The sequence below is a fragment of the Rudaea sp. genome, from assembly GCF_057139185.1.
In genome coordinates this window covers 1-114250 of the sequence record NZ_DBNHDN010000034.1, presented here as the reverse complement: position 1 = coordinate 114250, position 114250 = coordinate 1, and the positions used below count along the sequence as shown (strand labels likewise).

100 protein-coding genes and 3 pseudogenes (1 of these 103 cut by a window edge) are annotated in these 114250 nt (G+C 65.0%); 66 read left to right on the top strand and 37 right to left on the bottom strand.

What is annotated here, in order from left to right:
- Nucleotides 1-123, top strand: the end of a protein-coding gene (locus tag AC16HO_RS12150; RefSeq protein ID WP_395643148.1) for a LacI family DNA-binding transcriptional regulator. It extends 897 nt beyond the left edge of the window; the window shows 123 of its 1020 coding nt (coding positions 898-1020); its start codon lies off the left edge, out of view; the stop codon is at nt 121-123.
- A 73-nt stretch (nt 124-196) separates the two neighbouring features.
- Nucleotides 197-3235: a TonB-dependent receptor gene (locus AC16HO_RS12145; RefSeq protein ID WP_395643147.1), complete on the top strand. Its 3039-nt coding sequence runs from the start codon at nt 197-199 to the stop codon at nt 3233-3235.
- Nucleotides 3236-3343: 108 nt separating this feature from the next.
- Here the strand turns inward: AC16HO_RS12145 and AC16HO_RS12140 are convergent.
- Nucleotides 3344-3631 (bottom strand): annotated as a pseudogene (locus tag AC16HO_RS12140) (transposase); the annotation flags it as partial.
- A gap of 126 nt (nt 3632-3757) precedes the next feature.
- Here AC16HO_RS12140 and AC16HO_RS12135 point away from each other — a divergent pair.
- The 9 genes from AC16HO_RS12135 to AC16HO_RS12095 all read left to right on the top strand — a co-directional run bounded on the left by AC16HO_RS12135 (nt 3758) and on the right by AC16HO_RS12095 (nt 12895).
- Nucleotides 3758-4033, top strand: coding sequence for an antitoxin MazE-like protein (locus AC16HO_RS12135; RefSeq protein ID WP_395643146.1), 276 nt, complete (start codon nt 3758-3760; stop codon nt 4031-4033).
- A complete protein-coding gene (locus AC16HO_RS12130; RefSeq protein WP_395643145.1) occupies nt 4030-4365 on the top strand; it encodes a type II toxin-antitoxin system PemK/MazF family toxin in 336 nt (111 codons plus the stop codon). Before AC16HO_RS12135 ends, AC16HO_RS12130 begins: the two co-directional genes overlap by 4 nt.
- Nucleotides 4366-4402: 37 nt before the next feature.
- A complete protein-coding gene (locus AC16HO_RS12125) occupies nt 4403-5917 on the top strand; it encodes a tryptophan halogenase family protein (protein ID WP_395643144.1) in 1515 nt (504 codons plus the stop codon).
- A gap of 112 nt (nt 5918-6029) precedes the next feature.
- Nucleotides 6030-7571, top strand: coding sequence for a glucoamylase family protein (locus AC16HO_RS12120; RefSeq protein WP_395643143.1), 1542 nt, complete (start codon nt 6030-6032; stop codon nt 7569-7571).
- 88 nt (nt 7572-7659) lie between these two features.
- Nucleotides 7660-8901 (top strand): sugar ABC transporter substrate-binding protein, encoded by a 1242-nt coding sequence (locus AC16HO_RS12115; protein WP_484335442.1) that lies wholly within the window; start codon nt 7660-7662, stop codon nt 8899-8901.
- The gene (locus AC16HO_RS12110) at nt 8898-9779 is read left to right on the top strand and encodes a carbohydrate ABC transporter permease (RefSeq protein ID WP_395643142.1); all 882 of its coding nucleotides are present in this window, start codon (nt 8898-8900) and stop codon (nt 9777-9779) included. The genes AC16HO_RS12115 and AC16HO_RS12110 overlap by 4 nt, the downstream gene beginning before the upstream one ends.
- Before the next feature lie 8 nt (nt 9780-9787).
- The gene (locus tag AC16HO_RS12105) at nt 9788-10597 is read left to right on the top strand and encodes a carbohydrate ABC transporter permease (RefSeq protein WP_395643141.1); all 810 of its coding nucleotides are present in this window, start codon (nt 9788-9790) and stop codon (nt 10595-10597) included.
- 34 nt (nt 10598-10631) lie between these two features.
- Nucleotides 10632-11765, top strand: coding sequence for an alpha/beta hydrolase-fold protein (locus AC16HO_RS12100; RefSeq protein WP_395643140.1), 1134 nt, complete (start codon nt 10632-10634; stop codon nt 11763-11765).
- Entirely contained in the window at nt 11762-12895 is a 1134-nt protein-coding gene (locus tag AC16HO_RS12095; RefSeq protein WP_395643139.1) for an alpha/beta hydrolase family protein, read from the top strand. The genes AC16HO_RS12100 and AC16HO_RS12095 overlap by 4 nt, the downstream gene beginning before the upstream one ends.
- 10 nt (nt 12896-12905) lie before the next feature.
- Here the strand turns inward: AC16HO_RS12095 and AC16HO_RS12090 are convergent, their stop codons facing one another.
- The gene (locus AC16HO_RS12090) at nt 12906-14267 is read right to left on the bottom strand and encodes a GH1 family beta-glucosidase (protein ID WP_395643138.1); all 1362 of its coding nucleotides are present in this window, start codon (nt 14265-14267) and stop codon (nt 12906-12908) included.
- Between the two features lie 410 nt (nt 14268-14677).
- Between AC16HO_RS12090 and AC16HO_RS12085 the strand changes: the two genes are divergently transcribed.
- The 6 genes from AC16HO_RS12085 (at nt 14678) to AC16HO_RS12060 (ending at nt 19128) form a co-directional block, all read left to right on the top strand.
- The gene (locus tag AC16HO_RS12085; protein WP_395643137.1) at nt 14678-15313 is read left to right on the top strand and encodes a YjfI family protein; all 636 of its coding nucleotides are present in this window, start codon (nt 14678-14680) and stop codon (nt 15311-15313) included.
- Between the two features lie 15 nt (nt 15314-15328).
- Nucleotides 15329-16099 (top strand): PspA/IM30 family protein, encoded by a 771-nt coding sequence (locus tag AC16HO_RS12080; RefSeq protein ID WP_395643136.1) that lies wholly within the window; start codon nt 15329-15331, stop codon nt 16097-16099.
- A gap of 91 nt (nt 16100-16190) precedes the next feature.
- Nucleotides 16191-16811, top strand: a complete 621-nt coding sequence (locus AC16HO_RS12075) for a DUF2491 family protein (RefSeq protein ID WP_484335441.1) — start codon at nt 16191-16193, stop codon at nt 16809-16811.
- A 12-nt stretch (nt 16812-16823) separates the two neighbouring features.
- Nucleotides 16824-17237: a DUF350 domain-containing protein gene (locus AC16HO_RS12070; RefSeq protein ID WP_395643134.1), complete on the top strand. Its 414-nt coding sequence runs from the start codon at nt 16824-16826 to the stop codon at nt 17235-17237.
- A 133-nt stretch (nt 17238-17370) separates the two neighbouring features.
- Nucleotides 17371-17964 (top strand): DUF1190 domain-containing protein, encoded by a 594-nt coding sequence (locus AC16HO_RS12065; protein WP_395643133.1) that lies wholly within the window; start codon nt 17371-17373, stop codon nt 17962-17964.
- A gap of 3 nt (nt 17965-17967) precedes the next feature.
- The gene (locus AC16HO_RS12060; RefSeq protein WP_395643132.1) at nt 17968-19128 is read left to right on the top strand and encodes a glutathionylspermidine synthase family protein; all 1161 of its coding nucleotides are present in this window, start codon (nt 17968-17970) and stop codon (nt 19126-19128) included.
- Between the two features lie 45 nt (nt 19129-19173).
- Here the strand turns inward: AC16HO_RS12060 and AC16HO_RS12055 are convergent, their stop codons facing one another.
- Entirely contained in the window at nt 19174-19707 is a 534-nt protein-coding gene (locus AC16HO_RS12055; protein ID WP_395643131.1) for a hypothetical protein, read from the bottom strand.
- 425 nt (nt 19708-20132) lie between these two features.
- Between AC16HO_RS12055 and AC16HO_RS12050 the strand changes: the two genes are divergently transcribed.
- Entirely contained in the window at nt 20133-21785 is a 1653-nt protein-coding gene (locus tag AC16HO_RS12050; protein ID WP_395643130.1) for an intradiol ring-cleavage dioxygenase, read from the top strand.
- Here the strand turns inward: AC16HO_RS12050 and dinB are convergent.
- Nucleotides 21782-22864, bottom strand: a complete 1083-nt coding sequence (gene dinB, locus AC16HO_RS12045) for a DNA polymerase IV (protein ID WP_395643129.1) — start codon at nt 22862-22864, stop codon at nt 21782-21784. The genes AC16HO_RS12050 and dinB overlap by 4 nt on opposite strands.
- 150 nt (nt 22865-23014) lie before the next feature.
- Between dinB and AC16HO_RS12040 the strand changes: the two genes are divergently transcribed.
- From AC16HO_RS12040 to AC16HO_RS12015, 6 genes are all read left to right on the top strand, one after another.
- Nucleotides 23015-23605 (top strand): DUF4124 domain-containing protein, encoded by a 591-nt coding sequence (locus AC16HO_RS12040; protein WP_395643128.1) that lies wholly within the window; start codon nt 23015-23017, stop codon nt 23603-23605.
- A 69-nt stretch (nt 23606-23674) separates the two neighbouring features.
- On the top strand, nt 23675-24433 hold the full coding sequence (locus AC16HO_RS12035) for a hypothetical protein (RefSeq protein ID WP_395643127.1): 759 nt from the start codon (nt 23675-23677) through the stop codon (nt 24431-24433).
- Complete coding sequence (locus tag AC16HO_RS12030) at nt 24430-24822, top strand: VOC family protein (protein WP_395643126.1); 393 nt, start codon at nt 24430-24432, stop codon at nt 24820-24822. The genes AC16HO_RS12035 and AC16HO_RS12030 overlap by 4 nt, the downstream gene beginning before the upstream one ends.
- A gap of 135 nt (nt 24823-24957) precedes the next feature.
- Complete coding sequence (locus tag AC16HO_RS12025; protein WP_395643125.1) at nt 24958-25500, top strand: peroxiredoxin; 543 nt, start codon at nt 24958-24960, stop codon at nt 25498-25500.
- A 48-nt stretch (nt 25501-25548) separates the two neighbouring features.
- On the top strand, nt 25549-26100 hold the full coding sequence (locus AC16HO_RS12020; RefSeq protein ID WP_395643124.1) for a DNA-deoxyinosine glycosylase: 552 nt from the start codon (nt 25549-25551) through the stop codon (nt 26098-26100).
- Between the two features lie 90 nt (nt 26101-26190).
- On the top strand, nt 26191-27216 hold the full coding sequence (locus AC16HO_RS12015) for a YncE family protein (RefSeq protein ID WP_395643123.1): 1026 nt from the start codon (nt 26191-26193) through the stop codon (nt 27214-27216).
- 74 nt (nt 27217-27290) lie between these two features.
- Here the strand turns inward: AC16HO_RS12015 and AC16HO_RS12010 are convergent, their stop codons facing one another.
- Entirely contained in the window at nt 27291-28490 is a 1200-nt protein-coding gene (locus tag AC16HO_RS12010) for a DUF1501 domain-containing protein (RefSeq protein ID WP_395643122.1), read from the bottom strand.
- Between the two features lie 64 nt (nt 28491-28554).
- A complete protein-coding gene (locus tag AC16HO_RS12005) occupies nt 28555-30078 on the bottom strand; it encodes a DUF1800 domain-containing protein (RefSeq protein WP_395643121.1) in 1524 nt (507 codons plus the stop codon).
- 183 nt (nt 30079-30261) lie between these two features.
- Between AC16HO_RS12005 and AC16HO_RS12000 the strand changes: the two genes are divergently transcribed.
- The 4 genes from AC16HO_RS12000 to lpdA all read left to right on the top strand — a co-directional run bounded on the left by AC16HO_RS12000 (nt 30262) and on the right by lpdA (nt 36399).
- Entirely contained in the window at nt 30262-30858 is a 597-nt protein-coding gene (locus tag AC16HO_RS12000; protein ID WP_395643120.1) for a hypothetical protein, read from the top strand.
- Between the two features lie 111 nt (nt 30859-30969).
- Entirely contained in the window at nt 30970-32724 is a 1755-nt protein-coding gene (locus tag AC16HO_RS11995) for an alkaline phosphatase family protein (protein WP_395643119.1), read from the top strand.
- 215 nt (nt 32725-32939) lie between these two features.
- Entirely contained in the window at nt 32940-34613 is a 1674-nt protein-coding gene (gene aceF, locus AC16HO_RS11990; protein WP_395643118.1) for a dihydrolipoyllysine-residue acetyltransferase, read from the top strand.
- A 16-nt stretch (nt 34614-34629) separates the two neighbouring features.
- On the top strand, nt 34630-36399 hold the full coding sequence (gene lpdA / locus AC16HO_RS11985) for a dihydrolipoyl dehydrogenase (protein ID WP_395643117.1): 1770 nt from the start codon (nt 34630-34632) through the stop codon (nt 36397-36399).
- A 102-nt stretch (nt 36400-36501) separates the two neighbouring features.
- Here lpdA and AC16HO_RS11980 read toward each other — a convergent pair whose 3' ends face one another.
- Complete coding sequence (locus AC16HO_RS11980; protein WP_395643116.1) at nt 36502-36933, bottom strand: winged helix-turn-helix transcriptional regulator; 432 nt, start codon at nt 36931-36933, stop codon at nt 36502-36504.
- 14 nt (nt 36934-36947) lie between these two features.
- Here AC16HO_RS11980 and AC16HO_RS11975 point away from each other — a divergent pair, with 14 nt between their 5' ends.
- Both AC16HO_RS11975 and AC16HO_RS11970 read left to right on the top strand, forming a co-directional pair.
- Complete coding sequence (locus tag AC16HO_RS11975) at nt 36948-37424, top strand: cytochrome P460 family protein (protein WP_395643115.1); 477 nt, start codon at nt 36948-36950, stop codon at nt 37422-37424.
- A gap of 8 nt (nt 37425-37432) precedes the next feature.
- A complete protein-coding gene (locus AC16HO_RS11970) occupies nt 37433-37906 on the top strand; it encodes a redoxin family protein (RefSeq protein ID WP_395643114.1) in 474 nt (157 codons plus the stop codon).
- A 164-nt stretch (nt 37907-38070) separates the two neighbouring features.
- On the opposite strand, the gene AC16HO_RS11965 is transcribed toward AC16HO_RS11970, so the two are convergent.
- Nucleotides 38071-38427: an antibiotic biosynthesis monooxygenase family protein gene (locus tag AC16HO_RS11965; RefSeq protein ID WP_395643113.1), complete on the bottom strand. Its 357-nt coding sequence runs from the start codon at nt 38425-38427 to the stop codon at nt 38071-38073.
- Between the two features lie 138 nt (nt 38428-38565).
- On the opposite strand from AC16HO_RS11965, the gene AC16HO_RS11960 reads away from it, so the two are divergent.
- The 3 genes from AC16HO_RS11960 to AC16HO_RS11950 all read left to right on the top strand — a co-directional run bounded on the left by AC16HO_RS11960 (nt 38566) and on the right by AC16HO_RS11950 (nt 43266).
- Nucleotides 38566-39438 (top strand): SDR family oxidoreductase, encoded by an 873-nt coding sequence (locus AC16HO_RS11960; protein WP_395643112.1) that lies wholly within the window; start codon nt 38566-38568, stop codon nt 39436-39438.
- A gap of 245 nt (nt 39439-39683) precedes the next feature.
- A complete protein-coding gene (locus tag AC16HO_RS11955) occupies nt 39684-41906 on the top strand; it encodes an alpha/beta hydrolase (protein WP_395643111.1) in 2223 nt (740 codons plus the stop codon).
- A gap of 28 nt (nt 41907-41934) precedes the next feature.
- Nucleotides 41935-43266: an OmpP1/FadL family transporter gene (locus AC16HO_RS11950; RefSeq protein WP_395643110.1), complete on the top strand. Its 1332-nt coding sequence runs from the start codon at nt 41935-41937 to the stop codon at nt 43264-43266.
- Nucleotides 43267-43328: 62 nt separating this feature from the next.
- Here AC16HO_RS11950 and AC16HO_RS11945 read toward each other — a convergent pair whose 3' ends face one another.
- From AC16HO_RS11945 to AC16HO_RS11935, 3 genes are all read right to left on the bottom strand, one after another.
- Nucleotides 43329-43829 carry an Mpo1 family 2-hydroxy fatty acid dioxygenase gene (locus AC16HO_RS11945; RefSeq protein WP_395643109.1) on the bottom strand — a complete coding sequence of 167 codons (501 nt, stop codon included), beginning with the start codon at nt 43827-43829 and terminating at the stop codon, nt 43329-43331.
- Nucleotides 43830-43923: 94 nt separating this feature from the next.
- The gene (locus tag AC16HO_RS11940) at nt 43924-44799 is read right to left on the bottom strand and encodes a DNA-3-methyladenine glycosylase family protein (RefSeq protein ID WP_395643108.1); all 876 of its coding nucleotides are present in this window, start codon (nt 44797-44799) and stop codon (nt 43924-43926) included.
- A gap of 55 nt (nt 44800-44854) precedes the next feature.
- On the bottom strand, nt 44855-45637 hold the full coding sequence (locus AC16HO_RS11935; protein WP_395643107.1) for an SDR family oxidoreductase: 783 nt from the start codon (nt 45635-45637) through the stop codon (nt 44855-44857).
- Nucleotides 45638-45724: 87 nt separating this feature from the next.
- On the opposite strand from AC16HO_RS11935, the gene AC16HO_RS11930 reads away from it, so the two are divergent.
- Nucleotides 45725-45955 carry a hypothetical protein gene (locus AC16HO_RS11930; RefSeq protein ID WP_395643106.1) on the top strand — a complete coding sequence of 77 codons (231 nt, stop codon included), beginning with the start codon at nt 45725-45727 and terminating at the stop codon, nt 45953-45955.
- A gap of 334 nt (nt 45956-46289) precedes the next feature.
- On the opposite strand, the gene sppA is transcribed toward AC16HO_RS11930, so the two are convergent.
- A complete protein-coding gene (gene sppA, locus AC16HO_RS11925; RefSeq protein ID WP_395643105.1) occupies nt 46290-48137 on the bottom strand; it encodes a signal peptide peptidase SppA in 1848 nt (615 codons plus the stop codon).
- A gap of 122 nt (nt 48138-48259) precedes the next feature.
- Nucleotides 48260-49639, bottom strand: a complete 1380-nt coding sequence (locus tag AC16HO_RS11920; RefSeq protein WP_395643104.1) for an MATE family efflux transporter — start codon at nt 49637-49639, stop codon at nt 48260-48262.
- A gap of 108 nt (nt 49640-49747) precedes the next feature.
- Between AC16HO_RS11920 and AC16HO_RS11915 the strand changes: the two genes are divergently transcribed.
- The gene (locus AC16HO_RS11915) at nt 49748-50995 is read left to right on the top strand and encodes a DUF3667 domain-containing protein (protein WP_395643103.1); all 1248 of its coding nucleotides are present in this window, start codon (nt 49748-49750) and stop codon (nt 50993-50995) included.
- A 69-nt stretch (nt 50996-51064) separates the two neighbouring features.
- On the opposite strand, the gene AC16HO_RS11910 is transcribed toward AC16HO_RS11915, so the two are convergent.
- The 4 genes from AC16HO_RS11910 to AC16HO_RS11895 form a co-directional block, all read right to left on the bottom strand.
- The gene (locus tag AC16HO_RS11910; protein ID WP_395643102.1) at nt 51065-52753 is read right to left on the bottom strand and encodes a hypothetical protein; all 1689 of its coding nucleotides are present in this window, start codon (nt 52751-52753) and stop codon (nt 51065-51067) included.
- Nucleotides 52754-52826: 73 nt separating this feature from the next.
- Nucleotides 52827-53534 carry a DUF3106 domain-containing protein gene (locus AC16HO_RS11905; RefSeq protein WP_395643101.1) on the bottom strand — a complete coding sequence of 236 codons (708 nt, stop codon included), beginning with the start codon at nt 53532-53534 and terminating at the stop codon, nt 52827-52829.
- A gap of 2 nt (nt 53535-53536) precedes the next feature.
- Nucleotides 53537-53920, bottom strand: coding sequence for a hypothetical protein (locus AC16HO_RS11900; RefSeq protein WP_395643100.1), 384 nt, complete (start codon nt 53918-53920; stop codon nt 53537-53539).
- Complete coding sequence (locus AC16HO_RS11895) at nt 53917-54522, bottom strand: RNA polymerase sigma factor (protein ID WP_395643099.1); 606 nt, start codon at nt 54520-54522, stop codon at nt 53917-53919. The genes AC16HO_RS11900 and AC16HO_RS11895 overlap by 4 nt, the downstream gene beginning before the upstream one ends.
- Nucleotides 54523-54949: 427 nt before the next feature.
- Here AC16HO_RS11895 and AC16HO_RS11890 point away from each other — a divergent pair, with 427 nt between their 5' ends.
- Both AC16HO_RS11890 and AC16HO_RS11885 read left to right on the top strand, forming a co-directional pair.
- Nucleotides 54950-57139 (top strand): primosomal protein N', encoded by a 2190-nt coding sequence (locus AC16HO_RS11890; protein ID WP_395643098.1) that lies wholly within the window; start codon nt 54950-54952, stop codon nt 57137-57139.
- Nucleotides 57140-57195: 56 nt separating this feature from the next.
- Nucleotides 57196-58482, top strand: a complete 1287-nt coding sequence (locus tag AC16HO_RS11885) for an NAD(P)/FAD-dependent oxidoreductase (RefSeq protein WP_395643097.1) — start codon at nt 57196-57198, stop codon at nt 58480-58482.
- Between the two features lie 144 nt (nt 58483-58626).
- Here the strand turns inward: AC16HO_RS11885 and rpoH are convergent, their stop codons facing one another.
- Entirely contained in the window at nt 58627-59490 is an 864-nt protein-coding gene (gene rpoH / locus AC16HO_RS11880; RefSeq protein ID WP_395643096.1) for an RNA polymerase sigma factor RpoH, read from the bottom strand.
- A 369-nt stretch (nt 59491-59859) separates the two neighbouring features.
- Between rpoH and AC16HO_RS11875 the strand changes: the two genes are divergently transcribed.
- The 8 genes from AC16HO_RS11875 to AC16HO_RS11840 all read left to right on the top strand — a co-directional run bounded on the left by AC16HO_RS11875 (nt 59860) and on the right by AC16HO_RS11840 (nt 71632).
- Complete coding sequence (locus tag AC16HO_RS11875) at nt 59860-60870, top strand: aldo/keto reductase (RefSeq protein WP_395643095.1); 1011 nt, start codon at nt 59860-59862, stop codon at nt 60868-60870.
- Nucleotides 60867-61706, top strand: a complete 840-nt coding sequence (locus tag AC16HO_RS11870; protein ID WP_395643094.1) for an amidohydrolase family protein — start codon at nt 60867-60869, stop codon at nt 61704-61706. The genes AC16HO_RS11875 and AC16HO_RS11870 overlap by 4 nt, the downstream gene beginning before the upstream one ends.
- 31 nt (nt 61707-61737) lie before the next feature.
- On the top strand, nt 61738-62484 hold the full coding sequence (locus AC16HO_RS11865; protein ID WP_395643093.1) for an SDR family oxidoreductase: 747 nt from the start codon (nt 61738-61740) through the stop codon (nt 62482-62484).
- Between the two features lie 11 nt (nt 62485-62495).
- Nucleotides 62496-63356, top strand: a complete 861-nt coding sequence (locus AC16HO_RS11860; protein WP_395643092.1) for a fumarylacetoacetate hydrolase family protein — start codon at nt 62496-62498, stop codon at nt 63354-63356.
- 3 nt (nt 63357-63359) lie between these two features.
- Nucleotides 63360-64658: an L-fuconate dehydratase gene (locus AC16HO_RS11855; protein WP_395643091.1), complete on the top strand. Its 1299-nt coding sequence runs from the start codon at nt 63360-63362 to the stop codon at nt 64656-64658.
- A 62-nt stretch (nt 64659-64720) separates the two neighbouring features.
- A complete protein-coding gene (locus AC16HO_RS11850; protein WP_395643418.1) occupies nt 64721-66157 on the top strand; it encodes an alpha-L-fucosidase in 1437 nt (478 codons plus the stop codon).
- Between the two features lie 15 nt (nt 66158-66172).
- Nucleotides 66173-68632 carry a right-handed parallel beta-helix repeat-containing protein gene (locus AC16HO_RS11845; RefSeq protein ID WP_395643090.1) on the top strand — a complete coding sequence of 820 codons (2460 nt, stop codon included), beginning with the start codon at nt 66173-66175 and terminating at the stop codon, nt 68630-68632.
- 171 nt (nt 68633-68803) lie between these two features.
- Nucleotides 68804-71632, top strand: a complete 2829-nt coding sequence (locus AC16HO_RS11840) for a TonB-dependent receptor (protein WP_395643089.1) — start codon at nt 68804-68806, stop codon at nt 71630-71632.
- A gap of 142 nt (nt 71633-71774) precedes the next feature.
- On the opposite strand, the gene AC16HO_RS11835 is transcribed toward AC16HO_RS11840, so the two are convergent.
- Together AC16HO_RS11835 and fucP are read right to left on the bottom strand one after the other, a co-directional pair.
- The gene (locus AC16HO_RS11835) at nt 71775-72137 is read right to left on the bottom strand and encodes an L-rhamnose mutarotase (RefSeq protein ID WP_395643088.1); all 363 of its coding nucleotides are present in this window, start codon (nt 72135-72137) and stop codon (nt 71775-71777) included.
- Nucleotides 72138-72141: 4 nt separating this feature from the next.
- Nucleotides 72142-73431, bottom strand: coding sequence for an L-fucose:H+ symporter permease (fucP, locus tag AC16HO_RS11830; protein WP_395643087.1), 1290 nt, complete (start codon nt 73429-73431; stop codon nt 72142-72144).
- 164 nt (nt 73432-73595) lie between these two features.
- Here fucP and AC16HO_RS11825 point away from each other — a divergent pair, with 164 nt between their 5' ends.
- From AC16HO_RS11825 to AC16HO_RS11805, 5 genes are all read left to right on the top strand, one after another.
- Nucleotides 73596-74348 (top strand): IclR family transcriptional regulator, encoded by a 753-nt coding sequence (locus AC16HO_RS11825; protein WP_395643086.1) that lies wholly within the window; start codon nt 73596-73598, stop codon nt 74346-74348.
- A gap of 172 nt (nt 74349-74520) precedes the next feature.
- The gene (locus AC16HO_RS11820) at nt 74521-75408 is read left to right on the top strand and encodes a DUF2306 domain-containing protein (RefSeq protein WP_484335440.1); all 888 of its coding nucleotides are present in this window, start codon (nt 74521-74523) and stop codon (nt 75406-75408) included.
- Between the two features lie 9 nt (nt 75409-75417).
- Nucleotides 75418-76158, top strand: coding sequence for a DUF4386 domain-containing protein (locus AC16HO_RS11815; RefSeq protein ID WP_395643084.1), 741 nt, complete (start codon nt 75418-75420; stop codon nt 76156-76158).
- Between the two features lie 24 nt (nt 76159-76182).
- A complete protein-coding gene (locus tag AC16HO_RS11810) occupies nt 76183-77262 on the top strand; it encodes a sensor histidine kinase (RefSeq protein ID WP_395643083.1) in 1080 nt (359 codons plus the stop codon).
- Entirely contained in the window at nt 77259-78041 is a 783-nt protein-coding gene (locus AC16HO_RS11805; RefSeq protein ID WP_395643082.1) for a LytR/AlgR family response regulator transcription factor, read from the top strand. The genes AC16HO_RS11810 and AC16HO_RS11805 overlap by 4 nt, the downstream gene beginning before the upstream one ends.
- 24 nt (nt 78042-78065) lie before the next feature.
- Here AC16HO_RS11805 and AC16HO_RS11800 read toward each other — a convergent pair whose 3' ends face one another.
- From AC16HO_RS11800 to AC16HO_RS11770, 7 genes and pseudogenes are all read right to left on the bottom strand, one after another.
- On the bottom strand, nt 78066-78497 hold the full coding sequence (locus tag AC16HO_RS11800; RefSeq protein WP_395643081.1) for a GFA family protein: 432 nt from the start codon (nt 78495-78497) through the stop codon (nt 78066-78068).
- Nucleotides 78498-78601: 104 nt separating this feature from the next.
- Nucleotides 78602-79309, bottom strand: coding sequence for a uracil-DNA glycosylase (gene ung, locus AC16HO_RS11795; RefSeq protein WP_395643080.1), 708 nt, complete (start codon nt 79307-79309; stop codon nt 78602-78604).
- Nucleotides 79306-80313, bottom strand: a complete 1008-nt coding sequence (ftsX, locus tag AC16HO_RS11790; RefSeq protein ID WP_407075137.1) for a permease-like cell division protein FtsX — start codon at nt 80311-80313, stop codon at nt 79306-79308. Before ftsX ends, ung begins: the two co-directional genes overlap by 4 nt.
- Before the next feature lie 152 nt (nt 80314-80465).
- Nucleotides 80466-81128, bottom strand: a pseudogene (ftsE, locus tag AC16HO_RS11785) (cell division ATP-binding protein FtsE); the annotation flags it as partial.
- A gap of 121 nt (nt 81129-81249) precedes the next feature.
- Nucleotides 81250-82686 carry an amino acid permease gene (locus AC16HO_RS11780; RefSeq protein ID WP_395643079.1) on the bottom strand — a complete coding sequence of 479 codons (1437 nt, stop codon included), beginning with the start codon at nt 82684-82686 and terminating at the stop codon, nt 81250-81252.
- Nucleotides 82687-82751: 65 nt separating this feature from the next.
- A complete protein-coding gene (locus AC16HO_RS11775) occupies nt 82752-83240 on the bottom strand; it encodes a GNAT family N-acetyltransferase (protein ID WP_395643078.1) in 489 nt (162 codons plus the stop codon).
- Between the two features lie 24 nt (nt 83241-83264).
- Nucleotides 83265-84902 carry a DEAD/DEAH box helicase gene (locus tag AC16HO_RS11770; RefSeq protein ID WP_395643077.1) on the bottom strand — a complete coding sequence of 546 codons (1638 nt, stop codon included), beginning with the start codon at nt 84900-84902 and terminating at the stop codon, nt 83265-83267.
- A gap of 243 nt (nt 84903-85145) precedes the next feature.
- On the opposite strand from AC16HO_RS11770, the gene trxA reads away from it, so the two are divergent.
- The 7 genes and pseudogenes from trxA (at nt 85146) to AC16HO_RS11735 (ending at nt 94028) form a co-directional block, all read left to right on the top strand.
- Nucleotides 85146-85496 carry a thioredoxin TrxA gene (gene trxA, locus AC16HO_RS11765; protein WP_395643076.1) on the top strand — a complete coding sequence of 117 codons (351 nt, stop codon included), beginning with the start codon at nt 85146-85148 and terminating at the stop codon, nt 85494-85496.
- Nucleotides 85497-85848: 352 nt separating this feature from the next.
- On the top strand, nt 85849-87372 hold the full coding sequence (gene rho / locus AC16HO_RS11760; RefSeq protein WP_395643075.1) for a transcription termination factor Rho: 1524 nt from the start codon (nt 85849-85851) through the stop codon (nt 87370-87372).
- Nucleotides 87373-87568: 196 nt separating this feature from the next.
- The gene (locus AC16HO_RS11755; protein WP_395643074.1) at nt 87569-88165 is read left to right on the top strand and encodes an RNA polymerase sigma factor; all 597 of its coding nucleotides are present in this window, start codon (nt 87569-87571) and stop codon (nt 88163-88165) included.
- Nucleotides 88162-88299, top strand: a pseudogene (locus AC16HO_RS11750) (hypothetical protein); the annotation flags it as partial. The gene AC16HO_RS11755 and the pseudogene AC16HO_RS11750, both read left to right, overlap by 4 nt.
- Before the next feature lie 243 nt (nt 88300-88542).
- Complete coding sequence (locus AC16HO_RS11745; protein WP_484335444.1) at nt 88543-89334, top strand: FecR family protein; 792 nt, start codon at nt 88543-88545, stop codon at nt 89332-89334.
- A 192-nt stretch (nt 89335-89526) separates the two neighbouring features.
- Nucleotides 89527-92823, top strand: a complete 3297-nt coding sequence (locus AC16HO_RS11740) for a TonB-dependent receptor (RefSeq protein ID WP_395643073.1) — start codon at nt 89527-89529, stop codon at nt 92821-92823.
- Nucleotides 92824-93020: 197 nt separating this feature from the next.
- On the top strand, nt 93021-94028 hold the full coding sequence (locus AC16HO_RS11735; RefSeq protein ID WP_395643072.1) for a TraB/GumN family protein: 1008 nt from the start codon (nt 93021-93023) through the stop codon (nt 94026-94028).
- A gap of 18 nt (nt 94029-94046) precedes the next feature.
- On the opposite strand, the gene AC16HO_RS11730 is transcribed toward AC16HO_RS11735, so the two are convergent.
- The 9 genes from AC16HO_RS11730 to AC16HO_RS11690 form a co-directional block, all read right to left on the bottom strand.
- Nucleotides 94047-95219, bottom strand: coding sequence for a carboxylate-amine ligase (locus AC16HO_RS11730; protein WP_395643071.1), 1173 nt, complete (start codon nt 95217-95219; stop codon nt 94047-94049).
- Complete coding sequence (locus tag AC16HO_RS11725) at nt 95216-95581, bottom strand: hypothetical protein (protein ID WP_395643070.1); 366 nt, start codon at nt 95579-95581, stop codon at nt 95216-95218. The genes AC16HO_RS11730 and AC16HO_RS11725 overlap by 4 nt, the downstream gene beginning before the upstream one ends.
- Before the next feature lie 124 nt (nt 95582-95705).
- Nucleotides 95706-95948, bottom strand: coding sequence for a hypothetical protein (locus AC16HO_RS11720; protein ID WP_395643069.1), 243 nt, complete (start codon nt 95946-95948; stop codon nt 95706-95708).
- A gap of 27 nt (nt 95949-95975) precedes the next feature.
- Complete coding sequence (gene glpK / locus AC16HO_RS11715) at nt 95976-97481, bottom strand: glycerol kinase GlpK (protein WP_395643068.1); 1506 nt, start codon at nt 97479-97481, stop codon at nt 95976-95978.
- 112 nt (nt 97482-97593) lie between these two features.
- On the bottom strand, nt 97594-98304 hold the full coding sequence (locus AC16HO_RS11710; RefSeq protein WP_395643067.1) for an MIP/aquaporin family protein: 711 nt from the start codon (nt 98302-98304) through the stop codon (nt 97594-97596).
- On the bottom strand, nt 98301-99866 hold the full coding sequence (glpD, locus tag AC16HO_RS11705; RefSeq protein ID WP_395643066.1) for a glycerol-3-phosphate dehydrogenase: 1566 nt from the start codon (nt 99864-99866) through the stop codon (nt 98301-98303). Before glpD ends, AC16HO_RS11710 begins: the two co-directional genes overlap by 4 nt.
- A gap of 63 nt (nt 99867-99929) precedes the next feature.
- Nucleotides 99930-100235 (bottom strand): DUF6587 family protein, encoded by a 306-nt coding sequence (locus tag AC16HO_RS11700; protein WP_395643065.1) that lies wholly within the window; start codon nt 100233-100235, stop codon nt 99930-99932.
- Nucleotides 100232-102088, bottom strand: a complete 1857-nt coding sequence (gene feoB / locus AC16HO_RS11695; RefSeq protein WP_395643415.1) for a ferrous iron transporter B — start codon at nt 102086-102088, stop codon at nt 100232-100234. Before feoB ends, AC16HO_RS11700 begins: the two co-directional genes overlap by 4 nt.
- 23 nt (nt 102089-102111) lie before the next feature.
- Nucleotides 102112-102357: a FeoA family protein gene (locus AC16HO_RS11690; RefSeq protein WP_395643064.1), complete on the bottom strand. Its 246-nt coding sequence runs from the start codon at nt 102355-102357 to the stop codon at nt 102112-102114.
- Between the two features lie 268 nt (nt 102358-102625).
- Here AC16HO_RS11690 and AC16HO_RS11685 point away from each other — a divergent pair, with 268 nt between their 5' ends.
- From AC16HO_RS11685 to AC16HO_RS11645, 9 genes are all read left to right on the top strand, one after another.
- Entirely contained in the window at nt 102626-104431 is a 1806-nt protein-coding gene (locus tag AC16HO_RS11685; protein WP_395643063.1) for a GMC family oxidoreductase, read from the top strand.
- A complete protein-coding gene (locus tag AC16HO_RS11680) occupies nt 104432-105055 on the top strand; it encodes a gluconate 2-dehydrogenase subunit 3 family protein (RefSeq protein WP_395643062.1) in 624 nt (207 codons plus the stop codon). It abuts the gene before it with no gap.
- Between the two features lie 35 nt (nt 105056-105090).
- Nucleotides 105091-106227 (top strand): Gfo/Idh/MocA family protein, encoded by a 1137-nt coding sequence (locus AC16HO_RS11675; protein ID WP_395643061.1) that lies wholly within the window; start codon nt 105091-105093, stop codon nt 106225-106227.
- A complete protein-coding gene (locus AC16HO_RS11670; RefSeq protein WP_395643060.1) occupies nt 106224-107279 on the top strand; it encodes a sugar phosphate isomerase/epimerase family protein in 1056 nt (351 codons plus the stop codon). The genes AC16HO_RS11675 and AC16HO_RS11670 overlap by 4 nt, the downstream gene beginning before the upstream one ends.
- A gap of 61 nt (nt 107280-107340) precedes the next feature.
- A complete protein-coding gene (locus AC16HO_RS11665; RefSeq protein WP_395643059.1) occupies nt 107341-108975 on the top strand; it encodes a long-chain-fatty-acid--CoA ligase in 1635 nt (544 codons plus the stop codon).
- Nucleotides 108972-109973, top strand: coding sequence for a bile acid:sodium symporter family protein (locus AC16HO_RS11660; protein ID WP_395643058.1), 1002 nt, complete (start codon nt 108972-108974; stop codon nt 109971-109973). The genes AC16HO_RS11665 and AC16HO_RS11660 overlap by 4 nt, the downstream gene beginning before the upstream one ends.
- A gap of 54 nt (nt 109974-110027) precedes the next feature.
- Nucleotides 110028-110726, top strand: coding sequence for a fumarylacetoacetate hydrolase family protein (locus AC16HO_RS11655; RefSeq protein WP_395643057.1), 699 nt, complete (start codon nt 110028-110030; stop codon nt 110724-110726).
- Nucleotides 110727-110741: 15 nt separating this feature from the next.
- On the top strand, nt 110742-111386 hold the full coding sequence (gene maiA, locus AC16HO_RS11650) for a maleylacetoacetate isomerase (protein WP_395643056.1): 645 nt from the start codon (nt 110742-110744) through the stop codon (nt 111384-111386).
- Between the two features lie 73 nt (nt 111387-111459).
- On the top strand, nt 111460-113253 hold the full coding sequence (locus tag AC16HO_RS11645) for a DUF885 domain-containing protein (protein WP_395643055.1): 1794 nt from the start codon (nt 111460-111462) through the stop codon (nt 113251-113253).
- A 68-nt stretch (nt 113254-113321) separates the two neighbouring features.
- On the opposite strand, the gene AC16HO_RS11640 is transcribed toward AC16HO_RS11645, so the two are convergent.
- On the bottom strand, nt 113322-113879 hold the full coding sequence (locus tag AC16HO_RS11640) for a hypothetical protein (protein ID WP_395643054.1): 558 nt from the start codon (nt 113877-113879) through the stop codon (nt 113322-113324).
- Between the last annotated feature and the right edge of the window lie 371 nt (nt 113880-114250).

The window sequence follows — 114250 nt, the reverse complement described above, 5'->3', positions numbered from 1 at the left end:
GAAAGCGTCGCCACGGCCATCGAGAAACCTGGCCGGGCACGCAATGCCGCGCAGACGCTGGCCTGCGACGTCGTCGTGCGCGCGAGCAGCAGAGATGACGGGAGGCCGACGAAACCAGTTTGAACACGAAACCGGCAAACACGAGCAGCACATACCAACAAACACGTACCGCTACACATCCTTGGGAGGAGAACACATGAGAAAGCCACTGCCCTTCAAGAAAAAGATCCTCGCTTCGTTGATTCGCGCCGCAGTCGTCGCCACGGTGGCGATGCCGGCGATGAGCTGGGCGCAGTCTTCGGATGCCAACTTGCGCGGCAAGGCCGCGCCGAACATGCAGATCACCGCAAAAAACATCGCTTCGGGCGCCCGCCGGGTCACCTTAAGCGCCGCGGACGGCAGCTACGCGCTGGTAGGATTGCCTCCGGGTACGTATCAGGTTGACGCGGGCCCCGGTACGGAGAAGACGGTGACGCTGAGCGTGGCTTCGACCGCCACGCTGGACTTCACCGCCGCCGCACCAGTTGCGGCAGGAGCCGCAACACTGGAGGGCATCACCGTCACCGGCACCGCGTTGGCCGAGGTCAAGACCTCGGAAATCGGCAATACCGTCTCGCTGCACCAGATCAACACGATTCCGCAGATCACGCGCAACTTCCTCGAGTTCGCCGATACTGTGCCCGGCATGGTGTTTCAGGTCGACTCGAACGGAAACACATCGTTGCGCGGGGGCGCCCAAAACTCCAATTCGATTAACGTCTACATCGATGGCGTCGGCCAGAAGAACTATGTGCATGGCGGTGGCATCACCGGTCAGAACGCTAGCCAGGGTAACCCGTTCCCGCAGCTGGCGATCGGCGAATACAAGGTCATTACTTCGAACTACAAAGCCGAGTACGACCAGATTTCCAGCGCGGCCGTGACTGCCCAGACCAAGTCGGGTACGAACGAGTTTCACGGCGAGATCTTCGGCACGCATACCGATGACGGCTTACGCGACTCGACTCCTGCGGAAAAGGCCGCAGGCACCAAGACGAATTCGAAAGAGGAGGAATACGGTTTCGCTGTCGGCGGTCCGATTATCCAAGATCAAATGCACTTCTTCTTCACCTACGAGAACAAAACGTTCTCCACTCCGACTACGGTCTTCCCAGGACTCTCGGTGGATGGCGTCAACCTCGTCAGTCTGCTTCCGGCGTCGGTGCAGAAGGAATTCGGACCTTCGAGCAAGCCGTTCAGCGAGGACCTGTATTTCGGCAAGATCGATTGGGAATTCTCCGATCGCGATCGGTTGGAGGTCAGCACCAAGATTCGCAAAGAGACCGCTGTCGACAACGGTGGCCAGACCGCGCCGTCCGCGGGCACAAACGCGATCAACGACGACAACCGCTTCATGGCCAACTGGCAACACAGTGCGGACGCGTGGACCAACGAACTGCTGATAACTTATGAGAAGACCCGGGACAATCCGTCGCCCGTGACCATCGGCAACGGCGCCAACTACACGTGGGCGTTGCTGACCAACAACAACACGATCGTCAACACGGGTAGCGCCGATCCGCGCGCATTCCAGAACAAGAATCAGAAGGGTCCGGCGATTCAGGACGATCTAACTTTCAGCAACTTCCAATGGAATGGTGATCACGTCATCAAGATGGGCGTGAAGTTCAAGAGTGTGGACCTCACCGCTCAGGATGCATCGGCCACGAATACGATTTACTACTACGACGTGACGCCGAACGGCACGCTCACAACACCTTACAAGGCAACCGTAGCCAAGGTTACCCCGGGGCAGGACCTCGTCGCGAAGTCGAACAACAAGCAATTCGGCACCTACATTCAGGACGACTGGGCGGTCAACGATCATCTGACACTGAACCTCGGCATCCGCTGGGACTACGAGGAGACGCCATCGTTCGAAAAATGGGTTACTCCGCAATACATCATCGACGCATTCAACAGCCCCAACCCTGACCCTTCGGCGCCTACTGGTCAGACCTATGCACAAGCCTTGGCATTGGGGGGTATCAACGTCAAGGACTACATCAGCACCGGCCATAATCGCAGCCCGAAGAAGAACCAGTGGCAGCCGCGCCTAGGCTTTTCGTACGACCTGAACGGTGACGAAGAGCATGTCATCATCGGCGGCGTTGGTCGCGCCTACGACCGCAACCTGTTCGACTATCTCCAGCTTGAGCGCACCAAGCTCGCACTGGCCGAGCAGGACATCACGTTCCCTAATCAGTACCACTCCTGTTCGCCGGGACCAACCTGCGTAGCCTGGGACCCGAAATACGCTGATCCGAAGAATTTGCAGGCGCTCGGCACCGTTGGTGGCGAAGTCAACATGTTCAACAACAACATCAAGGTGCCGTACTCGGATCAGTTCAGCATCGGCATGCGCAACAAGGTCGGCGACTGGAACACCAGCGCTACCATTGCGCGGATCAACAGCTATGACGGCTTGGCGGTCACGTTGGGCAACCGCTACCCCGATGGTTCGTTTTGGAAGAACGGCGGCCAACCTTGGGGTGACCCGATCCCGGGTCTGAGCGGCTTCATCAAATGGGACAACGGCATCGAAACGCGCAACACGCAGTTGCTGTTGTCCGCAGATAAACCCTACACCAAGGATTCGGGCTGGGGCATGAGCATAGCCTACACCTACACGCACGCCACGCAGAACCGTGATATCAACGAGCACTACTCGTTCGACCAAGCCAGCATCCAGCAGTACCCGTTCATCACCTCCAATGCGGCCGCCAAGCACCGCCTCGTCGTAACCGGCAGCTACGATGGCCCTTGGGACATCACCTTTGCTGGCAAAGTGACTTTGGCCACACCGACGCCAAACAACGGATATTCGTACTATGACTATCCGTTGACAGGGCCGCACGGTGCGAACAACCTTCCCGTTGCGGGAACGCCCGGCGGCGGATATTCAGGAAGTGACCCGCATGCGGCGCTGGCACAGTCGTTTCTGTTTGGAGGCAAGATATTCGGTTACCGTCAGATTGACCTGCAGGCAACGAAGAACTTCGATCTTACGCGTGGGATGAGCCTGTACTTTCGATTCGACATCCTCAACGCATTCAATTACAAGAACTATTCAGATTACATTACGAGCTATGGCTCGAACGGCGCGATCAACCGGTTCCCTGTCGCCTACAACGGTATCGGCAACATTACCGGTGTGCCGCGCACATTCAAGCTGACCGCGGGGTTCCGGTTCTAGCCGGGTAGCGTGCGTTCAACGCGCGACGCAAAAAGGCCGCGCGCAGGGCGCACGCTACGCTTCGTTCACGCAAGCGGCGGTACACGATTTCCTGGTTAGCAACGACGCTCAGCCATGAAAGTTGTCGACTGCGCGCAATTTCGGCTCTGGCCAAGGCTTGCACAGCACCATGGCGCGCGCCAGTCGCGGCAGCAGCGCGGCGAGGTGAAATCGGCGGTTGAAGCGGTAGGCAGCTTCGGCCAGATAGCGCCGCGCGTACTTGGCGTGCCGGATGGCGTGGTAGCAGCCGCTGATGGCGTGCTTGGCGTTGCCCAGCACCACATTCACCCAGCGCGCGCCCTTGACCTCGGCGGCGGCGCATCCGCCAGCGGTTTCGAGCACCGTATGCGCATGATCCAGCTCGACGACACGCGACCGCCGGCTGAGCGTCGTCGCTGATCAGGTCTCGGGGAGCCGTTATTGAAATTGACATGACACACTACGCTACGTAGTATATTTCGTATTACGAAATTGGAATATGAAATGGCTCGCCCCACCGTACATGGCAACACCCTGACGCTGCGCCTGGATTCCGAGTTGAAGTCGGTGCTCGAGGAGGCGGCGAACGAATCTTCCCAGCCCGTGGGGGAGATCTTGCGGGGTTTGATCCGCGACTTCGCACGCGAGAAGCGCCGGCGTGAATTTCTGGCCGAAGCGCGGCGCCAGTCCCGTATCTTGGCCGGGGAGGCGAAGGCCAGGGAGGAAGTCGAAGCCATGCGTTGGATCGATGATGTAGCCGATCGCTCGGGTTGGAAATGAAACGGGGCGACATCGTCACCGTGGCCGCGTCCGGCGACTACGGCAAGCCGAGACCGGCCGTCATCGTGCAGGCCGACGCGTTCGACGCGATACCGTCCGTCACGGTGATGCCCTTGACCAGCGAGATACGCGACGACGTGCCCTTGCTGCGCATCTCGGTCAAGGCAGGCGAACGCACCGGCTTGCGCAAGGCTTCGCAAATCATGATCGACAAGACGCAAACTTTGTTGCGTGCGAAAGTCGGTCGCCGTATCGGCAATCTCGATGCTGCGACGCTGCGCGCACTTGATCGCGCACTCGCGGTTTTCTTCGGCGTGGGCGAGCCGGACTGACGACAGCGCTTTGAATCAAATCGGACACAGGGCAGCAATGACCGACCGGAACATCCAGAACATCGTCATCGTCGGCGGCGGCACCGCCGGCTGGATGGCCGCCGCGGCGTTTGCGAAAGTGTTCGGCAACGCCTATTCGATCCGCCTGATCGAGTCCGAGGAGATCGGCACGGTCGGCGTCGGCGAAGCGACGGTGCCGCATCTGAAGCTGTACAACCAGACGCTGGAGATCGACGAAACCGAATTCATCAAGCAGACCCAGGGCACGTTCAAGCTCGGCATCGAGTTCGTCGACTGGGCGCGCGTCGGTGACAAGTACATCCACGGTTTCGGCCAGATCGGCCACGACCACGGCCTGCTGCCGTTCCACCAGTACTGGCTCAAGGCGCACAAGCAGGGCAAGGCGAGCGGTCTGGACGACTATTCGCTCAACGCCGCGGCCTCGCTGAAGGGCAAGTTCATGACCTCGGCGCGCGACGTGAAAGAGCATTCGCCGCTGGCGAACATTGCCTACGCCTATCATTTCGACGCCGGCCTCTACGCCAAATACCTGCGCAACTACGCCGAGAAGCGCGGCGTGCGCCGCACCGAGGGCAAGGTCACCCAGGTGATCCAGCGGCCGCAGGACGGCTACATAGACGCGGTGGTGATGGAGAACGGCGAGCGCATCGACGGCGACCTGTTCCTGGATTGCTCGGGTTTCCGCGGCCTGCTGATCGAGCAGACGCTGAAGGCCGGCTACGAGGACTGGTCGCACTGGCTGCCGTGCAACAGCGCGGTCGCCGCGCCGTGCGAGAACGTCGGCCCGCCGACGCCGTTCGTGCGCTGCACCGCGCGCGAGGCGGGCTGGACCTGGCGCATTCCGCTGCAGCATCGCACCGGCAACGGCTACGTGTATTCGAACAAGTACATCAGCGACGACGAGGCCGCCTCGAATCTGCTCGGCTGGCTCGACGGCCGCGCGCTCGGCGATCCGCGCGTGTTGCGCTTCACGCCGGGGCAGCGCAAGAAGTGCTGGGACAAGAACGTGGTCGCGGTCGGCCTCGCCAGCGGATTTCTCGAACCGCTGGAATCGACCAGCATCTTCCTGATTCAGTCGGCGATCGCGCGCATCATCAACCTGTTTCCCGACCAGGGTTTCAGCGATGTGATCCGCGAGCGCTACAACGCACAGGCGGCGTTCGAGATCGAGCGCATCCGCGATTTCATCATCCTGCATTTCTGCGCGACCGAACGCGATGACACGCCGTTCTGGAACTATTGCCGGACGATGTCGCTGCCGAAGGAACTGAGCGACAACATCCGCCTGTTCCGCGATTCCGGCCGCTTCTATCGCAACGCCGAGGAAATGTTCGCGCAGCCGAGCTGGGTCGAGGTGATGGTCGGCCAGCGCATCCTGCCCGAGCGCTGGCATCCGATGGTCGACCAGATGCCGCAGGCGGAACTGGAGGAACTCGTCGGCGGGGTGAAGAAGGTGATCGCCAATTGCGTGGAAGTGATGCCGCCGCATCAGGCTTTCATCGATCGCTACTGCAAGGCGCCGCGGCCGTGAGACGGGAACGATTGCGCCGCCGTGATGTCACACCTGCGCCGCGATGCAGATTGCGAGGGCGCATGATGCGTTCGTCGCGCCGTTTCCTTCCTCTCCGATCGAGTAGCCTTTCGTGAGTTTGAGCAACCCGTTTCATCGTCTGCGTGTAAACGTTTTCAGCATCCTGCTGGTGGTCGCTGCGGGCGTGTCGGGCCCGCTGTTCGCGAAAGCGCCAGCGGCCGCGCCGGCCGTTGGCGGTGCGCCGGTCACCTCGTTCCAGTCGCTGCCGAAAGAGCAGCAGGCGATGCTCGACGAGGTGGAGAAGCGCACCTTCGACTTTTTCCTCGCCAGCGCGAATCCGGACAATGGCCAGGTGCCCGACCACTGGGCGCCGGGACACGGGAACGATCCCTCGTTTTTCTCCTCGATCGCCGCGGTCGGTTTCGGCCTGACCGCGTATGGCATCGGCGCCGAGCGCGGCTGGATCAAGCGTGACGAGGCGGTGAAGCGCACGCTGGCGACGCTGCGTTTCTTCGCCACCGCCAGGCAAAGCGAGGACAAGGATGCGAGCGGCGCTCATGGTTTCTTCTACCATTTCCTCGACATGCGCAGCGGCGAGCGCTTCGAACACGCGCCGTGGGTCGAGTTGTCGTCGGTGGATACGACCTGGCTGCTCTACGGAGTACTGTTCGCGCAGTCCTACTACGACAAGAACACGAAGGACGAAAAGGAAATCCGCCAGCTTGCGGACGACATCTTCCGTCGCGTCGACTGGAAATGGTTCAGCGATGGCAACCCGCTCGTGCAGGGCGGATGGACGCCCGAGAACGGCTTCGACTACAACTACTACCGCGGATTCAGCGAGGCGCTTGGTTTGTATATCCTCGCGCTCGGCTCGCCGACCTACGCGCTGAGCCCGGCGACGTGGAAGCGCTTCACCCAGCCTTTCGACAAGCTCTGGGGCGAATTCCAGGGGCAGACCTATCTCGCCGGCAGTCCCGCGTTCTGGCACCAGTACGCGCAATCGTGGATCGATTTCCGCGGCATCCAGGACGACTACATGCGCGGCAAGGGCATCGACTATTTCACCAACAGCCAGCGTGCCGCGCTCGCGCAGCGCGAGTACGCGATCCACAACCCGATGCAGTGGAAGGACTACGACGGCAACACCTGGGGACTGACCGCGAGCAACGGCCCGCGCGGGCACACCCCGCACGGCGAGCCCGATCGCTACAAGAACGACCCGAAGCCGTTCTACGGCTACACTGGTCTGCGCGGCGCGGGTTTGAGCCCGCAGGTCGATGACGGCACGATCGCGCCCACCGCCGCGGCCGCCTCGATCGCGTTCACGCCGCAGATCGTGGTGCCGGCAATCGCGGAAATGAAGCAGCGGTACGGCGACGACCTCTACACGCAATACGGTTTCGTCGACGCGTTCAATCCGAGCTTCACCTTCACCGATCGCCCGCTGCGCACCGGCCGTGTCGTGCCGGACAAGGGTTGGTTCGACACGTTCTACCTCGGCATCGACCAGGGTCCGATCCTGCTGATGATCGAGAACTACCGCAGCGGTCTCGTCTGGAAAACCATGCGCAAGAATCCGTATATTCGCGAAGGACTCAAGCGCGCGGGATTCCGCGGCGGCTGGCTCGGCGAGGCCGCAGAGAAAAAATAGGCGGGCGGCACGGCACGCGCCGAAGCCGTTTTTGGGAGGTGTCGTGGCGTCAGGCGGGGTGGCGGGGTTCTTGCGGATCGCGGCATGGGTGGCTGTGTTCGCCCTGTGCGCCTGCGCGCCTGCATCGCACGAGACGACGCTGAAGCTGTGGGCGTTCGGCCCCGAGGGTGAAGCCGTCGGCAAACTGCTGACCGAGTTCGAGCAGACGCATCCGGGTGTGCATGTCGTGGTGCAGAACCTGCCGCTGACCGCGATGCACGAGAAGCTGCTGACCGCGTTCGCGGGCGACGCGCTGCCGGACCTGTGCCAGCTCGGCAATACGTGGATTCCGGAGTTCGCCGTGCTCGGCGCGCTCGAGCCGTTGCAGGCGTATGTCGACCAGTCCGAGGTCGTGCGTCGCGAGGACTATTTCGCCGGCATCTGGGACACGAATGTCATCGACGGCGCGCTGTACGGCGTGTCGTGGTACGTCGACACGCGCCTGCTGTTCTACCGCAAGGACCTGCTTGCCGCAGCCGGCTTCGATCACGCGCCGCGCGACGGGGACGAATGGCGGCGCGCGATGGCCGCGATCAAACGCAACCAGGGCGCGGACAGGTACGCGATCTTCCTGCCGCTCAACGAGTTCGAGCCCCTTCTCAATCTCGCCATTCAGCAGAGTGATCCCCTGCTGCGCGATGGCGATACGCGAGGCAATTTCGAAAGCGCGGGATTTCGTCGCGCGCTCGATTTCTACGTCGAGGCGTTCCGCGAACACTGGGCTCCGTCGATGAGCAACACGCAGATCGCCAACGTCTGGGACGAATTCGGCAAGGGCTACTTCGCCTTCTACATCACCGGGCCGTGGAACATCGGCGAATTCAAGCGTCGGCTTCCGGCCGAGTTGCAGGGCAGCTGGAGCACGGCGCCGCTGCCGGGCGCGCACGGCCCGGGCGGCGGTGCGGCGGGAGGCGCGAGCCTGGCCATCTTCCGCACATCCCGGCACAAGCAACTCGCCTGGGAACTGACCGAGTTCCTGTCCGGAGTGAAACAGCAGCAGCGTTTCTACATGCTTACCGGCGACCTGCCCGCGCGGCGCAGTGCCTGGGATTTCGGTGCGATCCAGACCGACGAATACACACGCGCATTCCGTACCCAGCTCGAGCGGGTCAAGCCGACACCGAAGGTGCCGGAGTGGGAGCGTATCGCCAACGAGATGCAACTGGCGGCGGAGCGCGTGGTGCGCGGCGGCGAGTCCGCCGATACGGCGCTGCGCGCGCTGGACGCCAAGGTCGATGACGTGATTCTGGCCAAGCGTCGTGCGCTTCTCGCCGCGAGGGCGCGGCAATGAGTGGCGAGCGCGCCGCCTGGACCTTCGTCGCACCGGCGCTGTTCGTGCTCGGCGTTTTTCTCGCCCTGCCGGTAGCTGCGGCGCTGCTGCTGAGTTTCACCGACTTCGACATCTACGCGCTGGCGAACCTGGACAACCTGCGTTTCGTCGGCCTGGGCAACTACATCGAGGTACTGCGCACGCCGTTGTTCTGGAAATCGCTGCTCAACACGGTCTGGTTCGTCGCGCTCGCGCTGCCGCTGTCCCTCGCCGTCTCGCTCGGCGCGGCCCTGTTGCTCAATTCGCCGCTCGTGCGGTTCCGGGGTCTGCATCGCACGGCGCTGTTCGCGCCCGTGGTGACGACGGTCGTCGCGGTCGCGATCATCTGGCGCTACCTGTTCCATACGCGCTACGGTCTGATCAACTACGCGCTCGGCCATTTCGGCATCGGTCCGGTCGACTGGCTCGGCGATCCGCACTGGGCGATGCCCGCGCTGGTGCTGTTCGCGGTGTGGAAGAATTTCGGCTACAACATGATCATCCTGCTCGCCGGGCTGCAGGCTATTCCGCAGGACTTGTACGAGGCCGCGCGCATCGACGGCGCCTCGGCAGCGCGACGCTTCTGGCACATCACTTTGCCGTGCCTGCGGCCGGTGCTGCTGCTGGTCGCGGTCATCACCATCGCCGGCTACTTCCAGTTGTTCGCCGAACCCTACGTGATGACGCGCGGCGATCCGCTGCAATCCACGGTCAGCGTGCTCTATTTCATGTACGAGGAAGGCTTCAAGTGGTGGAATCTCGGCCGCGCCTGCGCGATCGCCTTCCTGCTGTTTGCGCTGATCCTCGTGATCACGCGCGTGCTGCTACGCCTCGCGCGCGCGCAGGACCACAACGCGTGAGTCCGCGCATGACGAAATGGAGCGTCAACGGCCTGCTCATCGCCGGCAGCATGCTCACTCTGTTGCCGCTGGCCTGGATGCTGTCGGCATCGTTCATGCAGCCTGGTGAGGCCAGCCATGTACCGCCGCCGCTGCTGCCGGCGCATGCGACGCTGGCCAACTACCGCGAATTGTTCCTGCGTGCCGGCATGGGTCGCTATCTGCTCAACAGTTTTCTGGTCGCCGGCGCGATCACGCTCGCCTCGCTCGCGTTCAACCTCAGCGCCGGCTACGCGTTCGCCAAGCTGCGCTTCAGCGGACGCGAGCGCCTGTTCCGCGCCGTGCTCGCCGCGCTGCTGGTGCCGCTGCAGGTTGCGATGATGCCCTTGTTCCTGCTGATGAAATGGCTGCATCTGGTGAACAGCTACGGCGGCGTGGTCGTGCCGGCGCTGGCGAGCGCGCTCGGCATCTATCTCGTGCGTCAGTACGCGCGCTCGATCCCCGACGAGCTGATCGAGGCGGCGCGCATCGACGGTGCCGGCGAGTGGACGATCTTCCTGCGCATCGTTCTGCCGCTGCTCAAGCCGATGATCGTCACGCTCGCGGTGCTCACGTTTCTCGCCAGCTGGAACGATTTCATGTGGCCGTTGATCGTGCTCAGCGACCAGGCGTGGCAGACCGCACCCGTCGCGCTTGCCGGCCTCTCGCGCGAGCACGTGCAGGACAACGAATTGATGATGGCAGGTTCGGTGGTTACGGTCCTGCCGGTGCTGCTGCTGTTTCTTTTGTTGCAGCGGCAGTATCTGCAGGGCCTGCTGCTCGGGAGTGTGAAGGGATGAAAATTCCCGGTTCGTCATGGTCGTGGAGGCGGGAATGACGAGGCTTTTGTTTTCGGTCGCGCTCATGCTCGGATCCGGCGCGTTCGCTGTTGCGTCACCGAAGGCGGATACCGAAATCGGCACGCTTGCCGGCGCGGCGTACCGCATCGACATTCCCGCCGACTGGAATCGTCGCGTGGTCGTGTTTTTCCACGGCACCTCGGAAACCCCGTTGAAGTACGCGCCGGACGAGTCGCTTGCGCCGATGTTCGGTCACATCCTGCAACGCAAGTACGCCGTGATCCAGTCGGGCTACTCGGCCGGCGGCTGGGCGCTGGAGGAAGCGGATAAGGACACCGAGCGCCTGCGCCAGCGCTTCGTCGCCGGCCACGGCAAGGCGGACCAGTTTCTGGTCATGGGTATGTCGATGGGCGGGACGCTCGCCGTCCTGACCATCGAGACGCGTCCGGACATATACGCCGGCGCGCTGTCGCTGTGCGGCGCGATCGAACCCAGCGATGCGATGTTCCAGCGCGACTTTGCGCTGGCCGCGGCTTTCGAATTCTATTTCCCCGGGCTGTTGCCGGCGCTGGTGCCGGTGCCGGCGGCGTATGTCGCCAACCCGAAGACGACGGCCAAGATCGCCGCAGCGCTGGCCACGAAGCCCGCGGCAATGCAGGCGTTGCTGCGCTGGTACGGCGCGGCGGATGCGACCTCGCTGCCCGACGTGATCGCCGATACGCTGACCGACTTCCGCGATCTGCAGCGGCGCGCCGGCGGCAATCCGCTCGGCAATGCCGACCTGATCTACGTCAACTCCGGCGACGATGCCGCACTCAATGCCGGCGTCCGCCGCTATCACGCCGACCCGAAAGCGGCAGCCTGGCTCGCGCGCTGGTACACGCCAAGCGGCAAGCTGACGCGGCCCCTGCTCGCCCTGCACGACATCGGCGATCCGCTCGTGCCGGCGGCCGGTGCGTTTGCCTATGCGTTGGCGGCGCAGCGGGCCGGCCATGCCGACCATTTCGTGCAGCAATCCGTCGACCGCGCCGGCCATTGCGTGTTCGAGCCGGACGAGGTCGCGCACGCATTCGACCAACTCGTCGATTGGGTCGATGCGGGCAGGCGGCCGGCATCGGGCATGGTGCCAAGGCAGAGCACCAATCCACACTCGGAGATCGCGCAATGAAAGCAAGATGGGTACCCGGCATTGCCACTTTTTTTGCGATGGTTGCTGTCGCGTTGCTGGGCGGTTGTGCCCAAGTCGCGCACAAGGCGCCGGCATTGCCGATCAGCGCGACCGGTACGCGCGACGGCGCGGCGTATCGCGTCGACATTCCCGCCCACTGGAACCACGAGCTGATCGTCTACTACCACGGCTATCGGCACGAGCCCGCCACGTACGACAAGAGCAAACCCATCTGGCCGGCGCTCGACGGGCTGCTTGCCAAAGGCTATGCGCTGATCCAGTCCGGCTATTCGCGCGGCGGCTGGGCAATCGAACAGGCCTATGCGGAGACGGAAGCCCTGCGTCGCGACTTCGTTGCGAGCTACGGCAAGCCCGCGCGCAGCTGGGTTCTGGGTGAGTCGATGGGTGGCGCGCTTGCCGCGCTGACCATCGAGACGCGGCCGGAAACCTACAGCGGCGCACTGGCGCTGTGCGGCGCGATCGAACCGTCCAACCGCATCCTCGACCAGGCCTTCGCGCTGCGCGCCGCGTTCGACTACTACTTCCCCGACCTGCTCGGCCCGCTCGTGCCGGTGCCGGATCCGTTGCCGGAGTATGCCGACATGAGCAAGCGCATCGCTGCCGCGCTTGCGGCCAGGCCCGCCGCGCGTGAGGCGCTGTTGCGGCTGTACGGCGTGGCGTCGGAGAAGAACTTTCCGGATATCGTCGCCTTCATTACTCAGATACTCGGCGAACTGCAACGCCGCACGCACGGCAATCCGTTCGGCAACGCCGATCTGATCTACACCCGTTCGGGCGACGACTTCGCGCTCAACGACGGGGTCAAACGCTACCGTGCCGATGCGCAGGCCGCCGCCTATGTCGCGCGCTGGTACACGCCGACCGGCAAGCTGTTGCGACCGTTGCTCGCGTTGCATGACACCGGCGATCCGCTCGTGCCCGCGGGTGATGCATTCGAATATGCGTTGACCGCGGAGCGCGCCGGCCATGGCGACAACTTCGTGCAGCAGTACATCAACCGCGAAGGACACTGCGTGTTCGAGCCCGACGAAATCACGCGCGCGTTCGGTGAACTCGCCGACTGGGTCGATGCGGGCAGGCGGCCTGTGTCGGGCAGGTTGCCTCGATAGCGGGCAAAAATCAGATCCGGTTCAACACGTCGCCGTTGGTCGCGATCACGTTCGCGTACAGCTTGCCGCTGGCCTTGATCGTGCGTTGCTGCGTGGCAAAGTCCACGTGCACGATGCCGAAGCGCTTGGAGAAACCCAGCGACCATTCGAGGTTGTCGAGCAGCGACCATGCCAGGTAGCCGCGCACGTCGCAGCCCTGCGCGATCGCGTTCGACACCGCGGCAAGATGTTTGCTGAAGTAACTCACGCGCAGCGGATCATCGATCACGCCGTTTTCGGCCCGCGGCGGATCGTAGAACGCGGCGCCGTTTTCGGTGACGTAGACCGGCGGGTTGCCGTAGCGCTGCCTGATCCAGGCGAGCGTGTCGGTGAGGCCTTGCGCGAACACTTCCCAGCCGGTCTCGGTGTAGGTCGCGTCCTGTTTCACCGGCGCGGCTCGCAGCGGGTAATTGTCGACATCGTGCCGTGTCACGTTGCGCGTGTAGTAGTTGACTCCGAGCCAGTCGATCGGCTGCTTGATCAATGCGAGATCTTCCGCCGGCCATGCCGGCCACGCTTCGCCGAAGATGTCCTGCAATTCGTCGGGATATGCGCCGAGAAAAACCGGGTCGAGATATTGCCGGTTCATGTAGGCATCGGCGCGCTTCATCGCGGCGAGATCTTCGGCACGTTGCGAAGCCGCATACTTCGGCTCGATGTTGACGACAATGCCGATGCGGTGTTTGCCGTTCGCGCGATAGGCCTGCACGGCCGTGCCGTGCGCGCGCAGAAGATGGTGGCTCGCGATCGGCGCCTCGTACGTGCTGCGGTGACCCGGCGCGAGCGTGCCGTGCAGATAGCCGCCGTCGGTGACGACCCAGGGTTCGTTCAAGGTCGCCCATTGCTGCACGCGGCCGTCGAGCTTGGCATACATGACGTTCGCGTAGTCGGCGAACCAGCCCGCGATGTCGGGATTGAGCCAGCCGCCGCGATCGTCGAGCGCCGCGGGCAGGTCCCAGTGGAACAGGGTCGGCAGCGGCACGATATCGTTGCGCAGCAATTCGTCGACGAGGCGGCTGTAGAAATCCAGTCCCTTCTCGTTGACCCGTCCGCGTCCCTCGGGCAGCACGCGTGCCCAGGCGATGCTGAAACGGTAGGCCTTGAGGCCCAGCCGTTTCATCAGCGCGACGTCGTCCTTCCAGCGTCGATAGTGGTCGCAGGCCACGTCACCCGTGTCGCCGTTCGCCATCATGCCCGGCGTGCGCGTGAAGCGCTGCCAGATGCTCGGCCCGGCGCCGTCGGCGAGCGGCGAGCCCTCGATCTGATAGGCGCTTGTGGCCGCGCCCCAGAGAAAGTCCGCGGGAAACTGCACGCGTTGCGATGTTCCGGACATTCCCTGCGTCTGCGCGGTGTGAAAACGATTACAGCGAGGATAGCGCAGGCGTCGGGTGATGTGTAGAAATCCGCGCCGCACGATCGTGGCGTTGTCATCGACGCAATCCAGAGCGCGCGTTTACGGCAGCGCACCGCGACCAGCATCGTCCGGCGCGCGTTTACGGCAGCGCACCGCGACCAGCATCGTCCGGCGCACGTTTGCGGCAGCGGGCGTGTGATCGGAACACCCCGAAGTCACACTACCCCACGAGGAATCAACCCGCGTCCACCATCCGGCGCAACGGCTCGCAGGCATCCAACCGGGGTTCGACCGAGAATTTCACTGGCAATGCCTGCGTCGGCAAGCGACTCGGCAACTGATTCGTTGACAAGGAACAATGTTACGTGTAACGTTACAAGTAACTAAATATGTCCGACCAACCCGTCAATAAACCGCGTTCCGCCGAGTCCCGGCGCCAGCAGGCCTTCCGTGAGCGCATGAAGGCCAAGGGCTTGGTCGCGCGCCAGGTCTACATCCGTGCCGAACACGTTCCCGTGCTGGCCCAGCTCGAATTGTCGCTGCGTGAAGCCACGCTTTCCCCGCCACTCGTAACCATCGAGGATTACGCCGCCATGACTCACCCGTGGACCACCCAGACCCTGTTCGACGCGCTCGAAACCCATGCCGTGCGCGAACGCCTGCCGCTGCGCATGCGCCTGGAAGCCGGCGCCGAGCCGACCATCGCGATCTCGCTGCCCGAGCATGGCGACCTCGATATCCACCTCGCCGCCTCGGGCCAGCAGTTGTTCGTGTCCACGCCGCTGTGCCTGGGCTCGCAGGTGCGCGATCGCAGCGCCTTCAACGACGCCTGCCTGCGCCTCAACCCGCTCAATCCGCTGTCGAACATCGGCCTGCAGTCGCTCGATGGCGAGGACGTCTACACCGTGTTCGGCGAACTCTCGACGCGCTCGCCGATCGCGAACATCGTCGAGGAAGTCGTGACCCTGGCCGACAATACGCTGCAGGCCGCGCACGCTCTGCAGAATTTCATCCACCGCGCCTGATCGAGGGAGAATCCGATGAGCATTCTGGAAAAAATCCTCACCCTGTTCCGTGGCGCGGCGACCGAGGCCGGCCAGTCCATCGTCGACAAGAACGCCGTGCGCATCCTCGATCAGGAGATCCGCGATGCGCAGAACGAATCCGTACGCGCCAGGGACGAACTCGCGCGCCTGATGGCGCAGCAGAGGCTCGCCGGCGACAAGTTGCAGGCCAGGCAGGACAAGAAGGCCGAGTACGAAGGCCATATCGCGAAGCTGCTCGCGGCGAACGACCAGAACCTCGCGCGCGAAGTCGCGGCCAAGGTGGCGCAGCTCGAAAGCGAGCTCGCCGCCGAGCAGAAGGACTGCGACAACCTCGCCGGCGCGGTTGCGAAGATGCACGACGCGATCAAGTCTGCCGATCGCCGCATCACCGGCTTGCAGCAGCAGGTCGACCAGGTCAAGGTCAACGAGAGCGTGTTGCGTTCGCAGTCGGCGATCGCCGCGCGCCACAGCGGGCAGAACGCCAAGTTGCGCACCGCGCTCGATTCGCTCGAACGCCTCAAGGCGCAGCAGGCCGAGCGCGGGGCGCAGATCGAGGCTGCCGATGCGCTGGCCAAGAACGATGGCGACGGCGATCTCGAAGCGCGTCTTGCGAAGGCTGGTCTCGTCGCCGGCAGCGTCAGTGCCGATGATGTGCTCGCGCGCTACCAGAAAGTCGCCGCGATGGTTGAGCCGCCGGCGCAGCTTGGCGCGCCCGGGGAGAGTCCGGCGCAGACGGTGCCTGCGGAAAAGGTAAAAGCAAACTGAGCTCGGGCAGTAAATGCAAAGTCGTCAATCCCGCCAGAAACGCGCGGGAATGACAGCAGAAGTGCAGCGATCCAGCACGGGGACGTTCGCGATGGAATGGTTCGGCAAAAAAACAGACGACGCATCCGCGCCGAAACTGCCTTACGGCGCGCGCCTGCGCGGCGCGGTGACGTTCGATGATCTCACCGGCAAGCTTGGCGCGAGTGCGTTCAACTTCGACTGGCCGGAGAGTCCGCAGACGATCGAGGCGATCGGCGACATCGATCTCGGCGCGGGCAATCGCCTCTATCGCCTGTACCTGACCGACGATGCGTTCCTGCAGATCGCGACGGTCAACGGCGAACCGGGCGACATCAACCTGTTCGTCTATGCCGAGTCGATCAATCCGGCGAGCAAGGATGCGTTTGAGCGCTGGTGTACGGCGGGGCGCCTGCCCGAGTACACGCTCGGCGATTGCGCGTACCGCCGCGTCTGGGGCGAGGGCGCGGGCATGGCGCCGCCGGTGCCGCTTGAGGAAAGCGTCTACAAGCAAAACCCGACCACGGCTGATTGCACTCTGACCCTGTACTCGATGCTCTATTCGCGCGAGCTGCCGGACATGGATCGCAACGAGCTGCTGCTCGTCGCTGGCGAGGACTCCGGTCCTGCGGACTTCGTCATCAGCCAGGCTGTCGGCATCCCATTGTCCACGGCCGAATTCGACATCACCTGAAGGAGCTGCGCCATGCCGACCGAGCTTGCCCATTCGCTGAGCACCTTGCCCGCGTTCCTCGCCTACTTCGGCCTCGCGATCGGCCTGACCGCGGCGTTCGTCGTGATCTATTTGTGGGTAACGCCGCACGACGAGATGCACCTGATCCGCGAGAACAAGGAGGCCGCTTCGATCTCCTTCGCCGGCGCCTTGCTCGGCTTCATCATTCCGGTCGCGACCGCGACCGCGCAGTCGGTGAGCTGGTTCGACTGCCTGATATGGGGCCTCGTCGCGCTGGTCGTGCAGGTATTGGTCTTCGTCGCCGTGCGCCTGTTTCTGCCGCACATCTCCGAGGAAATCAGCAACGACGAGCGCGCGCCGGCAATCTTCCTCGCCGGCATCTCGCTCGGCGTCGGCATCCTCAATGCCGCTTCGATGACGTATTGAAAAGCAAAGATCCGCCACGGAGTCGCGGGGGGCGCGGACAAAAGCAAATGAGCGATCTTCCTTCTGGCTCCTCTTCGTGTCCTCCGTGTTTTCGTGGTGAATCTTGTGATCTTCTTCTCGCCCGGATAAAGCAATGAAACGTTCCCGTGCCCTGACCCTAGTGCTGATGGCGCCCGCGCCGCTGCTGCTTGCCGGCTGCGACAACGCGCCGGAAGAGACGCTGCGCAAGGGTTTCTACACCGACGTTGCCGCCTGCGAGAAGGACGGCAACGCCGCCGACGTCTGCCAGCGCGCGTTCGACGATGCGACGAAAGCGAACGAGGCGAATTCGCCGAAGTTCAAGACCAGGGACGAATGCATCGCCCAATTCGGCGACCTGTGCCGCGAGCGTGTCGTGCACGATGGCGCGAACCAGTCGAGCCTGTGGACGCCGTTGATGGCGGGTTTCCTGATTTCGCAGCTGACGTCGCCGCGCTATCCGTCGGGCTACTACGACTCGGCGCCGATCTATCGTTTCCGCAGCGGGCAATACGCGCAGTACGGCGACGACCGCAGCCGCGGCTTCGGCAGCGGCACCTCGGGCGGCAGCTCGACGGCGCGTTCGTACCATCCGGTCGACATCGCACCGAATCGCGCCGTCACCGTGTCGCGCTCGGGTTTCGGCTCGGTGGCCGCCGCGCGTAGCGGTTGGGGCGGTTCGTCGCGCGGCTCGTCGTCCGGCGGTTGAGCCGTGCGCCGCATCGAGATCGCCGAGCGGCCAGATTGGCGCACAAGCGCGGATTCGCTCGGATTCCGCTTTCACACCATCGAAGGCGAAACCTACTGGGATGAAAGCGCGTACTACTGCTTCTCCCTCGAGGAAATCGAGCGCGATATCGAAGCGCCGAGCGGCGACCTGCACGAGATGGCGATGGATCTCGTCGCCGATTGCGTGCGCGACGAGTCGCTGCTGAAACGGCTCGCGATACCGGAAGCCTATTGGGACTGGATCGCCGAGTCGTGGCGCACTGCCGCGCCGCACGTCTACGGCCGCATGGATCTCGCCTACGACGGCCACGGCCCGGCGAAGCTTTACGAGTTCAACTACGACACGCCGACGTCGCTCTACGAAGCGGCGTTCTTCCAGTGGCACTGGCTCGAAGAGCAGAAGCGGCGTGGTGCGCTGCCCGCGCAGGCCGACCAGTACAACCTGATCCAGGAAAACCTGATCGAGGCCTTCGGCGCGATTGCGAAACGCCTGCCGCGGCCGTTCCATTTTTCCGCCGCGCGCGAATCGGTCGAGGATCAGGCCACGATCACTTACCTGCGCGATTGCGCCGAGCAGGCCGGCGTCGCGACGAAGGCGATCGCGGTCGCGGACATCGGCCTGGCCAGGAACGGTCGCTTCACCGATCTCGACGACAGCGTGATCGGCACGCTGTTCAAGCTCTATCCGCTCGAATTCATGTTCGCCGAAGAATTCGGCAGCGCGTTGCCGAAATCGGGCATCCACCTGATCGAACCGCCGTGGAAGGCGATCCTGTCGAACAAGGGCGTGCTGCCGCTGCTCTGGCAGCGCCACGAGAATCATCCGAACCTGCTGCCCGCATTCTTCGAAGACGACACGCGCATCGCGCTGCCCGCCGGCTGGGTGCGCAAACCGTTCTTCTCGCGCGAAGGCGCGAACATCGAAATGCATCTCGCCGACGATTCGACGACGGCGAGCGAAGGCCCGTACGAAGATGCGCCGACGATCCGCCAGGCCGTGCATCCGCTGCCGCACTTCGGCGGCGGCTACCCGCTGGTCGGCAGCTGGGTGGTCGGCGACCGTCCTTCCGGCATCGGCATCCGCGAAGACGCCACGCTGATCACGCGCGACACTGCGCGTTTCGTGCCGCACATCATCGCGTGAGGCGGAGCAGGCCGTGACCTGCTCCGGATTTTCCGAAACGACGATTCAGCGGCCGCCCGGGCCGCCGCCCGGGCCGCCGCCGGGGCCACCGCAATGCGGCATCGCGCCGGCATTGGCGAGCGCCAGATGATCGGCTTCGAGTTGCGCCTCGGCGGTCTGCACCGCGGCGGCATCGGTCGCGATCTTGGTCTGGTCGGCGGCGGCGTTGCCGTTGGCGGCGGCGACATCGGCCTTCAACTGGGTGAAATCGCTTTCGAGCTGGGCATGCGCGGCCTTCAGCGCGGTTTCGTCCGTGGACAGGTACGATTGCACCGCCGTATGCAGGGTCTGTTGTGCGGTCTGCAACACGGTGCGGTCGGTGTCGAGTGTCGCCTGCGCGGCGGTGGCGCTGGTGGAATCGCCGAGCGCGACCTGGATGCGGTATTGCAGTTCGTCCGAACGGACCTGCATGCACGCGGTTTCGACCGCGGCGGCCGCAGCGGTGACATTGGTGGGCACGGCCGCGGCGGTCTGTGCGGCGGCGGGGCCGACTGAAATGATCGAGAGTGCGAAGGGCAGGGAGAGCAGTCTGGTTTTCATGATGTGACCTCGGAATGAAGGGGAGGCCGTCGCGCCGATGCCCGGGCATGCCCGATCTCGGGACCACGGACGCCGATACGAGCTTGCCGGCAGATCCGTCGATCGGGCGCCTCGAAAACCGCTTCGGCGCGACGGGTACCCTGTGTCCGGGTACGCGGTCGCAGGGCAACGGCAGCCTAGCGGGCACGGCGCCGCAATGCCGTTAGAAATGACTGAATCCATGAAGAATCCACAAAGGCGCGCAATGCGTAGACACTGTGGACGCGGCGCTGCGTCGGCCTTGTCCGCGATCGCGTTAGTGAATCGTGAATACTGAAAATATCCACATTTATACATTGTCAGCGGAGGAATAATCGGCGCGGAACTCCAAACGTTTCATGGTTCCAAACGCGCCCAATAACAAGCAAGCAAGAAGGAATCCACTCATGCCGACCCACATCGATCCCGCACCCGCGCCGAGCATTTTCCCGCTGCCGGCGAAACCCGCCGAGCCATCGGCTGCAATTCTCCGCGACCCGGGCATGCGTCCCGCACGACGGCGCATGCTCGGCGCCTTCGGCGCGCTGTCCGCGCTGCCGATGCTCGGCGAAGTCGCTTCGCGTGCATCGGGTCCGCTCGCACAGGCAGCCACGACCGCGAGCGCCGCGCCGAACATCGACCAGCAGGGTTTGAGCGGCGCCTGGTACGACCGCGCCACGAGCGGACAGGGCATGCTGATCGAAGTGATTCCCGGCCAGTCGTACCTGTTTGGCGCCTGGTTCACCTACGACACCACGGCGGGCGACGTCACCACGCAGCGCTGGTACACCTTTGGCGGCACGATCAGCGATGGCGCGAGCAGCGCGACGCTGACGATCTGGCAATCCAGCGGCGGCAACTTCAACGCGACGCCGAAACCGTATGCGATCGAAGTCGGCAGCGCGACGCTGAGCTTCGATTCGTGCACCTCGGGCAGTTTCACCTTCACGCTGAACGACGGCCGCAGTGGCACGGTTCCGCTCGTGCGCCTGCTCGGCAACGCGGCCTGCACGTCGGCCGACACGACGACGACCGCGAGCGCCGCCGACTTCGCTCTTTCCGGCGCGTGGTACAACGTCGACACCAGCGGTCAGGGCTTGGTCATCGAAGTGAATTCGGCGTATCCGTATGTATTCGCGGCCTGGTTCACCTACGCCGAGAACGGCGAGAGCAGCGGCGCGTCGGGATTGCGCTGGATGACCGCGCAAAGCACGGGCTACGTGGCCGGCGACCACACGATCCGGTTGACGCTCTACGTTGGCACCAACGGTACGTTCAATTCGGCGGCAACGAAGATCAACGTGACCGAAGTCGGCACCGCGACTCTCACCTATTCGAGTTGCGGCTCGGCCGTGTTCAGCTACAACTTCAGCGCAGGCGAATTCGCCGGCAAGTCGGGCGACATCCTGCGCACGCGTACCGGCGCGACGCCGGCCGCCTGCGTGTTCGGCAGCAGCTGCGCGCTGATCCCGAGCGAAACCGACGGGCCGTATCCGCTGTATTCGATCCTGTCGAATTCGGCGATCCAGCGCCGCGACATCACCGAAAGCAAAACCGGCGTGCCGCTGCGTGTGGTGCTGCGCCTGATCAACGTCAACAACAGCTGCGCGCCGATCTCCAACGCGGCGATCTACATCTGGCATTGCGACAAGGACGGCGTCTACTCGGGCTACACGAACCAGACCGGCGGCGTCAGCACGGTCGGTGATACTTTCCTGCGCGGCATCCAGGTCACCGACACGAGCGGGCAGGCGGTGTTCGAGACGATCTATCCGGGCTGGTACACGGGACGTATCACCCACATCCACATCCAGGCCTACCTCAACGACGTGCTGACCCAGGGCACGGCGGTGATCACGACGCAGATGGCGTTTCCGCAGGACGTGACCAAGGTGGTATACAATTCCACTTTGTACGCCGCGCACGGGCAGAACACCTCGGTGACGAGTTTTGCCCAGGACAACGTGTTCAGCGACGGCACGACCTATGAGATGGCGACGATCGCCGGCGACGTCGCCAGTGGCTACGTCGCGACATTGACCCTGGGCATAGCAGCCTAGCGTTCGCCGGCGGGGCTGTCCTCGAACAGTTCCGCCTGCGGCGGCAGTTCGTGCTCGTCGCGGAAATTGGCGAGGCCGACGCCGACCAGGCGGTAGCGCGTGCGCGGCGGCAGGTCGACGCGTTCGCGCAGGCCCAAGGCAAGCGCGACGAAACCCTCTTCGGTCTGCGGCGGCATGGGCGGCGTGTGGCTGCGCGTGAGGACGTGGAAGTCGGCGGTCTTGAGCTTGAGCACGACGGTGCGGCCGACGCGTTCGGTCTTGCGCGTTGCCGCCCAAGTTTTCACGCCCAGTTCGCGGATCATCGGCTCGATTTCGCTCAGCAGCACGTCGTGCGCGAACGTATCCTCGGACGAAATCGATTGCACGCTCTGGTCGGGATTCACGCGGCGCTCGTCGATACCGAGGCTCAGTTCGCGCAGGCGCAGACCGTAGCGGCCGAAGCGGCGTTCGAGTTCGCGCAAGTCGAACGCGCGCAGATCGGCGCAGGTGTGCACGCCGAGCGCTTCGAGCTTGGCGTTCATCACCTTGCCGACGCCGGGAATCTTCGCCACGTCCAACGGCGCGAGAAACGCGTCGGCCTGTTCCGGCTTGATCACGAACAGGCCATTCGGCTTGCGCCAGTCCGAGGCGATCTTGGCGAGAAATTTGTTCGACGCAACGCCGGCCGAGGCGGTGAGTTGCGTCACCTCGAAGATTTCCGCACGGATCGCCTTGGCGATCGCGGTGGCGGAAGAGAAATCCGTCTTCGGCGCGGTCACGTCGAGATAGGCCTCGTCGAGCGACAGCGGCTCGACCAGATCGGTGTGCTTGAAAAAAATCTCGCGCACCTGCTTCGACACGGCGCGGTAGCGAGCGAAGTCTGGCGGCACGAAGATCGCCTGCGGGCACAGCCGCGCCGCGCGCAACGCCGGCATCGCCGAGCGCACGCCGAACTTGCGCGCCTCGTACGAGGCCGCGCAGACCACCGAACGCGCGCCGCGCCAGGCGACGACGACCGGTTTGTCGCGCAGACTGGCGTCGTCGCGCTGCTCGACGCTGGCGTAGAACGCGTCCATGTCGATGTGCACGATCTTTCTCACATGCGGATTGTGCATTGATTGAACGCAGACGTGGTGCGGGCGAGCAGACACCACGGATCGGCGATTTCCTACATGAAGTGACGCCGCTTGCGGATGGTGCCGGGACCGCTGCCGCTGGACCATGGGTAACGACGATATGGAGGTTACGCCATGCTCGATCTCGAACGCACACCTCGGCCGTTGCGCTGGTACGAATGGCTGGCCGTGCTCCTGCTCGCAGGCTACGCCACCGGTGCGCGCGCCGAAGTCTACCGCTGCACCGACGCGCGCGGCGCGGTGACGTTTCAGGATCGACCTTGCGTCGTGGCTGCCGCGCAAACCCGGGTCGTGCTTGCACCCGCGCCGGCGTACACCGCATCACCCCAATATGCGACCAAGCGCGAGACGACCACGCGCCAGGTCCCGCGCGCCGCTCATGCGCATACCGCTTCACGCAGCGGCGAGTCTGCGGGAGCGGCGTCGTACGAATGCCGTACCGGCGATGGCCAGGTGTTCTATCGCCACAGCGCCTGCCCGCGCTCGGTCGCGGCGGTCGAACAGGGGCCGTCGGCGCATCTTGGCCACGGTGCCCGAACGAAGGGCGCAGCGGCGAAGTCGGTCGCGGTGACTTCGACGCGTATCGCGCGCGCGGACGCGTGCTATGAAATGCGACGCGCAGGGGCACCCGGACGCAGCGGCCGCGGTCACGACCAGGACGTATCGACGTACGACAAGAACCTCGGTCGCGATCCCTGTCGATAGGCGCCCGGTTTGTCGGCAAGCGCTGCAGTCGGGTATCGTTGCGATATGGTTTCCGCAACGAGGTGGGTCATGTCGCAACGGCTTTCCGCCATCATCGTCCTCGCCAGTGCGCTCGCGCTTGCCGCATGTTCGTCGAGTTCGAATGCACCACCAGCTCCCGCGCCGGACGCCGTTGCGGTCGCCAAAGCCAACGCCGCGGCGCAGGCCGAGAAAAGCCTCAAGCTCTACGAGCAGATGCGCGCGACCGGCAGCCTCGATATCGCAGCCCAGGTCGGCGCCGAGGCCGTGGCGAAATACCCCGACAGCGCCGCCGCGGCGAAGATCAGGGAAACCCTCGGCGAGGTGACGGCCAAGGCGAAGGAGGAAGGCGAAGCGCGCCGTCTCGCCCGGCTGTGGGCGTACACGGTGACCTCGGTGAAGGGCGGCACGCAGTACGCCGGCTCGATCGAAAACGAGCCGCCGCTGGCGCCACCGGGCCTGAGCGGCAAGGATGCCAAGCATGTGCATCTGATCCTGCGCCAGCATCCCGAGTGGGGGCAGACCGTGTACCTGATCCTCGACAACGAGAAGTTCAACTGCAAGTCGGGATGCAAAACCTTGTCGATCAGCTTCGACGGCGAGCCGGCCAAGCCGTGGAAGGCGACGATTCCGCCGACCGGCGAGCCGGCGCTGTTCATCGACGACGACAAGGCGTTCATCGCGCGCGTGCTGAAGACGAAGAAGGTCGCGATCGAAGTGAATCTCGTTGGCGACGGCCGGAAGACGCTCGTGTTCGAAACCGGCGGACTCGACATGTCGCATTTGCCGAACACGACCAAGAAGAAATGACGACGAGGAAAATCGGCGCCGTCAGCCTCGTCGTGCGCGACTACGACGAAGCGATCGCGTGGTATGCACGCTGTCTGGATTTCGTCGTGCTCGCCGATACCGATCTCGGCGGGGGCAAGCGCTGGGTGCTCGTCGCGCCCGCGCGCGAGGCGGCGACGCCGTTGCTGCTCGCGCAGGCTGCAACGCCGGAGCAGGCCGCGTGCATCGGCGGGCAGACCGGCGGCCGCGTATTCCTGTTCCTGCACACCGACGACTTCGCCCGCGATCGTTCGCGCATGCTCGCCCAAGGAGTGAATTTCCTCGAGGCGCCGCGGCACGAGGCATACGGCATGGTCGCGGTGTTCGAGGACTTGTACGGCAACAAGTGGGATTTGCTGCAGGTGAAGTGAGGCTCGCATGCTGCGCGGTGCCACCCCGACCGTCGAAGACTGTCTGGCCGGGCTGAAGCCCGCAGTCGTGAAATCCGCACGCAAGAAATCGCCACACGTTCCGGTCTACGACTCACTAAGCCACGGAGAAATGCCATGAAAACCGCTCTTCGCCTCATTGCCGCGTTCGCCGCAACAGCCATTGCGTTCCAGGTTTACGCGCAGGGCGCAGCGCCCGCGGTCGGTACCGCGGCGCCCGCGTTCAAGCTGCAGGACCAGAAGGGTGACTGGCGCACGCTGGACCAGTACAAGGGCAAGTGGGTCGTGCTCTACTTCTATCCAAAGGACGACACGCCGGGCTGCACCACCGAGGTATGCACGTTCCGCGACGACGTGCTCAAGCTGCGCAAGGCCGGCGCCGAAGTGCTCGGCGTGAGTCTCGACGACATCAAGTCGCATGCGGCGTTCGCAGAGAAATACCATGTACCGTTTCCGCTGCTGTCCGATAACACCCAGGCAACGGCCAAGGCCTACGGCGTGCTCACTTTCAGCGAGAAGATGAAGATCAGCTACGCCAAGCGCGAAACCTTCCTCATCGATCCGGCCGGCAAGGTCGTCAAGCACTACGTCGGCGTCGATCCGAAGGAAAACTCCGGCCAGGTGCTTGCCGATCTCGCCGCGCTCAAAAACGGCGCCTGAGCGCCACCGCCGCCGGGCGCGGGATGCGGAGACCCCCCAGGTTGCGGCATGGCACATTCGTGTATGTCGCGTCGCGCGCTGCACCACGTCGCCAGCTTCCCGCCGCAGGTCGGCGCGGACTGCCGTGTACTCGTGCTCGGCACGGTGCCGTCGCTGCGTTCGCTGGAACTGCGCCAGTCCTATGCTCATGCGCACAACCTGTTCTGGGCGTTCATGGGCGAGTTGTTCGACGCAGGCCGCGAACGGCCTTATGCAGAACGCATCGCGCGCCTGCACGCGCGCGGCATCGGCATCTGGGATGTGTACCGGCAGGTCGAGCGGCCGGGCAGCCTCGACAGCAGCATCGTCAAGGCGAGCGAGGTGCCGAACGCGATCCCGCGACTGCTCGCGCGACAGCCGACGATCCGCGCGATCGCGCTCAACGGCGGCAAGGCCGCCGAAGGCTTCCGCCGCCACATCGAACCGGAATTGAAGCCGTCATGGCGCGAACGCCTCGATGTGCTCGCGCTGCCATCGACGAGCCCGGCGAACGCGTCGGTCCCGCGCGCGGCGAAGTTCGCGCAATGGAGCGTGCTGCTGCGCTACGCGAAGGGCGTTTAGGGAAAATCCGACCCGCACCGGGCGACCATGGTGGCCACCCGTTCCGGTGCCTGGAGTCATTGCAGGCGCCTGTTTCGTACCGTTGCCTGCGTGACAGGCTTGCTTGCGCCGAGCCTCGCCGCGCACGCGGCACCCTCGGCGCCGGTCGTCGCGCCGGCGTATGCGGTCGTCGCGCGCTACGCGATCGGTGGTCCGGGCGGATGGGACTATCTGCTTGCCGACGCGGTGTCCGGCCACCTGTTCGTCAGCCGCTCCGACCGCGTGCTCGTGGTCAACATGGCCGATGGCTCGCTCGCCGCGACGATCGCGGGTACCGGCGGCGTGCACGGCATCGCACTTGCGCGCGAAATCGGTCGCGGCTGCACGAGCAACGGCCGCGTGGACGATGTCACCGTATTCGACCTTGTGACGCTCAAGCGCGCGGGCACGATTGCGGTCGGCGGCCACAACCCGGATGCGATCCTGTACGACAAGGCGAGCAAGCGCCTCTTCACGTTCAACGGGCGCAGCAAGGACGTGAGCGTGATCGATCCACTGGCGGGAAAAATGCTCGCCACGATCCCCGCCGGCGGCAAGCCCGAGTGTGCGGTGGCGGACGACAAGGGCAACATCTTCTTCAACATCGAGGACACGGGCGAGCTTGCACGGATCGACGCGCGCGCCGCGAAACTGATGGCAAGATGGAAGTTCGAGGATTGCGAGGATCCTTACGGCCTTGCTTTCGATCAAGTACGCCATCGGCTGTTCTCGGTCTGCCAGAACGGCAAGATGGCGGTGACCGACAGCAGCAGCGGAAAAACGGTTGCACGCGTGGCGATCGGCAAGGGTCCCGACGCCGCGGCCTACGATGCGCAGCGCGGCCTCGTGTTCAGTTGCAACGACGACGATGGCACGCTGACCGTAGTCAAACAGGTCGACGCCGATCACTATACGGTCGCGCAGAACCTCGCCACGCAACGCAGCGCGCGCACGCTCGCGCTCGATCCGCAAAGTCATCGCATCTACCTCGTCGCGACGAAATTCGGGCCGAAACCCGAACCGACCAGCCAGCAACCGCATCCGCGCGCACCGGTACTCGACGGCAGTATCGAGATACTCGTTGTCGACGGCAGATGATTCGTCGAAATCGACGCGGCATGTTCACGTACGGCGAACACCCCGGCGTCGGCGGCAGCCGCGCGTGACGCGACTCACACCAGCTTGAGATCGGTGGCCCGGGCGTCGGGAAACACCTGCGCCAACTGCGTCGGCGACAGGCCCCACATGCGCACATACATGCCCGCGAGCAGGCTGCGATAGTTGTTGAGCACCGGATAGTCGCGGTTCTGCAACAAGGTGGACTGCTGCACCTTGACCTGCTCGCCGGCGATGCGGCCGCCGTCGATGCTGCCGCCCAGTACCCAGTAGACCGAACCGTGGCCGTGGTCGGTGCCGTGGTTGCCGTTCTCGCGGAAGGTGCGGCCGAATTCGGAGACGACGACGACCACCGTGTTCTTCCACTCCGGCCCGAGTTCCTGCGCGAACACCTTGAGTCCATCGCCGAGGTTGGCAAGATTGTTCGCGAGCTGGCCCTTGTCGTTGCCTTCGTTGACATGCGTGTCCCAGCCGCCGACGTCGACGAAGCCGAGTCGGTATTGGTCGCGCATCATCTTCGCTATGCGCTGCGCCTCGAGCGAGAACCCCCGCGCGCTGACCGCGCCGCGGTTGGCCTGGTTCATTTCGGTTTCGAACTCCTTGGCGACATGCGCGCGCAATTCGAGTCCGTCGTTGACCGCGCCCTGCAGGCGATTGCCCTGATACATCGAAGTGAGGATTGCGGTCTGCCGATCATCGTAGGCCGGCCTGCCGACGTACTTGAGCGAGATGTTCGGGATGTCGCTGGCGCCACGGAAGGTCAGTGGCAGCGCGTCGGTGAATGCGATCGGCGGCACCTTGCTGGTCAAGGTGCTGGACAGGCGCGCCATGAATCCCGAGTTGAAATCGCCATGCGCCTGCGTCGGCTCGCCGCGTTCGATGTTGTCCTGCGTCTCGAAGTGGCTGCGGGAAAGATCGTCGGTACCGGCGAACGGCACGAAGGCGACCTGCTTGTTCCCGTACATCTCGCCGATCGAATTGCGCAACCCGGCCGGCAACGCCCAGTCGCTGTCCAGTGCCAGCGTGCCGCTGTCGGACTTCGGATCAGGTCGGGGCACGGCGATGTTCGGTCGCGACTGGTAGTAGAAGTCGCTTGAATACGGCACCAGCAGGTTCGCGCAGTCGTAGCCGCCGCGCAGGAACACGAGCAGGAAGCGCGGCGAAGACGGCGGCGCGGCGAACACGCGCCCGGCCGTGGTCAGCATCGGCAGCGCGGAAGCGCTGGCGGCGAGTTGGAGAAAATGGCGACGTCTCATGGCATGTGCTCCTGAATTCGTTCGGTGGTTCCCGCATGCTTCGGACGGGAATTGCGAGCAACAGCTAACGGGAATTGAATTCCGGCGACGCGAGCAGGAATGCGTTCCATTCCTGCTGCGAGGCCGACTTGTCGAGCGCAGCGAGAGTCGTCTTCGACAGGTACGGTTGAATGCCGTCGTAATACAGCTTTGACGACAGCTGCGGAAAGCCCGTGTCGACGCTCTTCGTGCCGTCGGCGGCGTCGAACAGGCCGGCATTGCCGTTGCCGATGACGCGGGCGATCTCGAAGCGACGGCTCATCTGCCCGGAGCTCGCCCACGCGTCCCCGGTCAGCGCGTAGCCGTCGGGCGTGGAGTGGCCGAACAGCGCCTCGCCCTGGTTGTTGAGCCAGGTGACGACCGGGTGCATGTTGGTGATCGTCTTGCCGTCGTAGGCGAGGCGCACGCTCGAGACGACGTAGTGCATCGGATCCTTGAACTTGCCGCCGAGCGAGGCGGTGAATTCGTCGGATTCGAACATCGTGCGCAATACCTGGGCGATGTCGCCGTCGCTGCGCTGGAACGTGTGCGCCATCTTCTCGACGAGCTTCGGCGGCGGATCGTCGGCGACGAAGTAGGTGGCGAGTTCGCGCGAGATGAACTGCGCGCAGGCCGGCTGCCTGACGAGCAGGTCGACCGCACGTTCGATCTCGTCGAAGCCTCCGCCCTTGATCTTCTGCCCGAGCAGCACGCGATCACCGAAGTCGTGGCGTTCGGGATTGAACGTGAACAGGCCTTCGCGCACGACATAGCGGCGCAACGCCGGGCGCACCTTCGGATCGTCGTGGTTGGTGTCGATGCCGACGCCGGTGAGGATCTTGGCGAGTTCCTGCACGTCGCCTTGCGTGTAGCCGGCGTTGACGCCGAGCATATGCAGTTCCATCAGTTCGCGCGCGTAGTTCTCGTTGATCCGGTTCTTGCCGTTCTGCGCGTTGTCGAGGTACTGCAGCATCGCCGGCGATTTCAGCGTGGCCATGACGAGGTCACGGAAATGGCCGAGCGCGTAAGGGCGGATGGCCTGGTCGGCGTAGTCGCCGGCAAGGAATTTCACGTAGCCTTTCTGCGCAAACACATTGAAGTGGTTGAGCCAGAACCAGACGAGCTGCTCCTTGAGCTGGTCGGGCGAGTAGATCGCGCGCAGCAGCTCACGGCGCGTCGCCTCGTAGGCCAGCTTGTTGCCCATGTCGTTGCGATCCTTGCGCGCCGCCTTCCTCATGTCCTCGTCCCCAAGCGCCTTGATGCGCTTCTGTTCGGCGACCTCGTCGACGACCAGCTTGGCGGCGGAGTTGTGGGCGATGTCGAGGCCGTCGATCTGTGCCTGCACGGCTGCCGGCAGCGTGTCGTCGCGGCCGGCAAGCTGCTCGTCGAGAAAGCGCTGGCGGCCGAGCTCGCGAAAGCGCGCCACGGTGGCGCTGTCGAGCCCGAAGGTGATGCGGTCGAGCCAGAGTGCGTCGTCGCGACTCAGCGTTGCGGGGCCGTTGGCCGCCTGTGCTGCGCCCGTACCCGCGGCGAGCAGCACGGCGATGTACAGGATTCGTGAGCGGATCATGGGGGTTCGTGGATGTGGGATCGGTACCCCCTCTCAACGGACGAGGTGCCAATCGGATGACAGCGTTCGCCCCGCGTGCGTCGTTTGGCTGCGCTTCATGCTCGGTGTCAACGCGGCGCAACCAGCTTCGTTGTTGCGGTTCGTGCGCAAATCCCGCGCTCGTACAACCGAGGGAGAATTCACATGCAACGCACCATGATCGCAACGACCATCGCCGCCCTGCTGCTCTCGTTCGGCGCGCACGCGCAGAACGCAGGCACTGAAACCGCGCGCGACACGGACCAGCAGAAGCGCATCGAGCAGGGCCTGAAGTCGGGCCAGCTTTCGACCAGGGAAGCGGCCAGCCTGGAAAACCAGGAGCGCCGCGTCGACGCCACCGAAGCGCGCGACATGCGTAACGGCAAGCTCAGTGCCGGCGAAAAAGCGCAGATCCAGCGCGAGCAGAATCACGTCAGTGCCGACATCTACAAGGACAATCACAACGCAGTGAAGGGCAACCCGAACTCCGCTTCCTCGCAGCGCATGCAAGCCGACGTGCAACGCAACGTCAACCAGGACGCGCGCATCCATCAAGGCGTGCGTTCCGGCCAGCTGACCAACAAGGAGGCCGGCTCGCTCGAACGCGGGCAGGCGCATGTCGATCGCGCCGAAGCGCATGCGGGAGCCAACGGTCGCGTCGGCGCAGGCGAACAGGCACGCATCCAGGGCAAGGAAAACCACCAGAGCGCGCGAATCTACAACAAGAAGCACAACGACAAGGTGCGTCCGACGACGCCGTAAGCGCGCACGGCCCTTCCCGTTCCGGCACGTTCCGGGGCGGGAGGCGGTTTCGTCAAACCGTCACATTGCTGTCGATAATCGTCGTGGATCCACACTCCGGAATCCACGAGGATGATGCCGCACCTTGCCCACGCCCCGCTTGGCGCCGCCTTGTGCGGCATTCTCGCTGCCTGTGCCGCGCCCATTCGGCCCGCTGGATCCGTGCATGCGATCGACGTCGCAGGGATCCGGCATCCCGACGGCGAGACGCCGGCCTGGTGGTTCCGCGCCGGTGCCGCCGCGGCAGCCGCGAATCGCGCCGGTCTGGGCGCTGCGCAATCGAAGGCGAAGAACGTCAGCGCTTCGCCACAGGCGAGAAATGTCATAGTGTTCCTCGGCGACGGGATGAGTGCGGCGACGATCGCCGCGGCGCGCATCCTCGAAGGCCAGCGCAAGGGTCAATCGGGTGAGGAGAATCGCCTGAGCTTCGAGACGTTCCCCTATACCGCGCTGTTGCGCACCTACACGACCGATTTCCAGACGCCCGATTCGGCGGGCACGATGACCGCGATCATGACCGGCATCAAGACGCGCTCGGGTGTGATCGGCGTCAACCAGATCGGCAGGCGCGGCGATTGCAAGGGCGCGCAGGGCAACGAGGCAGTGACCGCACTCGAACTCGCCGCGCGCACCGGCATGGCCACCGGTGCGGTGACGACCACGCGCATCACCCACGCGGCGCCGGCCGCGACCTACGGCCACCTGCCCGAACGCGACTGGGAATACGACATGGCCATGCCCGACGAGGCGCGCGCGCAAGGCTGCGTCGACTTCGCGCGCCAGCTCGTCGAGTTTCCGTTCGGCGGCGGCCTCGACGTGGCGCTCGGCGGCGGCCGCACCGAGTTCATGCCCGCGCCGCAGCCCGATCCGCAGTACGACGGCTTGATCGGCAAGCGCCTCGACAAGCGCGACCTGATCCGCGAATGGCAGGCCAGGCCCGGCGCGGCCTATGTCTGGAATGCCGAGCAGCTCGCGAATGTCGATCCGGCGAAGACGAAGCATCTGCTCGGCCTGTTCAATCCCGAGCACATGCAGTACGAGTACGAGCGCACACTCGAACGGCCGGTCAAGGAGCCGAGCCTGGCCGAAATGACGCGTGCGGCGATCGCGGTGCTGAAACACAACCCGAATGGTTTCTTCCTGATGGTGGAGGGTGGGCGCATCGACCACGGCCATCATGCCGGCAATGCGTACCGTGCGCTGACCGAGACGATCGCGTTCTCGGATGCGATTCGCGCGGCGGTGGAACTGGTCAATGCCGACGACACCCTGATCCTCGTCACCGCCGACCATTCGCACACGATGACGTTTGCCGGCTACGCCAATCGCGGCAACCCGATCCTCGGCAAGCTGCGTGGATCGAGCGGCGAAGGTGCGCCATCGAAGGAACTGGCACGTGACGCGATCGGCCGCTCGTTCACCACGCTCGGCTACGCCAACGGTCCAGGCTACGCCGGCGAAAGTGACCACGAGGCCGAAGGTGCGAAGAAATATCCGCACAATGCGACCGCGTTCTTCGCGGCATCGAGAGGCCGCCCCGATCTCGACGAGATCGACACGGAGGCGCCTGACTACATGCAGGAATCGGTCGTGCCGCTCGGTTCGGAAACGCACAGCGGCGACGACGTCGCCGTATTCGCGCGCGGCCCCGGCGCGGCCGCGGTGCATGGCTCTCTCGAGCAAAACGTGCTGTTTCACTTGATAGCCCAGGCGAACGAGCCGATCCGCAGGCAGCTCTGCGCATTCGGCAGCTGCAACGCCGACGGCGTGCCGGTGGACGAGCCGGCATACAAGAAGCTGCACGAGGCGCCTGCCGTGCCGCGTTGAGTTCCGGATTGCGCTCGTCTGCACCTCATGCCCGGCGTGGCGCCCGTGCTGCCGCGCGCATGCCTGCTGCGGGCGCGGGGAAGATTGTTGCCCGCGCCTCGTGCAAATTTCCTCGTTCGCATTATCATGACGGAGCGGCCGCGGCCGCGTTTTCGTCATTTTGTCGTGACCGGTGCAGTGCCCTCGGCGGCGCACGTGCCGATTGAGGAGGGAGCATGGCCGAAATCGTAGCAGCCAAGGTGCCGGATATCGGCGATTACAGCAACGTGCCGGTCATCGAGATCCTGGTCAAGCCGGGCGACACCGTAACCAAGGACCAGGGCCTGATCACCCTCGAATCGGACAAGGCGACGATGGAGGTGCCGTCGTCGGTTGCCGGAGTGATCAAGGAAATCAAGGTCAAGATCGGCGACGAGATTTCCGAGGGCCACGTCGTCGCATTGATCGAAAGCGGCGAAACCGCTGCGCCGGCCCCGGCCCCGGCCGCGGCGAAAGCTGCCGCGCCGGCCCCCGTGGCGAAAGCCGAGGCCGCCGCGCCAACTCCCGCCCCGGCTGCATCAACGGGCGGCGGCCTGCAGGAAGCGAAGGTGCCCGACATCGGCGACTACAGCGGCGTGCCGGTCATCGAGGTGCTGGTCAAGGTTGGCGACACGGTGACGAAGGACCAGGGCCTCGTCACCCTCGAATCGGACAAGGCGACGATGGAAGTGCCTTCGTCTGTCGCCGGGGTGGTCAGGGAACTCAAAGTCAAGCTCGGCGACGAGATCTCCGAAGGCCATATCGTCGCGTTGATCGAGGCGGCGGGCGCGGCGCCGGTTTTCGCGCCGGCTTCCGCTGCGGCGAAGGTTGCGGCGCCCGCACCATCCGCGCCCGCGCCGGCTCCCGTGCCGGTTGCGGCGGCGGTGGTCGCGACCGGCAGCCCGGCGTCGCCGCCGATCAACTTCGGCGCCGACACGGTGATGCCGGACAAGGTGCCGTATGCGAGTCCGTCCGTGCGCGTGTTCGCGCGCGAGCTCGGTGTCGACCTCGCCCAGGTCAAGGGCAGCGAGCGCAAAGGCCGCATTTCGAAGGAAGACGTGCAGAAGTACGTCAAGGGCGTGCTCTCCGGCGCAAGCGCAGCGCCGAAAGCTGCGGCGGGCGGTGGCGCGGGCCTCGACCTGCTGCCGTGGCCGAAAGTCGACTTCGCCAAGTTCGGCGAGATCGAAACGAAACCACTGTCGCGCATCCAGAAGATCTCCGGCGCCAACCTTGCGCGCAACTGGGTGCTGATCCCGCACGTCACCCACAACGACGATGCCGACATCACCGAGCTCGAAGCGCTGCGCGTGTCGCTCAACAAGGAATACGAAAAGGCCGGGGTCAAGTTCACCATGCTCGCCTTCCTGATCAAGGCGATGGTCGCCGCGCTGAAGAAATTTCCGACCTTCAACGCCTCGCTCGATGCGAGCGGCGAGAATCTCGTGTTGAAGAAGTACTACAACATCGGCTTTGCCGCCGACACGCCGAACGGGCTCGTCGTGCCGGTGCTCAAGGACGCCGACAAGAAGGGTATTGTCGAAATCGGCAAGGAAATGTCGGCGCTCGCCGCCAAGGCGCGCGATGGCAAGCTCGGCCCCGCGGAAATGTCCGGCGGCTGCATCTCGATCTCCTCGCTCGGCGGCATCGGCGGCACCTCGTTCACGCCGATCGTCAACGCGCCCGAGGTCGCCATCCTCGGCGTGACCAAGTCGGCGACGAAGCCGGTCTGGGACGGCAAGGCCTTCCAGCCGCGCCTGATCCTGCCGTTGTCGTTGAGCTACGACCACCGCGTGATCGACGGCGCGCTCGCCGCGCGCTTCACCGCCTACCTTGGCCAACTCTTGGCCGACATGCGTCGCGCGATGCTCTGATCGAGGACTCGAAACAATGGCAACCACCGAAGTCAAAGTCCCGGATATCGGCGACTACAGCAACGTTCCCGTCATCGAAATCCTGGTCAAGCCGGGCGACACGGTGACGAAGGACCAGGGCCTCGTCACGCTCGAATCGGACAAGGCGACGATGGAAGTTCCATCGTCGGTCGCGGGCGTCGTCAAGGAAATCAAGGTCAAGCTCGGCGACGAGATTTCCGAAGGACACATAGTCGCGATTCTCGAAACGGAAGGCGCGGGCGCCAGCGCAGCGCCGGCGAAGGCCGAGACGCCGAAAGCCGCGCCTACTCCGGCGCCCGCCGCCGCTGCTCCCGCGCCGGCACCAAAGGCCGCGGGCGCATCGGGCCGCAAGGCCGATATCGAATGCCAGGTCGTCGTGCTCGGCTCGGGTCCGGGCGGCTACACGGCCGCATTCCGCAGCGCCGATCTCGGCATGAACACCGTGCTGATCGAGCGCTACGCGACGCTCGGCGGCGTCTGCCTCAACGTCGGCTGCATTCCGTCGAAGGCGCTGCTGCACGCGGCCAAGGTGATCGACGAGGCCAGCCATGCGAGTGACATCGGCATCGAGTTCGGCGCGCCGAAAATCGACATCGACAAGCTGCGCGGTTTCAAGAACAAGGTTGTCACGCAACTGACTGGCGGCCTCGCCGGCATGGCCAAGCAGCGCAAGGTGACCGTGGTGCAGGGCGTCGGCAAATTCGTTTCGCCGCACGAGATCGAAGTCGAAGGCAAGGACGGCAAGAAGCTCGTGCACTTCGAGAAGTGCATCATCGCCGCCGGCTCGCAGGCGGTGAAGCTGCCGGGCTTCCCGTGGGAAGACCCGCGCATGATGGATTCGACCGACGCGCTGCTGCTGCAGGATGTGCCGAAGAAACTCCTCGTCGTCGGCGGCGGCATCATCGGCCTTGAAATGGCCTGCGTCTACGATGCGCTCGGCGCCCAGGTCACCGTGGTCGAGCTGATGGATCAATTGATGCCGGGTGCCGACCCCGATCTGGTCAAGCCGCTCGCGGCACGTTTGTCGAAGCGCTATGTCGGCATTCATTTGAAAGTGAAGGTCGCGAAGATCGAGGCGACCAAGGAAGGCCTCAAGGCGACCTTCGAAGGCGAGAAGGCGCCCGAGCCGCAGATCTACGATCGCGTGCTCGTCGCGATCGGCCGCGCGCCGAACGGCAAGAAGATCGATGCCGACAAAGCCGGCGTCGCGGTCACCGATCGCGGCTTCATCCCGGTCGACAAGCAGATGCGCACCAACGTGCCGCACATCTTCGCGATCGGCGATCTCGTCGGCCAGCCGATGCTCGCGCACAAGGCGACGCACGAAGGCAAGGTCGCAGCCGAAGTCTGCGCGGGACAGAAGAGCGAGTTCGTCGCGCGCGTGATCCCGAGCGTCGCCTATACCGATCCCGAAGTCGCCTGGGTCGGCGTCACCGAAGGCGAAGCGAAGGCGAAAGGCATCAAGTACGGCGTCGGCAAGTTCCCCTGGGCGGCCTCGGGCCGCGCGATCGGTATCGCGCGCACTGAAGGATTCACCAAGCTGATCTTCGATGAAGCCACGCACAAGATCATCGGCGCCGGCATCGTCGGCGTGAACGCGGGCGATCTGATTTGCGAACTGGGCCTTGCGATCGAGATGGGCTGCGAAGCCGCGGACATCGGCCTGACCGTGCATCCGCATCCCACGCTCGGCGAGTCGATCGGCATGGCCGCGGAGGTCTACGAAGGCACGATCACGGATTTGTACATTCCGAAGAAGAAGTAACGCGCCGACGCCTGCCACGCCGTGAGCGGGCGTCGTTGTAGCGGAGGGTGCGGAAGCGTGGCGCCCGATCAACGCAGCCAATGCCCCCGCTTCGCTGCGGTTTCACGCGCGTTCGCTCTGCTCGGTGCGCGTCGAATCCAGCGATGCAATGCGATCCAGTATGTCGGTGAAACGCAGACCGAAATCGGTCAGGCGATATTCGACGCGCGGCGGTACCTCGGCATAGCTGTATTTGGCGAGAATTTCATAGCGCACAAGTTTGCGCAGCCGCTCGTTGAGCACCTTGGTGCGGATACCGCCGATGACACGTTCCATCTCACCAGGCCGAACAACGCCACGTCGCGCGCAGTCGATCACGGCCAGGCTCCACTTGCAGCCAAGCACATCCTCGATCATCCGCGAAACCGAGGCGTGAGCGGAACGTTCCAAAGGCGGCTCCAAAACTAACCGAAAAGTGCTCACCCCACCAAAAGGTGCGTACTTTTCATCGAGATGAGTGGGCGGTAGCTTGGCATCGGCGATCCCGCCTGACAATCGTGGAGAGAGCGATGAAACGCTGGTTGATCGGTACTGCGCTGCTGAGTTTGACCGCTCCGGCGCTGGCGGGCGAACGGGATGTTTCCTACCCGGAAGGCTATCGCGATTGGCACCACGTAAAGAGCATGGTGATCCAGGAAGGCCATCCGCTGTTCGCAGCCTTCGGCGGCATCCACCACATCTACGCCAACAAAACGGCTTTGGAAGGCTATCGGTCCGGCAAATTCCCCGATGGCGCGGTCATCGTATTCGACCTGTTCGACGCACAATCCGTCGATCATGCGATCGTGGAAGGGACGCGCAAGGTGGTCGGCGTCATGCACAAGGATGCAAGGCGATACGCTGCGACGGGCGGCTGGGGCTTTGAGGGTTTCGGCGGCGGCGATCGCAACCAGCGCGCCGTCGGCGACAAGGCCGCGACCGCCTGTTTCGCTTGCCATGCGCCGCAGAAGGATCACGACTACGTCTACAGTGCGTTGCGCAAGTGAAGGTTTCCATGCACGACCATCCTGTCGCTCCCGCTTGGCAGATCAACCAATGGTTCAACACCCAGGCACCATTGGATCTGGCGAACCTGCGCGGCCGGGTGGTCGTGATGCATGCGTTTCAGATGCTTTGCCCGGGTTGCGTGCTGCACGCGGTGCCTCAGGCTGAGCGCATCCATCGGCAGTTCGCCGAGGAAGGCGTAACCGTGATCGGCATCCACACGGTGTTCGAACATCACGCCGCGATGCAACCGGTTTCGCTGCAGGCGTTTCTGCGTGAATTCGGCGTCACTCATCCGGTCGGCATCGACGCCTCGCTACCGGGACAACGCGTTCCGGCAACGATGCAAACTTATGCGATGCAGGGCACGCCCACGCTGATCCTGATCGATCGCATCGGGTGCATTCGCTTGTGCCACTTCGGTCGTATGGACGATCTTGCCCTCGGCGCCGAAGTGATGCGGTTGCTCTGCGAAAGCGGCTAAGGCAGCGACCTGCGGTTGCGGGTCGAATCCGACCATGGCGCAGGCGTCGAGCTTGCCGTGTCGAGCGGGTCGCTTAACACGACGATGTGGATGCGCGTACAACTGCGGAAGCTTCCTGAACGACGAAGTGCGAGTATCGATCTGCGGATGATTTCAACCGGCAGCTACGCAATCGGTTTGACCGACCCTTGCTTTTCATCCGGCATTTCACTCGGCGGGATTTGTCCCGCCACCTCGTAATGCCGCACCAGCGGCTCCATCTGCAGCAGGTACTGCTCGTCCTCGGGGTAGTAGACGGCTTTCTCGGGGTTCTCGCCGGCGAATTTGTGCACGGCGCCCATCGAGTCCCAGAGTGAGATCAGCATGAACTCGCAGTGTTCGCCCTGGACACGGCGCAGCACGGTGACCCCGCGGTTGCCGGGTACCTTGGCGTAGTCGGCAAGGCCGGTGCGATCGAGATAAGCGAGGTAGTCGTCGGCCTTTTCCCTGAGCGTGATTCCGCGCCAGATGCGAGCGATCATGTCTGACTCCGCGGCGTAGCTTTTTGAAGGTGCGCAGCATAGCGCAAGCGGCATTGCGACTTGCGAAATTTGCATTGCGCCGCACCGGCACCCGCGCCCGGCATTAGACTTCGCCGATTGCGATCGTGGAGCCCGGATTTGCCTTCCTTTCTCGTTCTCGGCGCGAGCGGCATGATCGGCGACTTTCTGTTGCCGCTGCTCGCCGCGCGCAACGAACGCGTTTTCGCGCTCAGCCGCGAGCAGCGCGCGAACGCGGGTGCGGCGACGACCATCGAGTGGCTGCGCGGCGACCTCTGTGCCGCGATGCCGGTGTTGCCGCAGGCCGATGTCGTCCTCAGCCTGGGTCCGCTGGATGCATTCGCGGCCTGGTTCGTGCGCGCCGCGCCCGCGCGGGTGGACCGGGTCGTGGCGATAAGTTCGATGAGTGCCGAAAGCAAGCGTGATTCCGTCGATATCGCCGAGCGCGAATTGAGCGAACGCCTGCGCACTGCGGAGGCACGGTTGCTGCAGGCCGCGCGCGGACGTGGCATCGGCTGCACGATCCTGCGGCCGACTCTGATCTATGGCACAGGCCGCGACCGCAGCCTCGCCCCGATCGCGCGGTTCGCGCGGCGCTGGCGCGTATTGCCGGTGCCGTGCGGAGCGAGCGGTTTGCGCCAGCCGGTGCACGCCGCCGATCTCGCCGTGGCATGCCTTGCGGTGCTCGACAGCAATTCCACTTCCGGAAAAACCTACCCGGTCGGCGGCGCTGAGCGCCTGCGTTTCGATGCGATGCTCGCGCGCATCGCGGCCGGGCCGCCGCGTTTGGCATGGCCACTGCCGCTGCCGTTGCCGCTCGTGCGCGCCTGCACGCGCTTGCTGCGTGCCCGCGTCGGCGCCGGTGCGCTCGCGCGCCTGACCGAGCCGCTGGTGGCGGACAACACAACGGCGACGCGCGACTTCGGCTATGCGCCGCGCGCGTTCCGCGCACAGGATGTGCTCGGCTACGCGGATTCGCCGGGCGCCGATTGACGGCGCGCAGGCCAAGGCGGAAGATCGTGCTCGACATGGGGAGCAATGCATGGCCGCTACGCAGCCGATGGGTGTGTCTGTCGGAACCTTGGTCCATCGACATTCGCTGGCGCCGCCACGGCACGCGGACGTGGTGCTGCGATGCAGCGGGCCGAGCCGGCGAGTTGTCGGCATAATCCTCAAAACAAGCGTTTGAATTTGTCGTCACTTACCCCAGCATGCCGCCTTGTGCGGAGGAGAAAACCATGCGCAGATTTGCTCTTCGCCCCCTGATTCTGCCGTCCCTGCTGCTGACGGCGCTTGCCGGCCAGAGTGCGCAAGCGTACGACTACACCGCACCGGTGCCGTTGCGCACGACGGCAAAATTCGACCCGACCACGAGCACGGTGCCGTTCCCGACCGACCTGCTGCGTCAGGGCTCGAAGGATCTCACCCTGAACATTCCGATCGCGACCGGCACCCCGGCCGCGCAGGCTGCGGTATACAACGCACTCAATGCGCTTGATGGCTTCAGCACGACCGCGCCGTGGAGCACGACGTTTGCCGGCCCATTGACCGCGAGCAGTGTCTCCGGCGGCAGCGGCAAGAGCGTGCATCTTTACGAGGTGAAGACGGATTCGAAAACTGGCGCCGTTCTCGCCGTCGTGCGCGAGCTCGCCTCGCCGCAGGAATACGTGGCCACGCTGGCATCGAATGCGGCTACCGGTGCGACGCTCGCGATCGTGCCGACCAAGCCACTCAAGCAGCTGACTTCGTACATGGCCGTGCTGACCAACGGCATCACCGACGCCGGCGGCACGCCGGTGCGCCAGTCGCTGATCTACGGCTTCGCCAAGCGCACCAGCCCGCTGTGCTCGGGCGGCGTGTCGACGTTGCCGGCGCTGGGCGACGCGCAAGCCTGCGCGCTCGAACCGCTGCGCCAGTTGACCAACCTGCAGGAAGCCGCGGCAAAGACGGCCGGCGTCGATCCGGCCAGCATCGTGCTGTCGTGGACGGCGACAACGCAGGCGACCACGGTGGTGATGCAGGCCCTCACCGGCAAGATCGACGCAGTACCGAATCAGAGTCCGTTCCTCGTCTCGACCGGCATCAACCTGTCCAACGTCAACAGTGCCCTGCCGCCGGTGGCCGATGTCTATGCCGGTTCGTTGAGCGTTCCCTACTATCTCGGCGCTCCGACGGCGGCGAACCCCATCGCCCCGTTGACCGCCTATTGGCAGGCCAGCCCGGGTGCCTACGTGCCGCCGTTCGACAAGCTGGGCCTGGATCCGACCTCGACCAACGTTACCGTGGCCAATCCGTTTCCGGTCGCGGGGTCGGTACAGCGCGTAGCGCTTCTGGCTACCATCCCCAACGTGAACTCCGGCCAGACGAAGCCGGCAGCGGGTTGGCCCGTCGTCATCTTCCAGCATGGCATTACCGGTGATCGCACCAACATGCTTGCCGCCGCCGGCGCGCTCGCTGCGGCGGGATTCGCGGTGATCGCGATGGACCTGCCGTTGCACGGCATCACCGACAAGACCAATCCGTTCTACCGGAACCAGCTGCTCGGCCTGATCCCTGACGATGTGCTGCCGACCGAGCGCACGTTCGACCTCGATTTGCAGAACAACTCGACCGGCGCCAGCGGACCTGACGGCAACATCGATTCCTCCGGCAGCTATTTCATCAATCTGACCAGCCTGCGCACCTCGCGCGACAATCTGCGCCAGGGCGTGTCCGACATGCTGCAACTGCGCAGCGCCATTCCGTCGGTGCGCGACAACAACGGCACGCCGGTGTTCGATGCCTCGCGCGTGGCTTTCATGGGTCAGTCGCTCGGCAGTATCGAAGGCACCACGTTCATGGCGCTCGCGGCGACGCCGAACACGGCGGTGCAGAATGCCGTGCTCAACGTGCCGGGCGGCGGCATCACCAACCTGCTCGTCGCCTCGCCGACGTTCGGCCCGGTCATCATTGCCGGTCTCGGCGCGGCGGGAATCAAGCCGGGCACGGCGGACTTCAACACCTTCGTCGTCGCCACGCAGTCCGTGATCGATTCGGGCGATCCGATCAACTATGCGGGCGACGCCGGCACCGGCGCGGTGCTGGCGACCAAGAACCTGCTCGCGCAGGCCGTCGTCGGCGGCAGCCCGCAGCTGCCGGGCGATGCGCTCAACGCGAAATACTACGACGCCAATGGCAAATGGCTGCCCGATCAGGTGATCCCGAATACGGTTCCTGGCGCGCCGTTGTCGGGCGGCTTGCCGATCATCTCGGCGCTGGGTTTGACCCGGATCAGCTCGACCACGCAGTCGGCGACCGGCATCCACAACTCGGTGCAGTTCGTCAGCGGCACGCATTCCTCGCTGCTCGATCCTTCGCCGTCGCCACAGACCACGGTGGAAATGCAGACCCAGGCAGCAAGCTTCTTCGCGAGCGGCGGTACGGTCGTGCAGATTTCGAACAGTGCGGTCGTGAAGCCATAAACCCGGAACCTCCAAGGACCATCTCGCCATGATCAAGAACAAACAACCGCAGCGAATCGTTCCGGCCCTGACCGCGCTGGGCTTCGCCGTCGCCGCCAGCCTGATCAGCCAGGGGGCGCACGCCAGTGCGTTCCAGCTCACCGAAAACTCCGCGCAAGGCCTCGCCCGTGCGCAGGCCGGGGGACCAGCCACGCCGGGCGACTGCGCCGCCGTGGCCAACAATCCGGCCGCGATGAGCGATTTCAGCGTGCAGTGCATTTCCGGCACGCTCGCGGCGATCAATTTCAGCGCCAAATTCCACGGCAGCGGCCAAGATGCTTTCGGCAACCCGCTCACCGGCGGCAACGGCGGCGATGGCGGCACGACCAAGCCGGTGCCCGCGGGTTACTATATCCGCCCGATCAACGAACAGCTTGTGCTCGGGGTCGGTCTGTCGGCGCCGTTCGGCTTCCAGACCGAGTACGACGATCGCTGGGTCGGTCGTTACCAGGGCGTGAAAACCAAGCTCGAGTCGCCGGCGCTGACCTTCGCCGGATCGTGGAAGCTCAACGACCAATTCTCGGTCGGCGCGAGCCTGATCGTGCAGCGCACGTCCGCGACCCTGGTACAGGACATCGATTTCGGCGCCGTGCTCGCCGGCCCGACCGGCGGCGCGATCCTGCCGCAGGAAGGCGACGGCCAGGGCGGCCTCAAGGGCGACGACATCAGCTACGGCTTCGGCCTCGGCGCGTTGTGGAAGCCGACCGCGAACGATCGCCTCGGCATCAACTTCCACTCACAGATCGACCATACGCTCGAGGGCGACGGTACGTTCAAGGTGCCGTCGAACCTGCTGCCGTTGCTCGGCGGCGCGTTCGTCAACACGCCGGGCAAGGCCGATCTGAGCACGCCGTGGTTCGTCAATCTCGGTTGGTGGCACACGTTCGACGAACGCTTCAGCTTTGGCGTCAATGCGAGCTACACGCACTGGTCGAGCTTCAAGGACCTGACGATCACCTACGCCAACCCGAAGCAGCCGTCCTCGTTCGAGGATTTCAGCTACAAGAACACCTGGTTCACCTCGATCGGCGGCGACTACAAGCTCGATGAGCGCTGGACCGTGCGCGGCGGCATCGCCTACGACCAGACGCCGACGAGCGACGCCACGCGCGATCCGAAGGTGCCGGACAACTCGCGCACCTGGCTGTCGATCGGTGCCGGCTACCAGTACAGCAGCAACCTGCGCATCGATGCCTCGTTCACCCACCTGTTCGTCAACGACGCGAAGATCAACGACACTTCGGTGTTCAAGAGCACGCTGAACGGTGCGTTCAAGGTGACCGGCAACATTCTCTCGGTCGGCGGCCAGTACACGTTCTGACGCGCGTCAAGCGCGCGCGGAAATCCGAAGGCCGGCGTTTTCGCCGGCCTTCTTCTGTCTCCTCAGTAGCTGAAACCCATGCGCCGCATCAGCTTGGCAGCGATCCACGCGGGGCCGATCAGCAGATAGGCGAGATCGGTCAGGAACGAAGGCTTGCGGCCTTCGATCTTGTGGCCGATGAACTGGCCGATCCAGGCGACGACGAACACCGCGACTGCCAGCCACAGCAACTGCGACGCACCTAGTGCGCGGTACAGCAGCTCGGTGACGAGACCGAACACGACGAACACGGCGAGCATGGCGAACGCGAGCGGGCGCGACAGACGCAGGTAGAACGCGAACGCGAGCACCATCGCTGCGCCAGCCCAGAGCCCGGCGCGGCCCAACATCGCCGGCACGGGCACGACCCAGAGCAGCGCGATCACGGTCCACAGGATCGTCGGTACGCAGATCCAGTGGATCGTGATATTGGTCGGATTGCGGTGATCCTCGCTGTAGTTGCCCAGCCAACGGTCGACTTCGCGGCGCGCATCGCCGGCCGGATTCAAGCTTGTGTCATTCATCGCGGTATCCTTGCGCAGACTACGCCGTCGCGAGCATAGCGCGCGCGACCGGTGGCGCAAGGGCCCGCGCAGCAGCGCGGGGAGGGCAAACCGGTCAGCCCATCGTCGATCGCCAAAGATGCAGAACGGCGTAGGCGCGATACGGGCGCCAGCGCTGCGACAGCTCCTCGAGCGCGCGCGCCGTGAACGGGCGCGCATCACCCGCCACCGCCTTGCGCAGCACGATGTCGCCCGCCGGAAACGCATCGGCATGGGCGAGGCCGCGCATCGCAAGATAGTGCGCCGTCCACTCGCCGATGCCGGGCAGCGCGGTCCACAGGCGCACGAACTCGGCGAGCCTGCGCTCGGCGCGGAAGTCGACGCGGCCATCGCGTACCGCTGCCGCGATCGCGTGTAGCGTTGCGATGCGCGCGCCGGTGATGCCCAGTCCGCCCAGGTCGGCGTCGGCGAGCGTGGCCGGCGTCGGGAACAGGCGTACTTTTCCGCCTTGTGCCGTCGTCACCTCGGCGCCGAAACGGCGCACGACCCGCTCGGTCAGAGTGCGCGCGGCGGCGACCGTGACCTGCTGGCCGAGCACCGCGCGGATCGCGATCTCGAAACCGTCCCAACCCCCGGGCAGGCGCTGGCCCGGGTGCCTGGCGATGCATGCCTTGAGGTGCCGACGCCGACCCAGGTGCGCGTTGACTGCGTCGATGTCCGCGTCGAGATCGAACATGCGGCGCACGCGCGCGACGATATCGGGGTGGTGCGCGGCATCGGCACCATCGATGCGCAGGTCGAGGGCGTGACCGCGTTTCGCCTGCGTGACGGTGAACTCGCCGGTCGTGTCGCCGAGGACGAAGATGCGGCGGTAGCCAGCGTCGTCCACGCACTCGACGCCGGGAATCGCGCGCCGGGCGAAGAAGCCGAGCAGGTTGGCGAAGTCGTGTGGCGGTTGGTATTCGAGGCGGATGGCTTCGATGGTTCGCAAAGTCGGCGTGCGGGAAAAACCATCCCCACCCAACCCTCCCCTCGAAGGAGAGGGCTTAGAAGCCATAGCGCAGGAAGCCGCCGTCGACGGCGATGCACTCGCCGGTGATGTACGCGGCCGCGGGCAGGCAGAGGAAGGCGATCGCCGCGGCGACCTCTTCGGGTTCGCCGACGCGGCCCATCGGCGTGCGTTCGAGTACCTCCTCGAGGTACTCCTCGTTGGCAAGCTTGACCGCGGTGCGCTGGGTGCGGACATACCACGGCGCGACGGCGTTGACGCGGATGCCGTCCTCGGCCCATTCGCAGGCCAGGTTTTTCGTCAGTTGCGCGAGTGCGGCCTTGGTCATGCCGTAGGGCGAGCCGGTGCGCACGTGGGTCAGGCCCGACACCGAGCTGACGTTGACGATCGCCGCGTTGCCGTGTTCGGCGAGCTGCGGGTGGGCGAGACGGCACATCTCGAACGCGCTCATCACGTTGAGTTCGATCAAGTCGCGCACTTCGCCTTCGGCGTAGTCAAGCGTCGGTTTGCTCGCGTTGCCGCCGGCGTTGTTGACCAGGATCGACAGCGGCAGTTCGAGGTCGGCGACCCAGTCGAATACCTCGCGCCGCTGTTCGGCATCGGCGACGTCGGCGGCGAAGGCGACGATGTCGCTGTCGGGAAACTCCTCTGCCAACTCGGCGCGTACCGCTTCCAGATGTGCCTCGTCGCGCGCGACCATGAGCACGTCGGCGCCGAGCAGGGCGAGTTCGCGCGCGGTGGCGAGGCCGATACCTCGGCTCGCGCCGGTGACCAGCGCGACCTGTCCATCGAGTCGCCAGCGTGCCGCAGTTGTCGTCATGGTCGGGATCTCCGCAAGGCGCGACCGCCCGCCTGTACATGCAGGGCTCCGCGGCGCAAACTTTAGCCGCACCGTCCGGAGTTCGCCATGCGCATCGCCAGGTTATCGATCCTCGTCCTCGCCACGCTCTCCGTTTCTTGCGCGCGCAGCACGCCGCCACCCGCACCCGCGCCCGCCGAGCCGGCGAAGCCGGAAGAGCGGCAAAAGACCGTAATTGATGCCCAGCTCAAGGCCATCGACAAGGCGAAGGCGGTGCAGGACACGGTCGACCAGCAAAAAAAGGACATGGACAAGAAACTGGAAGACGCGGGCGGCTGACGCGGCAGCGGCGCGTTTCGTCACGCCCGGGCCGTTCTTGCCCGTCGTTCCCGCGCGGAAACCTGGCGCAGTGCCGCACTCCCGCCCGGCACCCCGGCGCAAGTGGAATCCCGGAGGCCTCGGCATTTTCGCGGCGCGGGCAAAAAAGCTTCCATTCGCCTTTCAGGCGGGCGGAAGCGGTTGCGCTTGAGATCGTCCCGCGCACCGGATGCGCGCGGGAAAGCGAATGGATGCGGCAGGAAGAGCCTGATCCATCATATTGGTCGACATTCGTGCGGCCCGGATCCCGGCGTTCCCTGCCGGGATGGTCTTGCCCGGGATCGGCCGGACCGGGTCACTTGATCTCGCAGAAGCAGTACGCGAACACGCCGACCTTGTTGCCATCGAGCGAGCGCAGCAACTTGAGCTGGCCCTGCACGTCGGGCTGGGCGAGCAGGGTGCGCATCGACTCGGGTACGAGACTTCGGACAAAGCTTGTCGAGGCATCGTTGGACAGGCTGACGGCGAATCGTTCCCAGGTCGACAACGGCTTCTCGACGTAACGCACTTGATAGTTGTCGCCGAGCTTGGCTGCCTGCGCCGCCGCGGCCGTTGCTTCGCGCAGGCCGCCGAGCTGGTCGACGAGGCCGCGCTCCTTCGCCTGCGCGCCGCTCCACACGCGGCCACGGGCGATCGCGTCGATTTCCTCGGGCTTCTTCTTGCGCGCCGCTGCGACCTTGGTGATGAAGTTCTGGTAGCCCTTGTCGATGATGCTCTGGATGATGTCGCCGACCTTCGGGTCGAGCGCGCGGCGCGGGTCGAGCGCACCGGCGAGCGAAGTCGTGCCGACGCCGTCGGTATGCACGTTGAGCTTCGCCAACGTCTTCGGGATATTCATGAACAGCCCGAAGATGCCGATCGAACCGGTGATCGTGGTCGGCTCGGCGAAGATCTGGTCGCCGTTCATCGAGATCCAGTAGCCGCCCGAGGCGGCAACGTCGCCCATCGAGACGATGACCGGCTTGCCCGCAGCCTTGGTCAGTTCGATCTCGCGGCGGATCAGTTCGGAAGCGAAGGCGCTGCCGCCCGGCGAATCGACGCGCAGCACGACGGCCTTGATGTTCTTGTTCTCGCGCGCCTGGCGCACGAGCTTGGCCGTCGATTCGCCGCCGATCGTGCCGGCGGCCTGGTCGCCGTCGAGGATCTCGCCCTGGGCGACGACGATGCCGACCTGCGGACGTGAGTCGAACGGATTCTCGCGCTGCACGAGCTCGGCATAGTCCTGGAAATCGATCTGGCGGAAGCTGTTTTCTTCCTTGACTCCCTTCTGGATCAGCAACGCCTCGGCTTCGTCGCGCGTGGCAAGCTTGTCGACGAGCTTGGCGTCGAGCGCGAGCTTGGCGAGGTCGCCGTTGGCGGCCTTGATCGAGGTCGAATAGTTCTCGATCTGCGCGGCGATCGCCTTCGGGTCGAGCTTGCGCGCCGCGCCGATCTCCTTGAGGTAGTCGCCCCAGACGCCGTTCATCCAGTACAGGTCGGCCTCCTTGGATTCTGGCGAGGCGTCGTTGCGGATGTACGGCTCGGCATAGGATTTGTACTCGCCGACGCGGAACAGGTGCACGTCGACGCCGAGCCAGTCGAGCGCATCCTTGTAGTAGGTGCGATAGCGGCCGAGGCCCTCGAGCAGCAGGTCGCCGTCGGGATGCAGCAGGATCTGGTTTGCGTGCGCGGCGATCAGGTACTGGCTCTGGCTCATCGCGTTCGACACCGCGACCACGTCCTTGCCCGCGGCCTTGAAGCGATCGATCGCGGCGCCGATCTCGTGCAGTGTCGAAATCCCGGCGGAGGCGATCTGGTCCGGTTCGACGACCAGGCGCTCGATGCGCTTGTCGGCCGCGGCCGCGTCGATCGCGCGGATGACGTCGCGCAACTGCACTTCACGATTCTTCTGCCCGGTCGCTGCGGCTAGCGCGCGTTGTGCGGGATCGGAGGAGTATTGTTCGACGATGCTGCCTTTCGGATCGAGCACGAGCGCGGTGCGTTCCTGCAGCACGATCTTGCCGCTGCCGGCGCGCAGCGCGACGAGGAAGACCAGCAGCAAGAACAGCGCGATCACGCCGAACACGAACCTGCGGATGAAGTTGAACAGGCTCCACGCCCAGACGAACAGGGTGGCGAATACGCCGCGGCTTTTCTCTGCCATAAAAATCCTTTATTTGCGCATTCGTCCCTGAATGCCAAGATCACCAAGCGGTCATCCTTGGCCGCACTTTTCGATAAAAGACAGCGTACCTGAAATATGTGCGAGCGGCATACCGCCTTAAGTCATGCTCCACGCGGCCGGCTGGCGCGCAGAAAACGCAGGGTCAGCAACACGGCCGCGGCAGTCAGTCCGGCGGCCAGGCCCATCCACATTCCGCGCGCACCGAGGCCCTGGCGGAAAGCCAGCCAGTAGCCCGTAGGCATGCCGATTCCCCAATACGCGAGTACGGTGATGACCATCGGCATCGTCGTGTCCTTGAGCCCGCGCAGCGCGCCGCCGGCGGTGACCTGGATGCCGTCGGACAACTGGAAGATCGCGGCGAGTATCAGCAACTGTGCGGCGAGCGTGGCGACAGCCGCATCGCCGGTATAGGCATGCGCTATCGCGTGCGGAAACAGCGCCATCGTCGTCGAAGCGACGAACTGCGTGCCGAGCGAAAGCGCGATTCCCGCAAGTCCGGCCGCGCGCACGCCGCGTGCGTCGCCGCGGCCGACCGCGTTGCCGACGCGCACGGTCGTCGCCATCGCCAGGCCAAGCGGAACCATGAACGTGATCGAGGCGACGTTGATCGCAACCTGATGGCTGGCCACGGTGACCGCGCCCAGCGAGGCGATCAACAGCGCCGTGCACACGAACAGGCCGGCCTCCATCATCAATGCGACGCCCATCGGCACGCCAAGGCGCAGCAGTGCGCCGATCTCGCGCCAGCGCGGCGCGTCGAAGCGCGCGAAAGGGGCGATATTGCGGTAGTTGCGATGGCGGTGCAGATACAGCGCGAACGCGACGGCTTCGATCCAGAGCACGAGTGCGGTCGCCTCACCCGAGCCCTCCGCGCCGCGTGGCGTGAAACCGAGCTTGCCGTACATCAGCGTGTAGCCGATCGGTGCGAGCACGACCAGGCCGAGCAGGCCGAAATACATCGTCGGCCGGGTCAGCGACAAACCTTCGGACAGGCCGCGCATGGCGAAGTACGCGGTCAGCGCGGGCGCGCCCCAGGCCACGGCACGAATGAATTTCGTCGTGTCCGCAACGATGCCCGGATCGACGCCGAAGCCGGCCAGCAGCAACGGACCGGCGTGGCGGATGAACAGCAGCAGGCAAATGCCGAGCAACAGCGCCAGCCACAGCGCCTGGCGGAACAGCGGCCCGATCTCGCCGCGCCGCTGCGCGCCGGCAAGCTGGGCCACGCTAGGCGGCACCGACATCATCACGCCGATGCCGGTGACGATCGCAAGCGACCACACGCCCGCACCGACCGCGACCGCGGCCAGCGTATGCGCGTCGTAGTGGCCGGCGAGCATGGTATCGACCACGTTCATGCCGATTGCCGACAACTGCCCGGCGATCAAGGGCAGGGCGAGGACGAGGGTGTCGCGCAATTCGCGCTGGAACGTGGCCGGCGCGGCACCTGCCACGGCGTCGGCGGCGGGAGGGGAAAGCATGGGTGAGTCTTGCGGACGGCGGCCGCATAGTCTAGCCGAAGCCGTCGCGCGGCATGGAGCGACCGGCGCGTGCTACGCGCACGCCGATCCGCGTTAGCATTGCGCACCATGACCACGCCCGCTGCCGACCAGGCCCCGCTCGATCCCTTGCCGCCGGTGCCGCTGATGCCGCCGGGCGCGACTCCGCACGATGCGGAATTTTCCGCCCGGGGGGAAGCTGCGACGGCACCCGTGCAGGCGACCTGCGCGAACTGCGGCACCACGCTGCTCGGCCCGCACTGCTATGCCTGCGGCCAGCCGGTGAAGGGCATGGTGCGGCATCTGTCGAGCATCCTCGCCGACGCCGCCGACACCATCCTCAACATCGATTCGCGCATCTTCCGCACGCTGTGGCCGCTGTACTTCCGTCCCGGATACCTCACCAACGAATACTTCGAAGGCCGGCGCGTACGCTACGTCACGCCGTTCCGCCTCTATTTCTTTCTCAGCATCCTTGCGTTCTTCCTCATGCAGTTCGCGATCGGCGATGCCAATTTCGGCAACAGTCCCCAGGAGGACGTCGTCGACACCATCGGCAAGGCGACGACCGTGGAGGATGTGGCCAAGCAGCGTGACGCGGCCATCGCCGGACTGCGCAAGGCGGATTCGACGGCGCCCGTCGGCGGCGAAAAAGGCATCGAAAAGGCGACGAAGCGCATCGAGAAAAAGGCCGAAAAGCGGCTGGAGTACCTGAAAAAAGTTGAAGATGCCAAGGCCAGGGGTGAATCCGCGCCACCCGATCCGGACAGCGACGGCCTGAATTTCGAGATCGCCGGCCGGACTTGGGATCCGAAGACGAATCCGGTGCACATCGGCGGGCCGAAATTCCTCGACGACAAGGCCAATCAGTTGCTCGAGCATGCGAAAGAGAACCTCGGCAAGCTGGGCAAGGACCCGCGGCCGCTCGTTACCGGCGCGATCAGTGTGTTGCCGCAGGTACTGTTCGTGCTGATGCCGCTGTTCGCGCTGTTGCTCAAGATCGTCTACGTGTTCAAGCGCCGGCTGTACATGGAGCACATCATCGTCGCCCTGCACAGCCACGCCTTCATCTTCCAGTCGCTGTTCCTGCTCGTGCTCGTCGGCCTCGCGAGGGCATGGGCGCAGGGTGCGGCGCCGTGGCTCGTCGGCTGGCTCAACCTGCTGCTGTTCCTGATGGGTTGGTGGCTGCCGATCTACCTGTTCCTGATGCAGAAGAGGGTGTACCGGCAGGGTTGGTTCATGACCACGCTCAAGTTCGGCTTCATCGGCACCTGCTACACGGTGCTGATCGCGTTCTGCGCGGCGGCGGCGTTTCTCGTCAGCCTGGCGACGGTGTAGTTGCGTGCGTCCCCGATCGCGGAAGTCAACAAGCGGCCATCCATGGCCATGCTCTTAGCAAGGGATTGCTCACGGACTTGTAGTTGCGAACGGGATCTTGCGCTCGCCGCTGCGTACCGCGGCACTGACGTCGACGAATGCGCCGTCGCGATACTCGAGGTAGATCGCGTTGGCCGGCGGCGCGTTGCGCAGGTCCTCGCCCATGCTGAAGTACAGTGCCTGCGTGTCGCCGATCTCGAGCACGGGGAACGGCTTGCCGGCGACTTCGAGCGGGTGCAGCGGTCGATAGTCGTCGGCCTGCACGCTGCCCTTGCGCACGAAGTAGGTCCATGCGGGCTGCTCGCTGCTGATCAGGCAATGGGCGAGGCGTTCCGGCTGCGCAGCGAGACCCTTGGCGATCGAGTCGCTGAGGCCGGCGAAGCCCCACAGCGCCGAGGTGTGCAAAAAGTATACTTGGCAGCCGTGCATCGGCAACGCCGCCTGCGCGAGCGCGGTTTCGGCGGCGGAAAACGCCGCCGCCTGTTTGTCCGTGCCCTCGGCGTAGTCGCGTGCGATGCGTTGCGAGACCGGCAGCAGCGCGACCAGCGCGAGCAGGATGCCGGCGGCCGACAGGCGCAGCGCAGGCGATGCCGTCGTCGCGTGCGGCGGCGTCGTCACCAGCGCGAGGCCGCATACCAACCCGGCCAGACCGAGGTGGAAGAAGCGAGAAGGCACGATCAGGTTGAAGAAGAACAGGTCCGAGCCGATGCCTGCGGCGAGATGCCTGGCTGCGACCGGCGCCTGGACCAGCCCGGGTAGCAGGGTCAGCACGAACAGCGCCGCCGCGACATGCAGGCGTGGCGACGCAGCGGCGGCCTCGCGCCGCACGAGCAGCGCAGCGGCGATCCAGAGCGCCAGCGCCAGCGCAACGAGCATGCGCGCCCATTGCGGCGCGCGCGGGTCGGCGAACAGGTAGGTCGCTCCGGCCCGCAGCCAGTTCCAGGTCCCGGCAACGAAGGCGGTCGGCGTGGGCAGATGCGAGCCGCCGCCGAACGATGTCGTCAGCATCGCATGGCGCCAGGCGAGCCAGAGGCAGGTCAGAGCCGTGATCGCGACCAGTGCGAGCACGCGTCGCTTCAGGTCGAGGCGCATGCGCGGCGCGAGCGCGATCGCGGCGAAGGCTGCGGCCACGCCGACGACACCGAGTTCCTTGCCCAGCAGTGCGCCGAGCAGCGCGCCGAGCAGGCCAAGCAGCGTGCAGGTGCGCGCGCGTTCGACGTAGGCCAGCGCGGCGTTCAGCGCGAGCAGGGAGAACAGCGTGGCGAGCAGGTCGAAACGATCCGACAGCCACAGCGCCGTACCGATTGCGAGCGGATGCACGGCATACAGCGCAGCCCAGGCCGTGTTCAACGGTGCATCGCGACGCAAGCGCTGGAGAAAGGCGTACAGCGCGGCGATGCAGGCGAGATGCAGCATCAGATTGAGCGCGTATTGCGGACGCGCCGCATCGTCCGCGGTCGCCGCCACCAGCCACCAGAGCAGCACGCCGAGCGGGCGGAAGTAGGCGTAGTCGGGGAAATGGTTGTGCGCGAACAGCAGCCACGGCTGATGCAGCAGGCGCACGAAGGCGAGGAAGGCGAAGTCGTCCTGGGCGAAGAACGCATGCAGACCCGGTGCATAGCACCAGATGCCGAGCGCGAGCGCGAGCAGCAGGCCGGCAATGCGTGCATGCGGCGCCGACGGTGCGGCACAGGCGGGAACGGGAACCGTGTTGCGCATGCGCGATGGCGAGTCCTGCGGATCGACGCGCGACTATAGCCGCAGAGTGCGGCGCATGCGAAGCCGGCGCGGGTCAGGGTTTTGCTTGCAGGGACTCGCTGCGCTGCTCGGGCGACATCATCTGCATCTGGCGGCGGTAGCCGTCGCGCTGATCTGCGGGCAGCGCACGCCAGGCCTTGGCAAATGCCTGGCGCTGCTCGGGCGTGAACGTGTCGAACATCACGCGCGTCGCGTGACGTTCGGGCGCAGGCACGGTCTGCAGCACTTCGTGCACGATGCCGACGTGGCCTGCCATGCCGGCACCGATGAGGAAGGCGTTGCGCTCGGCCGGGCTCATGCGCTCGAACCGTTCGCGCAACTGTGCGCGCTCGGCTTCGGGCAGGGCGTCGAAGCGCTTGAACGCGTTGAGCATGCGCGTCTGCTGCTCCGGCGGCAGCTGATGGAACTGGCGGTAGCGTTCGAGCAACCGGGCGCGTTGCGTCGGCGGCATGCCGGCCCATTTTTGCATGCGCCTGCCGATCTGCTCGCGCTGCGCAGCGGTCAACCGGGGCCAGCGCTGCGCTGCCGCGGCCAGATGTTGCTGCACATCGGGGGCGAGCTCGTCCCACGCCTCGCCTACCGGTGCGAGCACGTCACGTTGTGCGGCGCTCAAGCCGGACCATGGCTGGGGCGGCGATGCCGGTTCCACCCGTACGACTGCCGGCGCGGCGACCTCCGGTTGCGCGGCGTGTGCCACCGCGGCGCCGAGCAGGGTCGTGGCGAAGACGAATACACGCATCATGCTCAACCGCCGTCACCCTTGTTCTGCGCATCGAGCCAGGCGTAGAACTCGAGGTTCTGATAGAACTCGGCCGAATTCTCTTCGCTGTCGCCTTCGTCGGCGACCGTGTCGGCGGCGGCCGCTACCGGCACCGGTTGCTGCGTTTCGCCGCGTCGGTGCGGCTGCCATGCGGCGACGGCGAGCAGCAGCACGCAGGCGCTGGCAAAGCCGGCGGGCAGAAGCCAGGCCGGTGCCGTGTGCGCGTGTCGTTGCGCGAGCGCCGCCTGGCGTGCGCGGTTGAGGCGCGAGAGCGTGGCCGCGTCGAGATCGCGTATGGAGTCGTCGAGCACTTGGCTCGCCTGATCGATCCAGGCAGGACGGTCGTTGGAATGCTGGTGGTCTTTCATTGGTGATCCTCCAGCGCGCGGCGCAGCGCGGCGAGCGCGCGCGACAGGTGAGTCTTCACGCTGCCTTCGCTGCATTGCATGGCGCGCGCGGTCGTCGCCACGTCGAAACCCTCCCACATGCGCAGCAGAAATGCCTGGCGCTGGCGCAATGGTAGCTCTTTCAGCGCCGCGTCGAGCGCCTTGCCAGCCTCGCTGCCGGCGAGGCGCAGCAGCGGACCGGGATCCTGCAGATCCTGCGCCTGTTCGACCGGATCGAGTTCGTCGTCGTCCGCGGACTTGCGCTCGAACACCGCCAGCCAGCGGCTGCGCACCGTGCGCCGGCGGTGGAAATCGTTGAGCCGGCTGTCGAGCACGCGATGGAACAGTGGTGGCCAGTCGGTTTCCGTCTTGGCGGCGTAGTTCCTGACGAACGCACACATCGTGTCCTGAACGATGTCGAGGGCATCGTCGCGGTTGCCGCAGGCGAGTTCGGCCATGCGCAGCGCGCGTCGCTCCACGCCGCGCAGAAACTGGTCGAGTGCGCGTTGATTCGTGCTGACCGCGTCCACGCGTCGTGCGAATTCCAATCCGGAGCCTGCCATTGTGCCAGCGATTTCGGCCATGATCTCGAACCTTGTTTCGTGCCGCAAAGTAAGCAACGCGCCAGCACGCGGGTGGTTGACGGCGCGCCGCAATTCGTGCCGGCGCGGCCGGCGCTGTACACAAGCGCGGGACTACCGGGCGAACGTGGTACCGTCGCTGGTTCCAACCCGATCGCCTTTGTTAAAAATAAACGCAACTTGTTGATTGAAATGATATATTTCAAACTGGTTAAAGTTTGTCCAAGGCGAGAAAGGGCCCGCTGCGATGCGCTTTGCGCGGCTTGGTTCATCCCCTCTTCCACAGACTTATCCACAAGTGCTGTGGATAAGCTAGAAAGCTCAACGGCGACGGCGACTTGCCGCTCAAAGTTGAGGCTTTGATCATGTTTCTTCTGCAACTGATGAACACAGAGCGAAAGTCTCGTTTCCGCCCCTGCGCGAGGCCTGCATGCCAGCCGTTCTGCGGGTAGCGGTTGCGGTGCCGCTGGCGCAGGGTTTCGACTACCTGCCGCCGGCAGAAAGCGACCCCGCGGCGATCGCCGTGGGCATGCGTCTGGCGGTACCGTTCGCCGGTAGGACCCGGGTTGGCGTCGTGGTCGGTCACGCGCAGGATTCGACCGTGGATGCGCACAAGCTCAGGCATGCGCTGCGCGTGCTTGACGCGGCGCCGCTGATTTCGGCCGAGCTGTCGGCGACGCTGGCCTGGGCCGCGCGCTACTATCAGCACCCGCTCGGGGAGGTGTTCGAGACGGCACTGCCGGTCGGCTTGCGCAGCCCCAGGCCGCTGCCGGCCATCGCCTCGGGCGAGCGCGCACTGATCCGCACCGAAGGCAGCGCGGAGGCGGCGAATCTTCCACGTGCCGGCTCGCGCGCGGCCGCCTTGTTCGAGCTGCTCGGCGCCGGACCGCACAGCCACACCGAACTCGACCTGCGCCTGCCCGGCTGGCGCAGCGCAGCCGCCAATCTGCGCAAGCGCGGGCTGATCGCGACTACGCAACTCGCGCTGCGCACCTTGCCGCGCGCGCAAGTGGCCGGGCCGCAGTTGACCGAGGAGCAGGCCGCCGCGGTCGCCGCGGTCGCCGCAGGCTTTGGCGGCTTCGGCCCCACCCTGCTCGAAGGCATCACCGGCAGCGGCAAGACCGAGGTCTATCTCGCCCTGATCGAGCAGGTCGTCGCGCGCGGTGGACAGGCGCTCGTGCTCGTACCCGAGATCGGCCTGACGCCGCAGACCTTGCGCCGGTTCCGCGAACGTCTCGGCGCGCGCATCGAGGTGATCCACTCCGGCCTCGCCGACGGTGAGCGCACGCGTGCCTGGCTCGCGGCGGCGCGCGGTGAGGCCGATGTCGTGATCGGCACGCGCTCGGCCGTGTTCGCGCCGTTGCCGAACGCGGGGCTGATCATCGTCGACGAAGAACACGACGGCTCGTACAAGCAGCAGGAAGGCTGGCGCTACTCGGCGCGCGATCTTGCGCTCGTGCGCGCTCGCGCGCTCGCGGTGCCAGTCGTGCTCGGTACGGCGACGCCGTCGCTGGAGACCCTGGCCAACGTCGAGGCAGGACGCTACGCGAAGCGGAATCTGGCCGCGCGCCCGGGCGTGGCGCGCCTGCCGCAATTCCGTCTGGTCGACCTGCGCGGCAAGCCGCTGCGTCACGGTCTCGCGGATGAAACCGTCGCCGCGTTGCGCACCTGCCTCGCGCGCGGCGAGCAGGCACTGGTGTTCCGCAACCGCCGCGGCTACGCGCCCGTGCTGACCTGTCGCCAGTGCGGCTGGCATGCCGCCTGTGCGCGCTGCGACAAGCCGCTGACCTGGCATCGCGGCGCGGCGCGGCTGCGCTGCCATCATTGCGACGCCGAACAACGCGTGCCGTCCATTTGTCCACAATGCAACAATGTACACTTGGCGCCGCAGGGGCTCGGCACCGAACGCATCGAAGCGGCACTGGCGGAAATCTTTCCGCAGGTGCCGCTGGTGCGCATCGACCGCGAAACGACGCGGCGCAAGAACGCGCTCGACGAACTGCTCGGCGCGCTCGCCCCCGACCGCGCCGCGCTGGTGGTCGGTACGCAGATGCTCGCCAAGGGCCACGACTTGCCCAACCTCACACTGGTGGTGATCGTCGGCGTCGACGAGGGTCTGTTCAGCGTTGATTTTCGCGCCGAAGAGCGCCTCGCCCAACTCGTCGTCCAGGTTGCCGGCCGCGCCGGCCGCGCGCTCAAGCCGGGGCAAGTGTGGCTGCAGACTCACCACCCCGACCATCCGCTGCTGCGCACCCTGCTCAGCCATGGCTATGCCGCCGCCGCGCAGCGCCTGCTGCGCGAGCGACGCGAGGCACACCTGCCGCCATACGCGCACCTGGCCCTGCTGCGCGCCGATGCGGCGCAGCAGGGCCAGGTCGATGAGTTCCTGCATGCGGCGGCCGTGCTGGCGGCTCGGCCGGACGGCGTCGGCCTGCTCGGCCCGATGCCGGCGCCGATGCCGCGTCGCGCGGGACTGCAACGCGGCCAACTGCTGGTGAGTGCCGACGAGCGCGCGCGCCTGCATGCCTTCCTCGCCGGCTGGATCGCCGGCGTGCGCGGGCTGCGCGAAGCGCGCCGCGTGCGCTGGTCGCTCGACGTGGACCCGGTCGATTTGTACTGAAAACAGCACAAGCCGATGTTCTTTGTCGCAGCGCGCCGACGCGATACGATCCGTGGATGACAACGGCACCTCAACGCATCGTCATCGTCGGTGGCGGCTTCGCCGGGCTCTGGGCGACGCGCGCACTGCGTGACGCGCCGGTCAGCATCCTGCTGATCGACCGCGCCAACCACCATCTGTTCCAGCCCCTGCTTTACCAGGTCGCCACGGCGGGATTGTCCTCGCCGGATATCGCCGCCCCGTTGCGGCACATCCTGCGCAGGCAGAACAATGTCGAAGTGCGCATGGCGACGGTGGCGCGCATCGAGCCCGATGCGCGTCGTCTGCATCTGGACGACGGCAGCGTCGTCGACTACGACACGTTGCTGCTGGCCAGCGGCGCGACCCATGCGTATTTCGGCCACGACGACTGGGCGCCGTTCGCGCCGGGCCTGAAGACGCTGGACGACGCGCTGCTGCTGCGCCGGCGCCTGCTGCTCGCGTTCGAGCACGCCGAGGCGGAAACCGATTCCGCTCGGCGCGAGGCGTGGTTGAGTTTTGCGATCGTCGGTGGTGGTCCGACCGGGGTCGAGCTTGCCGGCACGCTGGCCGAAATCGCGCGGCACACGCTCAAACGCGAATTCCGCCGCATCGACCCGGCCTCGGCGCGCGTGCGTCTGATCGAGGCGGGGCCGCGCATCCTGTCGAGCTTTCCCGCCGCGCTTTCGGCCAGGGCGCAGAAGCAGTTGGAGCGACTCGGTGTCGAGGTGGTCACCGGCGCCGCGGTCGAGGCGATCGACGCGCAGGGCTATCGCTCGGGCGGCGCGTTCGTGCCGGCGCGCACCGTGGTCTGGGCCGCGGGTGTCGCCGCCTCGCCGTTGGCACGTTCACTCGGCGTCGAGCTCGACCGCGCCGGGCGCGTGCGCGTGTTGCCGGATCTGAGCGTGCCGGGCCACCCGGAGATTTTCGTCGCGGGCGATCTCGCCAGCGTCGTGCAGGATGGCAAGCCCGTGCCCGGCGTCGCGCCGGCGGCCAAGCAGATGGGCAATTACGTGGCGCGGGTGGTGCGCAATCGCCTGGCCGCGTGCCCGGCGCCGCCGCCGTTCCGCTATCGCGACCACGGCAACCTCGCCACGATCGGGCGCATGGCGGCGATCGTCGACGTGCATGGATGGAAATTGTCCGGCTTGTTCGCGTGGTGGTTCTGGCTCGCCGCGCATGTGTTCTTTCTGATCGGCTTCCGCAACCGCCTTTCCGTGTTGATCAACTGGGCCGTGGCGTATTGGAGCTACCAGCGTGCGGCGCGCATCATCATCGGCCATAAAGCGGCATCCGGCGACAACGAGTCGGTGGACGCGGGCTGAGCATCGCCGAACGCGTAAAAACAAACGGCCCGGTTGCCCGGGCCGCGATTGCCTGAAACGTTGGAAAAATCCCGGCTTCTATCGAGAACTGCGACCAGGGTGGTCGCTTTTTGGTTCTTGCGCTCAGGGATGAGCGCAGAAAAACTATGCGAACAGCGCACGCATTTTCTTCATCGCATTGACCTCGATCTGGCGGATGCGCTCGGCCGAAACCTTGTACTCGTCGGCAAGCTCCTGCAGTGTCGCCTTGTTGTCGTCCTTGAGCCAGCGGCGCTGGATGATGTCGCGCGAGCGCGCATCGAGCCTGGCCATGCCGCTCTTCAGCGTGTCGAGGTCGGACTCCTCCTGGCTCTCGCTTTCGAGCGCCTGGTACGGGTCGGCGTGGTCGTCGACGAGGTAGGCGACCGGCGCGGGCTTGGCGTCTTCGTCGGTATCGGCAGGTGCGTCGAAGGCCATGTCGTGGCCGGACAGGCGCGCCTCCATCTCGAGCACGTCGGCGGTCGACACGCCGAGATCCTTGGCTACGGCCTGCACCTCGGCGTTGTTCATCCAGCCCAGGCGCTTCTTCGACTTGCGCAGGTTGAAGAACAGCTTGCGCTGCGCCTTGGTCGTGGCGACCTTGACGATGCGCCAGTTGCGCAGGATGAACTCGTGCATCTCGGCGCGGATCCAGTGCACGGCGAACGAGACCAGACGCACGCCCATGTCGGGATCGAAGCGCTTGACCGCCTTCATCAGGCCGATGTTGCCTTCCTGGATCAGGTCGCCGATCTGCAGGCCGTAGCCGGAATAGCCGCGCGCGACGTGGACGACGAAGCGCAGGTGCGCCATGACGAGCTTCTTCGCCGCGTCGAGATCGTCGCTGGCGCGGTAGTTCTTGGCCAGGGATTGCTCTTCCTCGACCGTCAGCACCGGGAAGCGATGCACGGCGGTGATGTACGAATCCAGGCTGCCGAGCGCGTTCGGGATCGGCAGGTTGTTCGCAACCAAAGCTGTAGCGGTGGACATTCTGGTCTCCTCAAGGTGCCCAGTCTAGCACTCGGGGTATGAGAGTGCTAACGAGGGCAGAAAGTTCCGTGACTGATCGGTAACATTCTTTTCTTGGACCGCATGGTACATGAATGGAAGCGGCGGCACGTTAAATAACGTTCATCCGGGGTTTCCACAGGCGGAACAAGGAGTTGTGCCAGTGGATCGGCCTTTCCGAGCCGTCGCACCGCGCGCATCAACCCACAACGACCGGAACGGCGGCAACCTTCGCCGCGGCTTCAACGTTTGCCGCCGAGGCAGGAAAGCCCTCTGGTTTCGTATATACAATCATCATTCATATTTGGTATAAATGTATCGCGAGCTCCCACCCGTTCGCTCATCACGATCATGTTCATGCCCGCCGGGAAAACCGAATTCATGTCGCTGGGGCCGTTGGGATTCGGTGCGGCGCCGATCGGCAACCTGTATGCCGAGGTCGGCGACGACGCGGCCCACGCGGCGCTCGACGCGGCATGGCGCAGCAGCATCCGCTACTTCGACACGGCGCCGTTTTACGGTCATGGCCTTTCCGAGCGCCGCCTCGGCGACGCCTTCGCGTCCTGGCCGCGCGCCGAGTTCGCAGTGTCGACCAAGGTCGGACGCGTGATCGAATCCGACGCTTCCCGCGCGGCGAAGATCAACGACGGCTTCGCCGTATCGGGCAGTCGCGCGGTATTCGACTACAGCCGAGCGGGCGTGCGGCGTTCGTTCGAGGCCAGCTTGCGGCGCCTGCGTCTGGAGCACGTCGACATTCTCCTGCTGCACGATGTCGGCCGGCAAACCCACGGCGAGCGCCATGCCGAAATGCTCGCGCAGGCGCTCGACGCGGCGTTGCCGGAAATGGCGCGACTGCGCGAGGAGGGCCTCGTCCGCACGATCGGCATCGGCGTCAACGAGCAGGATGTCTGCCTGGAAATCCTGCCGCGTTTCGATCTCGACTGCATCCTGCTCGCCGGGCGCTACACGCTGCTCGAGCAACGGGCGGCGCGCGAGCTCTTGGGCGAGGCGCAGCGGCGCGGGGTGAAGATCATTGCCGCCGGGCCGTACAACTCGGGCCTGCTCGGCGACGCGCGCGGCCCCGGCGCGACCTACAACTACGCACCGGTCGAAGCGCCGACTCTGGCGCGCGCGCGCGCGATCTATGCGATCTGCGCCGAGGCGGGTGTGGATACGGGCGCGGCCGCATTGCAGTTCCCGCTCGCCCATCCGGCCGTGGCCACGGTGGTCGCCGGCCTGCGCTCGGCGGCGGAAGTGGAAAGCGCGGCGCAACGGCGCGACACGTCGATTCCGCCTGCGCTCTGGCGCCAGCTGCAACATGCGGGTCTGCTTGCCTCCGATGCGGCGGTGCCGTCGCCATGATCGTCATCGATGCCCACCAGCATTTCTGGCGCCTGGCGCGCGGCGGCTATGCCTGGCTCACGCCCGATATCGGCGTGCTGTACCGCGACTTCGAGCCGGCCGATCTCGCGCCGCTGCTGGCGCGGAACGACGTCACCGCGAGCGTGGTCGTGCAGGCCGCGGCGAACGAAGCGGAAACGCATTTCCTTTTCGAGCTGGCGCGCGAGCACGCCTTCATCAAAGGCGTCGTCGGCTGGACCGAATTCGACGCGCCCGATGTGGCGCGGCGCATCGCCGCGCTGGTCGCGGCCGGCGCGGGCAAGCTCAAGGGACTGCGGCCGATGATCCAGGACATTGCCGATGGCGGCTGGGTGGCACGGCCGCGACTCGACGCCGCATTCGCGGCGATGATCGATCACGGCCTCGTGTTCGATGCACTGGTCAAGCCACGCCATTTCGGCGCACTGCTATCGCGCCTGCAGCGACAGCCGCAATTGCGCTGCGTGATCGATCACGCCGGCAAGCCCGACATTGCCCACGACGGCTTCGACGCCTGGGCGCGATCGCTGGAACGTCTTGCACGCGAAACCGGTGCTTGCTGCAAGCTGTCCGGTCTGCTGACCGAGGCCGCATCGGGCGCGACGGCGGCGGATCTCGCGCCGTACGTCGAACACGTCTTCGCCTGCTTCGGCGCGGAGCGCGTGCTCTGGGGCAGCGACTGGCCGGTGCTCGATCTCGCCTCGGACTATGGCGCGTGGTTCGCCATGGCGCGGAACCTTGTGGCGAGCTGCGCGACGGGATTCGAAACGCAAATATTCGGCGCGAATGCCGTGTCGCTGTACCGACTCGATTTCTAAGTTTCCACTTATATACTTTTGAGGTTGCAAGATGAGCGCTAGATTGAAGGGCAAACACTGCCTGATCACCGCGGCGGGCGCGGGCATCGGACGCGCGAGCGCGCTGGCCTGCGCACGCGAGGGCGCGAGCGTGCTCGCAACCGATATCGATCGTGCGGCGCTCGATGCGCTCTCCGGCGAACATCCGGCAATCCGTGCGGCGGTGCTCGACGTGACCGATCCGACGCAAATCACCGGGCTGATCGCGGCAAATTCCGATATCGACGTGCTGTTCAACTGCGCCGGCTATGTGGCCGCGGGCAGCATCCTCGACTGCGACGATGCGGCATGGAGGCGCTCGTTCGCGATCAACGTCGATGCGATGTTCCACGTCTGCAAGGCCGTGCTGCCGGGCATGCTCGAACGCGGTCGCGGCAGCATCATCAACATGGCCTCGGTCGCATCGTCCATCAAAGGCGTGGCCAACCGCTTCGCCTACGGTGCGACCAAGGCGGCGGTGATCGGCTTGACCAAGGCGATCGCTGCCGACTACGTCGCGCGCGGCGTGCGTTGCAACGCGATCTGCCCCGGCACGGTGAAGACGCCGTCGCTCGCGCAACGGGTGAAAGCGATGGGCGGCGACGAAGCCGCGGTCTGGAAAAGCTTCACCGACCGCCAACCGATGGGCCGCCTCGGCGAGGCCGACGAGATCGCCGCGCTCGTCGTCTATCTCGCCGCCGATGAATCCTCGTTCACCACGGGCACCACGCACGTCATCGACGGCGGCTGGGCCAACTAGGGAGGATCACGATGAAACTGTTTCGATACGGAGAACCCGGGCGCGAGAAGCCCGGCCTGCTCGATGCGAACGGCGCGCTGCGCGACTTGTCCGCCGTCGTCGACGATATCGCAGGCGGCGTTTTGACAACCGCGGGGCTGAAGAAACTGCGCGCGCTCGATCCGACGTCGCTGCCGATCGTGTCCGGCAGTCCGCGCTACGGTGCCGCGGTCGGCCGCGTCGGCAAGATGGTCTGCGTCGGCCTCAACTACTCCGACCACGCCGCCGAGACCAACGCGAAAGTGCCGGAAATGCCGATCCTGTTCATGAAGGCGACGACGGCGATCGTCGGCCCGAACGACGAGGTGATGATTCCGCGCGACTCGGTCAAGACCGACTGGGAGGTCGAACTCGGTGTCGTCATAGGCGACGTCGCGCGCGACGTGTCGCCCGAGCGGGCACTCGAGCATGTCGCCGGCTACCTCGTCGTCAACGACATCTCCGAGCGCGAGTTCCAGCTCGAGCATTGCGGGCAGTGGGTCAAGGGCAAGGGCTGCGACACGTTCGGACCGATCGGCCCCTACCTCGTCACGCGCGACGAAGTACCCGATGCGCAGAACCTGTCGATGTGGCTGACGGTGAACGGCCACCGCTACCAGAACGGCAGCACGCGCACGATGGTGTTCGACGTGCCGACGCTGGTCAGCCATATCAGCCGCTATATGACGCTGATGCCGGGCGACGTGATCTCGACAGGCACGCCGCCCGGCGTCGGCCTCGGCCAGAAACCGCCCGTGTACCTGAAGCCCGGCGACGTGATGGAACTGGAGATCGAAGGCCTTGGCAGGCAGCGCCAGAACGTGGTCGCGTATCGGCGCGTGGCGGAGGAGTAGGGCGTGGCCAGAATCATCGGACTGGAAGCGCTCGACGTGCGCTTCCCGACCTCGCGCCGGCTCGACGGATCGGATGCGATGAACCCCGATCCGGACTATTCCGCCGCGTACGTCGTGTTGCGCACCGATGCCGACGACGGGTTCGCCGGCCATGGCCTCGTCTTCACGATCGGCCGCGGCAACGATGTGCAGACCGCGGCGATCCATGCGCTCTCCCACCTCGTCGTCGGCCGTGATGTGGACGAGATCGTCGCCGACTTGGGTGCGTTCGCGCGCAGCCTCAGCGCGGATTCGCAACTGCGCTGGCTCGGCCCCGAGAAGGGTGTGATCCACATGGCGATCGGCGGCGTGATCAATGCGGCCTGGGATCTCGCCGCGCGCCGCGCCGGCAAGCCGCTGTGGCGCTTCATCGCCGAAATGTCGTCCGAACAGATCGTCGCGCAGATCGATTTCCGCTATCTCACCGATGCACTGACGCCAGAGGAAGCGTTCGGCATCCTCAAGCGCGCCGAAAGCGGCAAGGCGGCGCGCATCGCGGAATTGATCGAGAAGGGCTATCCCGCCTACACGACTTCGCCGGGCTGGCTCGGCTACAGCGACGAGAAACTCGAGCGCCTGGCGAAGCAGGCCGTCGCCGACGGCTTCCGCACGATCAAGCTCAAGGTTGGTGCGAACGTCGAGGACGACGTGCGCCGCTGCCGCCTTGCGCGCGCGACGGTCGGCCGCGACATCGCCATCGCGATCGATGCGAACCAGCGCTGGGACGTTGGTCCCGCGATAGCCTGGCTGCGCCGCCTGGTCGAATTCGACATCGCCTGGATCGAGGAGCCGACGAGCCCCGACGACGTGCTCGGCCACGCGGCGATCCGCAAGGGCGTGGCGCCGATGCCGGTATCGACAGGCGAGCACACGCACAATCGCGTGATGTTCAAGCAGTTGCTGCAGGCGCAGGCCGTCGACCTGATCCAGATCGACGCAGCGCGCGTCGGCGGTGTCAACGAGAATCTCGCGATCCTGATGCTCGCGGCGAAGTTCGGTGTGCGCGTGTTTCCGCACGCGGGCGGTGTCGGCCTGTGCGAGCTCGTGCAGCATCTGGCGATGGCCGACTTCGTCGCGATCAGCGGACGCATGGAGGATCGCGCAATCGAATTCGTCGATCACCTGCACGAACACTTCGTCGATCCCGTGCGCATCCGCTGCGGGCGCTATCTCGCGCCATCGGCGCCGGGCATGTCGGCACAGATGAAAGAGACTTCGATACGCGAACATCGGTTTCCAGGCGGCGCTGTCTGGTCACAATGAATTGCTGCGCTGGCGTATCCAACCCAACGAATGATGATCCGAGGGAGAGTGAAGCCGTGAAGATGACAATCCGGTTCGTCCATCGCGCGATCCTCGCATCGCTGATCGCCATGTCCAGCGTCGCACAGGCGCAAGACTTGAAGCAGACCGCCGTGCCTGGCCACAACACCGAAACGTCGGAACAGCGTGCCGCCCGCATGGCCTGGTGGCGCGACGCACGCTTCGGCATGTTCATCCACTGGGGTCTGTACGCGGTGCCGGCTGGCGAGTGGAACGGGCGCAAGGACCTGGCCGAATGGTTCATGGACCAGACCGGCATCGCGCGTGCGGACTACGAAAGGTTCGCGGCGCAGTTCAACCCGACGAAGTACGACCCGGAGGAATGGGTACGCATCGCCAAGGATGCGGGCATGAAGTACATCGTGATCACGTCCAAGCATCACGAAGGCTTCGCGATGTGGGACACGAAGGGCACCGACTACAACATCGCCAAGCGCACGCCGTATGCCAAGGGCGTGCTCAAGCCGCTGGCCGATGCCGCGCGCCGCGCCGGCCTGCATTTCGGTACGTACTACTCGATCATGGACTGGCACGATCCCTCGCAGTCGCCCGCGCAGCCGGGAAAGCACTACAACCCGACGAAGATGGATCTGGCGAGAAAGCGCGCCTACATCGAGGAGATGAAGACCGAGCTGGCCGAACTGATCCGCGAAACGCACACCGAGGTGCTCTGGTTCGACGGCGAATGGATGGACTGGTGGACGAACGAGGACGGCCGCGAGCTGTACGCGTATCTGCGCGGACTCGATCCGAACCTGATCATCAACAACCGCGTCGGCAACTCACGCGCCGGCAGCCTCGCCGGCATGGACAAGGGCGAGGGCGTCGGCGATTTTGGCACGCCCGAGCAGAACATCCCGGCGCGCGGCTTCGGCCCCGGCGTGTACTGGGAAACCTGCATGACCCTGAACGATCATTGGGGCTACAACAAGTACGACGACCACTGGAAATCGCCCGCAGTCATCGTGCGCAACCTCGTCGACATCGCCAGCAAGGGTGGCAACTACCTGCTCAACGTCGGACCCGATGCGACCGGCACCATCCCTGCGCCGGCAGTGGCAATCCTCGGCGACGTCGGTAGTTGGCTCAAGGTCAACGGCGAGTCGATCTACGGCACCGGGCCGACGCCGTTCGCGGGCGATCGCGGCAGCTATTCGAAGACTGAAAAGAGCGGCGACGGCAAGCCGAAGTGGATTCCCAGGTGGGACTGGCGTGCGACGAGCAAAAAGGGAAAAGTATACGTGCACCTGTTCGAGTGGCCGGGCAAGACATTCCGCGTGGACGCGGGCGACGTTCATGCAAAATCCGCATATCTGCTTGCCGACCCGAGCCATGCGCCGCTGCAGCTCGCACAGAACGGCAAGACGCTGGAAGTGCAGCTGCCCGACAAGCCGCTCGATCCGGTCGACACGGTGCTGGTCATCGAAACCCGCGACTGACCGGGAGAGACGTACATGACGACAGGCGTGAAGCGTCGGCCGATACCGCGTTGCGCGGGGCTGCTCTGCGTTGTCGCGATGGCGGCGTGCTCCACGATGCGGGACGAGTCGCGCGCGCCAGCCGTTGCGGGCGGGAATCCGCTCGCGAACGATGGCTACCGCGAATTCATCGTCGATGGCGAAATCTCCGCCGGCAGATATGAAACGATCGCCGACGCGTTGCGCGCCGCAGCCGACGTGCGACGCAAGACGCCGTCGACGCCGATCCGCATCCGCATCGCGCCCGGAGACTACTATCTCGATGCGCCTCTGCTGATCGGCGCCGAGCTGTCGGGCACGGCGCGGGCGCCGACGGAGATCGTTGCCTTCGATCCCGCGAAACCGCCGCACCTGCGTGCGGGCCGGCTGCTTGACGTGCACTGGAATCCCCGGCACGACGGCATCTGGCAGGCGCAGGTGCACGGTGCTGCGTTCGACCAGCTCTGGCTCAACGGCAAGGCGCAGGTGCGCGCGCGCTATCCGAACTACGATGCGAATGCGGGGGTGCTCGACGGCTACGCCGCCGATGCGTTGGCGCCGGAGCGCATCGCGCGCTGGCAGGACCCCGCGGGCGCGATCGTGCAGGCGCTGCACGAAAATCGCTGGGGCGGCATGCAGGTTCCGATTCTCGGCAAGAATGCGGACGGCACATTGAAGTTCGGCACCGCGGTCGGCAACAACCGACCTTCGCCGCCGCACGCGACCTATCGCTATGTCGAGAACGTGCTCGAAGAGCTCGACGCACCCGGCGAATGGTTCCACGACGCGCGCACGTCGACGCTGTACTTCATGCCGCCGCCGGGCGTCAGCCTGGACGCCGCCCACATCGACGTTGCCGGCGCCGCGCGCATCTTCGATCTTCAAGGCACGGCGCAAGCGCCATTGCATCATCTGCGCATTGCTGGGCTGGTGTTGCAGCATGCCGGCACATCATTCCTGCGCAACACCGAGCCACTGCTGCGCAGCGATTGGGTGATCGCGCGCGAGGGTGCGGTGTTCATCGAGCATGCCGAAGACGTGCGCATCGAGGGCAACGAGATCGGCGATTCCGGAGGCAACGCGGTCTTCGTCAGCGGGCGCAATCGTCGCATCGCCGTGGTCGGAAATCACATCCACGACATGGGCGGAGGCGGAATCGATTTCGTCGGCCGCCCCGAGGCGGTGCGCTCGCCGAGTTTTCGCTACGAAGAATTCGTTGCCTTCGACCGGCTCGATTTCGCGCCCGGCCCGAAGACCGACGACTATCCATCGGACTCGGTCGCCGAGGACAACCTGATCCATCGCATCGGCCGCATCGAGAAGCAGGTCGCCGGCGTCGACATCGACATGGCGATGAACATCCGTGTCACGCACAACAGCATCTACGACGTACCGCGCGCCGGCATCAACGTCGGCGGCGGCACTTGGGGCGGTCATCTCATCGAGTACAACGACGTATTCGACACCGTGCTCGAAACGGGCGACCACGGCGCATTCAACAGTTGGGGGCGCGACCGCTTCTGGCATCCGGACCGCAAGGTCATGGATGCGCTCAACGCGGCGCATCCGGATCTGTGGCAGCTCGACGTGCTCGCGCCGATCACGCTGCGCCACAACCGCTTCCGCTGCGACCACGGCTGGGACATCGACCTCGACGACGGCTCGTCGAACTATCGCATTTACGACAACGTATTGCTCAACGGCGGATTGAAGTTCCGCGAAGGCTTCAGCCGCGAGGCGTGGAACAACGTCCTCGTCAACAACAGCTTTCATCCGCACGTGTGGTTTGCCCGCTCGGGCGATGCGTTCGAACGCAACATCGTCATGGCGCCGTATCGGCCGATCCTGGTCGAACATTGGGACGCGCGCATCGACCGCAACCTGTTCCCCACGCGGCACGCACTGGACAGCGCGCGGGCAGCAGGGCTCGACGCGCACTCCGCGTACGGCGACCCGAAGTTTCTCGATCCCGCGCACGGTGACTACCGTGTGCGCGAAGGCAGTCCGGCACGGCCGCTCGGCTTCGAGAATTTTCCGATGGATGAATTCGGCGTCACTTCGGCGCAACTCAAGGCACAGGCACGCCGCCCCGGGTTTCCCGAACTTCTGGCGCTGGATACTGCCGCGACGGCACAGAAGACCCATTCGTTCCTTGGCGCGACGATGAAGAGCGTCGCCTCGCTCGGCGAGCAGTCGGCGGCAGGTCTCGCGCGTATCGCCGGCGTGCTCGTGCTAGCGGCGCCGGCGCAGAGCGCGGCCGCCAAGGCCGGTCTCGCGGCGGGCGACGTGATCGTCGAAGCATTGGCCGATGGCTACGGCAGTCCGGTCGAGCCGATCGACACCATCGCCGATCTGTTGCGACTGAGTACCGCACGTGCCTGGCGCGGCGAGGTGGAAGTCATCGTGATCCGCAATCAGCGGCGCGAGCCGCACGTGTTGCCGCTGGGAGCGCGCTGAAGGCGCATCGCGCCTGCGCACAAGACTTTTCTTGATCGGATCCGGGTGGGTCCAGGGGGCAATCATGATCCGTTGACAAGTTTATATATAGTACTATATTCCATATATACAACTACTAGATCACGCAACAACGTGACCTGGCATCGCCACAGAAAGTCCTGGGAGAACGACATGAAGAAAACGATGTTGGCGCAGTCGATACATGCCGTGCTGCATATCGCCGTTTGCGCGGTGATGACGGTCGAAGCGGGCAGTGCGATCGCGGCGGTCGGATCCGAAGATCAGACGATAGCGGGAGACAAGCAGCCGCCGAATTCCGCGGCCGTGGCGCAGAACGCGGGCAAGCCGAACGGCAAGGCCGAGGAAATGTCCGTCGTCACCGTCACCGGTTATGCGGCGAGTCTGGAGCGCGCGATCCTGCTGAAGCAGAGCACCGACCAGGTGGTCGATGCGATTTCCGCCGAGGACGCCGGCAAGTTCCCGGACATCAATCTCGCCGAGTCCCTGCAGCGCGTCACCGGCGTGCAGATCAGCCGGCTCAGCGCTGACGGCAGCACCGCGAACGAAGGCAAGTACATCAGCGTGCGCGGCCTGCCGACCGAGTTCAACTACGTGAGCCTCAACGGCTCGAGCATTGCCAGCGCGAGCGACAGCCTGATCAACCAGACCGCGAGCCGCAATTTCGACTTCGGCGTGCTCGCACCCGACTTCATCTCCACGCTTGCCGTTTACAAGACGCCGAAAGCCGATCTGACCGAGGGTGGCGTGGCGGCGACGATCGACGTACAGACAATCACGCCGCTCGATCTCGGCAAGGAAGTGTTCAAGGCCTCGTTCGGCGCGCAGCAGTCGACTGGCCTTGGCAAGCAGACGCCGAACGTCTCGCTGCTCTACAGCAATGTGTTCGCCGACAACACTTTTGGCGTGACCGCGGGGTTCTCCTGGAACCGGCGCCAGTATCTCAACTCGACCTGGGGCTCGGCGCAGCTCGATCCGCAGACAATCAACGACAAGCCGTACTACGTGCTCGACAGCCTCGGCATTCTGCAGGAGAAGAACACTCTCGACACCAAGACCGGGTATGGCGCGCTGCAGTTCCGTCCCGATCCGGGCATCGATTTGACCCTGACCGGGTTGCATGCGGAAACGCACAATTCACAGATCCAGTCCTCGTTCGACATCCGCCCGCAGTACGCCTCGGCCTACACCGATCTCGTCGCCGACGCGAACAATGTGCTGACGACGCAGATCGGCCAGGGCATCTACTACGAAGACCAGACCTTCCATACCTGGAACACGAACAAGCTCGACGTGCTCGCGCTCAAGCTGCAATGGCGCCCGGGCAATTGGGAGATCGGCGGCGGTCTCGACTACAGCCGCTCGCGCACCGCCTCGCGCCAGTTCGGCATCGACACGCTCGAGGCCGGCGTGTTCGACGTCGGCCCGTCCTACAATGGTGGTTACCGCATCCTGCCGGGCGACCCGATCGCGAGCTTCGTGCTCGACCCGGCATTCAACGTCGCGAGCCCGGCGAACTATTTCCTGAACTATGCCGGCGGCAACGTGCTGGCCCGCGCCGATACGATACGCGCAGCGCGTGCCGATGCGACGTATCGCTTCAGCAGCGGCGTCATCGAGGCGCTGAAGGTCGGCGTGCGCTACCAGCAGGAGACGAACTCGAACGCGAGTGCGTTCTATCAGGCGTTTGGCCAGCCCGGCACCTCGCCCGGCAGAATCACGATGGAGCCGTTCGTGTCGCCCTGGCCGCTCGGCTCGATGCTCGGCGGCTACGATGGCGGCGCGTTCGTGCCGACGAATTTCCCGTTCATCGATCCGCAGCGCTTCCTCAATTACTACTACGGCGGAACGTTCGGCGGATTCCTGCACAATGCCGCGACGACCGTCAGCGCGGATCCGACCAATCAATACTCGATCAAGGAGAAGGTGACGGCCGCGTACGCGATGGCCGAATTCCGCTTCGACGCCGGCGTGCCTGTGCACGGCAACGCCGGTGTGCGTCTGGTGCGCACGCGGGAGAACGTTCTCGACAATACCTACGATCCCAACGACGTCGTCCTGGTCAATCCGCCGCCGCCGCAGGGTTCGTCGCTGCCTTCGGTGATCTACCCGCCGTTTGCGCCGATGCATTTCAATCACGACTACAACGACGTGTTGCCGAGCCTCAACGCGACCGCGGACCTGCGCGACGACCTGTTCCTGCGCTTTGCCGTCGCCAAGATGATGACCCGGCCCACGCTCGATGCAATGGTGCCGCGCTACTCCTTCAGCTACACCGGGCCCACGGAGTCCAACTCCTTCAGCTCCGGCAATCCGAATCTCGATCCGTTCAAGGCGACCCAGTACGATCTTTCGCTCGAGTGGTACTACGCGCCGGGTTCGATGCTGTCCGCGGCATACTTCTACAAGGACATCGCAAGCTTCATCCAGACCCGACACTCGGCCTGCACGATCCAGAACATTCCATTCGATTGCGCGCTGCCGGTCAACAGCACGGGCGGCCACGTCAAGGGCATCGAAGCAAACTACATCCAGTTGTTCAATTTCCTGCCGGGCGCTTGGTCCGGGCTCGGCGCGCAGGTCAACGCCACTTGGGCGTTGGGTCTGGCCGATGCGGACCCGATCGACAACATCCCTGCGCACACATTCCAGAACCTGTCCAAGTGGACGGCGAATGCGACCGTGTTCTGGGAGAAGTACGACTGGAGTCTGCGCCTCGCGTACAACTATCGCGGTCCGTATCTGGCCGATCCCAACGTGCGCGGCCAGGGCACGCGAGCCTTCGGCGACCAGTTCTCCACGCTCGATTTCCAGGCCAGCTACGCGCTCAATCCGCACCTGACCCTGTTCCTCGAGGGGACGAACCTGCTTGCGCGCGAGCAAACGTTCTCGATGAAGACCGCGACCGGCACGACGCCGTATCCGCAGACGTGGATCAGCGGAGATCGACGCATCGCGGTCGGCGCAAGGCTCAACTTCTAGGCACGGAACGTCACGTCAGGGAAACTCGCCTGCCGCATGTGCGGCAGGCGTCTGTCGTGCAAGGGCAACATCGCGCGCACGACAGACGCGCGAGACGAAGTTCTCCCGCCTCGGCCGATCCGCTCGTGATTTGATGGTTGCTTCAACCGCGGCGGTGCAAGGCCAGCGCGTCGCGCAGCGAAAAGATCTGCCGCATCGCCACCCATTTCTCGCCGGGCCGGGCGAACGGCAGCGCCTGCTGGAATTCCCACATCAACGCTTCCCACGCCTGCACGCGCGGATTCGCCGCGTCGCTCGCCGCCTTGCGTTCGGCGGAGTAGCCGTCGCCGACGTCGAGCACGAGCACGAGGCGGTTGCCGGCGCGGAAGATTTCCAGGTCGCGCACGCCGGCCTCGCGCAGCGAATCGAGGATGTCGGGCCAGACGTTTTCCGGGTGATGCCAGCGCTCGTACGCGGCGATCAGTTCGGGATCGTCCTTGAGATCGAGCACGTAGTGGAGTCGCATGCGTTCAGGCCGCGGCCGTTTCGCGCGCGCGCAGTGCGTAGCCGAGGATCGCGGCGAAGCACAGCATCGGCACTAGGATCGAACGATGGATGCCGAACGCGTCGGATACCGCGCCCATCAACGCAGTCAGCACCGCGCCGCCGATGATCGCCATGACCAGGAACGACGAGGCGAGCTTGCGGTCGTCGTCGCCGAGCCCGCCCAGGCCGAGGCTGAAGATGGTCGGGAACATCACCGACATGAAGAAGCTCGCGGCGACGAGCGCGTACACGCCGGACTGGCCGGGGTTGACGATCGCGTGGCCGGTCAGGGCGATATTGACCGCGGCGAACAAGGCAAGGATGCGCGCCGGCGCGAGCACGCGCATCGCAGCAGTGCCGGCGAAGCGGCCGAGCATGAACACGATCAGCGATGCGGTCAGGTAGTCGGCGGCGCTTTTCTCGGGCGTGCCCGGCACGGTGCCCTGGACATAGCGGATCAGATAGCTCCAGATGCCGACCTGCGCGCCGACATAGAAGAACTGGGCGGCCACGGCGAGAACGAAATTGGCGTTGTGGAAAAGCTTGCCGATGTGCGCGGCGCCGCCGGCGCGGTCGGACTGCTGCTCGGCCGTGGCTGGAAATCGGGTCAGCGCGATCAACACGGCCCAGACCACGACGATCAGGCCGATGACGAGATATGGCGTCTGCACCGCCGTCGATTCTGCCGTGTAATACGCCTGACGCGCGCCGTCCGTCATCGCAGCGAGTTCGGCCGGCGTGTGCTCGATGCCGGAAAAGATGAAATGCTGGCCGACGAGCACGCCGGTGATCGAACCGAGCGGATTGAACGACTGGGCGAGGTTTAGCCGTCGCGTCGCGCTCTCGGCCGGACCGAGCACGGTGACCAGCGGATTGGCCGAGGTTTCGAGAAAGGCGAGGCCGCTGGCGATGACGAACAATGCAGCGAGGAACCAGCCGTAGGCATGCGACGCCGCGGCCGGGTAGAACAGGAACGCGCCCGCGGCGTAGAGCGCGAGGCCGATCAGCAGCGCGCCCTTGTAGCCGAAGCGGCGCATGCAGATGCCGGCGGGGATCGCGAGCAGGAAATAGCCGAGGTAGAACGCGCTCTGCACGAGCCCGGCCTGGAAATCGGACAGCTCGAACGCCTTCTTGAACTGCTTGATCAAAATGTCGTTGAGATTGTTCGCCATGCCCCAGAGGAAGAACAGGCTGACGATCAGCGCAAAGGCGACGAAGGCGGTACGCGCGACCTGCCCGCCGGTCGTCGTCGCGCCGTTGCTCGCGTAGTGCATCGCTATCCTCCCGGTGTGCGTGGAATTGTGTTCTGCTGGCGCACGGATAGAATCTTTTGCCAGTTTAGCAGCGATATTTCTGTCGTTGCAAATATAAAACGTAGTTTCTAAACTTTCATCCGGCCGCGCGGCGTGTCGCGCGGCAGCGGCACAAGGAACTCGCAGTGACGAAAACGACCAAATACCGCGCCCCGGCTCTGGACAAGGGGCTGGACATCCTCGAGCTGCTCGCGCGCACGCCCGGGTCGCTCAACCTCACCGAAGTCGCGCAGGGCATCGGTTATTCCAAGAGCGAGATCTTCCGCATGCTGCAGGTGCTCGAAGCACGCGGCTACCTCGCGCGCGAGGATAACGACGGCGCCTATGCGCTGACCAACCGCCTGTTCCTGCTTGGCATGGAGCGGCCGCCGATCAAGGGGCTCACCGAGGCGGCGTCGCCGGTGATGCATCGTCTCGCCGAACAGGTCAAGCAGCCTTGTCATCTTGTCGTCGCCTCGCAGGATCAGATCGTCGTCATCGCGCGCGTGGACGCACCGAGCGACATCGGCTTCGTCGTGCGCGTCGGCCACCGCCGCCCGCTCGCGCACGCAACTTCCGGCGTGGTGTTGTTCGCGTTCCAGGGCGAGGAAACGCGGGAACGCTGGCTGGCGTTGATGGAAGCGGGCGAGGAGCGTTTCAAGCGCAAGCAGTTTCTCGCCACGGCGACGCAGGTGCGCGAGCAGGGCTATGCCGCCCTGCCGAGCGAAGCGGTCGACGCGGTGACCGATCTTTCCGCGCCGATCCTGCAAAACGGACACGCCGTCGGCACGCTGACCATCCCCTTCGTCGAACGCCACCCGGTCACGGTGCCGGTCAAGCAGGCGATCCAGCATCTGCGCGATGCGGTGAAGGACATTTCGGCCGCCTTGTTGCACTGATCACTCGTCGCCGGGTGCGCCGCACGACACGGTGCTCGGCGATGATCGTGCGCCGCTCGTCGGCGGATGGCGCGGCCCGACCTGCAAATCCCGCCATTCATCGGTTCGGCTCTTCCGCTCGTTTGCCCATGCGGCGAGATTGCCCCCCGGTCCAATCCCGGGAGGGCATGCCTTGAACAGTTCCGTCGTCGACGCACACGCCGCCGCGCATCCTCATGCCACGACGTTCTCGTCCGCGCATCCGCCGCGCACGGCGACGCAGGCCCCGGGGCGATTCGGCGCCGCGGCGCTGCGTGCGGCCGCCGTGCTTTGGTTCGCAGTCACTGCGGCGGGACAATTGATCTTTGCCGGCTACATCGCCGGCTTCTACGGCCGTGTCACGCTGGCGGGACGGCCCGAGCTTTGGAACAAAGTGATGCCGCACGGCTATGTGAGCGGCGATACCTTCTTCAACCTCGTGCTCGGCGTGCATTTGATCTTCGCCTTCGTGATCACCTTGGGAGGGTTGCTGCAATTGGTCCCGGCAATCCGCCGCCGCGTGCCGGCCCTGCATCGCTGGACCGGTCGCGCCTATCTCGTCGCCGCGGCAATCATGGCGGCGGGCGGCCTGCTGATGATCTGGTTCCGCGGTGGCGCGCCGGGCGACTTTGCCGGCAACGTCATCATCAGTTTCAATGCGCTGCTGATTCTGGCCTGCGCCGCGGCCGCCTGGCGCCATGCGCGCTCGCGGCGGGTTGATTTTCATCGACGCTGGGCGTTGCGTCTCTTCGTCGCCGTCAGCGGCGTCTGGTTCTTTCGCGTTGGCCTGATGTTCTGGATAGCGGTCAATCGCGGGCCGGTGGGATTCGATCCCGAAACGTTCACGGGCCCCGCACTCATCGTCCTCGGCCTGGCCGCGTATCTCCTTCCGCAAGGCATGGTCGGGCTGTATTTCCTCGCGCAGCAAGGCCGGAACGCGCGCGCGAAAATCGCCATGGCCGGAGGTTTGACGTTCCTCAGCTTGACGATGGCCGTCGGCGTGGTCGCCGCCGCTGCGATCATGTGGTTGCCGCGCATGTGAGGATGCCCAATGAACGACCACGACTCTGCCATCTCGCCGCAGCTCTATGCCCGCCTCGGCGGCGTGCTGTATCTCGTCATCATCGTCGCCGGTGGGTTGGGCGAGGTGTTCGTGCGCGACGGCTTGATCGTCATCGGTGATGCGACAGCTACGGCGCACGGCATTCTGGCTGCGTCGTCGATTTGGCGCATGGGCATCGCGGGCGATCTGCTTCAGCATCTGTGCGACGTAGGCTTGGCGCTGGTGCTGTATGTCCTCCTGCGGCCGGTTCACAGGAACATCGCACTGCTCGCCTTGCTGCTCGACGTCGTTGCCATGTCGGTGTTCGTCGCGAACAAACTGAATCTGCTGTTGCCGCTGTTTCTGCTGGACGATGTGAAATACCTCGCGGCGTTCACGCCCGAACAATTGCAGGCCCTGTCCTATGTGGCGATCCGCGCGCACGCCTATGGTTTCGGCATCGGTTTGATCTTCTTCGGCGGCGAGTGCATCGTTCTGGGCTGGCTGATCTTCCACAGCGGATATCTGCCGAAGTTCCTCGGCTTGCTCATGCCGATCGCGGGCGTGTGCTACATGGTCAACAGCTTCGCCCTGATTCTGGCGCCGGAGCTGGCGTACGCGATTTTCCCCGCGATCCTGCTTCCGTGCTTGGTTGCCGAGCTGTCGTTGTGCCTGTGGCTGATGATCAAGGGTGTTTCCGTACCGGCGTGGAACGAGCGCGTGCGGGCGATGCAGGCTGGTCGCGCCTGAGCGGAACTCGACTATGCTATCGGCATGTCCGCAACCCTGATTTCCGCGAAGCCGCACGGTCTGGCCCTGATGCTGGGCTGGCGGCGCGTGCTGCTCGCCTGCGGCCTCGCGGTCGGTCTGTGGCGTTTGCTGATTTTCGGCTGTCCGCCGGCTTCGGAATTGGGCATTCATGTTCTCGCGATCGGACTCGGCGCGATGCTCGCATTCGGATTGATCGAGCAATGGCCGCGACGCCTGCCCGCGTGGCTGGCACGCTGGGTGCTGCAGGTGCTTGGCGTGGCCGTGGCGATTCCGCTTGCGACTCTCGCCGCATTTGCCTGGCTGCCGAACGCGGAGGGGCAGCCGTTCTGGGATGTCGAGCATCTGCGCGGCTGTTTTACGGCGATCAATGTGGCCGGCCTGCTGGTCGGTCCGTGGGTCGCGCTCGGTGCTCTGGTCCGGCAGAAAGAAGCCTTCGCCCGGCATCAGGCGCTCACCTTCGATCTCGCGCGCAGCGAACTCGAACGTCAGGCGCTCGAAGCGCGGCTGCATCTGTTGCAGGCGCAGGTCGCCCCGCATTTCCTGTTCAACACGCTGGCCAACGTGCAGGCGCTGGTTGATGCCGGATCGCCGCAGGCACCCGCCGTGCTACGCGCCCTGACCGCCTACCTGCGCGCGGCGGTGCCGCGTCTGCACGAAGCCTCGACCACGCTCGGGCAGGAGCTCGACCTCGCCCAGGCATATCTCGAACTGATGCACATGCGCATGCCCGACCGCTTGAGCTACGCGTTGCACGTGGACGAGTCGGCGCGCGTGCTTATGTGCCCACCGATCACGTTGCTGACCCTGGTCGAGAACGCGGTACGTCACGGTATCGACCCCGCCGAGGACGGCGGCCGCATCGACATCGAAGTACGTCGCCACGACGCGCGCTGCCTGCTGCGCGTGTGCGACACCGGCGTCGGGCTGCGTGCGGCGAACCATGGGCTGGGCACCGGCCTGTGGAATCTGCGCGAACGCCTGCGCCTGGTCTTCGCCGGCCAGGCCAGCCTCGCGGTGACCGAGCTGCCGCCGCACGGCGTCTGCGCCGAACTCGACCTGCCTGCCGGAACGGCGTCCACGTGAGCGCGCGCCCGACCGCCCTGATCGCCGACGATGAACCCCTGTTGCGCGACGCATTGGCGCGACAACTCGACGCGACGTGGCCGCAACTCGTCGTCGTCGCGCAGGCGCGCAACGGACGCGAGGCGGTCGAATTCTTCGAGGCGAAGCGGCCGCAGATCTGCTTTCTCGACGTGCAGATGCCGGGGTTGTCCGGTGTCGAGGCCGCCGCCGCGATCGGCGGCCGCGCGCATCTGGTCTTCGTCACCGCCCACGATCGCTACGCGGTACAGGCGTTCACGCAGGGCGCGCTCGACTATCTCGTGAAGCCGGTGGAGCCGGAACGTCTCGCGGCAACGGTTGCTCGCCTGAAGGAGCGCCTTGCCGCCGCGCAACCCGCCTCGAACACCGAAACCCTGTTACGTGAACTGGCCACGCGGTTGCAGTGCGCCGGCGCGCAGGCGCCGCTGCGCTGGCTGCGCGCGCAAAGTGGTCAGACCTTGCGCCTGATCGCGGTCGATGACATCGACTATCTGCGTTCCGACACGAAATACACGCGCGTCGCCTGGCGAAGCGACGCGGGTCAGGCATCGGAAGCACTGGTGGGTTCGACCCTGAAGGAACTGGTCGCTCAGCTCGATCCCGCGCAGTTCGCACAGGTGCACCGCGCGGTCGTGGTCAACCTGCGCGCGGTCAGCCATGTCGTGCGCGGCGACAACGACACGGCGGAAATTCATTTGAAGCATCGTGAGGAAGTGCTGCCGGTCAGCCGCAGTTACCTGCATCTGTTCCGGCAGATGTGAATCGCGTCCGCCGCATCGCGCCGATCACTCGGCGAGGGTTGCACCGGAACCGCCCATCTCCTTCGGCACGTCCTTCATCTTCGGCAGGCCGTCGCGGATGTGCAGCTTCGTTTCCTGGTAGTGCACATGCACACCGGGTTGGTACGGCAGGTCCGGAATGACGGCGGCGTAGACGTCGACGAGGCCCCAGGCGGGATGCTCGGTAAACAGGTGGCCACCGCAGTTTCTGCACCATTTGCGGTAGCTGCGCGGCGTCTTGTTGTAGCTGCCGATCTGGTCGGCGCCGTGGGTGATCTGCAGCGCTTCCGGCTGCCACAGGGTGAATGCGTTGACCGGACCGGCGGACCAGTGCCGGCAGGATTCGCAGTGGCAGTAGCCCATCGCCGCCGGCGTACCGGTCAGCTTGAACTGGACGGCGCCGCAGAAGCAGCTGCCGTGGTAGGTGTGGTCGGTCATGTCGTTGTCCTCCGCAGCGTCGGGTTGCTATTAACCCGGCAACTTTGCACTGTACCTGAAAGTGCTCGGAAACCGTATTCCGCAACGCTTCGACGTCCCCTCGCTCAGTCGAGCGGGACCTCGCTCGCCGATGGCAGGCGCCAGTCGATTTCGGTCTGTCCGTGTTCGCGCAGATACGCGTTCGCGCGCGAGAAATGGCCGCAGCCGATGAAGCCGCGATATGCGGACAGCGGCGAGGGATGCGGCGCCTTGAGCACGAGGTGGCGGCGCGTGTCGATCAGCTTGCCCTTGGCCTGCGCGTAGCTTCCCCAGAGCAGGAACACGAGACCTTCGCGGTCGCGGTTGAGATGATCGACCACGGCGTCGGTGAAACCTTCCCAGCCTTTGCCCTGATGCGAGCCGGCCTGGTGCGCCTGCACGGTCAGGGTCGCGTTGAGCAGCAGCACGCCTTGTCGCGCCCACGGCAACAGGCAGCCGTGATCGGGGCGTGGTATGTGCAGGTCACGCTCGATTTCGGCAAAGATGTTTGCCAGCGACGGCGGAGTCGCCACACCCGGCAGCACCGAAAAGCACAGGCCGTGCGCCTGGTTCGGCCCGTGGTACGGGTCCTGGCCGAGCACGACGACTTTCACCCGGTCGAACGGTGTCGCATCGAGCGCGGCGAAGATGCGCTTCGGCGGCGGATAGATGATTTTTCCCTTGCGCAGTTCGCCGCGCAGGAATTCGCTGAGTGCCTGCATCTCGGGGCGCTGCAACCAGTCGCCGACGCGCGCCTTCCAGGAAGGTTCGAGTTGAATCCTGTCGTCACTCACTGCGGCCGGCCCAGACGCAGCTGGCGCGAAGTCGCGATCCAGGCGCCGAGCCAACCGAGCATGACGCTGGTGCCGAACAGGGCGATGGCCTGCACCCACGACAGGCCGTGGATCGTGAAGCGTCCACCATAGCTCGAGGTCAACTGGTCCAGCGGGGCCGCGAGCGCGATCTCGACGCCGGCGATCAGCAGCAGCGCGACGAGTCCGGCGAGTGCGCCGTACCACAGCCCGGTGTACAGGAACGGCCGACGCACGAAGGCGCGGTCGGCGCCGAGCAGCTGCATCACGGAAATTTCCTCGGCACGTCCGACGATGTCGTTGCGCACGGTGTTGCCGACCACGAGCAGCGCCGCAAGCCCGAGCAACATCGCGAGTACGCCGGCGACGCGCGCGGTGAAGGCGAGGATCGCGTCGAGACGCTGGCGCCAGAGCGCGTCGTACTGCACCTGGTCGACGTGTTTGTCGTGCGCGAGTTCGTCGACGAGGGCCGGCGTGGCGCGGGCGGATGCTGCCGCGATCTTCGGCGTCACGATCAGCACGGTCGGCAACGGGTTGCTCTGCAACACCTTGAGCGCGTCGGCGAAACCCGACTGGCTGCGGAATTCGGCAAGCCCCTCCTCGGGCGTCTTGATCGCCACCACGGCGACATCGGTGCGGCGACGCAGCTTGTCGGCGAAGGATCGTGCCGTTGCCGCGTCGATCTCGGGCTTGAGGAACACGCCGATACCGCGAGCGTCGTCCAGATGCCCTCCCAGTGCGCGCGCGTTGTCGAGCAGCAGCCAGAGCAGGAATGGCAGACACAATGCAAGGCTCATCACGAGCAAGGTCAGTGCGGTTGCGCCGGGCCGCCCGGCGAGGCGCCGCAGACTCGCGCGAAAGCTGCGTGCGTGGTGTTCACGCCATGCACCCATGCGTCGACGTTTGTGCGCGGGGGCACGCGGTGCGGGTGCGGGCGCCGCGGATTTTTCCAGCTTGACCCGGATGGTCGCGACGCGGCGGTTCATGCGTCGCCCTGGCCCGGCGAAAGCGGCGGCACCGCCGCATCCTGCCCGGCCCCCACCTGTTGCCCTTCCCCGTTCGTTGCGCTCGCCGGGGAGGGGGGGTAATCGTCGCGCGCGCTGCGCGCCACCGCGTTGTTCGATGCCGCCGCCGCGGCGGGTCGGAAGTCGTCGATGAGTTTGCCGTGGTCGAGCACGAGCACGCGCTTGCCCATGCGCTTGATGAGGTTCAAGTCGTGGCTGGCGACGAGGACGGTCGTGCCGACCTGTTCGAACTCGGCGAACAGCTTCATGATTTCCGCCGACAGCATCGGGTCGAGGTTGCCGGTCGGTTCGTCCGCGATCAGCACCGGCGGCTTGCCGACGATCGCGCGTGCGATGCCGACGCGCTGCTGCTCGCCGGTCGACAGCGTCACCGGGGCTGCGGCCTCGCGCGCGAGCAGGCCGACCTTGTCGAGCGCGGCACGCACGCGCCTGCCGATTTCCCCGCGCGCGCAGCCGGCGATTTCCAGCGGCAGGGCGACGTTGTCGAACACACTGCGGTCCATCAGCAGGCGATGATCCTGGAACACCATGCCGACGCCGCGGCGCACGCGCGGTACGTGGCGTGCCTTGGTCTTGGCGAGGTTCTGGCCGTTGACCGTGATCTGCCCACGCGTCGGCCGGTCCATCAGCGCAACCATGCGCAAAAGTGTACTTTTCCCTGCGCCCGAGTGACCGGCGATGAAAGCCATCTCACCCGCATCGAGTTCGAACGAAAGCTCGCTGAGCGCTTCCTGCCCGGACGGATATTTCTTGCCGACTTGTTCGAACTTGATCATCAAAAAAGATTCTTGACGCGGATAAGAGCGGATAACGGCGGATCAGAGCGGATAGAGCATTTTATTTAATTGCGTCTTTCTTGATCCGCTCTTATCGTCTTTATATCCGCCTTGATCTGCGTTAAACGCTTTTGGCCAACGCGCTGTGATGCATGCCGTAACCGAAATAGACGATCAGGCCGATGCTGACCCAGACCACGAACACGAGCCAGGTGATCGCGGCGAGCTCGGATAGCAGCCAGATCGAAAACAGGATGCCGACGACCGGCACGAATGGCACCCACGGCGTGCGGAACGAGCGCGGCAATTCGGGCTTGCGCACGCGCAGCACGATGACCGATGCGCAGATCACGATGAACGCCGAGAGCACGCCGATGTTGACCAGCTTGGCGACCTCGTCGAGCGGAAACAGCCCGGCCACCAGTGCGGTGAACACGCCGAGGACGATGGTCGGGCGATGCGGCGTGCCGTAGCTCGGATGCACGTGCGCGAACCAGCGCGGCAGCAGGCCGTCGCGCGCCAGCGCGTACCAGATGCGCGCCGCGCCGAGCATGAACGCGAACAGCACGCTGATCAGGCCGAACACGGCCGATACCGAAATCGTTGCCGCGACCCAATTGAGGCCGAGGCTCTTGAAGGCATCGGCCACCGGCGCCTCGGTGTTGAGCCTGGGATAGGCCACGATGCCGGTCAGGATCAGCGACACGGCGAGATACATCACCATCGACACGGCCAGCGAGAGCAGCACCGCGCGCGGCAGGTCGCGCTGCGGATTTTTCGATTCCTCGGCGGCGGTGGTCAGCGTGTCGTAGCCGAACACGGCGAAGAACACTACCGCGGCGGCGGTGGCGATGCCGCCCCAGCCGAAGTGGCCGACGCCGTGCGCATCGATCACGCGCTCGGGCACGAACGGATGCCAGTTCGCCGGATTCACGTAGAACACGCCGATGCCGATCACGAGCGCGACCGCGGCGACCTTGATCGCGACGACGAGCGTGTTGAAGCGCGCACCCCATTCGGTGCGGAACACGAGCAGTGCGGCGACGCCGAGCGTGACCAGCGCCGCGATCACGTTGAACACGCGGCCGGTACCCGTGCCGAGTGCGCCCTGCGCCCAGACCGGCAGCACGATGCCCGCACTCGCCAGCGCAGACTGCACATAGCCCGACCAGCCGATGGCGACGACGGCGACGATCAACGCGTATTCGAGCAGCAGGTCCCAGCCGATCAGCCACGCCGGCAGTTCGCCGAGCACGGCGTAGCCGTAGGTGTAGGCGCTGCCGGTCACCGGAATCATGCCGGCGAACTCCGCATAGCACAGCGCCGCCGCGGCGCTGGCGACGCCGGCGATGACGAACGCGAGCGCGACGGCGGGCCCCGCGTTGAGCGCCGCCTGCTGCCCGGCGAGCACGAACACGCCGACGCCGATGATGCCGCCGATGCCGATCGCGGTGAGCTGCCACAGGCCGAGCACGCGGCGGAAGTCACCGCGCTTGCCCGCTTCGGCCTGCAGTGCCTCGACGGATTTGTGTCGCGTTATGGTGTCGAACAGGCTCATGAACCCTCCCCGGAAGATTTGTGCGCGATCATAACCGAGGGGTGGCATGGATTGAGCAAACCGGGCTAGGTCGTGACCTCGCGTGTCTGCAGCGACACCTGCTTCTTGCCGCCGCCCAGCCATTGCCGACCGACCTCGCGGAAGCCGTAACGCGCATGGAATTGCGCCGATGCCGGATTGGGTGGATCGAGATCGAATTCGCAGGTCAGTTGCGCGATGCCGGAAGCCTTGGCGAATTCGAGCAGGTCGTCGTACAGCCGCACCGCGAGTCCCCGGCCGTGCTGGTGTGCATCGACGACGATGCGGTCGATGTAGAGGAACCGGGCGTGGCGTTGCGCGAACCAGCGATAGTTTGGACTGGTGTAGTCGGCGCCTTCGCGCAGCACGAGCAGAAACGCCGCGACGGCGCCGTCGATTTCGATCACGCGATGACAGGCGGCCTGCGCGTGCAGATGATGCAGGCCGCCCTCATCGAGCGGACTGAGGAAATGCACCGACCCGGCATTGAGGGCGAGGATCGCGGGAAAGTCGCGCGTCGTCGCGTCGCGGATCATGCGGCGGCCGATGGCGTCCGCGAATCAGGAACGCTTGAACAGGCGCGCGACGCGATGGAAGAAACCGGACTTCTTCGCCGGTTTGGTCTCGGCGATGGCCGGCGTCGCGGGCGTGGTGGCGATCGTCGCCGGTTTGCCCTTGGGTGTCGCGGCAACATCACTAGCGCCCACGTTCGCCAGCTCGCCACGACCACGGCCACGCCCGCCACGGCGGCGGCGGCGACGCGGTCCCTCGGCATTGGTCTCACCAGCCGGTGGCGCGGCGTGTTGCGGCGCCGGCGGGGCCTCGACGGCGGCAGGGCGCGCCGCTGCCGCATGGGGGCGCGGCCCGCTGTCGCGTCGTTGCCCGCCATCGCGTCGTGGTCCGCCCGAGCCCGTGCGTGTGCGTGGCCCGCGCTGGCGCGGCGGCGGACCCTTGGTCGGGACGCTGCCGTCGTCTTCTTCCTCGACGATCGGCCGGGCACCTTCCGGGCGCGGACGCGGCGGCGGCAGCACGAGCAGAGCCGGGTCGATTGCCGCGGTCGGAATTTTCTGGTCGATGTATTTTTCGATGTCGGGCAGGCTCTGCGCGTACATGTCGCAGGCGAAGCTGATCGCGTCGCCCTCGGCGCCGAGGCGCGCGGTGCGGCCGATGCGGTGCACGTAGTCTTCAGCGTCCTGCGGCAGGTCGTAGTTGTAGACGTGGCTGACGTCGGGGATGTGCAGCCCGCGCGCGGCGACGTCGGTGGCGATAAGGATCTCGATGTCGCCGCGCTGGAACTTGCCGAGCAGGCTCTGGCGCTTCTTCTGCGGCACATCGCCCGAGAGCATGCCGACGAGGAAGCCTTGCCGTTCCAGGCGCCGCGCGACCTTCTCGGCGGCGACCTTCATGTTGACGAAGATCATGCTGCGCTTGGCTTCGGATTTCGACAGCAGGCCGATCAGCAGCGGAATCTTTTCTTCGCTGGCCGGGAAGTACATGATCTGGCGCACGCGGTCGGCGGTGATGTTCTCGGTCTCGACGGTGAGCTGTTCGGCCTCGTTCATGTTCTCGTAGGCGAGCTCGAGCACGCGGTGGCTCAGCGTCGCCGAAAACAGCAGGCACTGGCGCAACTCGCGATCGGGCAGGCGGCGCATGAGGAAGCGCACGTCCTTGATGAAGCCCAGGTCGAACATGCGGTCGGCCTCGTCGAGCACGAACACTTCGACTGCCTTGAACGAGAACACATGCTGCTTGAAATAGTCGATCAGGCGGCCGGGCGTGGCGATGATGATGTCGACGCCGGCGCGCAGGATGTCGCGCTGCTTGTCGTAGTCGACGCCGCCGTAGATCAACGCGGACTTGAGCCCCGTGCCGCGGCCGATATGCTGGAAATCCTTCTCGATCTGGATGGCCAGTTCGCGCGTCGGCGCGACGATGACCGCGCGTGGGTCGGTCGGCCCGCGCTCGGGCAGAGCGGGTTTGGTCAGCAGGCGCTGCATCGCGGCGACGAGGAACGCGGCGGTCTTGCCGGTGCCGGTCTGCGCCTGGCCTGCGATGTCGCGGCCTTGCAGTGCATGCGGCAGGGTCAGCGCCTGGATCGGTGTGCAGCGGGTGAAGCCCGCGGCATGCAGGCCGGCGATCAGGCTGGGATGCAGGTCGAAGCTGTCGAAGAAGGTATCGGTAAGAGTCTGGGCAGGCATGGATTCGTATCGGTGGTCACGCGGGAGCGGGCGCGAGCAGCGGGGTATGGTGCTTGAAAACCGGCGGAATCGTCCCCAACTCCTGCCAACCCCGCGCTTTGCGTGGCGCCGCTTGAAAAGCTTCCGCGCTTCGGCTGAAATGGGGGCAAGCCCTGATGATTCCAGTCGACGCCGCGATCGCGTAGCGGGTAATTGTAGCGCAAGCCGGACCTGCGCGCCGCATCGGCGCGTCCTTTCCCCCAAATGTTTCCGCCGGAGCCAGCCGTGAGCCACCAAGCCATCACCCATGTCAACGACGACCAGTTCGATGCCGAAGTGCTGAAGTCTGCCGAGCCCGTGCTCGTCGATTTCTGGGCCGAATGGTGCGGCCCGTGCAAGATGATCGCGCCGATTCTCGACGAACTGGCCGACAGCTACGCCGGCAAGATCAAGATCAAGAAGATCAACATCGACCATAACCAGAAAACCCCGCGCAACTACAACGTGCGTGGCATCCCGACCCTGATGATCTTCAAGGACGGCAAGGTTCAGGCCACGCAGATCGGCGCGGTCGGCAAGAAGCAGCTCGAGCAGTTGATCGACAAGGCGATCTGAATATCCGCCGCCGCGCGGGGGTGGACCGGCATGGCCAGCGGCATCGCAAGGGCCGCGGCTTTGTTCCCTCGCGTGCGGCCCGATCGCGCCGGTCCGAGCCGCGGCCGGCCGGTTTGTGTGCTGGACGCACGTTGCCCGAAGTGCTAAGGTACCTTGCATCAAGGGGCTCGAAAGTCCCGCTTGGTTTACTCGACCCCACGATTGCATCGCCGCCCCGCCTGAAGCGGCCACGGCGTCGAACCTTCAGAAGATTCGGTTGCGCAGGTTCCGGTTTGCTCGTGCGCGCAAGCTGGCATGCGCGGCGACAACCGCACCCATCCCCTCATTTCCAACGGCACCACAAGGTCTGCCCGTGTCCGAAACAGAAACCAAAGAAACCGGCGGCGAGAGCCGCAACTCCCCATCCGAAAACGTCGTTGCGTCCACCGCGCAGGGCGGCGGCGAAGGTGAAGCCTCCAAACAGCAGGGCGAGCGCCGCGACGACCGCCGTGGCCGCGGCCGCAACCGCCACCGCAATCAGCAGCGCGGCAACGGCAATCCGAACAATCGCGGCGGCGCCAACATCGATGCCGACGAGGAATTCGTCGAGATCCAGGGCCCGAACACCGGCGTCGTGATCGATCTCAACGAACTCAAGCGTAAGCCGGCGCACCAACTGCTGAAGATGGCCGAGGAACTCGGCATCCAGGAAGGCGCCGCACGCGCGCGCAAGCAGGACGTCGTGTTCCTGATCTTGAAGGCGCATGCGCGTAGCGGCGGCAGCATCTATTCCGAGGGCGTGCTCGAGATCCTGCAGGACGGCTTCGGCTTCCTGCGCACGCCGGACGAATCATACCTTGCCGGTCCCGACGACATTTACATCTCGCCCTCGCAGATCCGCCGCTTCAACCTGCGCACCGGCGACAACCTGACCGGCCGCGTGCGTCCGCCGAAGGAAGGCGAGCGCTACTTCGCCCTGCTCAAGGTCGACACGATCAACGGCGAACCGCCCGAGGCATCGAAGAACAAGGTGCTGTTCGAGAACCTGACGCCGCTGTTCCCGCGCAAGATGTACCACCTCGAGCGCGGCAACGGTTCGAGCGAAGACATCACCGGACGCATCCTCGACCTCGTTTCGCCGATCGGGCGCGGCCAGCGCGGCATGATCGTCAGCCAGCCCAAGGCCGGCAAGACGATGATGCTGCAGAACGTCGCCCAGGCGATCGTGCACAACTACCCCGACGTGCATCTGATCATCCTGCTGATCGACGAGCGCCCGGAGGAAGTCACCGAGATGCAGCGCACCGTGCGCGCCGAAGTCGTCTCCTCTACCTTCGACGAGCCGGCCATGCGCCATGTGCAGGTGGCCGAGATGGTGATCGAGCGCGCCAAGCGCCTGGTCGAGCACAAGAAGGACGTGGTCATCCTGCTCGACTCGATCACGCGTCTGGCGCGTGCCTACAACACCGTGGTGCCGTCCTCCGGCAAGGTGCTCACCGGTGGCGTCGACGCCAATGCCCTGCAACGTCCCAAGCGCTTCTTCGGTGCGGCGCGCAACGTCGAGGAAGGCGGTTCGCTCACCATCGTCGCCACCGCGCTGGTCGAAACCGGCTCGAAGATGGACGAGGTGATCTACGAAGAGTTCAAGGGCACCGGCAACATGGAAGTGCACCTCGACCGCCGCATCAGCGAGAAACGCGTCTATCCGGCGATCAACATCAACCGTTCGGGCACGCGCCGCGAAGATCTGCTGATCGAACCCGACGTGCTGCAGAAGATCTGGATCCTGCGCAAGCTGCTGCATCCGATGGACGAACTCGCCGCGATGGAATTCATGCTCGACAAGATGAAGAACACCAAGTCGAATGACGAGTTCTTCAATTCGATGAAGCGCTGAACGCGAAAAGACCCGACCCTTTGGGGTGGGACAAAGAGCCCTGCTGGCGCCTTGATTTTCAAGATTTTTCGGCCTGCGGGGCTTTTTTATGCATGAAAAGAAGCCGCTCGGCTTTTTTGCACGAGTGATTGCCTAACTGTGCCCTTCAGTCGTCTCATTGGCAGGACCGTGTGGAAATCGTGGAGAAGAGATAGCAATGGCGCCCGGTTTGCCAGGCGAATTTTCAGGCGATATGCCGGAAGGCACCGAGCAGACGGAGCAGGCGGCTGCGCGCGAAGAAACCATCGCGGATCTGTTCAAGGAACATAACCGAGCCCTGCACGCGTTCCTGATCACCCGGTTGCGCGATGAGCATGAGGCTCGTGAGGTCGCACAAGAAGCCTACGTTCGCATGCTGCAGCTGGACCAACCGGGAGCGGTCGGCTTCCTGCGTTCGTACCTGTTCAAGACCGCGGCAAACATCGCGATCGATCGCGCGAAGCAGCGCAACACCCGGGCGAGGCTGCTGGAAGCAGAGGCTCTCGAAGAGCCCGTCGACCAACTCTCGCCGGATCGCCATCTGCTCAGCGTCGAGGACATGGAAATTTTCAAGCGGGCCTTGCTGGAATTGTCTCCCAAATGCCGGCGCGCATTTTTGCTGTATCGGCTCGAAGAGTGGAGCGACGTTCAGATCGCGGAGCGATTGGGCGTCCAGCCACGCATGGTGCGCCACTATCTCACCCATGCGGGGTTGTACTGCCGTCTGCGCATCAAGGGACTGTCCCCGGAACAAGCCAAGGTGGCCGCGCGATGAACAACCCGATTTCAAACACCAAAACTTCACAGAATGCGCCAACCGATGTCGATTCGGTTCGCCTCGGCGAAGCCTGGAAATGGGTTCTGCGTCTGCGCGAAGATTCCGTCGATCAGGACGATCTTGCCGCATGGTTGCGCTGGTACGAGGCAGACGCGCGCAACAAGGACGCGTTCGAAGACATGCAATCGTTCTGGCAGCAAGCCGAGCGCGTGGTCGAAGAACCCAATCCGCTGGCGCCGGAATTGTGGCTTGGCGAGCTTGCCAAGCCGCATCGTCCGAATGCTTCCGCAGCGAGAATGCGTGCCCGGCCCGCGTCGGGCAGAGGTCCGACAGCCGCTCGCCGCAGGAGAAAGTTCTTCCTGGCAGGCGCGGTGTTGGCCGCCGCATTCTGCGGATTGTTCCTCGTATCCGGATGGATGCCGGGCCTGATCCGCAATCCGGCGGCGAAAGTCGAAGCGGAAACCGCCTCTGTCCCGCCGCCGCCAGTGGAAGAGGCTCATCTTCCCGATGGTTCGCGCGTCGAATTGGCGCCAAAGTCGCAGGTGGCGGTGCTGTACGACGACAAGCAGCGCCTGCTCGAAATGCAGAAAGGCGAAGCCTTCTTCAAAGTCGCTCACAATCGCGAGCGGCCTTTCGTCGTCAAGGTCGGCAACATCAACGTGCGTGCGGTCGGCACGGCGTTCAACATCCGCAGTGCGGCAGGCCGGGTGGTGGTGACCGTTACTGAAGGCACGGTCGACGTGTATCCCACGGCTGCGAAGTCCAAAGCGCAAGCGCACGGCGAGCCACCCGCCGACTCCATTCGCGTGAAAGCCGGCAGCGAAGTGGTCTGGGCGCCGAATGCGCCAGGGCCCGTCATCGCTTCGATAGACACCTCGCACGCATTGTCGTGGCGCCAGGGTCGCCTGGATTACATCAACGAGCCGTTGAGTGCCGCGATAGCGGACATCAACCGCTACTCCAATCGCCGCATCATCGTGCGCGATGATGCGGTCGGAAAGATCGTGTTTTCCGGAACCGTCCTCGCCAACAGTACCGATACCTGGATCCGCGCCTTGCCGACCTTGTTTCCCATCGACCTGCAGACCAACGAGGCGGGAGACGTCGTTCTGGCCAGCCGCACGCTTGCGGGCAGGGATCGTTCGGACGAGCCGAAAGCCCAATAGCAGGCTTACGCGGCTTCGGCGGGGATATCTGCCACGTTCGCGAAATATTTTTGCAACGTTGTTGCCTAAATCCACGGCTTGATCGTCTAACCCCTGCTCGATGGGCAATGTCTCCATCGCAAATGGGAGGAAACGTTCGATGAAACTGACGCCGTTCCGCAAGAAGACACAACCGTTGCAAAGGCCGTTGCGTTGGCCCTGTTCTCGATGCTGCCCTCGGTGGTTCTCGCGCAAGTGCTGGACAAGACGGTCGATGCCGATGTGACCGCACAACCGGTGTCGACGGCATTGATCGCACTGTCGAAACAGGCCGGCGTGCAGATACTGATGCCCGGCAACGAGCTCGACAAATTCAGCACAGCGGGCCTGCACGGCCGCATGTCGTTGCGCGAAGCGCTGAGCAAGTTGCTTAGCGGCACGCGCTTCGGTTTTCACCAGGCAGGCGACAACACGATCGGCATCGATACCGCGCCAGATTCCACGCAGCGCGCGACACCTGCAGCTGCCGGCGCAGCGGGCGTGGCGCAGGAAGCGGCCGCGGCGACGGCATCGGCGCAGGCAGCGGCTCCGTCCGCGGCAAAAGCGGACGGTGCGACCGTCATGGGCAGCGTCACCGTCACCGGCTCGCGCATTGCCCGCAACGATTTCCAATCCGACAGTCCGATCTCGACCATCGACAGGGCGGCGATCGAGGCCAGCGGGCAGCCATCGCTCGATCGCGTATTCGCCTACATGCCGCAATTCGCCGGCGCTCAGGGCGCCAGCGAGGTCGGCGACGCACAAGCCGCGATCGGATTCAGTGGCGGCCAGGCTTACTCCGATCTTCGCGGAATCGGCCCCAACCGGTCCCTGGTGCTGCTCGACGGCAGGCGCTTGATGCCCTCGGCGCCGGACGGGTCGATCGACCTGAACACCATTCCCATGGTGATGATCGACAATGTCGAAGTCATCACCGGTGGCGCATCGGCCGCCTACGGTTCGGATGCCATCGCTGGTGTCGTCAACTTGAAGCTCAAGCAGAAGTTCAGCGGAATCGAGCTGAATGTGAAGCATGGCAGCACGACCAAGGGCGACGGCGAAACCAATCAATACAGCGCCCTTTTCGGCGGGAACTTCGCCGACGACCGCGGCAACGCCATGCTCGCACTCGAATATTCCGATCGCGCGACCGTCGACGGCTCGACGCGCCCGTTCTTTTCGCAGATCCGCCAACTGGCCCGGCCGCCGGAAGGTATCATCGCGGCGGGGCTCTACGGCGGCGGCGCTCCGACGATAGCTGCGGTCAATTCGGTGCTCGCAGGCTACAGCGGCACGACGCCGATTGCGGGAAGCGGTCTCTACAACGGCGCCATCGGCGTGAATACCGACGGCACGATATTCACCATGGGCGCCGGGAAGAACTGCGTCCAGAACTACAAGGGCCTCGGCACCGTCAAGGGCACGAACATCAGCGCGGATTGCACCAAGGTGCAGGTGGCGCTCGGCCAATACTTCGCCGTGCAGGTGCCGTTGACCAAGAAAAATGTATTTTCCCGCGTCAATTACGATTTTTCCGACAGCGTTTCGCTGTACAACCAGTTCAATTTCACCGAATCGTCGGCGGTCGACCAAACCTCGCCCGGATCGAGCAAAACGGCGCTTCCGCTGATCATTCCGCAGAACAGCCCCTTCGTGACGGGGAATGCCGGGCTGCAAACCATCCTGTCCTCGATTTCGCCCGCGCCGACCAAGTCCATCATCCTGACAAAATTGATGGTGCCGTTCGGCAACCGCGTGGAAACGTTCAAGTACGACGTCTGGCAAGAGCTGCTGGGATTGAAAGGGGATATTCCCGGAACTCGCCTGAAGTGGGATGTCTACGGCTCGTTCGGCCGCAGCCAATTCTCGAACGATGTGCATGGCGACATCAGTCTTTCCGCGATAAACAGCATTCTGGGCGGCACGGCGAATTACAAGGGCAATGCCGGGAACTGCATCGGCTACGCATGGAACGCGCTGGGCAACAATCCCATCAGCGCGGGCTGTCTGGAATATGCCGGCCGCAACGACCATAACTCGAATACCCAGACGCAGAAATTGGTCGAAGCGACCGTGCAAGGCCCGCTCTTCCATCTTCTCGACGGGGAGACCGAGTTCGCGCTTGGCACCGATTACCGCCAGGTCGACTTCAACTACAAGCCGGACTCCATTTTCGTCACCGGTGATTCGCTGGCCTACGGTTCGCAGACGAGCGCCTCCGGTCAGCAAAAGGTCGGCGAGGTTTTCGGCGAAATGCTGTTGCCGCTGCTGATCGAGCGGCCCTTCGCCAAGGAACTCACCTTCGATCTCGGCTATCGTTACTCCAAGTACGACTCGTTCTCGGGCAAAAGCACATGGAAGGCCGACATGAACTGGAGTCCGATAGAACAGATGCATGTCCGCGGCGGTTACTCGGTTGCCGTTCGTGCTCCGAGCCTGCTGAATCTTTACGGACCTCGTACCACGAGCAACCTTCCCATTGGCACGACCCCGCATGCGGGCGATCCCTGCGACGTCAACAGCGCACTGCGTACCGGTCCGAATGCCGCCAAAGTGCAGGCGCTCTGCGTGGCGCAGGGCGTCCCGTCGTCATTGATACCGTCGTACAGCTACACCATTGCCTCGGTTGACGGCGTCGATGGAAGCAATGCCGATCTGCTGCCGGAAAAAGCGAAAACCTGGTCGCTCGGCACGGTCATTCAACCGGATTTCGACAACAATCTGTTTCACAATCTTCAGTTTTCGATCGACTACTACAACATCAAGATCTCGGATGCCATCGGCACGCTCGCGCTGACCGACATTTTGCCGCGGTGTTTCAACGCGGATGGCGTGAGCAATCCGGATTATTCGCTGTCGAATCCCTATTGCCAGCGGATCACGCGCGATCCGTCCTCGGGAAACATCATCCGGGGACAGCAAGGCTTGTTCAATTTCGGCCGCTATTCGCTCGATGGCATCGACGCGCAGGTCGACTGGCGTTTCGCGCTGGAAGACCTGGGCGCTTCTTCCAGTGCCGGCAACATTCAAATCGCTTCGGTCGTTTCTTACCTCAAGAACTACAAAGTCGCAGGGCTCTTCGGCACGCCGACTTACAACTACGCCGGCAGCATAGGCTTTGGCCTTGATGGCGGAGACATTACGCATCCGCACTGGAAGGCGAATACGGCGCTGACGTATTCCAGAGACGGATTCAGCACCTCGTTCCGTTGGCGCTACATCGGCAGCATGATCCATTCGGACCGGGTTCAAAACCCGACTTCCACGGCGCCGGGCGTGCCGTCTTATAGCTATTTCGACATCGACGCGCACTACACGTTCGCAAAAAACTATACGGTTAGTGTGGGCGTAAACAACCTCAGCGGCAAATCGCAGCCGCCATTCGTCAGTGCGGCGCCGTTGACGACGGATGCGGCAACGTATGACGTCATCGGACGGACCTGGTTCGCGTCGGTCAGGGCGAAGTTCTGAGGAGCGGTTTGAAATACAAGATGGCGAGGCTTGGCGGTGAGGTTCTTTTGCCTATAGATCTTTCCGATTTCCCAGATGGTTCTCCTCGCCATCGAAAATGAGCTCGAAAAAAGGCCGGCCGCATGGCCGGTTTTTTTTCATATAAAGTTCATTGCTCCCCGCTTAGGCTTGCGGCCTTGCGACTGCCCGATTCCCGAATGCGCGCCATCTTTCTTCTACCGATCTACGTGCTGTCGTTCGCGGCGACCGCTGCGCAGACGCTGCCTGCAACAGACGCCACGCGCGTATCCGCGCCAACGCTCGACACCGTGCTCGTCAGCGGCGAACAGCCGGGCCCGGGGTTGTGGAAGGTGATGCGTCGCGACAGCGACCACGTGCTGTGGATCCTCGGCACGCAGGCTCCGCTGCCGAAGACGATCAGCTGGCGCTCCAATGAAGTGGAAAAGATCATCGCCTCCGCGCAGGAAGTGCTGACCGACGCCCGGGCCGAACTCAAGGTCGGCTTCTTCCGCTCAGTGTTCCTTCTGCCCGCTGTACTCGGCGCGAAGAAGAACGCCGGCGGCAAGACACTCAAGGACATCCTGCCACCCGACCTGTACGCACGCTGGCTGCCGTTGAAGCAGCGCTACCTCGGCAAGTATGACGACGTCGAACGCCTGCGCCCGATCCTCGCCGCGAACGAGCTATACGGCAAAGCGATCGGCAAGTCGGGCATGACCAACAAGAACGCGCTGTGGCCGGTGATCGAGAAGATCGCGAAACAGCACAAGGTGCCGGTCAAGGAAATCGACGTGCCGATTCCCGTCGACAACGCACGCCAGGCAATCGACGACTTCAAGAGCACCGCTGGCCAGCTCGACATCGACTGCCTGGCGACGACGATCGCGCGGCTCGAAACCGATCTCGACGCGATGCGCGCACGCGCCAATGCCTGGGCCGTCGGCGATCTGGAAAAACTGAAGAGTCTGCCGTATCCGGACCAGCGCGCGGTCTGCCTGAATACCCTCGCCGCGAATGCGAACCTGCGCGAGAAGCTCGATGCAGCGAAGCAGCGCATTCGCAGCGAGTGGCTCGATGCCGCCGAGACTGCGCTGTGGAACAATGCGAGCACGTTTGCCGTATTGCCGGTCACCGAATTGGTCAGCTCCGACGGTCGCCTCGCGATGATGCGGAAAAAAGGCTACCTGGTCGAAGAACCACAATGATCTTCGCTGGGGCGCAGTCTATGCGAGTCGCTGTCCCGGCACGGTTGCATTGAGCAACCAATCGATCACGGCGCGCAGCGCGTCGCGGTGGCTCGCGCCTGCGGCGAGTGCATTGTCATAGGCCTGCAATTGCGCATGCGCACTGGTGCCACGCGCGAGGATCGTGCGCAGCGCGCGCAGCGATCCGTCCGGGTCGAGCGTTTGCGCGTCGGGTTTCACCAGTTCCAGCGCTTCCTCGACGAGTTCGGCCGCCGGCACGGTACGCTCGCGCGTCTCGTCGATGAACTCGGCCTCGATGCCGTAGCGTTCGGCACGCCAGCGGTTTTCCTCGATCAATCGGCGCGTTGCCGAGCTGCGTTGCGCGCCGAGCTCGGGCAGGCGCAGATGTGCGCTGACCAGGCAGCGGAACAGCGTCGCCAACGCGATCGTGTCGGCCGCGCGCGTGCAGCTGTCGGCGATGCGCAGTTCGAGGGTCGGGTGTCGGGGTGACGGACGGATCGTCCACCACAGTTCGCCGCCGTCGCGGATGCTGCCGGCGCGCCTGAGGATCGCGACGAAGTGCTGGTACTCGGCTTCGTCGGCGAAGAAATCCGGCGTGCCCGTGCGCGGCCACTCGGTGTAGGCCGACTGGCGGTAGGAAAACATGCCGGTGCGGCGCAGGTTCCAGAACGGCGATGCGGCAGACAAGGCGAGAAACAGCGGCAGCCACGACAGCATGCGGTTCATAAGCTGTACGCGGTCGACGCCCGGCACGCCGATATGCACATGCAGGCCGCAGAAGAATCCGCGCAGGCCGACGATCTGGTATTCGTCGGCGAAGCGCCGGTAGCGTGGCTTGTCGGCCTGCACCTGCTGCTGCCAGCGCGCGATCGGGTGCGAGCCGCAAGCGATGATGCCCAGGTGCATCGCCTGCGCGATCTCGGCGATCTGCGCGCGCAACGAGATCACGGTGTCCAGCGCGTGCGTGGCGTCATCGAAAATCGGCGAGACGAGTTCTACCTGCGCCTGCTGCAACTCGAAGGCGACCGCTTGGCCGAGTCGGCGCTGGCATGCCTTGACGAAGGTCTTCGACACGCGACCCGGAGAGCGGCCCGTACGCAGGTCGACGAGAAAGAATTCCTCCTCGACGCCGAATGTCGGCGCGTCGGCGCGCGTTGCGGGTACGCGCGCCGACGCTTTCCTTGCACTCACGTGCGCAAGGCTCTCAGCGCGAGATCGGGCCGCGCCGTGCGCGCGACCGTGGCGAACGGACCGGGCGGTTCGCACAGGTGCAGCAGCGCTTCATCGATCGCTTCGAGACGAGTGATGATTTCGCCATGGCCCTCGGCCAGCGCGTTGCGGATCGCATCGAGCAGAGCCGGGTCGGCCTCGATGCGTTGCGCCTGATCTGCATGCTGATGCCTCCGCAGCCAGGCGAGGAAGGCGTAGAGGTCGATGCGCGTCTGACCTTCGCGCAGGAACAGGAAATCGGCGAGCAGACCGAACAGGTTGACCAGGAAGCCGGCGGGACGCGCGTCCGCTTCCGGGGGTGTGGGCATGGTTTGCTGTGTCATTTTCCATCTCCTCTTGATCCGCTTGCGGGCGGGGTCTTAACGGCGTCGAACTACGGCTAGTTCGATTCTGGCAAGCGCGCCGTGAAGAAAACGGAAAAAACATGATGGAATTGTGTGTTGTGCGCTAACGCGCTTCGCGCCCGGCAACCTTGTGCCAGCGCTTGCCGTGGGCGGCTTCGAACTCCGTATCGGAAAGTGGAATCACCGACTCGCCATTGCGCAGACGCCACTCCGAGCCGAGAGGCAGGGCAGTTGCATGGCCATGGTCGTCGACGCTGACCGGTTGCGTGTGAACCAGTATCGTGCGCAGGCCGTGCTCATCCTCGACTTCGAAGGCTCGCGTCTCGATATGCGTTTTCGCACCCATCGCAATCTCTCCCGCGAGCGGTTCGTGTCAACCCGGCGCGATACGGAATTCCAGCGTCGCCCCGACTGCGCGTTGCCATTCGGTATACAGCCGCTCGCGCTGATCCTCTCCGAGTTCGGGCGCGAAGCTGTGGCCGATCGCCCAATGCCGTGCGATCTCCCCGCGACTTTGCCAAAAGCCCGTCGCAAGACCGGCGAGATAGGCGGCGCCGAGCGCGGTCGTTTCAAGTTGCTTCGGCCTCTGCACCGGCACGCCGAGCACGTCGGCCTGGAACTGGGCGAGGAAATCGTTGGCGATCGCGCCGCCGTCGACGCGCAGCGTGGAAAGTTTGATGCTCGCGTCGGCCTGCATCGCGGCAAGCACGTCGCGCGTCTGGTAGGCCATCGATTCGAGCGCGGCGCGCACGAGATGCTCCTTGCGCGTGCCGCGCGTCAGGCCGAAGAGCGCGCCGCGCACGTCGCTGCGCCAGTACGGCGCGCCGAGGCCGACGAAGGCCGGCACGAGGTAGACGCCCTCGTTCGACTTCGCGCGCCGCGCGTAGGCTTCGGAATCCGATGCGGCATCGATCAGGCGCAGCCCGTCGCGCAACCACTGGATCACCGAGCCGGCGACGAAGATCGAGCCTTCGAGCGCGTACTCGGTTTTGCCGGCGATGTTCCACGCGATCGTCGTCAGCAGCCCGTTGTTCGACGCCACCGGCTTCGTGCCGGTGTTCATCAGCATGAAGCAGCCGGTGCCGTAAGTGTTCTTCGCCATGCCGGCGTCGAAACAGGCCTGGCCGAACAGTGCGGCCTGCTGGTCGCCGGCGACGCCCGCGATCGGGATCGAGCGGCCGCGCGCGAAATGCGTGGTGTGGCCGTAGACCTCGCTCGACGCGCGTACCTCGGGCAGCATCGCGCGCGGCACGCCGAACAGCGTGAGCAGGTCGTCGTCCCAGCGCTGCTCGTGGATGTTGTATAAAAGTGTGCGCGAGGCGTTGCTCGCGTCGGTGACATGCGCCTTGCCGTCGGTGAGATTCCAGATCAGCCAGGTATCGATCGTGCCGAACAGCAGCTCGCCGCGCTTCGCGCGCGCGCGCGCGGGATCGACGCGGTCGAGGATCCATTTGACCTTGGTCGCGGAGAAATACGCGTCGACCAGCAGGCCCGTGCGCGCGCGCACGAGCGCGTCGTGGCCGGCGGCGATCAGCTCGTCGCAGATCGCGCGCGTCTGCCGCGACTGCCAGACGATCGCGTCGTGCACGGGCTTGCCGGTCGCGCGCTCCCAGACCACGGTCGTCTCGCGCTGGTTGGTGATGCCGATCGCGGCGATGTCGATCTGGCCAAGCGCGCGCTCGGTCGCGATCGCTTCGGCGACCGTGGCTTCGACGCTGGCAAGGATCTCGACCGGATCGTGCTCGACCCAGCCCGGCTGTGGAAATTTCTGCGCGAACTCGCGCTGCGCGCTCGCGGCGATATCGCCGGCATGGTCGAACAGCAGCGCGCGCGAACTCGTCGTGCCCTGGTCGATGGCGAGGATATAGGAGTTACCCATGTTTTCTTTCCTTGCAAAATGCAGGCAAGAGATCGAACCACGAAGAACACGAAGAGAGAAAAAAGCCAAATTTGTCTTTTCTCCGTGTTCTCCGTAGCTCAAGCTTTTCGCTTCAGGCGTAGAACGCCTGCCAGAAGCCGGCCGCGAGCAGCATGCCCACGACCGGCGCGACGACCGGTACCCAGGCGTAGGCCCAGTCCGAATCGGCCTTGCCCGGGATCGGCAGCAGCGCGTGCGCGATGCGCGGACCGAGGTCGCGCGCGGGGTTGATCGCGTAACCGGTCGGCCCGCCGAGCGAGAGGCCGATTGCGACGATGAGACCGGCGATCGCGAACGGCGCGAGGCCTTCGGTCATCTTGTTCGCGCCGATGATCAACACGCCGAACATGAGCACGAAGCTGCCGATCATCTCGCACAGGATCGCGGCCGGAAAATTGCGGATCGCCGGCGTGGTGCAGAACACCGCGCGCTTGGCGAGTGGATCGAGATCGCCTTTCCAGTGCGGCAGATAGGCGAGGTATGCGAGCGTTGAGCCGACCGCCGCGCCGGAAACCTGTGCGGCGACATAGCCCGGCACCTGCGCCCACGGAAACTTGCCGAGCGCGGCCAGCGCGATCGTCAGCGCGGAATTCATGTGCGCGCCGCTGCCGCTGGGTGCCGCCGTATAGATGCCGAACAAGACGGCCAGACCCCAAGCGACGGTGATCACGATCCAGCCGCCGTGCTGTGATTTCGAGTGCGGCAGCAGCACGCCGGCGACCACGCCGCTGCCGAGCAGCATCAGCGTCGCGGTGCCGAGAAATTCGCCGAGATAGGGACTCATTGTTGACTTACCTCCTCAAGGGTGCCTGCAAGATACATTTCCAGCCGCTGCCGCTGTTTTACATCGAAACGCAGACCGAGCTTGCTGCGCCGCCACAAAACATCGTCGGCGCTGCGCGCCCACTCTTCGCGCACCAGATAGTCCACTTCGGCCTGGTGGAGGTTGGCGCCAAAGCATTCGCCGAGATCGTCGAGCTTGCGCGAGGCACCGGTGATGCGCTCGATGCGCGTGCCATAGGCGCGCGCGTAGCGCAGCGCGAGGTCGTCTGGCAGCCACGGATAGCGGCGCGCGGTCGCGAGCAGGAACCGAGCGAAGGCTTCTTCGCCCGAACGCTGCGCGTCGGCGAACTCGCCGCCGGGCAGGCGCACGCGTTCGTCCGCGGTCCAGGCGCCGCGCGTGTTGCCGAGCGCGGGTGCGAGGCGATCGAGCGCGTCCTCGGCGAGGCGTCGATGGGTGGTGATCTTGCCGCCGAACACGTTGAGCAGCGGCGCGCCCCGATTTTCGTCGGAGCGACCATCATCGAAATCGAGCAGATAGTCGCGCGTCACTTCGGATGCGCTGACGCCTGCTTCTTCGAGCAGCGGGCGCACGCCGCTGTAGCTCCAGATCACGTCGGCCGGCGCTATCGAGCGCGTGAAGTAGCGGTTGGCAGCGGTACACAGGTAGGCGATCTCGTCCGCATCGATGCGCACCGATTCGGGCCTGCCGGCGAATTCGATGTCGGTCGTACCAACCAGGGTGTAGTCGTGCTCGAACGGAATCGCGAACACGATGCGCCGGTCGGCCTGCTGGAACGTGTAGGCGTAGGGATGATCGTAGAGCTTGCGCACGACGATGTGGCTGCCCTTGACCAGGCGCAGCGTGTGCGCATGCGGCAGGTGCGCGACCTTGTCGAGGAAGCTCGCGGCCCACGGTCCGGCGGCGTTGACCAGCGCGCGCGCTTCGATTTCGCGCATCGTGGCGCCGCTGCCGCGCAGTTGCGCCCGCCACGTTTGCGTGCCGCGTCGCGCGCGCGTGCAACGCGTGCGCGTGAGGATTGCCGCGCCGCGCGCCTGGGCATCGAGTGCGTTGAGCACGACCAGGCGTGCGTCATCGCACCAGGCGTCCGAATAGATGAAGCCGGTCGCAAACTGTGGCTTGAGCGGCGCGCCGGCGACATGCTCGTGCAGGTCCGCGCGGCGCGAACGCAGCAGCGTGTGCGCGCGGCGCCGGCCGAGACGATCGTAGAGCAGGAGCCCCGCGCGGATCATCCACTCCGGGCGCAGATGTGGCTCGTGCGGCAGCACGAAGCGCAGCGGACGCACGATGTGCGGCGCCGAGTTCAGCACCACGTCGCGTTCGGCCAGCGCCTTGGCCACGAGCGAAAATTCGTACTGCTCGAGATAGCGCAGGCCGCCGTGGATCAGCTTGCTGCTCGCGCTCGAGGTGTGCGCGGCGAGGTCATCCTGCTCGACGAGCAGCACCGATAGACCCCGCCCGGCCGCGTCGCGCGCGATCGCCGCGCCGTTGATGCCGCCGCCGACGACGAGCAGATCGAACCGGTTTTCCGCCTTTGTCCGCACGCCCGCATCTTCGCAGATCCGGAAGGAGGCGAGAATCGTACGCCGTCGCCGGCGATGGCGGCACTATTGTTTCGCGCGCGGATGGAACACGAGCGGTTGGGCGTCGCCGGCCGGCAGGGCTGACGGCGCACAGGTGCCGCAACTCGCGCAACCACCGCCGTTGCCGCAACCGGCGCCACGGGCGACCTGTTGCGGCGCCAGCTTCGCACCGAGTGCGCGAAGCGCGGCATTCGACGAAGTGCCAAGCCACTGCGCAAGCCTCGCCTGCGCAGCGCGATAGCTGCGCGGGAACAGGCGTCGTGCGGCGAACCACAGGCTCCACGCGAGGATCAGCGCGATGGCGAAAGATTGGAAGATTGCGTAGCTCATGCGCCGATGGCCTTGGCGATCTGGTACGTCGCGAGCGAGGCGATGTAGGCGAGGCCGAACAGATAGCCGGCGAGCACGACGACATTGCGCATCGATCCGGTTTCGCGCTTGACCGTGGCCAGCGTGGAGATGCACATCGGTGCGAACACGTACCAGGCCAGCAGCGACAGCGCGGTCGCCAGCGACCACTGCGACGCGACGACGGCTTGCAGTCCGGAATCGGCGCCTTCTCCGGCCAGCGCGTAGACCGTGGCCAGCGATGACACCGCGACTTCGCGCGCGGCGAGTCCCGGCACCAGCGCGATGCAGATCTGCCAGTTGAAACCGAGCGGCGAGAAGATCGCATGCAGCGCGCGCCCGATCATGCCGGCGAGGCTGTAGTGGATCGCGGGTTCCGACGCACCCGCGGGCGGCGCGGGGAAACTCGACAGGAACCAGAGCAGCACGGTCAGCGCGAGGATGACGCCGCCGACGCGCTTGACGAAGATCATGCCGCGCTCGTACAGGCCGATCGCGATGTCGCGCGGATGCGGCATGCGATACGAAGGCAGTTCCATCATCAGCGCGTGCTCGCTCTGGTCGCGGCGCAGGCGCTTGATCACCCAGGCGACGGCGAGCGCGCTGACGATGCCGGCGACGTAGAGCGTGAACAGCACGATGCCCTGCAGGTTGAATACGCCCAGCACCGTGCGCTGCGGAATGAATGCGGCGATGAGCAGTGCGTACACCGGCAGGCGCGCCGAGCAGGTCATCAACGGCGCGATCAGGATCGTGGTCAGGCGATCGCGCGGATCGGGAATGCTGCGCGTGGCCATGATGCCCGGGATCGCGCAGGCGAAGCTCGACAACAGCGGGATGAACGAACGTCCGGTGAGGCCGGCCGACAGCATCATGCGGTCGAGCAGGAAGGCCGCGCGCGGCAGGTAGCCGGATTCCTCCAGGCAAAGTATAAAAAGGAACAAAATCAGAATTTGCGGCAGGAACGCGAGCACGGTACCGAGGCCGGCGAACACGCCGTCGACAAGCAGGCTGCGCAAGGCACCTGCGGGCAGCGTGTCGCCGATCCAGTTGCCGGCCGCCTGGATGCCGTCGGCGATACCGTCGTGCAAGGGCGTGGCCCACGAGAACACGGCCTGGAAGATCAGGAACATCACCACGGCGAGAATGGCGAGCCCGAACACCGGATGCAGCACGATGCGGTCGATCGCGTCATCGACCGCGGCGGTGCGGCGCGGGATGCTGACCGTGGCCGCGAGTATCGCGCGCACTTCGGCGTGCAGGTCGGGCAGAGCGGCGAGCGACGAGGGGCGAGGGGCGAGGGGCGAGGGCTGGGTGGAATCCATCCGTTCGATCAGCGCATTCGCGCCGCCGTGCCTGACCGCGACCGTTTCGACGACCGGCATGCCGAGCATTTGCGACAGCGAGGCCGTGTCGATGCGAATGCCGCGGCGGCGCGCCGCATCCATCATGTTGAGCGCAAGCAGCATCGGCCGGCCGAGCTGCGCGATCTCGAGCACGAAGCGCAGATGCAGGCGCAGGTTGGTCGCGTCGGCGACGCAGACGATCAGATCGGGCACGGCTTCCTGCATATGCTGGCCCATGACGACGTCGCGCGTGATCGCCTCGTCCGGGCTGGTCGCAGCGAGGCTGTATGCGCCGGGCAGGTCGAGCACGCGCACGCTGCGTCCCGAGGGCGCGGTGTAATGGCCTTCCTTGCGCTCGATCGTCACGCCGGCGTAGTTGGCGACCTTCTGCCGCGTGCCGGTGAGCAGGTTGAACAGCGCGGTCTTGCCGCAATTCGGATTGCCGACAAGGGCAACCTGCAATTGCGCACGGCCGTGCGATGCGTCCATGCGCAGCGGTGCGGCGGCGGCGTTCACGCTGCCGCCTCCGTCGTGATCGTCACGCGCGCGGCTTCCGCGCGGCGCAACGCGAAGCGCGTGTAGCCGATCTGCACGAGCAGCGGATCGGCGCCGAGCGGGCCGCGCGCAACCAGGCGCACCGGCTCGCCCGTGACGAAGCCGAGATCGCGCAGGCGTTGCGCGATCCGGTCTCCCGGCCCGTTGTCGTTCACTTCAAGCACCGTGGCCGAGGCACCCATCGCCAGTTCCGAAAGCAGCACGTCAAGCCTGCATCTAAATAAGAATGGTTCGCATTATACTCTTGTTGCGGCAAATGCGCAGGGTGTGTCGTATCGCCGCGGCGGTTCCGGGCCAGTTCGATTCTCGCCGTCCGGGGGCGCCCGGCGCGGGCTGCGCTTGTATCTTCTTGACGGTGAAACACGACCTGTGAGACGGTCGGGTCGAAGTGGATTTCCTCAATCGCAGGACGCAGATGACCGCCACCGCAAATTCGCGATCGGTGTTGAAAGGCAACGCAGGGTCCTGGCGATGGCGATGGTGACAGCGGAAACGGCGGCGCGCGGCAAGTACGATGTCATCGTGGTCGGCTCCGGTGCGGGCGGCGGCCAGACGGCCTACACGTTGTCGATGAACGGCGCGAGCGTACTCATGCTCGAAGCCGGGCGCCGCTACGATCCCGAGCGCGAGACCGCGATGTTCCAGACGCCCGAGATGGCGCCGTTGCGCGCCACGTCCACCCCAGAAAAACCGTTCGGCTTCTATGATGCGACGGTCGACGGCGGCTGGCAGGTTCCGGGCGAGCCGTACACGCAGGCGAGCACGGAGAAATCGCGGCGCTTCGAGTGGTGGCGCGCGCGCATGCTCGGCGGACGCACGAACCACTGGGGACGCATCGCGCTGCGCAACGGCCCGTACGACTTCAAGCCGTACTCGCGCGACGGACTCGGTTTCGACTGGCCCATTTCCTACGAGGACATGGCGCCGTACTACGACAAGGTCGAGATGCTCGTCGGCATTTACGGGGCGAACGACGGGTTGGAAAACACGCCGAATTCTCCCGATGGCTGCCTGTTGCCGCCGCCGAAGCCGATCGTCAGTGATCTGCTCGTGCAGAAGCACACGGCGAAGCTGGGTTTCCCGACGGTCGCCTGCCATCGCGCCGTGCTCACCGCGCCGCTCGACTGGAAGAACGCACCGGCGAAGCTGCATCCGGGCAACGCGGTCGCGCAGGACATCCTCGCGCGCGACATGCGCAAGCGCTCGCCGTGTTTCTGGGCGACGCCCTGCGGTCACGGTTGCTCGATCCGCGCCAACTACCAGTCGACGACCGTACACCTGCCGCCGGCGCTCGAAACCGGCAAGCTCGACATCGTCACCGACGCGATGGTTGCCGAGGTCGTGCTCGCCAAGGACGGCCGCGCCTCGGGCGTGCGCTTTGTCGACAAGCATACGGGGGCCTCGCGCGAGGCGCGCGCGCGCGTCGTCGTGCTCGCCGCGAGTGCGTGCGAAACGGCGCGCATCCTGCTCAACTCGAAGTCCGCGCAGTTTCCCCAGGGCCTGGCCAATTCCAGCGGCAAGGTCGGCAGGTACATCATGGACACGGTCGGCAGCGATCTCGACGGACAGATTCCGTTGCTCGAGAATCTGCCGCCGCACAACGAGGAAGGCGCCTCCGGCCTGCACATGTACGTGCCGTGGTGGGGATACCGGATGCAGAAGGCGCACAAGCTGGCGTTTCCGCGTGGCTACCACATCGAATTCACCGGTGGTCGGCGCATGCCCGGCTTCGGCACGGCGGGCGGCCTCGAATGGCTGAGCGGCGGCAGCTATGGCGCGAAGTTCAAGGAGGACGCGCGCCGCTACTACGGCTCGTTCCTCGGTTTCTCCGGCCGCGGCGAGATGATCCCGAACGAGCAGTCGTTCTGCGAGATCGATCCGCAGGTGAAGGACAAGTGGGGCATTCCGGTGCTGCGCTTCCACTGGCAGTGGTCCGAGCACGAGATTCGCCAGGCGCGGCACATGCAGAAGACCTTCGCCGACTTGATCGAGTCGATGGGCGGGCGCGTGAAGGGGCAGGCGCAGACCACGGGCGACGGCGCCATCCACGCCGGCGGCAATATCATCCACGAGGTCGGCGGCACGCTGATGGGCAGCGACCCGGCGAAGTCCGTGCTGAACAAATGGTGCCGGGCCTGGGACGTGAACAACCTGTTCGTGACCGACGGCGCGCCGTTTCCCTCCAACGCGGACAAGAACCCGACCCTGACCATCATGGCCAACGCCTGGCGCGTGGCCGACCACATCCTCGAGCGCATGCAGCGCAAGGAGCTGTGAATGGACCGACGCACGAGCCTGCGCTGGATGCTGGCCGCGGCGGCGTCGCTGCCGCTCGGCGACGCTCGGTTTTCTCCCGCCCACGCGGCCGCCGGCAAGTCGGCGGTGCCGTACGGCGCGGACCCCGGGCTGCTCGAGATTTATCATCCGGGCGACCTGTGGCCGTTGACGTTCACGCCGGCGCAGCGCGCGCAGGCCGCGCTGCTGTGCGATGCGATCATTCCCGCCGATGCGACCTCGCCGAGCGCATCCGCGGTCGGCGTGGTCGACTTCATCGACGAGTGGATCAGCGCGCCGTACCCGCGTCAGCAGGAAGATCGCAAGCTCGTGCTCGAAGGTTTTGCCTGGTTCGAGGCCGAAGCCTCGCGCCGCTACTCGAAACCGGCGGCGGCGCTGAGCACGGAACAACGGCACGCGATCTGCGACGACATCTGTTACCTGCCCAAGGCGAAGGCGGAGTTCGCCGAGGCGGCGAAATTCTTCGCCCGCTTCCGCGATCTGACCGCTGGCGGCTTCTACACCACGCCGCAGGGTCGCAAGGATCTGCAGTACGTCGGCAACGTGCCGTTGAAGCAGTTCGACGGGCCGCCGCGGGAAGTGCTCGAGAAAGTCGGTCTGGCCTGAACAGGTTGCGAATGATCATGGCGCGAAAACTGCGAATGGGTTTGATCGGTGGCGGCCCCGGTTCATTCATCGGCCGCATCCACCGCGTCGCCGCGGAACTCGACGGCGAGGTGCAGCTCGTCTGCGGCGCATTCAGCAGTTCGCCCGAGCGTTCGCGCGAGGCGGGCGAGGCATACCATCTGCCCGCCTCGCGCGTGTACGCGAGCTATGCGCAGATGATCCAGGCCGAGAAGGCGCTGCCTGTCGGCGAACGCATGGACTTCGCCGCAGTCGTCACGCCGAACCATGTGCATTTCGACCCGGCGCGGCGCTGTCTCGAGAACGGCTTCCATGTCGTCGTCGACAAGCCCATGTGTTTTTCGCTGGATGAGGCGAAAGAGTTGCAGGAGATCGTCGTGCGCACGCGGCGTCTGCTCGCCGTCACCTACACCTACAGCGGCTATCCGATGGTCAAGCAGGCGCGTGCGCTCGTCGCCTCGGGGCGGCTTGGTGCGATCCGCAAGATCTACGTCGAGTATCCGCAGGGCTGGCTGGCCACCGATCTCGAGCGCAGCGGCCAGAAGCAGGCGAGCTGGCGCACCGATCCATCGAAGTCAGGTGCGGGCGGCGCGATCGGCGACATCGGCACGCACGCGGCGCACCTTGCCGAGTACGTGAGCGGCCTGCGCATCACCGAGGTCGATGCGACGCTGCAAAGTGTCGTGCCCGGGCGCCGGCTCGACGACGATGCCGCGATGTTGCTGCGCTTCGCCGGCGGCGCAAGCGGCGTGCTGTTCGCCACGCAAGTTGCGGCAGGCGAGGAGAACAATATCCGCATCCGCATCTACGGCGAGAAGGGCGGCCTCGAGTGGCAGCAGGCCGACGCGAATTCGCTGGTGCTGCGCCTGCCCGATGCGCCGGTGCAGGTGCTGCGCACCGGCAGCGGCTATCTCGATCCGCTCGCCGCCGCCGGTGCGCGCACGCCGCCCGGTCACCCCGAGGGCTACCTCGAAGCATTCGCCAACATCTACACCGCGTTCTGCAAGGCGGTGCGCGACTACGAGCACGACCCCGACATCGATGTGCGTAACTACGATTTCCCGAACGTCAACGACGGCCTGCACGGCATGGCCTTCGTCGACACCGTCGTCCGTTCCTCCCGATCCGACCAGAAGTGGACTGCTTTCTCATGAAGACGATCAAAGGTCCGGCCATTTTTCTGGCCCAGTTCATGGGCGACAAGGCGCCGTTCGATACGCTCGAAGGCATCTGCAAATGGATGGCGTCGATCGGCTACCTCGGCGTGCAGATCCCGAGCTGGGATGCCCGCTGCATCGACCTGGCGCGCGCGGCCGGGAGCAAGGCGTATTGCGACGAGATCAAGGGTGTCGTCGAGTCGTGCGGATTGAAGATCACCGAATTGTCTACGCATCTTCAGGGGCAGCTCGTCGCAGTGCATCCGGCCTATGACATGCTGTTCGATGGCTTCGCGCCCGAAGCGGTGCGCGGCAATCCGCGCAAGCGCACCGAGTGGGCGGTCGAGCAGCTTCGCCTCGCCGCGCGCGCGAGTGAGAACCTCGGCCTGACCGCGCATGCCACGTTTTCCGGCGCGCTGCTGTGGCACACGTTCTATCCGTGGCCGCAGCGTCCGGCCGGGCTGGTCGAGGAGGGTTTCGCCGAACTCGCGCGGCGCTGGACACCGATCCTCGACGCGTTCGACGAGGTCGGTGTCGATGTCTGCTACGAAATCCATCCCGGCGAGGACCTGCACGACGGCGTGACCTTCGAGCGCTTCCTCGAAGCGACCGGTCGGCATCGTCGCTGCAACATGCTCTACGACCCGAGCCACTTCGTCCTGCAGCAGCTCGACTACCTGCGCTATATCGATCACTACCACGAGTTCATCCGCATCTTCCATGTGAAAGACGCGGAGTTCCGCATGTCAGGCAAATCGGGCGTCTACGGCGGTTACCAGGGCTGGGTCGATCGTCCGGGTCGGTTCCGTTCGCTCGGCGACGGCCAGATCGACTTCAAGGCGATCTTCTCGAAGTTCGCCCAGTACGATTTCCCGGGCTGGGCGGTGGTCGAGTGGGAATGCGCGCTCAAGCATCCCGAGGACGGCGCGAAGGAAGGCGCCGCATTCGTGCGCGACCACATCATTCGCGTGACCGGGCATGCCTTCGACGATTTCGCCGGCGCGAATGCCGACCACGACTTCAACCGCAAGGTGCTCGGTCTGGCGTGATGGACATCGGCGTCGATCGCATGGACGAATTTGTCTCGAATCTGACGGAGGACGGAAGACCATGCTCGCAAAGATGATGAATTCGCCGCTGCTCGTTTCCTCGATCCTGCGCCATGCGGCGGCGTACCACGGCGATACGGAAATCGTTTCGTGCAGCGTCGAGGGCCCGATTCATCGGTACAACTATGCGGATCTGAATCGCCGCAGTTGCAAACTTGCGAATGCCTTGTGCAGGCTCGGCCTGCGCTTTGGCGACCGCGTCGGCACGCTGGCGTGGAATGGCCATCGCCACCTCGAGCTTTACTATGGCGTATCGGGGTCCGGCCTGGTCTGCCACACGATCAACCCGCGCCTGTTCCGCGAGCAGATCGGCTACATCATCGACCATGCCGGCGACAGCGTGATTTTTTCCGATCCCGTTTTCCTGCCGATTCTCGAAACGCTGGTCGACCGGCTCGCCGGCATGAAGGCCATCGTAATCATGACCGACGTCGCGCACATGCCGGCGTCGGAAAAGCTGCCGAACCTCGTTTGTTACGAAACGTTGTTGTCGGCAGAGTCGGACGATTTCGACTGGCCGGTCGTCGACGAGAACACGGCCTGCGGGTTGTGCTACACCTCGGGCACCACCGGCGATCCCAAGGGCGTACTCTACAGCCATCGCTCCGCCGTCCTGCATGCCATGGCGGTGGTGGTGCCCGACGTGTACGGTCTTTCCGCGGCGGACAGCGTCCTGCCGGTCGTGCCGATGTTCCACGTCAACGCCTGGGGCTTGCCTTTCGCCGCGCCGATGGTCGGGGCGAAACTGGTCATGCCGGGACCGAACCTCGACGGCGCAAGCCTGCATGCGCTGATCGAAAGCGAAGGCGTGACCCTCACCGCCGGCGTGCCGACGGTCTGGCTCGGCCTGCTCGACTGGATGGATTCACAGCGCAAATGCTTCTCGACGCTGAAGCGCGTGGCGATCGGCGGTTCCGCCGTGCCGCCGGTCATGATCCAGCGCTTCCAGGATCTGGGCGCCACCGTCCGCCATGCCTGGGGCATGACCGAGACGAGTCCGGTCGGGCTCGTCGCAACGCTGTTGCCCAAGCATGCCTCGCTTGCGCACGAGCAGAAGCTCGCGCTGGCATCGAAGCAGGGGCGGCCGATATTCGGCGTGGAGTTGCGCATCGACGGCGACGACGGCAGGCCGGTGGCGTGCGACGGCAAGGCGTTCGGCGCGCTGCGCGTGCGCGGGCCCTGGGTCGCGGACGGCTACTACAACGTCGCGGAAAGTCCGGCTCACTCCGCCGGCTGGTTCGAAACCGGCGACGTCGCGACGATGGACGAGGACGGCTTCGTGCGTATCGTGGACCGCAGCAAGGATGTAGTGAAATCCGGCGGCGAGTGGATCAGCTCGATCGAACTCGAAAACATTGCGCAGGCGCATCCGGCCATTCGGGAAGCGGCAGTCGTCGCGGTTCCGGACGCGCGCTGGGGCGAACGCCCCGTGCTCGTCGTGGTGTTGAAACCTGGCCAGGGTTTCGATCATCAGGACATGCTCGACCTCTACGCAGGCAAGGTGGCCAGATGGAGCGTCCCCGACGCGGTGATCAGCGTCGATGAGTTGCCGCATACCGCGACCGGGAAGCTGCGCAAGGTGGAGATCCGGCGGATCGTGCTCGGCGAGTATGCGCGGCGTGCTCGCGTGACATGAAGGAAGCTGTGACCCTGGTTTTCGACCGCTACACCCTCGCGCTCATCCTCACGGTGATCCTCGCCACGCTGCTGCCATGCCGCGGCCAGGCCGCCGGGGTGTTCGAGATCGTCACCAACCTTGCGATCGCGTTGCTGTTCTTCCTGCATGGCGCCAAGCTGTCGCGCGAGGCGGTGATCGCCGGTCTGACCAACTGGCGCCTGCATCTGCTCGTGCTCGCGTGCACCTTCGTGCTGTTTCCGCTGCTCGGCACGCTGACGCGGTCGCTGGTCACCGGCATCGTCGGCACGCAGCTCGCGCTCGGCATCCTCTTTCTGTGCACGTTGCCGTCGACCGTGCAGTCCTCGATCGCGTTCACCTCGATCGCGCACGGCAACGTGTCTGCGGCGGTGTGCGCCGCGTCGGCATCGAGCCTGCTCGGCATTTTCATCACGCCGCTGCTCGTCGGTGTGCTGATCCACACGAATATGGGCAGCGCGGGGCCGGCGCCGATCGGCGCGATCCGCAGCATAGTGCTGCAGCTGTTCGTTCCGTTCGTCGCCGGGCAAGTCGCGCGGCCGTGGCTCGGCGGTTTCATCGACCGGCACAGGAAGCTGGTCGGCTTCGTCGATCGCGGCTCGATCCTGCTCGTCGTCTACACCGCATTCAGCGCGGCCGTCGTGGCCGGGCTGTGGCAGCAGGTATCGCTGCGCGCACTGTTGCTGCTGCTCGTGCTGTGCTGCGTGTTGCTCGCGATCGCGCTGCTCGTGACCTCGCAGCTTGGCAAGCGCCTTGGTTTTTCGCGTGAGGATCGCATCACGATCCTGTTCTGCGGCTCGAAGAAGAGTCTCGCCAGCGGCGTGCCGATGGCCAACGTGTTGTTCGCCGGTCAGGCGGTCGGCGCGATCGTGCTGCCGCTGATGCTGTTCCATCAAGTCCAGTTGATGGTCTGCGCGGTGCTGGCGCAGCGCTACGCACGCCAGGCTGCCGCGGCCACGGTGACGGATGGTTTGCGATAAACACAACGCGGCTCGGCGATAATGGGTTTCCACATTTGGTTGGAGTCTTCCGAAATGAATCCCGTTTTTCCGCCTCGCGCCGTGGTGGCGGTTCCGGTTGCCGGCACCGACCTCGTGTTCCCGGTCCACCGCATCTACTGCGTCGGCCGCAACTACGCCGCGCATGCGCGTGAAATGGGCGCCGACCCCGCGCGCGAGCCGCCGTTCTTCTTCTGCAAACCGGCCGATGCGATCGTCAATGTCGCGCCGGGCGCGATCGGCGCGTTTCCGTACCCGAGCGAGACGAAGAATTGCCACTACGAGATGGAACTCGTCGCCGCGATCGGCAAAGGCGGCCGCGACATTCCGGCCGAGCGAGCGCTCGATCACGTCTACGGTTACGCGCTCGGCCTCGACATGACGCGCCGCGACCTGCAGACGCGCATGAAAGAAGCCGGCAAGCCCTGGGACATCGGCAAAGGTTTCGATCACGCCGCGCCGATCGGACCGATCCATCGCGCTGCGGATGTCGGTCACCTCGCGCGCGGCGCGATCTGGCTCACGCTCAACGGCCAGCCGAAGCAGAAGGGGGATCTTTCCGACCTGATCTGGTCGGTGGCCGACACGGTGGCGTACCTGTCGAAGTTCTTCGAACTCGTGCCGGGCGATCTGATCTACACCGGCACGCCCGAGGGCGTCGGCGCAGTGGTCAAGGGCGATCGCATGCGCGGCGGCATCGATGGTCTGGGCGAATTCGAAGTCGCCGTCGTCTGAGTTCCGGGAGACATCATGAAACTCTACAGCTACTTCCGCAGTTCGGCCTCGTATCGCGTGCGCATTGCGCTCAACCTCAAGGGCCTGGCGTACGAATATCTGCCGGTGCATCTGGTGCGCGACGGCGGCGAGCAGCACGCGCCGGCGTACCGCAGCCTTGCGCCCGAGGGTCTCGTGCCGGTGCTCGCCGACGGCGACCTCGCTGTGCACCAGTCGCTCGCGATCATCGAGTATCTCGACGAAACCCATCCGCAGCCGCCGCTGCTGCCGCCCGACGCCGCCGGTCGCGCGGCGGTACGCGCGATCGCGCTCGACATCGCCTGCGACATTCATCCGCTTGGCAACACGCGTGTGCTGAAATGTCTCGCCACGAACTGTGGCCAGGACAAGGAAGGCACCGACGCCTGGATCCGGCATTGGATCGGCACCGGCTTTGGCGCGCTGGAAACCCGGCTCGCGCAAGACCCGGCGCGCGGCGCGTTCTGCCACGGCGATGCGCCGACGCTGGCCGACATCATGCTCGTGCCGCAGGTGTTCAATGCTCGCCGCTTCGGCGTCGACATGAGCCGATTCCCGACGATCGCCGCGGTCGATGCGCGCTGCGCCGAACTCGCCGCATTCGCCGACGCTGCGCCGGCGCAGCAGCCCGACGCGGAGTAGACGGCGCACTTTCGGCACTGGACATCGCGATGCGGTCCGCGCAGAGTGACGCTCCATTTTTCCAGGAGTCGCCATGTCGCGCATCGCCTTCAAACCCCTGTTTCTCGCCGTTGCCGTCGCCGGTGGTGCCTCCGCGTTCGCACACCCCGCAGACGATGCCGCCACGCGCGTCAAGGCGCTGAACGCGCTGCTCGCCGAGCAGTGGGAGTACACGCTCAAGCACCAGCCCGAGTTCGCCACGATGCTTGGCGACTATCGCTACAACGACCGCTGGAGCGATGCCTCGCCCGCCGCCGCGCAGCAGCAGAAGAAGGACAACGAAGCGTTCCTTGCGCGCTTCAAGGCCATCGATACGAGCGGCTTCGACGAACAGGACCGGCTCAACCAGCAACTCATGCTGCGCCAGCTCGGCGACAACATCCGCAGCGTCGAACTCAAGCTCAACGAGATGCCGCTGGACCAGTTCAACGGCCTGCATCTGATGTTGCCGCAGTTCGTCTCGATGGTGCCGTTCGAGACGACCAAACAGTACGAGGACTATCTCGCGCGCCTGAACTCGCTGCCGGTACTGTTCGACCAGATCACCGAGACGTTGAAGCAGGGCGAGCGCGACAAGATGCTGCCGCCGCGCTTCCTGCTCGAGAAGGTCGTCACCCAGATGCGCGACATTGCCAAGCCCGCCGGCGAGGACAGCGTGTTCGGTCGCCCGGTCGCGAAGTTCGCCGACGGCGTCGCCGAAGCCGACCGCAAGCGCCTGCATGACGCCATTCTCAAGGCGGTCGACGAGAAGGTGCGCCCGGCGTATACGAAGCTCGCCGATTTCGTCGAGAAGGACTATGCGCCGAAGGGCCGCACCGAGCCGGGCATGTGGGCGCTGCCGAACGGCGATGCGCTGTACAAGTTCTCGGTCGAGCAGCAGACGACGACGAACAAGTCGCCGCAGGAAATCCACGAGCTCGGTCTCGCCGAGGTCAAGCGCATCGAGGGCGAGCAGCTCAAGATCGCGCAGAAGCAGGGCTACAAGGACCTGAAGACCTTCCGCGAGGCGATGGACAAAGATCCGAAGACGCACGCGACCTCGCGCCAGCAAATCGTGGATTTGTATAAAAAGTACATCGCGCAGATGGAGCCGAAGCTGCCGCAGCTGTTCGGCCTGTTGCCGAAGAGCGCGGTCGAGGTGGTGCCGACGCAGGAATACCGCGAGAAGGAAGCCGCTGCCGCCGAGTACAACCAGGGCACGCCCGACGGCAAGCGTCCCGGCCGTGTCTACGTCAACACCGGCGATTTCCAGAACCGCTCGCTGCTCAACATCGAGACGACGGCCTATCACGAAGGCGTGCCCGGCCATCACATGCAGATCTCGATCGCGCAGACCCTGCCGGGCCTGCCGCCGTTCCGCCAGCAGGCCGGCTACAACGCCTACGTCGAGGGCTGGGCGCTGTACGCCGAACGCCTCGGCGAGGAAGTCGGCTTCTACCAGGACCCGCTGAGCTACTACGGCCACCTGTCCGACGAGCTGCTGCGCGCGAACCGCCTCGTGCTCGACACCGGCGTGCACTACAAGCACTGGACGCGGCAGCAGATGGTCGACTGGTTCCACGCGCATTCCTCCGACGACGAACCGGACGTGCAGGCCGAGACCGACCGCTACATCGTCATGCCGGGCCAGGCGCTCTCGTACAAGCTCGGCCAGCTCAAGATCCTCGAACTGCGCGCGAAGGCGAAGAAGGAACTCGGCGGCCAGTTCGACATCCGCGCGTTCCACGACGAGATCCTCGACGGCGGCGCGCTGCCGCTCGATGTACTCGAGACACGCGTCGACGGCTGGATAGCGAAGACGAAGGCATCCGCGAAGAAATCCGGGTGAACGATCGAATGGACTCCTCCCGCATCTCCCCACGGCTTCGATGAGCCAGTCGGATCATACCGGCGTTGTTAGGCGACTTTTTTAGCATTCCAACTACGGGTACGAATCTTTTGTTGTGCGAAACGGCGTGCCTTGTTTTCAAGCGAATGGAATGACTCGTCGAACGTTCCAAGTTCCGCGCGACAGCTATCGCAGGAGAACGCTATACGATCGATAACGTTGTAAGCACTCGCGTTCGCTGGGAAAACTTGATAGTCGCAGTGCGGGCAGAAGGTCGTTAAGTCCGACATGGTTGAGCCGTTGTAATGCCATCGCCAGCGCAGCCCCAAGAACACATCCGAGACATAGGCCTCCCAGTTCGGGGCCTCGGGCTTGCCTGTCCCAACCAACTGCCACATCAATGCAACTAACACGACAACAGTCGGCAGGGCGAGTAGCCCAATTACTGCGAGAAACCAATTTTGCACCAGTGAGCTTGCACCAGCGAAGGCAAGCCCTTTTGCAAAGTAGCTGCCGATAGTCGGCCACCAATCCAACAAGTAGGTTCCGACGCCCGCTGCTACCGCAATAATCGCAGCGGAGATTACCTTGCTCCAGACCGGATCACTCCAGATACGTTTCCACATGCTTTAGCGATGACCTCTTGTCACTAAATAGAAGGGCTTGATTCCAGGCAGGTCACTGCCGCCGAGGTACCGTGGATTAGGCGCGAGCGCACAGCGCCACACCGTTGGTCCTATAGGCAACAACGCACATTCGCGGAGGCAGGCCATGCGCCAGCGTATCACTCTGTATATTGGTTTGGAGCTGTTAGCCAACAGCTCGCCGCGACTTGGGGGCCGACTTTTCAAGAACCTCGACCATGCGGGTTGACCTGCCGGGTTTTCTCGGACCACGGATTAGTTGAGAGTGGCCCCCGGGTTGGTTGATGGTTTTTGCTTTCGCTGTTGCTTCTGCAGAATCTTATTCTGCTGCTCTTGGCTCTGCTGCTTGAACG

What these genes read in the sequence shown, in the direction of transcription:
- AC16HO_RS12145 (WP_395643147.1), top strand. Translation starts at nt 197, where the DNA reads ATGAGAAAGCCACTGCCCTTCAAGAAAAAGATCCTCGCTTCGTTGATT.
- AC16HO_RS12135 (WP_395643146.1), top strand. Translation starts at nt 3,758, where the DNA reads ATGGCTCGCCCCACCGTACATGGCAACACCCTGACGCTGCGCCTGGAT.
- AC16HO_RS12130 (WP_395643145.1), top strand. Translation starts at nt 4,030, where the DNA reads ATGAAACGGGGCGACATCGTCACCGTGGCCGCGTCCGGCGACTACGGC.
- AC16HO_RS12125 (WP_395643144.1), top strand. Translation starts at nt 4,403, where the DNA reads ATGACCGACCGGAACATCCAGAACATCGTCATCGTCGGCGGCGGCACC.
- AC16HO_RS12110 (WP_395643142.1), top strand. Translation starts at nt 8,898, where the DNA reads ATGAGTGGCGAGCGCGCCGCCTGGACCTTCGTCGCACCGGCGCTGTTC.
- AC16HO_RS12105 (WP_395643141.1), top strand. Translation starts at nt 9,788, where the DNA reads ATGACGAAATGGAGCGTCAACGGCCTGCTCATCGCCGGCAGCATGCTC.
- AC16HO_RS12100 (WP_395643140.1), top strand. Translation starts at nt 10,632, where the DNA reads ATGACGAGGCTTTTGTTTTCGGTCGCGCTCATGCTCGGATCCGGCGCG.
- AC16HO_RS12095 (WP_395643139.1), top strand. Translation starts at nt 11,762, where the DNA reads ATGAAAGCAAGATGGGTACCCGGCATTGCCACTTTTTTTGCGATGGTT.
- AC16HO_RS12090 (WP_395643138.1), bottom strand. Translation starts at nt 14,267, where the DNA reads ATGTCCGGAACATCGCAACGCGTGCAGTTTCCCGCGGACTTTCTCTGG.
- AC16HO_RS12085 (WP_395643137.1), top strand. Translation starts at nt 14,678, where the DNA reads ATGTCCGACCAACCCGTCAATAAACCGCGTTCCGCCGAGTCCCGGCGC.
- AC16HO_RS12080 (WP_395643136.1), top strand. Translation starts at nt 15,329, where the DNA reads ATGAGCATTCTGGAAAAAATCCTCACCCTGTTCCGTGGCGCGGCGACC.
- AC16HO_RS12075 (WP_484335441.1), top strand. Translation starts at nt 16,191, where the DNA reads ATGGAATGGTTCGGCAAAAAAACAGACGACGCATCCGCGCCGAAACTG.
- AC16HO_RS12070 (WP_395643134.1), top strand. Translation starts at nt 16,824, where the DNA reads ATGCCGACCGAGCTTGCCCATTCGCTGAGCACCTTGCCCGCGTTCCTC.
- AC16HO_RS12065 (WP_395643133.1), top strand. Translation starts at nt 17,371, where the DNA reads ATGAAACGTTCCCGTGCCCTGACCCTAGTGCTGATGGCGCCCGCGCCG.
- AC16HO_RS12055 (WP_395643131.1), bottom strand. Translation starts at nt 19,707, where the DNA reads ATGAAAACCAGACTGCTCTCCCTGCCCTTCGCACTCTCGATCATTTCA.
- AC16HO_RS12050 (WP_395643130.1), top strand. Translation starts at nt 20,133, where the DNA reads ATGCCGACCCACATCGATCCCGCACCCGCGCCGAGCATTTTCCCGCTG.
- AC16HO_RS12040 (WP_395643128.1), top strand. Translation starts at nt 23,015, where the DNA reads ATGCTCGATCTCGAACGCACACCTCGGCCGTTGCGCTGGTACGAATGG.
- AC16HO_RS12035 (WP_395643127.1), top strand. Translation starts at nt 23,675, where the DNA reads ATGTCGCAACGGCTTTCCGCCATCATCGTCCTCGCCAGTGCGCTCGCG.
- AC16HO_RS12030 (WP_395643126.1), top strand. Translation starts at nt 24,430, where the DNA reads ATGACGACGAGGAAAATCGGCGCCGTCAGCCTCGTCGTGCGCGACTAC.
- AC16HO_RS12025 (WP_395643125.1), top strand. Translation starts at nt 24,958, where the DNA reads ATGAAAACCGCTCTTCGCCTCATTGCCGCGTTCGCCGCAACAGCCATT.
- AC16HO_RS12020 (WP_395643124.1), top strand. Translation starts at nt 25,549, where the DNA reads ATGGCACATTCGTGTATGTCGCGTCGCGCGCTGCACCACGTCGCCAGC.
- AC16HO_RS12010 (WP_395643122.1), bottom strand. Translation starts at nt 28,490, where the DNA reads ATGAGACGTCGCCATTTTCTCCAACTCGCCGCCAGCGCTTCCGCGCTG.
- AC16HO_RS12005 (WP_395643121.1), bottom strand. Translation starts at nt 30,078, where the DNA reads ATGATCCGCTCACGAATCCTGTACATCGCCGTGCTGCTCGCCGCGGGT.
- AC16HO_RS12000 (WP_395643120.1), top strand. Translation starts at nt 30,262, where the DNA reads ATGCAACGCACCATGATCGCAACGACCATCGCCGCCCTGCTGCTCTCG.
- AC16HO_RS11995 (WP_395643119.1), top strand. Translation starts at nt 30,970, where the DNA reads ATGATGCCGCACCTTGCCCACGCCCCGCTTGGCGCCGCCTTGTGCGGC.
- aceF (WP_395643118.1), top strand. Translation starts at nt 32,940, where the DNA reads ATGGCCGAAATCGTAGCAGCCAAGGTGCCGGATATCGGCGATTACAGC.
- lpdA (WP_395643117.1), top strand. Translation starts at nt 34,630, where the DNA reads ATGGCAACCACCGAAGTCAAAGTCCCGGATATCGGCGACTACAGCAAC.
- AC16HO_RS11975 (WP_395643115.1), top strand. Translation starts at nt 36,948, where the DNA reads ATGAAACGCTGGTTGATCGGTACTGCGCTGCTGAGTTTGACCGCTCCG.
- AC16HO_RS11970 (WP_395643114.1), top strand. Translation starts at nt 37,433, where the DNA reads ATGCACGACCATCCTGTCGCTCCCGCTTGGCAGATCAACCAATGGTTC.
- AC16HO_RS11965 (WP_395643113.1), bottom strand. Translation starts at nt 38,427, where the DNA reads ATGATCGCTCGCATCTGGCGCGGAATCACGCTCAGGGAAAAGGCCGAC.
- AC16HO_RS11955 (WP_395643111.1), top strand. Translation starts at nt 39,684, where the DNA reads ATGCGCAGATTTGCTCTTCGCCCCCTGATTCTGCCGTCCCTGCTGCTG.
- AC16HO_RS11950 (WP_395643110.1), top strand. Translation starts at nt 41,935, where the DNA reads ATGATCAAGAACAAACAACCGCAGCGAATCGTTCCGGCCCTGACCGCG.
- AC16HO_RS11945 (WP_395643109.1), bottom strand. Translation starts at nt 43,829, where the DNA reads ATGAATGACACAAGCTTGAATCCGGCCGGCGATGCGCGCCGCGAAGTC.
- AC16HO_RS11935 (WP_395643107.1), bottom strand. Translation starts at nt 45,637, where the DNA reads ATGACGACAACTGCGGCACGCTGGCGACTCGATGGACAGGTCGCGCTG.
- AC16HO_RS11930 (WP_395643106.1), top strand. Translation starts at nt 45,725, where the DNA reads ATGCGCATCGCCAGGTTATCGATCCTCGTCCTCGCCACGCTCTCCGTT.
- sppA (WP_395643105.1), bottom strand. Translation starts at nt 48,137, where the DNA reads ATGGCAGAGAAAAGCCGCGGCGTATTCGCCACCCTGTTCGTCTGGGCG.
- AC16HO_RS11920 (WP_395643104.1), bottom strand. Translation starts at nt 49,639, where the DNA reads ATGCTTTCCCCTCCCGCCGCCGACGCCGTGGCAGGTGCCGCGCCGGCC.
- AC16HO_RS11915 (WP_395643103.1), top strand. Translation starts at nt 49,748, where the DNA reads ATGACCACGCCCGCTGCCGACCAGGCCCCGCTCGATCCCTTGCCGCCG.
- AC16HO_RS11910 (WP_395643102.1), bottom strand. Translation starts at nt 52,753, where the DNA reads ATGCGCAACACGGTTCCCGTTCCCGCCTGTGCCGCACCGTCGGCGCCG.
- AC16HO_RS11905 (WP_395643101.1), bottom strand. Translation starts at nt 53,534, where the DNA reads ATGATGCGTGTATTCGTCTTCGCCACGACCCTGCTCGGCGCCGCGGTG.
- AC16HO_RS11900 (WP_395643100.1), bottom strand. Translation starts at nt 53,920, where the DNA reads ATGAAAGACCACCAGCATTCCAACGACCGTCCTGCCTGGATCGATCAG.
- AC16HO_RS11895 (WP_395643099.1), bottom strand. Translation starts at nt 54,522, where the DNA reads ATGGCCGAAATCGCTGGCACAATGGCAGGCTCCGGATTGGAATTCGCA.
- AC16HO_RS11890 (WP_395643098.1), top strand. Translation starts at nt 54,950, where the DNA reads ATGCCAGCCGTTCTGCGGGTAGCGGTTGCGGTGCCGCTGGCGCAGGGT.
- AC16HO_RS11885 (WP_395643097.1), top strand. Translation starts at nt 57,196, where the DNA reads ATGACAACGGCACCTCAACGCATCGTCATCGTCGGTGGCGGCTTCGCC.
- rpoH (WP_395643096.1), bottom strand. Translation starts at nt 59,490, where the DNA reads ATGTCCACCGCTACAGCTTTGGTTGCGAACAACCTGCCGATCCCGAAC.
- AC16HO_RS11875 (WP_395643095.1), top strand. Translation starts at nt 59,860, where the DNA reads ATGTTCATGCCCGCCGGGAAAACCGAATTCATGTCGCTGGGGCCGTTG.
- AC16HO_RS11870 (WP_395643094.1), top strand. Translation starts at nt 60,867, where the DNA reads ATGATCGTCATCGATGCCCACCAGCATTTCTGGCGCCTGGCGCGCGGC.
- AC16HO_RS11865 (WP_395643093.1), top strand. Translation starts at nt 61,738, where the DNA reads ATGAGCGCTAGATTGAAGGGCAAACACTGCCTGATCACCGCGGCGGGC.
- AC16HO_RS11860 (WP_395643092.1), top strand. Translation starts at nt 62,496, where the DNA reads ATGAAACTGTTTCGATACGGAGAACCCGGGCGCGAGAAGCCCGGCCTG.
- AC16HO_RS11850 (WP_395643418.1), top strand. Translation starts at nt 64,721, where the DNA reads ATGACAATCCGGTTCGTCCATCGCGCGATCCTCGCATCGCTGATCGCC.
- AC16HO_RS11845 (WP_395643090.1), top strand. Translation starts at nt 66,173, where the DNA reads ATGACGACAGGCGTGAAGCGTCGGCCGATACCGCGTTGCGCGGGGCTG.
- AC16HO_RS11840 (WP_395643089.1), top strand. Translation starts at nt 68,804, where the DNA reads ATGAAGAAAACGATGTTGGCGCAGTCGATACATGCCGTGCTGCATATC.
- AC16HO_RS11835 (WP_395643088.1), bottom strand. Translation starts at nt 72,137, where the DNA reads ATGCGACTCCACTACGTGCTCGATCTCAAGGACGATCCCGAACTGATC.
- fucP (WP_395643087.1), bottom strand. Translation starts at nt 73,431, where the DNA reads ATGCACTACGCGAGCAACGGCGCGACGACGACCGGCGGGCAGGTCGCG.
- AC16HO_RS11815 (WP_395643084.1), top strand. Translation starts at nt 75,418, where the DNA reads ATGAACGACCACGACTCTGCCATCTCGCCGCAGCTCTATGCCCGCCTC.
- AC16HO_RS11810 (WP_395643083.1), top strand. Translation starts at nt 76,183, where the DNA reads ATGTCCGCAACCCTGATTTCCGCGAAGCCGCACGGTCTGGCCCTGATG.
- AC16HO_RS11800 (WP_395643081.1), bottom strand. Translation starts at nt 78,497, where the DNA reads ATGACCGACCACACCTACCACGGCAGCTGCTTCTGCGGCGCCGTCCAG.
- ftsX (WP_407075137.1), bottom strand. Translation starts at nt 80,313, where the DNA reads ATGAACCGCCGCGTCGCGACCATCCGGGTCAAGCTGGAAAAATCCGCG.
- AC16HO_RS11780 (WP_395643079.1), bottom strand. Translation starts at nt 82,686, where the DNA reads ATGAGCCTGTTCGACACCATAACGCGACACAAATCCGTCGAGGCACTG.
- AC16HO_RS11775 (WP_395643078.1), bottom strand. Translation starts at nt 83,240, where the DNA reads ATGATCCGCGACGCGACGACGCGCGACTTTCCCGCGATCCTCGCCCTC.
- AC16HO_RS11770 (WP_395643077.1), bottom strand. Translation starts at nt 84,902, where the DNA reads ATGCCTGCCCAGACTCTTACCGATACCTTCTTCGACAGCTTCGACCTG.
- trxA (WP_395643076.1), top strand. Translation starts at nt 85,146, where the DNA reads ATGTTTCCGCCGGAGCCAGCCGTGAGCCACCAAGCCATCACCCATGTC.
- AC16HO_RS11755 (WP_395643074.1), top strand. Translation starts at nt 87,569, where the DNA reads ATGGCGCCCGGTTTGCCAGGCGAATTTTCAGGCGATATGCCGGAAGGC.
- AC16HO_RS11735 (WP_395643072.1), top strand. Translation starts at nt 93,021, where the DNA reads ATGCGCGCCATCTTTCTTCTACCGATCTACGTGCTGTCGTTCGCGGCG.
- AC16HO_RS11725 (WP_395643070.1), bottom strand. Translation starts at nt 95,581, where the DNA reads ATGACACAGCAAACCATGCCCACACCCCCGGAAGCGGACGCGCGTCCC.
- AC16HO_RS11720 (WP_395643069.1), bottom strand. Translation starts at nt 95,948, where the DNA reads ATGGGTGCGAAAACGCATATCGAGACGCGAGCCTTCGAAGTCGAGGAT.
- glpK (WP_395643068.1), bottom strand. Translation starts at nt 97,481, where the DNA reads ATGGGTAACTCCTATATCCTCGCCATCGACCAGGGCACGACGAGTTCG.
- AC16HO_RS11710 (WP_395643067.1), bottom strand. Translation starts at nt 98,304, where the DNA reads ATGAGTCCCTATCTCGGCGAATTTCTCGGCACCGCGACGCTGATGCTG.
- AC16HO_RS11700 (WP_395643065.1), bottom strand. Translation starts at nt 100,235, where the DNA reads ATGAGCTACGCAATCTTCCAATCTTTCGCCATCGCGCTGATCCTCGCG.
- feoB (WP_395643415.1), bottom strand. Translation starts at nt 102,088, where the DNA reads ATGGACGCATCGCACGGCCGTGCGCAATTGCAGGTTGCCCTTGTCGGC.
- AC16HO_RS11685 (WP_395643063.1), top strand. Translation starts at nt 102,626, where the DNA reads ATGGCGATGGTGACAGCGGAAACGGCGGCGCGCGGCAAGTACGATGTC.
- AC16HO_RS11680 (WP_395643062.1), top strand. Translation starts at nt 104,432, where the DNA reads ATGGACCGACGCACGAGCCTGCGCTGGATGCTGGCCGCGGCGGCGTCG.
- AC16HO_RS11675 (WP_395643061.1), top strand. Translation starts at nt 105,091, where the DNA reads ATGGGTTTGATCGGTGGCGGCCCCGGTTCATTCATCGGCCGCATCCAC.
- AC16HO_RS11670 (WP_395643060.1), top strand. Translation starts at nt 106,224, where the DNA reads ATGAAGACGATCAAAGGTCCGGCCATTTTTCTGGCCCAGTTCATGGGC.
- AC16HO_RS11665 (WP_395643059.1), top strand. Translation starts at nt 107,341, where the DNA reads ATGCTCGCAAAGATGATGAATTCGCCGCTGCTCGTTTCCTCGATCCTG.
- AC16HO_RS11660 (WP_395643058.1), top strand. Translation starts at nt 108,972, where the DNA reads ATGAAGGAAGCTGTGACCCTGGTTTTCGACCGCTACACCCTCGCGCTC.
- AC16HO_RS11655 (WP_395643057.1), top strand. Translation starts at nt 110,028, where the DNA reads ATGAATCCCGTTTTTCCGCCTCGCGCCGTGGTGGCGGTTCCGGTTGCC.
- maiA (WP_395643056.1), top strand. Translation starts at nt 110,742, where the DNA reads ATGAAACTCTACAGCTACTTCCGCAGTTCGGCCTCGTATCGCGTGCGC.
- AC16HO_RS11645 (WP_395643055.1), top strand. Translation starts at nt 111,460, where the DNA reads ATGTCGCGCATCGCCTTCAAACCCCTGTTTCTCGCCGTTGCCGTCGCC.
- AC16HO_RS11640 (WP_395643054.1), bottom strand. Translation starts at nt 113,879, where the DNA reads ATGTGGAAACGTATCTGGAGTGATCCGGTCTGGAGCAAGGTAATCTCC.